The sequence below is a fragment of the Paraburkholderia diazotrophica genome, from assembly GCF_900108945.1.
GTDB lineage: Bacteria > Pseudomonadota > Gammaproteobacteria > Burkholderiales > Burkholderiaceae > Paraburkholderia > Paraburkholderia diazotrophica.
This window is the reverse complement of record NZ_FNYE01000036.1, coordinates 1-84,584: the sequence shown is the minus strand read 5'-3', so window position 1 is coordinate 84,584 and position 84,584 is coordinate 1. Positions and strand designations below refer to the sequence as shown.

The following is an 84,584-nucleotide window of genomic DNA, read 5'->3' as shown; positions in this document are numbered from 1 at the left end:
GCAAGCGAAGTCGGCCAGATTGAACCAGTGTTGCACGAAGTGAATCCGCAGCATGCGCTCCAAACCAATCGGCGGTCGACCGTTACCGCGTTTCGGATAGTACGGCTCGATTACCGCGCACAGTTCGGTCCACGGAACGATCGTGTTCATCGTGTCAAGAAACTCGTCGCGTCGCGTGCGTTTGCGTCGGGTCTCAAACCCCGCGCCTTGATCCGCGGCCATTGCGAGCGTCTGCTGCTTCATTGCCTTTTGCCTTTCTCGTTGCTTGTGCACTCTATAACGCTTGATGCGCACAAGCGGTGGACTTAATCAGCATTGCCTTAGCTGTCTGTTCGGTCTGGCAGACGGATCGCGAGCATCTCCCCGACAGCGCAGGCGAGCTCGCCGGCGTTCAGAATCAGATCGACCCAGGCCTTTCGTCCCTCAAGTGAACGGAGCCGCCCCCTTATCACCAGTTCAATCCCAAGTGGTGTGGGCCGCTTGAAGTCAACCTTCAATGACGCCGTCACGAAGCGGATCGGCTCAGAGCCATCACCCGACCTCAGCCCTTCTTTCTGACAGGCAAAGGCGGCTGCAGATGCCGCGCCATGGCAGTCGAGAAGCGAGGCGATCATCCCGCCATAGACATGATCTGGAACACCGCCGCTATACCGAACGTCAGGCGTGAACCTGGCAACCGTTTCATCGCCCACGAGATAGCTCTTGAGGTGATGGCCGTGTGGATTTTGCGCACCGCAGCCATAGCAGTGAGCGAACTCTGGCGGGTAGTTGTCTTGTATCGCACGCATCGACATCTCGTTGCCTCCTAGTCGGAATCCGACATGTCAAGACTCAGCGGGTAGCCCGTTGACTTGCAATCATCCCGGTATCAGCTTGAACTTGGGGTTATCATATTTGTTCATCTTCCTCATGAACAATTGAGGTTTTTTTCAATCCGGGAAGGCGTCTTCCTCAATGACGTTCCCGGACTGGAAGTCCATGCTGTACCCGACGGACCCGGACTTGCCATAACACTGGGCTCTGCCCCCGCGTTTCATGAAGACGCACACGAACAAGCTTGAGGAGTCATTCATGGGCCATCGATCCGGCACGACGACACCGACACTTCGGCAGCTTCAGCTTTTGCTGGCGCTCACGTCTTCAGACGGCATAGCGAGTGCCGGCGCGCAGCTCGGTATGTCACCTTCGGCCACGAGTCATGCGCTGCGCGCTCTGGAAAAGGCGCTGGGAACCGAGTTGATTGACCGCAATACGGCAGGGGTGACGCTGACCTATACCGGCGAACACGTGCTTCCCCACGTCCGCGACGTCTTTGCATCCCTCCAACTCGTCCAGGCCACAGCGCTGGCCGGCGCTGCGCTAAAGACCGGCCTGCTGCGTTTGGGCTCATTCGGAGCCAGTTCGACGATCAGGGTTCTGCCCCCGCTGATCGAGCGATTCAAGGCCCGCTACCCTGGCGTTGATGTGGTCGTCACAGAAAAGCCGGACGAGCAGACGTCGCGTGACCTGTTCGAGCGCCGCCTGGAACTTGCGGCGGTCACGCTGCCCAAGACGGACGTCGATTCGCAAACGCTCGCCGTCGATGAACTCGTCGCGGTCTTGCCTTCCGGACACCCTCTGGCAAAACTTGATACCGTTCCGCTCAAAGAAATGACGGCCGACCCGTTCATCCTGACCCGTGCGGGGTCGCAGGCTCTGGTGACCCGGCTGTTCTCAAGAAATGCGCTGCGCCCCAGGGTGACGTATGAGCTCCTGCAACTGATGTCGATACTGGAGCTGGTCGCGAGTGGGAAGGGCATCTCGATTCTGGCCAAGCTGGCGCTGCCGGATCGGTATCCTGGCACGGTATTCCGTCCTCTTTCCCCTGGCGCGTCCCGACGTATCGGATTGGTGTGCCTGAATCAGAACCGGCTGTCCCCCGCGGCTCACGCGTTCTGGCAGGAAGCTCGCCGATATCACGCTGAGCTCAAGGGTGCTGTGCGATAACGCGTACGGGATGGTTTCGATGACTCCAGAATCCGTCCGCAACTTGAAATCAGATTCAATTGCTCAGGAAAGGACATGAGTCGACAATCGATATCGCTATAGGGTTCGCCACCATCGACCGATCAAGAGTGCGAACCGCCGCCTACAACGACACCCCGCCAAGGAGACATGTGATGCGCGTTCCGGCTACGCTCTTCAGACAGTTCGTGCACGAATTTACGCTGCTCGTTGACACATTCCCGGATGATGAAGCGCAAATCCTGGGCAAAGGACACGATCTCCTTGCCGGGATCGTTCGTCGCGATGACTGGCTCCCCGAGGCGTATGCGCAGCCGCATCCCCAGTACTACCAGCAGTACCTGCTGCACGCCGATCCGGCCGATCGGTTTTCGGTTGTCAGCTTTGTCTGGGGCCCGGGCCAGAAGACTCCGATCCATAACCACACGGTCTGGGCGCTGATCGGTTTGCTAAGGGGTGGCGAGCGTTCCGAATGTTTTCAAGTCGGGGAGCCCGGCCAGCCGATGCGATCGCTCGGAGTCGATTACCTCAAACCGGGAACTGTCGAAAGTATTTCGCCCCGTACGTGCGACATCCACAGAGTATCCAACACGTATGATGATCGCGTCTCGATCAGCGTTCATGTCTACGGCGGGAACATCGGACGGATTTCGCGGCACGTCTTCGACCCGCAGACGAGCATGCGCAAGCCGTTCATCTCAGGTTACTCCAACGAGGCCGAGATCTCCGCGTAGACAGTCAACACTTGCGTCGACCCGTTTTATCCGAAGCGCTCCGATGCGCGTGATCCCTTCCTGATGTCCACTTCAAGAATCAACGCCGACGTTGTTCGTTTGGCCACTGCGCAAGCCCTGGCCGGCGCCAACTCCACCGTCGTCTACGCCACCGGCGCCATTATCGGCCACATGCTTGCCCCGACGCCGGCGCTGGCGACATTGCCTGTGTCCGTCTTCGTTGTCGGCATGGCAGCTGCAACGCTTCCGGTTGGCGTAATGACGAGGCGCTACGGAAGGAAAGCTGCTGCGCTGTTTGGCAATGCCTGTGGCGCCGTCGTCGGACTGTTGGCAGCGCTCGCGCTGGTCATTCCCTCGTTCAGCCTGTTCTGCGTCGCCATGCTGTTTGGTGGCGCATACGCAGCCGTAGTGCTGACGTTCCGGTTTGCAGCTGCCGAATGCGTGCCACCAGAGAGTCGCGCCGGGGCCATGTCGACGGTGCTGGCCGGGGGCGTTGCCGCCGGCATACTCGGACCGCAACTGGTTACAGCCACCATGAATCTGTGGTCGCCGCATGCGTACGCGGTCACCTACCTGGCCTCCGCCGGCGCCGCGGTGCTCTCGGGGATCGTGCTAATGGGCGTGCGGTTCGAACACCAGCCTCCGACCTCCGCCCATGCACAGGGCCGGGACAGCTCTGTCATCGTACGGCAGCCGTCCTTTGTAGTCGCCATGCTCTGCGGCGTTGTGAGCTACATGATGATGAACTTCATGATGACGTCCGCGCCACTGGCCATGGAGTTGTGCGGTATACCACGTGTGCACTCGAACTACGGCATCGAGATCCACGTGATCGCCATGTATTTGCCGAGCTTCTTCACGGGACGGTTAATTGCTCGCGTTGGTGCGCCCACTGTCAGCCTTGCTGGCTTGGGAATGATTGCGCTGGCCGCCTGCACAGGGATGACCGGTTGGTCAGTGAGCCACTTCTGGGTGGCACTCATGCTACTCGGCCTCGGCTGGAACTTCGGCTTCCTGGGCGCTTCCGCCATGGTACTCGCGTGTCACTCGCCGGAAGAGGGCCCGCGCGTGCAGTCGATCTACGACTTTGTGGTGTTTGGCGCCATGGTTATCGGCTCTTTCGCGTCGGGCGGTCTGTTGGCGACTTACGGATGGGGCGTGGTATGTGGTGTCATTTTGCCCCCGGTGCTTACAGCCGTCGCCAGCCTTTTCTGGCTGCGGTGGGGGCAACCGCGAACAGACCCACTGGCTCACCGCAGTTGACCCCATCACCGTTTGATTCCGCTTGGCATCCGGAATGACCCGAACGGGGGTGTGTGCAGTTCTCGCGGTGAGGCTCGATATGCCGCTGAACCTGCGCGTTGATGACGCCGATGCGGCTGATAAAAAGCGTCGCTTCAGATTACTGACGTTCGTTTCGGTCGCTCACATCGGTGCGCGACCGCGACCGGCTCAGTTGGCCTCTTTGACGGCCGCGTGCAGTGCAGCCACGAATACATCCAGGTCCGCTTCGTTCATATAGATATGCGGCGACACACGCAGACCTTCCAGCTGGCCGACGCGCCGGTATTTGACGTGAACCGAGAACGATTGCCGTAAAGTGCGTTCGAGGCGCGCGGTATCGATGCCGGCGATAGAAAAGAGGCTTACCGCGCCCAGCGTATCGGTGTCGAGCGGGGTGTGAATGCGCAAGCCACCAATGTCAGCGACGCGCGTGGTCCAGTAGCGGGTCAGCGCACTTAATCGCGCATGAATATTCGCGACACCGATCTCCCGATGAAGGCGGATCGCCGGTTCGATGCCGGCCTGCAGCGCCGAGTTGTAGGTGCCCAGGTTCCAGTGATCGAACTTGTCCGCCGTGTCGGGCGTGGCATCGAATGGAGCGAGCAATGGCCAGGTTTCGCGTAAACATCGTCGATTGATGATCAGCATGCCGTTGCCGACGGGCGCGCCGAGCCATTTGTGCAGACTCGTCACGAAGAAGTCGCAGCCGAGCCCGCGAAAGCTGATGGGCATCTGCGCGAAAGATTGTGCTGCGTCGACGATGGTAATAATGCCGCGCTCCCGCGCGAGCGCACACAGGCGTGCCACCGGCAGAACTCTGCCTGTCCAGTGAATCATGTGCGTCAGGTGCAGCACGCGCGTGGCGGGGCGCATCGCAGATGAATACGCAGCGGCGATTTCCTCATCGCTCGCGAGCAGATCGAACGTCACTGTGTCGACGACAACGCCCTCGCGTGTCTGGCGCTGTCGCCAGCCACCCAGTGCGCTCGGATAGTCCCACGGCGACACGAGCACGCGTTCGCCAGCTGATAAGGCGATGCCGAAAATCGCAACGCTAAGGCCCTCACTCGCATTTCGGTTGAGCGCGATCTCCTCTGCGTCGCAATCGGCGAGCGTCGCCAACTGCCGCTTGATGTCCGGAAGCTTCGCGTCGAGGCCGGTCCACATGTTGACGTCAGGATTCTTGCTGACGAAACGGTAGGCGTCGATGACCGCCTGCTCAACGACGAGCGGCGGCGGACTGACAGCTGCATTGTTCAGATTAAGCAGCGGATGCTGCGCGGGATATGATTCGCGCACGCGTGCCCAGTCCACGTCGGCGTTCATTTCGCATTGGATATCTGCAAGCATGTTTCTGGTCCTGTTCTGGTTTCGGTGCGCGCCCTACAAAGCCGAAGTCAATTTATCCGGTAACGGGCGGCCTGTGTCATTGTTCGGACAGACCAAACCGCACGAATGCTAGTCTTTTGCGATCACAGGCAGAATATCGTGCTGCGCTGCTGTCAGCGACGCGCAGCCCGCTCTCGCGCGCCTTTCGTTCAGGCGTAACGGCAAAAGTAATTATGTTCTGCAGATACGAACCCTGTTCGCCCACAGCGGACAGATAAAATAACAGCATGGTTGAACCTGTTGTTGCATCGGCGAGACAAGGCCTGCCCTCGCCGCCCGCAGACCTGAACATTCTCGCCAAACGCACGCCGTGGACCAGGTCTCGCCCCATCCATCCGTTGCCAGCGCCGTCTGGAAGCGTTGCGGTGAACCCGCCTACCCGGCCGTTCCGATCGCGCGGGCGGAGCTTGGCATCGTTGTTTTGGCATCGCTGCCGCGCCGCGCCACATTGACCATACACTTGCCGAGCAACCGCGATGGAAGCGGTGGCTGAAGGCCGTGGTCCACTTGCGTCTGGCGAGTCGATGTTGTGCGACTCTTCGGACATGGTTTCCGTATTGGATAGTGCGAGCACGCGGCCCTCGGGCAACGCAACTCTTATCACGGACGCTTCTGCGCCCTTCTACCGCCAGATCCTGCTGGAAGAGATGACCAGCCTGGATTACGCAAAAAGGCCGAGCTGGCGACGTTCACCTTTCTGCTCTGAGACGGTCGGGCTTTCGACCAAGGCTGGCTCGTATGCTTGTGTTTCGATCTGGAAGAAGGCGCCAACTCCGGCGTTCTGCGCGGTGCGCAGCCAGTCTGGCATGTCGCCGAGGCCGTTCCATTCGTTGTCGCGCGCGTCGGGATACAGCGGTGGATGGTCTTTATCGTGCTGGGTCGATTCGGCGAGCGCTTCCGGGGTGATGCCGAATTTCTTCCATCCAGCGGCGGATCCAGACGATCAGTCGGTCGCGGGCTTCACCATCAGCGATTCTTCCCTTCATGAACAAGCATTTCTCGTAGGGGTCGAGCCGTGCAGTATACCGGCGGCTCGAAAACAAAAAACCGCAACGGGTTGAAGCCAGATCGAGACAGATACGGACGTGCCGCGTCGTAGAAGTCGGTTACGCGTGCCTGCGCGCCATCTGGTCGAACGATTTACCAGCACGGAAACGCTCCAGACGGTCACCCGAGTCGGTGATTGTCGGATTGTCGCGAGCGGCGCGCGCTGCATCTGATAGTCGTATGTCGCGACGATCATGGCGAATTGCCGAAATCCTTCTTCGTCGAGTGCCCATACATGGAAATTGCGACCATGATCGAAAGCGGCGGAAACAATGCTTTCAGCGTCCCGCATCTGTTCGAATGTCGCCTACCATATCCCGCTTCGGCCAGCAGGCCAGTCAGGATCATCACCTGGCATAGCGTCTGTGCAGCATTGACGTTGCCGCTGCCCCGCCGCATAGCATCAAGCGCGACGTGTACCTGCAGACAGACACGGTCAACCTCGGCGCGCGGCATCGGTAACAGCATTGCCTTGCTCCGGCGCGTGCCTGCCGCCTGGGTGGTTCTTGCAAACGTGATCGTTCTGGTCATCAGGTGAATGAGGCGTGGTTTCGAAAGACGTTGCGCTCGAATGCTACACCAAGCCGTGATATACGCTCCGGGCTGTTGTCTATGACTTGGCGACGCGGCCGCCCTGTTTTTGCTTGTATTCAGATGGTAGAGCGATCTTTTTCGGCGGTCAGGGAAGCGGCGACGCGCCGACGGTCGCTCGTTAAAGAAACCCGAACTGTTCGAGCAGGACGAAGACGTCCTGCTCATACCGAACACTTTGCGACATTTGAATTGCGGAAATCAGGCCGAAACCGCTTCCGAAGCCATGTCGCTGGTCAGTGCAACCGCCTCTGGAGTGTGCGGTGCCTTTTTCGCCGGCGCTTTCTTCGTCACAGACTTCTTCGCCACGGCATTTTTGACTGCGGCCTTCTTCGCCGGCGCAGATTGAGTTACTACTGTCTTGCCCTTCTTTGCGACCAGCTTTTTCCTCGCGGCTTTCTTCACCGCTGCCTTCGTGGCCGAAGCTGATTTCGAGGCCGGGAGTCCCTCTTCCGCGCCGGCAATCAGAAACTTCGAACGATCCTTGGCGCCAGCCAGCCATGCCGGTGCCCGACCGCGCCCACTCCAGGTCGCGCCACTTTTGGGATCGCGATATTTCGGAGCCCGGGGTCCGCGCACGTCGTTGCCGGGTTTTGCCGTCTTCCTGGCGACAGGAGCCGGTTGTGCGACGCTGTCGTCAATCAGAAACCTGGTACGGTCCCTGGCACTCGCAATCCATGCTGGAGCGCGGCCGTGTCCCGTCCAGGTAGCGCCCGTCTTCGGATCGCGGTACCTCGCAGGAGCTGTGGGTTTGGTGATCGCCGCGGCGCCTGGCTTACGACCACGTTTCTTGCTGCCTAAGTGTGCATCGATGTCCGCGATGGTCAGGCCATGCTTCTCCATCAGGTCACGAATCTTGGCGATGGCGGTCGACGACTGACTCCTGATGAGCGCATCAGCTTGCGCCTGAAGCTTTGTGATTCGTGCCTGCACTTTTTCGAGCGTTGCCATTTGTCCCCCTTCGGTATAGCGATGGCCGCACTATGCCACACAGCATTGAGCAAACGCTAGTGTCGACCTCTCCAGCTGCGGCCGACCTACGAGCTGGATGTCCGTAACGGGTGGTTGATGACGTCGGTGAAAGCCGATCGTCCCGCACTCGGCGTCGCGAACACCCTGATTCAACCCGGGATAGGAGTGGAAGTTAGATGACCCGACTCCTAGAGAGCCTCACCTTTTCGCCGACCTGAGAGGTCAAAAAACGGCAGTGCCTGCCACTCTCGGAATGCACCGAGCCTGGCGTCGTTGCGGGAAGTTCATTTCAGTGCATGTCTTAAGGCATTTTCCTGACACAGCAATCGTGCCGCGTCACAGAATGCACCTGCTCACTCCATGAACAGAATAGCAAGCGCCTCCTAACTCGAGAGTGAATCAACCACGACCATGGCAAAGAAGATCAGCGTTCAGCAGGTACCGGCGAAAAAGCGCCGTTCGGCAAGGATCCCTTTACTGGTGAAGAGCGCTGCGTGCAAGTCGCGAACACGTATAAATGCATCCGACCGCTGCACCATCCCCTCCGAGGCGTCGCCCGCGATGCCCGCTGGTTTTAAGGTTTGTTCGACGCCGGCCCATGTCGGCGGGCCAGGAAGCGCGCGCGGACGCGTGTGGGCGGCCGTTGAGTAAACCTGAAGGGAGTAAACCGCGGAGTGCCGCGATGCAATGATAGTTTCTAAGGCTATGGCGATTGATGTCTGAACGCGACCGGGGATTGCGGTATACGCGGCCTGACGGGATGCCGGACGGACGTTGATGTATATCGGAGCGGTGCAGTGGCGCAATCGTGACGGCGAAGCGGAACTATAAGGCACTGCGTGAACCGACAGGCGCAAAGGTCCGCCCGTGGGCCGTGCTGCCGCAATGCCGACGGTCCCGTCCTGGAAACAGGCGCGCTCATGTCTGACCCCGGCGCGTGGGTGGTGCGCAGATCGGTGCGGTGCGCGCGCGAGGATGTCGATGACGGTCATCGGTGCGCCGCAGTACCGGCAGATGAAGATGGGTCGCGTTTCGATGGCAGTTTCGTGGAGTGACGGACTGAGAGCCTATGCGCGACGTACAGCAGTTCACGCACGCACCTTCGCGAGACTGGCGCGGCGTACCGGGTACCGGGTTGGTAAGCAGTCCCGTAATGACGCATACGATGGAAGCCGCCGGGCAGACCATGGGAAGCAGGAAACGACGCATGAACTCGCCGGCTTCGAGGATCACGGTCTTGTAGCGGGTACGCCCCTTCGCGCGGTGGTCCTTCCAGCGGAACGTGACACCACACTCATCAAAGGCGACGAGACGCTAGAGATTGCGACGCGGTACGTATAACGCGAGATAGGCGTACGGCTCTGGGTCCGGCAAAGGGGACGTTTGGCATAGGCGACCTATTCGCAGGCACGCAGCGGCGCAAGCCACCGGGTAAAGGTGGCGGAATCGGCGAGGCCGGCATACTCGGTGCGCCGCTTCGAGTGCTTCGAGGAAACGGCTCCGGAACAGGCGCGAGAGCACACGCGCACCAGCAGGAAGAAACCGGACCTGCAGGTGATCCAGCGGTCGCAACCGGCACAGTGCAGCACGTACCCTCCCAGCGCCGCACTGCGGCACTGTTCGATGGCCGACATGACCTTCAGCTGCCCCAGGCTCAGGCGTGCCGTGGCCCGCCACGCTGGCCCGTAGGCGCGGAAGATGTCCGCGACCGCCAGTACGGAGGGCTCCGGGTGCTGCCGTGCTACGCGGCGGACTGACGGTCCAGCGGACCGATTACCTTGAGCAGCAGGTCAGTTATCTAGAGCTGGTGGTCTCCGAGATGCCTGTGCCCGAGCAGCACGTGGACCACGCGGATATCCTTCTTTTGTTCGAGCAGGTGCGTCGCGAGACTGTGGCGCCTATGTTTAAGACATAGTCGTCGTAAATGCGCGCCTCACGGGTGCGCTCGCAACTGGTCGGGGCCGGTCACCCATGACGATTAAGCCTCGCCGAAAATTTCCTCGAAGCCTTCCTGGCACAGCTGTAGCATCTGGGCGGGATCGTTGCCCCGAATTTCCGCAGCTGCGCGGATGACGTCGTTCATCTCCGAAAACAGTTCCTTGACGCCATTGCGAACGGATTTCTGCTGGTTGAGATGCAGCGTGCCATCGAGCTCCTTCCAGATCGGGACGAGGTCGGTCTCAATCGCCGCGTAGAAGATCTGCAGGGTGTCGTGGATGTACACCACATCCTGCGCGAGTTTGTTTTGTTCGTCTCTCTTCTTGCGGATCAGCAGCTTCTGGATCATGAAGCTTACCGGGTTCGGCACGCGAAGGGCTTCCACTGCCTCGCCCAACCCGGAATCATCCTCGGGGATGGTCACAACCCAAGGCTTGTACAGCAGCACTTCGAGGTAACGAAGCTTTTGCGCGACCACTCCAGCGTTCAATTCGGTCGCGTCATCTTTCAATCTCCCTTGCCGGTCGCGCTTCTTCCCGCTGTTCGTGAGAGGGGTGAGAAACTCCGCATAGAAACCTTTCGCGTCGCCGCCCATGGTGTAGCGCATTGCTGGCGGCTTGTAGTCACCAGTAAAGTTGGGCTCTTCCGTGAACCCCGCCGCAACCAGCGCCTGCTTGATATCGCCTTCGAGCAGCTCGCGCTCCGCGTAGGCCACGTCTGCATCCTGCGTGAAGATCGGATTATAGTCGGCCGTGTAGGCGCGCGGCTCATAGTGGTAGAGCCGAAACGCCCAGCCGCCGACAAATACGATCTGCTTGCGCCAGGGTTCGAGGGTTAGCGCGAGCGTGCTGAATTCCGTCAGGTCGCTCACGCGCGCGCTCCTACTACGTTCGCCAGAACGCCGTGCTCGAACTCGGCCGCCTGCTCGGCACCGCGCGACGGATCAGCTGATACGTCAAGCCATGTCTGGATGATGTCGGACACCCACTTCCCCTCATGAAGCACGCGCCCCCGGCCTAGCGATTGCGGATACGGGTGCTGCCGCAAAACCACATCGGCCCGCTCGCCGTCATGCATGAGTCGCAGGCCCCGCCAATGCTCGGCGGCTGCGAGGTCGGGAACCCAGAGGGTTGTTATGAAGCCACGTACGTGCCCCACGCCAAGCGCGTCCGCCGCAGCGAACTGGCCAAGCGTCACCTCTTCCCCTTCCCGCTTGAGAAGCTTTCGCAGTTGCTGATCCTCAGGCACGCCTGGCGCGAGATATTTCATGGGCAGCCCCACAGCTGGCTTCAGGTACGCGGCTTTCCATCGTTGTGCCAGTTTGCGTCGCTGCACGACTCGCAAGTATGGCGCGGACTCGATGAAATTCTCTTCTTTCAGGGCATTGATGAGGCGTGTGGCAGACATGACAGATACACGAGCTTCGCGCGCGAGGTCGGTCGCCGTGAGGTAGGTCCTGCCCGGGGCGTTGATCATCCCTTCACGGCTGATGTCTGCCGCGAGCAGGAGTTTGAGCATCCACTGGGCGAGATCCGAGAACACGAGCGGCGGCGGCGCAGAATGGCTTCTGCGCCGCACGCTGGTAACGGAACGTTCATTAGCCACATGGTCCAGTCCAGGAAAGTCAGCGTACAACGGCTCGCCCGCCAGTATGGCGAAGGGCTCACCCTGCCCATACTGGCGATGAAAATCCATGAGCTTTTTGACGAGCGCCGTCGAAGCGGTTCCCACCCAGATGAGAACGGCCGGGCGGACGCCATTTTGCTGCGATCGAAGGCGTGCCTCCAGCAGAGCCTGCGAGAAAAGTGGTATCACGCGGTCGGAGCGCCCTTCCGTCGACGTCTTCAATACTGCGTAATACGTCCGACCGTGAGGGTCGGTCAGAACGAAATCTCCGATCCCACCCGTCTCACGGTCCTCCTCGACCTGCCAGCCATTACCTTCGAACAGCGAATCCAGGGAGCTTCGTGCCAGACGGTCAGCCGCTCCGAGAGAGAGGTATCGATCGCTCATGTTTCACTTGGCCACGTTAACTAACATGGCCATCTGAAATAACACGGCCATGTTACTACCGCGCCGCCGGGTTCGCAAGGGTATCCGGTTGCCGGAAAAAAACGGGACGCCGAGCGCCGACGGCGATACCGATGATCGCGCGCACGAAACCTTCGCACATCTGCGACAGATGCGCCTCAATTCGGATACACAGCCGGCTGCGCTCTATAGTGCGCCCGCTCCTATGGGCCGTAACGATGTCCCGATCTTTGCCCGAAGGAACTCGAAGTTGTGCTGAACCTTGCAGAGAAGCGCTGAAGCAAGCGCTAGGCGGTACCACAAGCGAGGTCGGCAAGATACAGCTCCGGCAGCATAAGAAAGTGATCAACGTAGATCAATGCAGTATCGTCGCGAGTCCAGTCTACAACCGTCACCGATACTTCGCATTCGACCGGCAATGAAAGCGCTCGAGGTTCCCGGGAGCAATCGAGCGAGGCCGGGGAGCGCCAAAGGGTTATGCATGCCACGCTCTTCCTTCTGTGAGTGACGGTTAGCAAATACTTTGTGTACTGCACCAGTAGTGGCGATCACCCTCAAGAAACGCGTCACGACGCGTAACTAGTAATGATCCTCCGCGATATGAGGTCGGATTGACATTCCAGTCGTTGCGCAGCATAACGAACAGCCATTTGTTCCACTCAAAGATTGCCGCATCAGGTGGGAACATCGCACCGCATCCATTCGTCCGTTCTCTTTGTCGCTTCAAAAAATGTGGTCACGCGCGATGCGCGATCACGCTCGTGAATAGGATCGCAAAATCCCGTGCGCCGACAAATCGCCGGCCTCACACATTCGAACACAATCGGCGCATCCGCAATGGGGGTCCCGCGGCTCCATCTGCGTACCTGTCGCGGAAAACCGGCGTCGGTGACTGCGGGAGCCACGTTCACCGCGCTGTCGTCCCACCCCACGTATATAGAATCATGAACGATCCATGCCACGTGGTGATGACCTGGCTCGAGCAGTTCAAATCCGTTCTTGACAAAAGTGCTCGCTTTCATGTCGAACTCACGCACAATGCACGCGTCGGCCCCAGCCAGGCGAAAGGCGGCTAGCGCGCGATCGTACCGCGGATAGATCAGCGTGAATCCGTCTAAAACCCACCTGATATGGCTGGCCACCCTCCTCCTGGTTCAGGTCAAGGACATTGATGTCAAGCACTGTCTCCCGTTGAGGGTGTCCCGCGACCCAAGCGTCCCATGGTGTGCGCCAAATAAAGCCGAGAGGATGCTGTTCGTCGTCCCAGGTATTGCAGCTCCATCACCATAGCGCCCGCATATAGTGATGCGATCTTGCGCCATCATGTCGTCGAGTATCTGTTTGGTTAGCGTGTCAGCGCGTGGTGAACTTCCATACATCGCCATGGTTCTTACGGGTGTGCACGGGCCCATGAATCGACAGCCGGATCACAGAGTCCCTCCACGCTTATATAAGGATCCACAGAATTGTTCAATGGCGTCCATATCATTTCGGACTGCCAATTCACCATGAACATAAATCGCCATTTAAATGCCATCTCAAACAGCATCACAAGCCTGATAACTCACCGTCTCACATGCGAATGATCGACCGCGATTCCGCGCACGGCAATCATCGTTTTCTAAATTTCGCGAACCTAACGAATACGCAACATACCACCTTCTTCGCATCATGACCTTGTCAGACGGTTACTGCGGGCGCTTGAGCACCTTCGTTACGACCGGATTCATGTTTTGTTTCATCGATCAAAATTTTTATCCTTCATGTGCGAGCATTAAGGCTCGTCGCACCACGAAAAGGCATTAGAGATCTACGGGTAAACGGGTGAACATTCATACGGCGAAGGAAACCATTTACCCACTTCACAAGCAAAACTTGGATCGGTTTTATGTAGTTTATGGAAAGTATCCGTTGGTGTCGTGCCTTTATGAACGCAATCTGCTGCATTGAACCATGCCTGAACCCCTACTGCCCAATACTCGCCGGGATTTTGCCCGGCGTATGAATTTCCCAGATACTTCTCCTTCGCGTCTTTATACAACGCATTCAAACGGTCATCAAAAGCTGGGTCATGAACAAGTATGCCCGCATCCATGACAGCATGTGCGAACTCATGGATACATATAGATTCACGTGGATATCTGTCCAAAGGGCGCCCTACTTTGAGCAAATTCGCTTCACTGCAACTTACATACGGAAGGCAAGAAATCCAGCCGCATCCCTGTGCTCTTTTATCCCATTTTTCGTCGCATGGTAGTGGGAATCGTCTATCCATATCCACATACTCTGGAAGCGTCGTCATCTCGCTATTCTTTGGGATAATGAGAAAACCCTTTACGTTATTTGCCAGCAGCCTCCGGATCGGGTCATGTTTTGATACCATTACCTCGATGATGCGTTTTGCCTTAAGAAGCGCAAAACCATCGACTTCCGCCGCCGCGACAACTGGGATGCCACTAGCGTCAACGTATTTTTTGTAGTAGTTCCTGTCGAACTCCAAGCTATCAGGAACGGGCGAAATAAAATCGACGTGCGTCTCCATCCTCATTTCCTTCAAAAAATAGTTTAGAGCCCGCACCTTGCATGTCATACATGCATCGAATGCGGAAATGACAGAGTTGGTGACATCCGCTTGGCTTTTTTCAATCCGATAGCCTACGCATTCGAGGGATGCTTGTAACCAAAAATGTGACTCTTGTTTTTCAAACCGGACTTCTTCGTACTGTTGCTGCGAGTAGCACTGGCATACACGAACGCCACGAATCACTCCAATAACTCGTTTGGCCAATACCTCCGCATGAACGCATAAGTGGCGCGCATCCCTTTAAACACCAACAATACCGCGCTACGTTAGTTCTATGAGTCGGGCATTCTTCATAGAACATTCGTGGATGGCGCGTTTGACAAAAGACAACGGGATTGCATCGGTCGAAGCAGATCGCGTCGTTCAACCGTTAATAGGCGCGTAACTTCCCACTCTCCATTTGGTCCGCTTGACCGCTTCCCAGACGCAAAATGTGCGCCAACTCGTGGATGTACATGAAAACGGCGCTCGCCTCCAACGTTTCGTGTCTCAAATCCGACAATCACAACAAACCGAACGTGTCGGTCGAAGGCAGTGCCCACCAAGTGGACTTCGTAATCCCATATATCTTCGCGCCCGGCAGAATCTGAACCAACAAGGGTTAAGAAGATGAGTTCTTCAGTTTTCGCCAGCAGATGACGCAACACGCGTTTTTCATGAAGGCTTCATGGATGAATGCAAGACGTTCGAAGCGGATGCGCAGTCGTCGAATGTTGTGAGGCCATGAGATGGTGCACTCGACAACCCAGCGTGTTTTGCCCAGTCCGCTGCCGTAAGGCTCGCCGAGTTGGGTGATTTGAGTGGCGATACCGGCCGCGTGTAGCGGACGGCGGTATTTGTCGTGATCGTAGCCCCGGTCGCCCTGAACGATCCAGGGCGTCGAAAGTGGCGGGCCTCGCTCGCCTGCAATGGGCGGGATGGGTGTCAACCAGCGCGTGAAGCTGGGTGACATCGTGGCGGTTGGCGCCGGTGAGAATTGCCGCGAGTGGGACGCTTCGGTAATGAGGTGGTGCTTTGAACCTGGTCGCGCACGGTCGATGGGATTCGGTCCCGTTTTTGGCCTGCGCTCACCGCGCGGAAATCGACGACTACATGGGATCAGTCAATTCGGTCGGCCTCACGTAGCTTTGCAAGCAGGACCTCGTGCGGCCGTTCCTGATTGAGCAGTTCGTCCAGGTTCAGTTCAAGGCAATATTTCGGAAGCCGAATAAAACGCAGGCCTTCTGCGTTGTCAACGACGAAGCGCCTGACAGCCATGGACCGATCGATGTACCGGATATCCGTCAACGATCAGGCATAGCTTGCGGGTAGCCTGTTTGAGCAGACGTTTCATAAATTCGATGAACGTCCCGTTTTGAACGTCCCCTCGAACACCATGAAGCTCAACGTCCCACGACTGGATATCGCCGAGATCATAGCTTCATCCATTTGCTCACCACTCGCAGGCTCAGTGACTAGGCGAATCCTTACGCAATATTCAGGATTGGATGACGGTAGTTTTTCGAGAAATTGGCCGATATCAGTGATCGTGTTCTGCGTCGTAAGCGAAGCTGAAGGTGTGCGGTTCGATACCTTGTAGCTTTCGTTAGCTCTGTAGAGTGGGCCGCGCAGTCGGCACGAGGTGGAGCTCCGCGACGTCGAAGCACTTGCTTACGACCACATTGACAAACAAGCCGACTAGTCCGACGCTGCATCCGATGGCGAAGGAAGGGGTGTCTCCAATAAACGGAAAAGAGGCCTACGCCATGACTCTCAACAGAAAACTCACCTCGACGATCGTCATCCTGTGGGTGGGCATCATCATGCTTATCTTGTTCGGCGCGTGGCAACACCGATCGACGACGATCTTGGATCGTCAAGAACAGCTTTCGTTGCTAATCGAAGAAGCCAACTCGATCGTAAGCCATTATTACCAGCTTTCGCAGCAGCATACAATCTCGGAGGATGACGCGAAGAAGCAGGCCTTGGAAGTGCTTTCGTCGATTCGGTATGGCACCGACGGATACCTTACTGTGATCAATTCTCAGTCGGTGGCGTTAATGCACCCATTCAAGCCTGAACTCGTCGGCAAGAACATGTCAAACTTCACCGACAAGGCTGGCAAGCACCTCTTCGTCGATTTGGCGAACGTGGCTAGCCAGAGTAAAGGGGGGTTCGTCGAATATCTGTGGACCAAACCGGGGAGTGAGGCATCTGTACCAAAAACCAGCTACGCGCTTCGCTTCGAGTCTTGGGATTGGATTCTCATCACCGGCATGTACATGGATGACGTCCAAAAAGCGTTCTTCAACGACATTGCCCGCTGGATTGGAATCACTGTTGCCCTAGGAGTCGCCTGCACTGTTGTGATGTTACTCGTCTTGCGAAGCATAAAGCACTCTCTCGGCGGCGACCTAGAAGTGGCGGTCGCGACGACACAACGCATGGCGCGTGGTGATCTTGCCACTGCCATCCCGGTCATGCATCGCGAAGGAGAGAGCTTGTTGCGTGCGCTGAACGTGATGCAGAGAGGTCTCATCGATGCCATCTCGCGAGTGGCCGACAGTGCTGAGAATATCAATGTCGGAGCAGTCGAAATCGCAGCTGGCAACACGGATCTGTCGCAACGCACGGAAGAACAAGCGGCTGCGTTAACGCAGACTGCATCGAGCATGGACGAGATGACCGTGAATGTGAAGCACAACGCCGACAGCGCGGCCATGGCCGCCATTCTGGCGAGTCAAGCCACAGACATTGCGACCCGCGGCAGCAGCGTCGTCGACGACGTGATCCGTAAAATGGGCGACATCACGAACAGTTCAAGGCAGATCGGCGACATCATTGGAGTAATCGACGGAATCGCATTCCAGACCAACATCCTCGCGTTAAACGCAGCCGTCGAAGCTGCGCGTGCGGGTGAGCAGGGGCGAGGCTTCGCGGTCGTTGCGGCAGAAGTGCGAAGCCTCGCGCAACGCTCAGCAACAGCGGCGAAGGAAATCAAGGCGCTAATTGGGACGTCGACAGTCAGCGTCGAAGAAGGCGCTGCGCTCGTCGCCAACGCCGGCTCCACGATGACGGAAATCGTCGCATCGGTAGGGCGCGTGAATGAAATCCTGGAAGCGATCAGTCATGCGTCTCGCGGACAGAGTGCAGGCATCGAACAGGTGAACCGTGCCATAGGAGAGATGGACCAGGTGACCCAGCAGAATGCTGCACTGGTCGAGCAGGCCGCCGCGGCTGCGCACTCGCTCAGGGATCAGGTCGCCATCCTTCGCGAAGCAGTCTCGTCTTTCGCACTGCCTGACCAGCGCGTTACAGTAACATGAACAGGCGGGTGCTTGCGCCGGGTCAATGCCTGCGCGACGAGTTCATTTATCATCACCCGGATTCAGGCGTGGGAAGATCAAAAATGGCTCTGTGGTTAATGAGCATCAACCGCGTGCGCGACGTAAGAGTAGTTGTCCTTTCCGATAACCTGATCGATAGCGGTAGCGACGGTCCACTCGCCGCCGGTTGGCGAAGCGTTCCTTGTGCATAGCTCAATGACGTGCCACATTTATGTGAATGCTTGGGCAAACGCTAAGTGCTGCCGGATCGGATGCCATGTGCTGCCCGCTGCGTCGAGTCGTTTTAGTTTTGCGGGCGAATGCCGCTCCAAACTTGTCGCACCAGCAACGGATCGCTTCATATTGAGACACCTCATGGGACAACTGGATCTGACGATTGCAATAATCGGTGCCGGTATCGGGGGGCTCACGCTCGCGCTTGCACTGCGAGAACATGGCATCGATGCACAGATCTACGAGCAGACCGACGAGCTCCGCGAAGTCGGCGCAGCAGTCGCGCTGTCGGCGAATGCAACGCGGTTTTACGAGCGCATGGGACTGCGCACCGCCTTCGACGCGGTGTGCGCCGAGATTCCCGCGCTGATCTATCGGGACGGACGCAGCGGAGAAGTGATTGGACGCCATCGTGGCGAACCGAGCTACCGCGAGCAGTTCGGAGGATCCTACTGGGGCGTGCACCGCGCGGACCTGCAAGCCGTCCTGTCGAACGCGGTCGGCCTCGAACGCATCGATCTCAGCCATCGGCTGATCGATCTCGCGCAGCATCCAAATCGGGTGAGGCTGAGTTTCGCTAACGGTCGACGCATAGACGCCGGTCTGGTAATCGGCGCGGATGGGGCGCGCTCGATCACGCGGCGCTGGATGCTCGGCTACGACGATGCCCTTTATTCGGGTTGCTCAGGATTTCGTGGCGTGGTCCCGGCTGAACGCGTGAATCTGCTGCCCGATCCAGAGGCCATTCAGTTCTGGGTCGGACCACAGGGCCATCTGCTTCACTATCCGATCGGCGACAAAGGCGACCAGAACTTCCTGCTCGTCGAGCGCCATCCTTCGCCGTGGCTGTCACGCGAATGGGTCAGACCTGCGACCGAGGGTGAACAGTGGCGTCTGTTCAAGGAGTGGCACCCGGCGGTGGTACAAATGGTTTCGGCGGTCCCGATCAGTCAGCGCTGGGGCCTATTCCATCGTCCCCCGCTCGGGCGCTGGAGCAAGGGCCGCGTGACGCTCATCGGCGACGCCGCGCATGCGATCGTGCCGCACCATGGCCAAGGTGCCAATCAGTCGATCGAAGATGCCGTCGTGTTGGCCGCGCAACTGGCCGAAGCGGGCCCGGGTCGCTGGCGCCAGGCACAGGAGGCCTATGAACAGTTGCGGCGGGGCCGCACGCGCAAAGTGCAATACGCCTCCATATCGACGGCCGACGTGTTGCATCTGCCGGACGGACCCGAGGCGCAGGCGCGCAACACCCGCCTTCGCGCACGCGACAGCCTGCTGCACCATCTGGACTGGATTCACGATTTCGACGCCCTAGCTCAGGAACCGACCGAGCGTCAGGGCGGCACTTGGCTTTGACGCGCTGTCAACTTGAGATCGCCGCCGGGAAACGGATGAGTCAGCGAACACGCTTTGCTGGATGTGCCGCATTTCATGCGGACCTGAATGCAGCGGCCAAGACCATCGGTTACCATTCGAATTAGCACCGGTAACCGCGAGAGATGCGGCGGCACTGGCACGTTGCAACTCAAAAGGCAACTGCGCATAGATTGTCCTGAGATCGCACCTTGATATAACGATGCGAAAGTCAACCCACAGGGTGCCCGCATCGCGCAACGGCGCCATATCTCGCGGTGCCAGCTGCGCATTTCTTCCCTGGCCTTTGAGACCGAGCTCCTGACACGCTTCCGAAACGGCAAAACAGCGCTTACCCGCAAAAAAGGCAATATCGCGTTCGCGATATGAAGTCTTTCAGATCATCGGGCACGAACGACCAATCGTGGAAAGCCGCACGGTTCGTCGGGCTGCACCGCAACGCACGAAAAAACTTCCTGTTCAGGGAACGGAATAGAACTGCTGATCCAGAGCGGCGGTTCGGTAATGACGCGTAGCGCGGCACATTCAGTGGACGCCGCGATAACATGTCGACTGTCATTTCTTGCGGGTCTTGCCTGTGGTTCGTGAGAGTTTGGTTTCGTGTTCACGCTTCATTACCTTCCGCTTCGATTGCCCCGCGACTGCAGACGCAATAGTTGAGCCAACGCCACGAGACACAGGATAGGTATCTTCAGACACATTGCTGATCGGGCTGGTTGATGGCAGCCCACCTCCAAAACGCTTGTCGTATCTTCTGCCAAGTATCGTTTGTCGTATCTTCTGCCAAGTATCGTTTGTGGGATCGGCGGCGTTGCATATCCGACAATGCTCGATATGCAACACCACGGGTTGCCGTGATGAGCGGATTAAGGCAGCGAATTTAGCTGGTGTTGCAACGACCGGTTAGATCCGCCCAATGCGTGTCATTCGATACGCGAGCCGGTCGGCCGAAGCAGGCACTAAGCGCTCGGTGAGCAGAGTGCGGCGATTCCACAATAATGCGCTGGACGAAACGATTAATGGCCTTTAAGGACGAAGTCATTCATCGCCGTTAGATCTGCAAACTATCGAACTTTCCAATCTTGAAGGTGTGCAGCAGTAATGCGGCTGCGATGATTCACCCCCCGCATTTGTGAAGTCCACACAATGCCGAAAGCTAAGAAAGCGCTGCAGGGCGTCGCTACGGTGCTCGAACGCTTGCACTACCCGGTGGATGTGGCGGTGTGCTCTGCCGCAATCTCAAGGTTTCTCGCCGCAGCCGCAAAGAAGGCTTTGTCAACTTACAGTAAGACAGACAGTTCGATCTATGTAGAGAACGTACACCCATTCCTTACTAATGTGCCTGTGAGCCGTTTTTCACGTCTGCCCAGTCCTGTCATGCGAGCAGACGCGCCTTCAGTTCGGTGCGATGGCGTCCGGCATTCCCTCCGAGTGTCGCGGCAAAGCAAAGTGCTGTCGGATAGGAGCGAAGTTCGAGAAGACTGCTGTGTGCGTCGCGCTCGCGAAAGCCCTGCATTTGGCGTTCGCGCCTGCGCGTGGGCTGATGGTAAGCGGCCAGGCAACTCATCTTGAAGTCCGGTAAAGCACTTGGGAGTATCGTGTCCACCTAAACGTTATCGGTGCGCCCCATCTTTTGCGGCGCTCACCATGGTATGGCGACCCGCGGACATTGCGGGCGCGTCGACCTTTGATCATCACGTGTTCCTTGCGGGCCGGGCGAACGGTACTGCCCTGGAACTTCACCGAGCCGCAGGCCTGAGCGAGTCCCGAGCTGGAATCTAGCCGTGCTCCAGGTAGAGCCGTAGCGCGATGGCGAGACGCCTTGCCAACGCGACGATGCCCACCCGTCGCATGCGCTTGCCGTTGCCGGCAAAGCGCCGGTTATACGGTTGTACCACTGGGTCAGAAGGCTGTCGGGCTGCAGGCGCCGCCAGGGCTACGCCAGTTCGACGAGCATCGTACGCGTTAGCGGGGTTGTTGCCGGCCTTGCTGATGCCCTGTTCGATCTCCCTGTCCCCGCTGTGGTACCGCGTGGGTGTAAGTCAGAGACACCCGGCGACCTCGCGTCGGTTTGCGAAACGTCGCCAGACAAACACTTCCTTGACCAGCACCAAGCGCCGTTGGGACCGATCGACGAATGCACTGGTTCGATTACGGCGATCCCGAAATGGCCTGAATACGCCGGTCGGTGAAAGACCCTATCGAGCACACCCTTCTTCTTCAATCTTTGAGCATAACAGACCGCCTTACTGCGACAAAAACCACCACCGCCCCCGATCGTTATTTGCTGTTTCACTATGTGCTTCCGATGTTTCATGGGCCGGCTTGTGCCAACACTCATATACCGATGGCGCGCCTGAACTCACGCGCGGCCGCTTTCGCGCGCGCGCTGGCATCCGGTGCGTCGGGGAGGGCGGCACACCAGGCCGCGATAGCTTCGTCGGCGAGCGGTTCCCACTTGCTCACCCAGGCCGTCAGCACGGTGCGGTTGCTTTCCTGCTCGAGCGCCATGCGAACGAGCTCGGCGGCCCAATGCCGATGCCGCTGGGCGTCGATCAGCTGCGCATCGGTGATGAGGCCGAGCAGCGTATCGCCGTTGCGCCGCGCCGCCACGCCGAGGCTTCGCAAGACCGTCTCTTCCACGGCCGGACGCGCGACGAGGTTCAGCGCTACGAAGCTCTCCGCCCAGTCCCATGCGGTGAGTGCGTGCTCGACTAGTTTGCGCCAGCCCTGCCATGCCGGATCGTTTTCCCAGTAGTGCCGCTCGTCGGTGCCGAAGCCGAGGTCGCCGAACGTCTGCGACAGCTCCCTGGTGCGATACGCCGTGTGCGTGAGCCAGCGCAGCGAGTCCGCTGTCTGGTAAGCGGCGCAGTTCGAGATCGTGGAGGCGGGCGCCATCTGGGTCAGATAAGCCGAGCTCATTTGCAGCGCATGGAACAGGAAGCGCGCGGGCGTGTAGTGGCGCGCGAGCGTACCCGCCCAGGTCCGTGCGAGCATGGTGTCGTGCCCGCGTGCGGAGAACTGGTCCAGCAGCCCGAAGACATACGTTTCCTGCCCGTCCTGGAGCAGGTTGTAGGTGCGGTAGACGAGTTCGTCCGGATCGCGGAACGCATTCCAGTCGGGATGAGTCAGTGGCGATGCATTTCGGTTTCGCTTGAACCATTGCGCCATTTCGAAGTTCGGGTCCAGCTCGAACGGCGCATCGGGATTGTCGGTCGTGTAGTGCAGATTGGTCGAGACGATCTCGTACTCGCTTGGCTTGCGCCGCCGGGCCGCCAGATGGCTCCAGGTTTTCAGTGGCTTGAGGACTACGGGTTGCGTCATGCTCGTCTCCAGCTAAAGCGTCTTTTCGTAGTAAAAGCGCACATAGTCGTCGGTCGTCTCGATGCGGCCCGCAAACGCGCTGAGATTGACTTCGAGCTCGGACATCCTGAACGGCCGGCCCAGTGTTTCCTCGAGCGTCGCGCGGCGCAGGATCAGTTCGCCGTCCGCGTCGATGCGCACATAGGCGAGCTTGTCGTCCACGCGAATTGCCTTGCCGGGGTTGTCCACATGCGCGGCTTCGATGACGCCGGCCGTAATGCTGCTCGCGCGAAGCACGGGACCCACGCGGTTGTTGCGGTACGCTTCGGCGGTGTTGTCGATGGTCACGTTGTGTTCCCCTGCGGACTCAGGAATGGGCAAAGAATGGTTCGACGCCTTCGACGGCAATCAGAACATCGTCGCCTTCGAGTTTCACGGCGTATTCGGCGAGACGGCAGTCACCCGGATTGATGCCTTTGCCCGTGCTTGCGTCAAAGGTCCACTGATGCGCGCGGCACATCAGCACGCGGCCGTCGAATTTTCCTTCGACGAGTGGAATGTCCTGGTGCGGGCAAATGCCCTGAAAGGCGCGCGGCTCGCCGCCTTCGGGGCGTACCAGCACGATCACGTGGCCATCCACTTCCACTTCGGTCATCTCGCCTTCCCACAGGTCGTCGAGGGTGCAAACTTTCTGGAACAACATGCTGGCCTCAGTCGTCGCAAAAGATGAATTCGAGCGTTTCCATCGGCTTGATGTCTGTCTCGGCGAGTTTCGCGTCGCGCGGATAGAACTGCTCGCCGTCTTGGCGGCGCACGCGGATCACCTTGTCCGGTCGAGGCGCTACTCGCCGGCCCACCGAATGGTGAGCCGCTGCGGCGGCGACCTCGTCCATCGAGTTGTCCGTATCCACGGCCACGAGCTGCAATACGAAGTCATACTGAAAATTGGAAATCACAGGGAAAAGAGCCATGTCGTCCTCCATTGAATCGCCGCTTCACGGCTCTTTTCGTAACGCTTGTCGCGGTACGTTTCGACCCACGCGTAGTGGTGCGCGTCGTCGCCGATTTCGCCCGGTGCGAGCCCCATGTACTTCAACGCGCCCGTCAGGTCAGGCGGCTGGATCTGCCCGGCCAAGAAGCGATCGACGAGCGTGAGGTGATCGCGGTAGCGAACGGGGTCCTGCTGGAACACCCAGCGATCGATTTCCGAGTTGAAGTGATATGTGCGGCCGTTGTAGTCGAGTGGATAGTCCTTCACATTCCAGCCATTGCCAGGGATCGCGCAAATGGGCAGCTGGCTCATGTTGCAGATGATCGGCAGCGTCTCCGGAACAGTGAGTTCGGGCTTGCCGGCGAGCAGGTTATCGATGATGACGTCCCACGCCTTGCCGAACGTGTCGTTCCAGCCGGGATATTTTTCTTCGAGCCAGTCGCGGCACTCAGGCGTCATGCCGGCAGCAGGATTCCACCAGACAGTAGGCCGCCAGAACCAGATACTCAATTGATAGGCGTGGTGCTGGTAGTCGACCTCGTTGATCATCTGCGCCCAGTACCACGGCAGGTCGAGTCCGAGGTCGATCAGCGTGCGTTCGAACTGGCCTACGATCCACTCCCGCATGAATTCCTTGAACGACTGTTTGCGGTGCACGGGCGGCGTGGCGTAATCCATCGACGAGCCCGTGAGCAGGCAGAACAGACGCCAAGCGCGCGCGATGGCGATGTCAACGAGCTTTTGGGCCTGCTCTTTGCGGCCGTTGGCGATCAGGATCTGCAATGCGGGGCCGCCGATTTGCGCATGGCGCGACTCGTCAGTCTGAATGCTGGAGATCAGGCTTGCAAAGGTGAAGTCGCCCGCTTCGGCAGCATCGGCCGCGAGGCCGAGAAACTGCATGTTGGTAAAACCCGTTTCGAACGCGAAGGTGAGCATGACCGCGATTTCGATTGCACTGCGCGACATGAACAGATCATCGAACGCGCTGCGCGCGGCAATCGCACCCCACTCGTTAGTGTGGTACGCCTTGTGGGCCCAATCGAACTGGCGATCCTTGGGGCAGTAGTCGTGAGGAAAGTAGAGCTGCAACTGGCCATGACGGTTCTCGTCGAGCATGCCGAAGGTGGCCATGTTGCGCATGCCGGGCGCACGGCCGAAACGTGCCATTCGGGCCTCCGCGCTCATCGCCGCATATTCGCCGAGCGCAATTGCACCGTAGTGCGCCTTCAGAATGGACAGCCAGCCCGGATCGGCGTCCTCGAACATGCGGCTGCGCTCAAGCGCGCCCTTCACCGAGTAGGCGCCGGCGTCTTTCTCGCGCTGCACGCGCACATACTCGGGATATGACGTCTTGTATGGCTCGTCGTAGGTTTCCCAGCTCGCCATGGGAATGCCTTGTGCCCCAGACATAAGATCGGGAAAGAGCTCCGACTCCGCCACATAGCTTGAAGTCCAGTTGGTGGCACGTGCAATGTCATACCATGCCGCTCGTTCCAGTAACGCCATCGTGATGTCCCCCTGCTGGAATGGACAATGTGTCGCCCGGCACGATATGCACTGCGCCGGGCGACCCTTGAAAGCAAGGTCAATGCCAATGCGCGGTGTTTCTTTCTTGGCGGCTGCGGCGAAAAATCTATGAATCGCGGCGAAGCGAACGTGGAACACGAGATTGCGCACGCTTGGGGAGTCGGACGCGCAGCGCCCCACGCACAGCAGGGCCGCATCCGCTGGGTGATGACAGCGTTTGAGCACCGTAGCGACGCTCGGAGGCAGTATCTTCTTCGGTTTCGCCGTTGTTTAATCGTCAAATGCGGCTGTGAATCTTACCCCAGCGCCTTACTGCGACACGAGCTTCGAGATGGTAAGCTTGACAGTTTTCGCGGTTTCACGAAATGAGTGACTTCGGCCGTAAAGGCCGTTAATCGCCGTTTCGCCAAGCGCGGCCCCACGCTGCCCGCCAAGTGCTCAATGAGCATCGAGTTGATATGCGTTGGGCGGAGTTAGGCGGCTTGCAGCATAAGCTAAATCCGCCTCCTTAATTCGCCTTGTCACGGCAACTGCAGTGTTGCATATCCGACATTGTCGGATATGCAACATTTCCCCAGCGCACGAACGTGATACTTAGAAGAGGCCAGTTCAAAAAAATCCCTTGTGAGCTGTTTACGGCCGCGTCGTCATCAGGCTTAGTTAGACGCGCGAATGGGCATTGCGAATGGAAAATGGTGAGCTACAATGGGGTGCGTTCTTCACCAAAGGGTCGCTCACCATGCAGATGGAAAGCTGGGTTGGCACAATCGAGCGTGAATGGCATCAGTTGCGTCGCGCTGAGCCCTCTCTTGATGTTGAGAAATTCTCCCGTCATGTCCTCGCTGCTAACAAGACGGGATTCCTGTCACCCGAGTCGCTCGCCGCGATCGCGAACGCGCTCCTGACCAGCACACTGGATGGCGCGGCTTGTCTGGGCCGCTGGTTACTCGAGCGCATCGGGGTGAACCGTCATCCGGCCTGGCGGGTAGCGATGGCCATTTCCCTGGTTACGGCCACAGGAGGTGAGGCGGACTTCGAGACCGGGAACGCGATTCTCGACGATGTGATGAAAGATGAAACCGCGGACAGTCGTCTGCGCGGCATGTCCGCTGCCGCGCTGGCCGATAGTGCACGGCTCGGGCGGGGTATGCATGTTGATGTGAGCCGTGCGCGATCGCTCTACGAGCAGGCCATTGAACTGGGCCACAAGGCCGCGGCACATAATCTCGGGCTTTTCTGGGAAGGCCTGTGGGGCGCGGACGACAACGGATTCATTCCGGATCGCACAAAGGCCATGCAGAGCTATCGACGCGGTGGCGACGACAAATGTTGCCAACGCCGCCTGGAAGCGCTGCGTTGAGTTCCTGCCGCCCGCCAGTCGTGCGGCTGGCAGATTTCAGGCGGCGCCCGACGGATATTTCGCATTATTAATAAAGGCAAGGTTGCGGAGAAGCGACTCTCCGTCCTCGGTGATGCGAGGGCGCACTGCTCCGCCCGCACGTCGCTCCAGTGCAACAAGCTGGCGTTCAAGCAACGCACCAAGCTCTTCCCGATCAGCAATGTGATCGGCGGAGTCCTTGACCAGCATCAATGTTGCGAATTCGTGGGCGCTCAACACGGGATGCTCCTGACGCAAAGAGAGAAACGCCGGTCGCCAGGTTTTACGGCGACGGGCGCTGCATGACGCCCACGACCGTTGGCTGACTACCGAGGGCGAAGAGCTTAATCCCAAAATGTGACAGCATGAGGACGGCGTCGAATCCCGACATCGCCTCGTCTATAATCAGCATGTCCAGAATCAACGTCGCATGGAGCCGTATTTTATGAGTCAAGCCCGCGGGCGATATGCGGGATCCCGGCGCAACGGCCAACGCCAACCTCACCACGAGAAAAAGCCTCCACCCCAACGGCCGGGACCTCCGTATGTGAAGGCGCCGCCCCGAGACCCCGCCCAGACTGCCTCCATCTTCAAAACACGATCGTTTCAGTTTCTGGTCGATGCGGTAGGCGCAGAGAATATCGCCATTGCACTCGAATCGAGCATGACGCGCGTGGCCGAACTGATGAAAGGCGAGCGGTTCACGCCCGAGACCGCCTTTCACATGGAAACCACGCTCGGGTTACCGCACGGCTTTTTTGACCAGCCCAATCCTGCGCTCGCGGCCGAGACCATCGCCCGTCTGAAGTCACCGCTCGACTTCGTCCAGATCGATGAAGGATTCGACGCAGAGGCCGAAGCACTTGAGCCGGCTCCTGCCAGGAGCGTCGACCAGCAACCAGTTCCTGAGGATAGTTTGTCCGAGGAAGCGCAAATGCCAAAGAAAGTAGCTGGCGGTTCGCCGAGAACCGTCAAGAATAGTCGAAGCGGAAAGCCCGAACAGCCCAAACCAGGAGTGCCGGTTAAAGCTTCGCGTCCGACAAACAAGCCGCCTAAAACGCCGCAACAGCAGCCGCTAGCATTGAGCGACAGCGCCGAGGTGGAAAATATCCGACGCGCCAACCTCCACCTTCTCACCAGTCGCAACGGATCGAAAGTCAGACTCGGCGTGGTCATGGAGATGAGTGGATTCAACATCGCCGATCGTCTACATGGCAAGAAGCGCATGGACAGTTTGGAAACAAACCGGTTCACGGAGCGACTCGGATTGCCAGCTGGCTGGTTAGACAGTCCGCGCACGGAAGCCGACATTCCAGAGTCAGTGTCGCGTCTGCTTACGCCTGCTCCACGCGGTCGCGCATCCGTTCAACAACATGAGTCGCCTGCGCCAGCAACGAACGATGGTGTACGGGGGAATCTCGTCGACGGGAAAGTGCGCACGAGGCGCGTGCGTGCGACCGCCCTGGATGCATCGGAAAGCCCCGCACCTGTTTCGGCGGACGTCGCGGAAGACACGGAGACGATCGTCGTCAGCCCGCGAGCTGATGTCAATGATTCCTCCGAGGACCTTGCCAGCCGTTCATTCGATGAAAAGGATGAAGCGGTGCCGGCAGCCACATCTGCACCCTCCGGGTCGATGCCCGAATCGTTGCCCGTCTCCGCGCACCCGCAGCAAAGTCCGGCTCCACTCCCCTTCGCCACCGTGACCAGCCTGGACAATCTCCACGGTATTGCACCGATAGCAGAAGCATTGATCAAGACGCTGGCGGGTAAGGCACGCACGGGTCGGCTGGACGAATTGAAAGCCCTGGAGCTTTTACAGCAGGCGGTCCTGTTGTAAGTCGTTGGCGGCGTCGATCGGCCGATCCGTCGTGAGCGCCAGGCCGTCTGGATTTGCGCCGAATTGCATGATGCCCCAGTGAGACGGGAAACGGTGGTCACCGTGACGCAAGAATTTGCACGACCATCAGATGATGCAGCCGCGGACGCCCGGAACGACGCCATTTGCTGGCAGGACTCTCGAGCCGTCCGCGTTCATCGGGCGCAAGCGGCTCGACGTTTGCCTGTTATCTGTCTGTTGTTGTCTGTCTGCCATGTCATGTCTGTCTGTCTGTCTGTCTGTCTGTCTGTCTGTCTGTCTGTCTGTCTGTCTGTCTGTCTGTCTGTCTGTCTGTCAAGGCTATTTTGAAATGTCGGGGCTCCGGCTAAATACAGATGTCGGGGTTGAGATCGGTTTTGGGTTGTAGTTATTGGTTGTTTTGCAGTCCTTTTTATCTGTCTGGAGGGGGTTTTAGCACCGAGCCTGCCGGGTTCCGATGGATCCCCCTTACCGCCGCATTCCAGTCCTCGAGCGTCACTTCGCGCGGCTTCCGCGTGCCGGGCCGCCGCGCCTTCGGGCGCACCGGTTCACCGCGGTTCGTGCGCGACGGCGAACCGGATATCCGGCGATTGTCGCGCTGCGCCTGCAGCGCCTGGGCGACCTGCAGCGCATGGCCCAGCCGCTTGTGCCCGATCACGGCCCCCTGGTCGATTTCGGCGAGCTCATCGAACGCGACACAGGGCAGCGCGACGCCACCGGCACGCAGTTCAATGCGTCCGTCCGGATACTCCCACACGTCGATGTGGCGGCCGATCAGTCGGCGCGTAGCCGGTGTGTCCTCCAGCAGCCAGATCATGAGGTCATTCAGCACGGTCAGCGATTCCGACACCTTGCGCACCACCCGCCACGTCAGGATCGTGTCGAGATTCTCGTCCGCGCGTAGCGGCCGGTGCGCGTCGAACGTGCTCCGCGGTGGCTTCGCAAAGCGCGCGTTGTAGGCGGCCATGAAGGCGGGCGCCCAGGCATTCGCCGCTTCCATGGTCTGGATGCCGTGCAGCCGCAACTCCTTCACGAGCCGGTCCTGCAGCGTGAGATGGGCGCGCTCCACGCGCCCCTTGGCGGGGCTTGAATTCGCGCAGAAGGTGTCGATATTCAGCTCGTACATCGCCCGGCCAAACTGCGTGATGCCGCGCGCGCCGGTGCGGCTGTACGTTGGCCGGAAGACGCTGGCACGGTCGCTGTAGAACGCCACCGGCTTGCCATGGCGTTCGATGTACGCCCGCGTCGCCTCAAAGTAGCTGAAGGTCGACTCCGTGGCCGTAAAGTGCAGCGTCATCAGGCGGCTGGTCGCATCGTCGACATACACCAGCAGCGTGCAGGCCGGTGCCCGGTCCTCGAACCAGCGGTGGTCGCTGCCGTCGATCTGCACCAGTTCGCCCAGGCACGCGCGCCGGGCCCGCGGCTGGTGAATCTTCGGCGGGCGCTGCTTGCGCGGCACCCACAGGCCGGCCTGGGTCATCAGTTGGCGCACCGTTTCCTTGCACAGCCGGATGCCGTGGCATTCGTCCAGCTTCTCGCGCGCCAGCGTCGGACCAAAGTCGGCGTAGCGCTCACGCACGAGCGCCATGGCCCGCGCACGCAGATCGATGGGCAGTTCACGATTGCTCGGCTTGCCACGCTTGCCCGACACCAGTCCGGCTGGACCATCGGCCTCATAACGCCGGCACAGCCGGCTGATCTGCCGCTCACAAAGATCCAGCCGCTCGGCTGCCAAAGCAGCGCAGGCGGCCTTCAATGACCGCCTCGATGACCTTGACTCGTTCCAGTTCGCGCATGCTCGCCGTGATCAGACCACGCCCATTCATGATTCACCCCCGGGTCGACGCATCGCGACAGCGTGAGCCTAAGGAGGCAAAAATCGGACATTTCTAATTAGCCTGAATCGGACATTACTAAAAAGCTTCTACACTGTCGAGCCCGCCAGCGGTTTTTATGTCAAGCGCGCGGGCGTTCGCCGCGCGCCCGCCTTTATCCCGTTCCATTCCGTAATGGTGGCCAATCAAACGGCCTTGAAGCGAAGATGGCAAGCGGGCGAGGTGGCGACGCCGGTTCAGAAATCGCCAAGTCGAATTCGCTACGCCTGATGTTCGCAGCTTGTGCGATCACGTAGTCTTCGGCCACCACGCCTGGTTAGCTTTGAGTTAACGGCGGGCCTCGCGACAGCGCGAGAAGCCGCTCTTCGGCCACACGCGCGACAATCGTCGATCACGCGAGAGAGGCCTTCAAGGCATCGTAGTGCAACGGGTCCTTTTCGAGCAACTCGAAAAGATCAGCGACGACATGCTCGATGTCACAAATCAGGTCTGTGTTCTTCGACAGACGCTCGATGTCGTTGAGATGGCTGAAATAATGCAAAACTTTGAGAATTCGTTTCGACTTCTCCTTTCCAAACAAGGTATCGACGCGCTGATCGACGGTTCCGTCGACGAAATGCGGGATGCGCGCGTAGCTGTAAAGCTCTACAAATCGTCGCACTGCGTTCGGAACTGAGAGCAATGTTTCCAGCTCGCCTTTGTCCGGGCTGTTGTGGAAATTGTGAACCACGCCAAAAAGATAGTGATACTCCGAAGAATATTTGAGGATCGAGGGGGGAAGATTCGTGAACGTTGAAACAGTCGGCGACAGTTTCTTCGTCTGGAAGTAGCGTCTTTTGTTCTTCGCTGGCAACTCGCGAAGAAGCGAGAAAAATTCAAAATTGTGGGTGGAAATGAAAAGCTGCGCGCACGCGATCCTCCATTCTCCTTTGGGCTCGTCTTGCTTGAAGAAGGTTTCTCGAATAATCGAATTGACTTGGAATATGTGATTGCTGTCCAAGCTGGATATAGGGTCGTCGATGTAGATCATCGATTTTGAGAAATCTTCGAGCTCGTCTAGCTTTGTCAAGAAGAACGCGAAGGCGATGGCTGTCTTTTCCCCTTCGCTAAGGTTTTTCGCGATCGCCTCTCGGCGAGCGAGCCGGAACCGGTCCGACTCCCCTTCCTTGACGACTTCGATGTGGAGTTCGTCACTCCCGAGTAGATTCGAGATTCGGGCGTTTATCTTCTCTCGGCCTTTTTGCGCGAAGCTGATTTGCGCTTCCAGCTCGAGATTTTCGGCTTTTAACGCTTTTCCGATCTTTTCCATCTTTTCGCGATGCGAGACATGCAGAGCGAGACGCTTCGCCGCGCCCGAGTCACGTTCCGTGGCGAAAAACTCGGCGGCGAAATGCAGTTTCGCTTTTTTCACCGCGCTGGCTTTCAGCTTGCCAAAACTCTCGCCGATCGCGTTGTTCGCCGCGACGATTTCATTGAACGCTGCCACTCGTCGCGCCACGTCTTTCTCGGGCTCATCCGACAACTCCGGAAACTCCACTTGCTCGAAAGTCGACTCCATCTTGCGAGCCATCGATGCGGAGAGTTTGAGAACTTGATCGTTGAAGGTGCCGATCGCGCACAGCAGCTCTTGATGCGCCTCGCCTGCGCGGTCGCGAAAGTCTGGGTAGAAACTCGACTTCTGGAACGGTGTCAGCTCCAACTGCAACGCGTCGACAGACTTCTTGGTGGCACTCAGTTCGCTCTTGAAATTGAGGAGATCTTTAGAAAAGTGAGCGCGAAGCGCGCCCATGCGTTCGTTGGCAAGTTCACCGCCGCAAAATTCGCAGGCTTCCGCGTCGTCATGCAGTGTCAGACCATGCTCGACCCAATTGGCGACGGCGGGATTCTCCCTAAGGTAATCAATCGTGCTTGACAATTGCGGTACTTTTTCAAGCAGCGGCTTGCATTTCGCGATCGACCCGGAAAGCGTCGGGTGAAGGCGCACCAAGGGCACCGGTTCCAGCTTGTCCTTGTCCGAGGCGAGGGCTTGTTTCAGGCACGCCGCCAAGTCATCTTCGCTGAGTCGCGCCTCGGCCGCTTTGCCTGCGTCCAGGCCCGCGAGCACGGCGTTGAGGTGCGAAGCAGTGAACGCTTCGACCAGCGAAAGACGAATCTTGATCTGTTTGGCCGCAGCGGTCCGATCTTGGCTCATCCGCTGTTCAGTTTCATCGCTCAACCTTCGGTGCTTCGCGTATGCGATCCGGCACCGTTCAATGAGCTTCACATTCGCCGCGATTTTGCTTTGCGCCTCAATAGTGTCTTCGCCCAACAACAGAATGGGATGAAACGTTGCTCCGTTCCAACTCAAATTTTTCTCGACGAAATCCGAGTTGAACACTCGGGCGACGCCGCCGTAAGCACCCACGTTGGATTGATCGACCGATGAACCGTCTTCGTCAACCAACGCGAATTGCGCTCCGGGGTAGTCCGGATGCGTCGCCTTGGTTTCCAGGCACTGGAAGAGCCTCGACAACGTTGTTTTGCCCGAGTAATTCCATCCGTAGATGATGTTGGCCGCGCCAAACTCGTTTAGGCCCGCTGGTTTCGCGTAGTCTTCGAAAACACCGAATTTTTTTATCCGCGACAAACTTTTGATCATGATATTAGCGCTCAGTTTATTTTTTTGTTGACTGTGATCCTAACAAAATCATCGATAGTCTTGGTGAGTTTATCGAAGGCGCGGCAGGCAAAGCTGCCACGCCAGAGACGATCCCAGCCACCGAGTCGTCATGCTCGCAGGTGCTGTACTCCGACGCGGATTCCACCATGGGAAGTGGCGATGTCCGCCCTGGACACGCGAAAGCGACACTACTTGCCGGAGTATTTTCGTTGCTGGATGGAGAGAACCGCTAACCGAGATATCGCACGTTAGCCGAGGCACCAAACACCTCGTTGACGATCTCGACCAGGTGATCGTGGTGACTGAGAAAGATTACCTGTACGCGCGTGGCCAGTCCCGCCAGCACGCGAAGCCCTGCCTTCGCACGCCTGTCGTCGAAATTGATGAACAGGTCATCGGCAACGAAAGGCAGCGCGGAACCACGCTCGCAATGCAGTTCGAGCGCGGCAAGACGTAACGCCAGATAGAGCTGGTCACGCGTCCCCTCACTCATGCCACTGATCTCCACGCGTTTGCCGCCCGCGCGCACGGCGGCCAGCGCCAGCGGCTGGCTGTCGTAGTCGACCGAAAGACGTTCGAACGCACCCAGCGTCAGCTCCGAAAAGATTGCGCTCGCGCGTGCCAGCATGGGCCCCTGACGACGTTCCCGATACCGGTCGACGGCCCAGCGCAGCAACGTGGACGCCGTCTCGACCTTGATGAAGCGTTCGGCCGCTTCGGCCATGGCGGCGAGCGCCTCCTGACGTTTTGCTTCGGCAATCGCCGCATTCGCGCCGCCCGAGATAGCCGCCAGCTGCTGACGCGCCTCGGCCACCCTGGTCGCGATCTCGGCACGTGCGTTAACCGACTCCGTCAGCGCGACGCCCACGCTCAGCAGATCGGCCTGGACCGTCTGCAGATCGGTCGCGTCGACTTCCTCGGCGAGCTCTTCGATGCCCAGCCCGTCGCCATCGGTGACGAGACTCCTGTGCGCCTGCCCGATGGCCGCCGCCAGTTCGCGCTTGCGGTCCGAACGCGCGATCAGCGGACGCAGCAGGTCCGGCTTGTCGACAGCGGCAAGCGCATAGAGCGGACGCAGTTGCGCTGTCGCCTCATCCACCTCAGCACGGGCGAGGCGAACGCGCTCCGACACGTCCGCCAGTTCGTTCGTCAGGCGCTGGGATTCGGCCTGCACAGCCCGCGCCGACGACAGACGTCGCGAGAGTTCGATCGAAAGGGCTTTCGCATCCGCTTCCGGCATCGACACGTCGAACTTGACCGCGAGCCTGCTGGCATCTGCGGAAAAGTCCGCCAGGGCGGCGCGCATCGGATCGATCTGCGCGTTGCGGATAGCTGCGATTTCATCGAGCTGTTCGCGAACCGTCCTGGCGATTCCGAGCGCAGCCCCGGTCGCCGCATCCGAATCCGCGACGGCAGACAGACCCGCTTTCGTCATGGCGGCGGCCCATTGATCTTTCCAGTGACCGTGGGCATCGTCGTGCACGTCCGCCTCTCGACGCAAGCTCGCAACATCGGCCTGAGCCGCTTCGATCTGCCCGGCGAGCAGGCGCTGCGTCGTCGCCGCCTGCCTGCATTCGCTCACGTAGCGCTCGGCCATTGTGCACAAGTCTTCGAGCCCGGCGGGCAATGGGCCGCTCAGCCCCGCCCGGACAAGACAACCGGCGAGCCGTGCCCGGCACGATTCAACCTCCGCGCGTTCGCGTTGGAGTTCACCCGTGCTCTTTTCGAGTGCTGCGGCGGCCTGCAGCGCGCTTTCGCGGCGCGTGATCCACGAGGCGATATCGTCGAGCGCCATGCCCGCCAGTTGCTGTTCGGATACGACCGACGCCCAGGCCGCATCGAAGCGCGCGAGGGCCTCTTCTGCCTCGGCAACGCGCTGGCCATGGCGCAGGGCCGTTTGCTTCGTTTCGAGAACCCGCTGTTTCAGGTTCGACAGTTCCGTCGCTTCCGTGACCGAGCCGACCTGCCGGTCGGACAGATCGTCCGCCACCGTCATTGCGGCTTCGAATTGCGGCGCGCCGTCCGCCACCGACACCGCGCCATCCCTGATCGCCGCCCATGCCGCGTCGCGGACCCCGCGCGCCTGCACAACGACCTCACCCGTCACGATCTGATGCGCCTGCTCGAACGAATCGTGTTCGGCAACGGCCAGACGTTCGCCCTCGCGTGCTTCATCGAGTCGGTCGCGTGCGCGCATGAGACGCGAGCCGAGATCGTCGCGCTCGGCACGCAACGACGCAACGCGTTCCGTCGATGGCAAGGTCATCGACTTCAGCGACGGCAACGGACGGCTCCATTTGCCGAGCGCCGCAAGACTCGCATCCAGCGTGCGCTGTGCGTCGGCGGCGTCCTCGGTCAACCGGCGCTGCGCGAGGTCGTTTTCCCTGTATCGTTGCCCGGAACGCAGTGCGGCGTGGACATCGTCGGGAACTTCCCCAGCGGGCAGGCTCTCCAGCTTGCGGCCAAGATCGGCGATCTCTGCCAGCTTCTTTTCTAACGCCTGCTGTGCGTTGACGACCGACTGCTCAAGCTTGCCGCGGTCGCGCATCAGGCTCTCGACCGTATGCAACGCGAGCGCCGAGGGCACGCTATTACGCGCCGCCAGTTCGTCCCGGGGCCATTCGAGCTGCGCGCAGGCATCGGCGACCTGACGCACGAGCAACGAAACCTGCTGCTCGAGGCGCGCGATGTCCGCTTCGTGATCACCGCATCGGTGACGCGTACTTTCCAGCGCCTCAATTTCGCTCTGGAACGCCAGCGCGGTTCGATCGATGTCCTTGTTGTCGAGCGCGCCTTGCAGTTCGCCCGCGTGCCGCAGATGCACTTCGAGCGCGCTGTCGGCTGCCGCCAGTTTTCTCAACGCGCCTTGCAGCGTGGCGTCGGCATCGTGCGGCAGATCGATCACCTCGCCCAGCGCGCGCAGCTCGGCGGTCTTCTCCCGCCACACGGCAAGATGGTGCGTGACGCGGCGAATGCGCTCCAGGCGGCTGCGTTTCAGTTCCAGCTCGCCATGCTGGCGCTCTGCGGATTGCTTGCCTTCCAGCGCGTCGTCGACCGTCTCCTGCGCAGCCCGCCAGGCGGACGTCCGGACTATTGCAGCTCTCAGTTCGGCGCTCGCGTCATCCAGTTGCTTCTGCCCGACGTAATAGGCGCGCTCGCCTGACTTGCGTTTGCTCCACAGGCGGTCGGCCTCTTCCGCGAGCCGTTCCCGCACGGGACCGAGACTCGAGATGCCTGCCGCCGACTGGAATAGCACCTGCCCCACGTCGCTGGACGCATCAAGAATGCTCTGTCCGCCTTTGATCAGCGACGTGTGATCGAGGCAGAACATCTGCTCGAAGAACGCCTTGTCGGCCTCGCCGAGAAACGGCGCGAGCGCTTCGCCTGCGAGCGGCTCGCCCGTCGGCGCGGACAGGGACGCCTTTCTCGCCTTCGACCGATGAAACTCCAGCGACTGATCCGAATGCTCGATCACCGCGCCCAGCCGCAGTTCGCTCTGAGGATGAATGAAATCCAGCGGCGAGCTGTGCGGCATGCCGAACAGCAGTTCGGTGATCGCCGTCTTGATCGTGGACTTGCCCGCTTCGTTGGGTCCGACGAGAAAGTGAAAATCGTGCGACGAGCGGGGAAACGCCACCGCTTCGTCGGAGAACTTGCCGTAGCGGATCAGTTCGAGCTTGCCAATGCGCATGGTTCAGTTCGCCTTCGCCACCTGTTCAACCAGCCCGGCACGCACTGCACGCACCAGTCCCGTCAGTTCGCCGTTGCGCACATCGAAGAGCGCGGGCACCATCTCTTGCAGTTCGTGAGGCGAATGCGTCGCCAGCCCGATCAGCCGCTCTTTCAGCATCGCGAGAAAGTCCGGATCGGACTCGGCTTCGACGAGCAGGTTGTGCAGATCCGCGATGGCATCTGCGCGATCGAGCACGGCAGTGCTATCGCCCAGCGGGCTCGTCTCGATGCGCACTTTCTCAAGCCACAGACGGTCGTGGCTGAGACCCGCGATCTGCGCAAGCACTTCGGCGCGCAATTGCGGCTCGAGTCCGAACAGCTCGCCATGCGCCGCAGTCCTTCCCGTCACCGTCACGCGCACGGCATGCGGCACCGTCGCCGATGCCGATTCCGCGAGCATATCCAGATGGCTACCAACCGCGCGCGCGACATCGTTGAGCGTCGCGCAAGCCGAGGCATCGACCTCCACCGCTTCCCAACGCAGCACATCGACGAAGAGGCGCTCGATTTCGATCTCGCCCGAATCGTCCACCGTCACCATCACGGCGCCGCGACGCCCGGTCTCGCGGATATTGCGGCCTTGCAGATTGCCCGGGAATACGACCGTCGACCGGTCCTGCCACATCGCAAACTCGTGCACGTGCCCGAGCGCCCAGTAGTGATAGCCCTTGCCATGCAGTTCCGCCAGTGAACACGGCGCATAGCTCGCGTGTGCGGCATTGCCTTCGAGCGCCGTATGGAGCACGCCGATGTTGAAGTAGCCGGATACAGGCGCCGGGTAGCCGGCGACGAGGTTCACAGTGGTCTCCCGTTCCTTGAAGCTATGGCCGTGCAACGCGACTTTCAGCGCGTCGATCCGGAACGTCTCCGCCTTGCGTGTCGAGAACGTGCGGACGTTCTCGGGCAGTTGCAGCTGCTTCGTCATTTCGCTTTCGGCGTCGTGATTGCCGAACAGCACGAACACGGGAATCTCTGCGCGTCGCAGCCGGCCCATCTCCCTGCAGAAAAAGATGCCCGTGTTGTGGTCGCGCCAGGTTCCGTCGTACAGGTCGCCCGCGATCACCATGAAATCGACGGATTCGTCGATGGCGATCGTCACCAGCGACGAGAACGCCTCGCGCGTCGAATTGCGCAGCATCGCCGCGGGCGCGTCCGCATAGGCACTCAGGCCGTGAAGCGGACTGTCGAGATGAATATCCGCCGCATGGATAAACCGCATGTTCACTCCCCGATTGAACGATTGACCGTCGACGTGCACAGCCGTGGCCCGCCGATGCCGGACGTCGATTCTAAGCGAAACGCTAGCTGGTCTATGAAACCGGACAGACCGCGAGCAAGAGATCGATCGGGTAAGGATTTCGGACGCACGGGGCGCCCGAACAACTGGAGTTCCTGAACTCGGCGCCTGTGTTAGCGGTCGGGAGACTGACCGTCTTTTTCCCGCCGCTGCGCCGAATCCAGGTGATGCCCCCGTCATTCGCAGACCGGTTCAAGAGAGAGAAGCTCGCCAACCGAATCCGGGTACTTGCGCGTGTGTTCAGAACTTCATACTGAAAATCGTTCAAACGTCCGCATCGATCGACGGGATTCTGGCGTCCGCGGACCCGATATTCCCGTCCGGTCGCACGTGCGTGAGCAGAGGCTCGACGCCTCCATCCAGCAGTCGCGCGTGCAGTCGACAAGCACCATCATTGCGTTCGCTGATGCGCCGAAGATCCCGTCAGGAACGGTATGCTGACGGAAGAGCGTTCTATACGTCCCGCCCGCAGTAGCGGCAAACATTGGCGTCCTGCTTGATGAATTCCGCGCAATGTCGGCACTTCTTCATCCCATCGGCGAGTTGCTGCCGCTCGATACCTGCCTGATTCGACTTCATCAACAAGGAATGTGGAAGCGCCACGATGAAAATTGCGGCGCCATAAATCCACCATGCGCCAAACGAACGCCCTTTGCCTTTTGCAATTGCTGCCGGAATCAAACCAATCAGCGCTGCCACCACCAGAAATCCCATGCTCCGCTCCCCGTCTTAACGTTCGTAGGTTTTCCCGTCAGTCGAAATCTCGTAAAGCCACTGGCTATATGGAAGTCGCATCAGAATGGTCGACTTTTCGAAGACCGTGCCCATCACCACAGCGCGACAGAGAAGGCTAACGCCACCCTGAATGCGCTCGCACATTGCGTCAGCGCTGTCTACAAATCTGGTGGAACTCAACCTGCCGATCACAACGGTCCGCCCTTCGGGTAACGCGCCGATCGGTGGAACAATAAACAGAGTGATCTGACTGCACGCCACGGCGGCAGCAGCCACAACTATCGCCAGAACTATCAGCCATGTCTTTGTCATCGAATTCGCCAGGGGATTTAATCAAAGTTATCGGCGCCGAGCCTCGAAATCTTGAGACTTGCGGCTCAGACGTTGCGCGTCTGGTGAGCCTCACCCGTCAGTGATGCTCCCTGTCACGAACTGATGGAAGGGTTGGAGCAGTCGGTACATCAGGTTCGGGGCTTTGCGCTACGTCACTAGCGACTTCGGGAGCTACCGCAGGCGCTGCAAGGGTTACGTTCGCCTGCGCCTGAGGACCGCCAGATAACGTTGTGCTCCCTGTCTGTGCAGTATCTGGTGACGGTTTTTCGTCACCGGCGCTCGATGCCGCCGCACCGGACAGATTTGCGTCATTGAGAGTCGGCTCAGGCGCACTGGCGGCAGTAACCGGCTCGACCGCCTGCACTTCAGAAGCGCCCGTCGCCTGAACGTCGGCCGCAGGATGTGATTCCTTTTTGCCTCCAAAAATGGCCATCATCGCGAGGAAGACCACAACGGCCCCTATTCCAGCACCTGCCTTCTTCGTATCAGTGCTCCTGCATTCAGGGCACCGCACCGACAGTGACCGCCCCTTCGGATACCACGTGTGACCGCACGAACCGCATTTGTTGAGCGGCCGCTTTGTAGCCCGCGTTGCCATTTTTCCCCGATGCCTCTCAGTCTTGTATTTTGTTGGTGCCGCTTAACGTCATTGGCCGCAGCTCATTCCCATATCCCGGTAGCCGTAGTTGCACTCATAGCGACTTCCATCCGCCGCGAGGTGAGCATTTGCCGGAATGAAAACAGGCGCGCAGCGGTCCACCGTAAAGTGGTACCCGAAATTGCATACCCATCCCGATGCAGTGTCTGCTGGATGAGCATTGACGGGAACGACAACCTGCGAACACCCGTCATTTGCGCGCACATATCCCATGTCACAAGCCCACCCGCCATATCCACCAATGCGATGCGCATGCAGCGGCATCGCTGGCATGACGCAGCCGGTCGGGTCGCGCTGGTATCCGGGAGGGCAGGCCGATGCCACCGCCCGTGCGCCTGTAGTCGGCGAATATGAGCCAGGGCAGCCTAGCCTGTCGGCGCCCGGTGGACACGAACCTGGCTGTGGCGAGGCTGTTGGGTTACCGCTTGCCGCTGTCGTATTCGTCGATACGTTGGACGTTGTCGGCGCTGGAGCGGGAATCGGGTTGTAAGCAACCTCGGGAACGGCCGCCACAGGTTTTCCGTGAAATGCGGACAGAAAGAAGGCCAGCGAATCAGGCTGGCCAGCTGGTGCCTGCGCGAACGCACACTGCATCTGCACCAGAAGGCAGAAAGCCGTTACCAAAGCGCGACGGCAGCGGGTTAGCGTTCTCATATTCTTTTCAACGCTGCCAGATCTGCCTCGGCCTGTGCCAAGGCGAGAGATGCTGTATCGAGACGAAGCTTGACAGTACCTCGCACGCCAACAGCTGCGGCGTGCAACTGTTGCAACTGAATCAGGCCGTCCCGCAGCGCCCTCTCCAATTGCATTCGCTCGTTGGCAAGGCGCGCGTTAAGCGCGTTGACGTCCTGCTGGGGCACCCCGCGGCTCGCGTCAAACACGAAGCGTTTCTCGACTCTCTGCCGCCAACTGACCAGTCTGCCCGCCAGTGCATCGCCAAATCCCTGAACACTCATAACCGAGTGATAGCTGACGTCGCGCGCTGTCTCGATATTGAATGATGCCAACGCGGTCACTCGCGCGGGACCTATCCCATCAATATCGGCATCGGAAATCAGGAATCTGTCGAGAAACACTTCCAGTTGTCGCTCACGTACCCTAACATGAAGATCCTGCATGCCCCGCTGGTATTCGGCAGGTAATCCATCAATGCGTGCTTTAGCCGCAACGAGTCGGCCATAGAGTTCCGTAATACGCGGGTCCTCGATCAGCTTGTTGTACTCTTCGAGTTCCGAGTCGAATACCTTCTTCGCCGCTATGGCAGCACCACTGAGTGTGACAAGCCTCCCGCCAACGGGATGCTTGAGCACCGCGATAATCGCACCACCGACAATCAGGCTTATGAACCACAACGCGGGCTGATTAAGAGTTGTGAGAAATGCTCCGACAGACACGGCCGATATCTTTAGCCTGTACAGGAGACGAGCATTCTTGCCAACTTGCTGGAGCTGACCGGTCACAACATGCTGAGGGGCGGTATAGACGGGAAGCTGTGGCAACCCGGCTAGCGACTGGATCCGTGCCCATATCGTGCCGAGGTCACCGGTCGAGGTCGAACCATTGCCCGTACCACCGGCGCTCTGTGAAAGGAACGCCGGTCGTCCCGCGCGTTCGCGTTCACACCAGGGACACTGCGCGAGATGCGACGGATATTTGTGATTCAATGCCTGGGCGCAGGTGCGCAACGAGCCACGTAAACCGTCCAGAAACTTTATCCATTCGCTTGCGCCTGGCCGTCCCGACGACACACCTTCTTCGGTGAAAGCGCGCTGGAATGCCCGCCCGATTTCTGGAGCGAAAAAAGAAAGGTTGATGGCGTCGGGAGGCGTGTCCACCTGCCGTTGCTTGCGATCTGGACCGTATGCAAACCGGTAAACAGCAATCGCCTCTTCGAGAGGGAGGTCATTCCCGCCAAGCGGGACACCCGAATACGGATGTCTCCCCAGCAACAGGAGCTGGAATATTAGCACTGCAAGACCGAAATTGTCGTGATTCCTGGTGCGCTCCTTGCCTCTGAGCGAACTGACATTCTGCAATTCTGGCGGCGTGAACAGCTTCACGCCGACGTCGCAGGAATATCGCCGGCTGCCCTCAACGATCTGAAACGAGTCACAGTCGATCAGCTTCACGGTGCCGTTACGACCCACGAGAAAATTGTTCTCGTTGACGTCGCCGACCACGTGGCCGTGCGCATGTACCGCGTCAAAAGCCGCAGCAACATTGCGAGCCACATGAACGAGGAACGCATAGTCGACAGAAGGAAAAATCTGTTTGCGACTGGCCGGACTTGAGAGATTGTGGATCGGTTCGAATCCCTCGATTTTGGCCATTACAAAGCCGGCGACGACCCCACCGGCCTGCGTCAGGACCTTGGTAGGCCAGGCAGAAATCTGATGCAGGTACGTGCTACCGATGCGGGCCATCGCACGCAGCTTGTCCTGCTTGTCTTCAGGCAAAGCGGCGTGATACACCTTCGCGACGCTGTCCCGGCCAAGACTGCTGGACTCGAAGACACTACCCTCGCCTCCTCGCCCCAGCTCCTTGCCAAGAACAACCGCGCGGCCCGCCTCGTCATGCAGTTGCATCACACTTCCGCCTCTCGCACTGCCGAAACCAGAATCAGAGTTTTGTCGTCGTCGGTTCGTGAGTTCACCGGTTCGCTGTTCAAAAACGCTGCAAGCGAGCCTGACAACTCGTCGCACGCTTCCACGGAAGCGGTCCGAAGCACAGCAAACATGGAGTCAAAGAACGGCGCATGTACGGTCTTGCTCGAAAACACCAACGCAAGGCGCTGCAAACCATCCGTCATCAACGCCAGCTCCTCCGGCCTATCGTCAATCCGATACTGAAGATGAGCCTGCGCATCCTGGTCAGTGATGAAGAACGTTGTGTTTGCGTATTCTCCGCCGTCAGGCCAGAAAACACACTCCAGTATCCCGGAACGTCGCGCGACGATCGCACCATCACCAATCTGGAAGTAAAGCGCCTTTTCAGGACCGACAACGGCTCCGATCACGGTACACGCAAAGTCCCTCATCGAACTACCGCCTTCTGTCGCCCGATCCTGAATTGCGACGCGAACAGCCTCGACGAGCGCTTGCGGTTCAATCGAAAGGATGCCATCCGGGGAATGCGCCAGGAAGTCGGTCAGAGCACGCGCCGCTGTTTCACACGTAAGCTCCGCGCCAACTTGAGCGAAGCGGGCACTGCCCGCTCCATCGGATGCGATTGCAATGAGGTATCTGGCATCGTTTTGACCCGATGCCTCCACGACCACGCTGCTGTCCTGACATGGAAGTTCGAGCTTCGAATGCGACGTACCGACAACCGAGGCGCCGATGTAGCGCCAGCTCACACAACCGCCCAGCCCGTAGGTGCTTTGAGCGCGACCTCAGTACCAGGCGTTGATTGCGAAACCGACCCTAGCGAACCCGACAACCACTGGAAAAGCTCCCTGAATTTCAGGCCGCTAAGGCTGAGCGGTTCTCGTGTCGAAATCTGACGCAGGACGCCCATGTCCGCCTGGTTGACGCCGACCGCAAAGAAAGCAAACTTCTTCGCCGCCTCTCCTTCCCTGACACGCGCCGCCGCAGCTTTCCATTCGTCTGTCGGCGCGCCGTCCGTAATCAGGAATATCCACGGGCGATAATAGGAAATGCCGTTGGCCCGATATTCGGCCTTTCGCGATTCAAGTGCGTCGATGGCAAGGTTTATGGCCGCGCCCATCGGAGTATCACCACCGGCCGCAAGGATGGGTGGAATGAAGCTGTGAGCAGTGTGAAACGCCGTGTCTATTGTGACCGGCCCGAATGAAATAACGGTGGTTTCGACCCGCTTGGCCGCAAGCCCATCGGAAAGCAGATCCTGCCGGAATTCGGCAAGACCCGCATTCAGTTCATCAATCGGCTGGCCAGCCATCGAACCGGAGCGGTCAAGCAATAACACGCAAGGACAACGCGGTTCTGGATTATCTGCAAAACTGTCTGCACCGAACGCCAGCTGTCTGGCGAACGGATTTTCGTTCTCGGTCATGGTCTTCTCGCTACGCTACGGTGTACACTCGTCCCGCTTGGCGCATTTTATTTTTGCATTTTGATAATAGCAGCGTAAAAACCATGCAGGCAAGTAAAACTCCAGCGTACGTTGCTCTTGTTCTTGCCGTGGCGGCTGGTGCTGCTTTGTCATCGAAGAGTCATCCGTCAAAACCGCCAGTAGTCGCTGTTGAGGATAAGCCAGTCGTTTCCTTATTGCCCGCTTCATCGCCAGTTCCCCTTCCCCCTGAAAAAGTGACTTGGCAGCCAACGACGCTGAGCTGGCAAAACGTTCGGCTAAAACTGGAAGCACCTTCTCGCGAGGGTCTAACGCCAACGTGCCATACACCCGTCGGAGCGGAAGACGAGGTCGGCATATGCTATCTGGCTATTCCGACGCCGCAACCCGTCGTCTGGAGAGTCGGAACAGTCACACAGCGAGACCGGTTCGTGCCAGCCCGCTGGTTTGCTGACATGCAAACCGAAATCAAGACCACAATGCCGGCGCAGCAGATTGCCGACAGGGTGAACGCCGACCTGCTATCGACCTCCTCCATCTCGCTATCCAATGTCACCCTGATGAACCCGGCAAAACTGAAGGACGGAATCGCGATCGCCGGACAGGCAACTTACCGGCCGAATCAGGCATCGACCGACGTGGTCACGATGACATGCATTGCCGCTTTCATTCTTGCGGCCAACCGGCCTACCCAGGTGCTGTATTGCGCATCTAGCCCAGACGATGCGGAAGGCGACGCATTGCGCCTGATTGCATCGCTGCGCAAGCTCAATCCCTCATCAGAGCTACCGAGAAACTCCTTGCAGGCGATGGAGCGCACCACCTACCAGAAATACCTCAAGACCCATGGCGGGCCGGCAGCCAATCCAAACGTTGTGCAAACGGAAATAGAACACTACGCGGCGACCACTGCGGATTGCCAAAGCTACGGCGCGATTTCGCAGGAGCGTTACGCATGTCATGAACAGCATGCCAAGGCACGCATGGATCAGCTTGGCACGTTAGCGTTGTCGGGCTAGCGCGTTTCCTGTTCGGAGTTCAGGGCGCGTCGCCTCGACCGGTAGTGTCTATACGGGCGAATTCGTTGCCGCAGCGGTTCACCCATGCTGGACGCTCTTTAGGGAAATAGCGTGCGATCAGCTATGGTTGCACGGGCATCAGAACGCAGATTCGAGTGCCAGACACAAAACGACACCTGCTTTTCGACGCTCGAGCGCGAATCCAGCGCTGAAATCGCAGGATTCTGGCCTGAGCGTGAAGATGGTTGGCGCGACTTGCATGGAGGTTGACGACTAATCACAATGCCGGTTAAAAAGGTGTTGGGCGCGCAGTTCGCATCTGAAAAAGCTAAAGATTTGCTAAAAGCGGCCGGTAAGCAAACTGGTCAACTAACGGGGACTACAAATTGAAAACCGTATCTGTCGCGATTCTGACGGCGGCTTTCCTGCTTGGCTGTCAACAAAATTCCAATAGCGACCCCTCGGCATCTGTCACTCCAAAATCAAATGCAGCGTCCGCGCCGGCGGTAGCGGCTAGCATCGCTGCGCCGGAAGCGAAGCCTGAGCCGTTGGTGAAAGCCGCACCAGAACCCGACCCGTCACCGTGGACCTACTCGGAAGATGACGACGAGATGCGCGGTACGACTACGCGATTCGCGGTCAACACTTCGCTCAACGCGATCAATCTCGAATTCCCTTATCAGGGTGGATCCTCAATCCGAATCTATCTCCGCAAGAAGGGAAAGGGACGCCAGGAAGCATTCTTCGTTCTGGATAAAGGACAGGTCACGTGCGGTTTTGAGGGATGCTATATCGCTGTCAAATTCGACAATGGTCCCGTCACCAGGATCAGCGCTAGCGAATCGACAGGAGGCAAAAACGACGCGATATTCATCGACAATGCTGTGCAGTTCCAGCAGAAGCTCCTGCATGCCAGCAAACTGATTGTCGAAATCCCGATCTACGAGGCTGGTCGTCAGCAGTTCAAGTTCGACGTTTCCCAGTTGAAATGGCCCAAATAACCAGAACGTAGAGAGGCATGTGGATCACTGCAGTGATTCGCATCTTTGCGGTCACGTCCGCAGTCGAATCGCTTGCTGCATACTCAGGCCACTCGTTCACGTTAATCGTATCAGCAGATATGTCGTGGCCGTTAAGTTGGAGGAACGGCCTAAAAAACAGCGAGCAACTTTGCTTTCTGCTGATCGAATCCGGCTTGGCTCACCTCTTTCGAGCAGCTTACGGAGTTCGTCTGCCATGGAACTTTGGACCAGTTGTGCATGCGTCTTAAGGGGACGAGCCATTAAATCCCCCCAGCAAACGCCCCGTGCGCTCGTCGCTTCAATTCGGTGATCAATGACCAGCATTGTTCATAATCTTGATGAAGCCCGGAGCACGGCGGTCTATCTCCCCAAACAACAGGGCGACATCATCCGCCGGTAGCCGCATATCGTCGAGCGTTATCCGGAAATCCGCTCGGGTCGCGGTTGATCAAGTCTTTTGACTGTCGGACAAACCTCCGACAAACGCACAACGCTGCCAAACGCCAAGCCGTCAACCTTACGATCCAAACATGACCGCGCCGGCGCAATCGCTCCGAGCCGCCGACATCGGATGTGCCCGGCTGATTTGGACGGATTCCCCCGTACTCGACCATCTGTTCGGAAGTGCTCCTTTCGCACCTGTGCCGCCTTGTTTAAGGTACATCCATGTGCTATCACGAACTTTCGGATGTGCGCGCAAACGTTCACTTTCGCGTCGCTGTTTCGCACGACCGGCCATTCAAAGTCAAAGACGTCCTGTAAAGCAGACTGCGGGGACCAACACATCGCGCTGAGTTTCCACCATAGTGCCGATAAACGGGCTCAGGCGCGCGCAGCAGATTGCGATCAGACACGCTACCTTGCAACTTCCCGTTAAATCGCATCGTAAGCTGCCGTGGGCTGGGCGCACTGTTCGCATCTTTCCTGAGTCATGCCGATTTCTCCCGCCGCCGCACCGGCTTTCCAAGGTTGGGCATGGGAACGTACGCAATGCAGTTTACAAGGTTGATGACCACCAGCATGACATACCTGTCACTGTCTTCCGGGACAATGCTTCTCAGCCAGCTTGCGGTTTCTGACCATACATAGGCACACAGATTCTTCTCGGGATGGTTCTCGACATACTGCTGCATCAGCCGATCCCGTAGCGAGGGACGCAGGTCTTCGCCAAGCCGAACCGTGGTCGTGTACAGCTGCAATTGCAGTTCCTGGTCGTCCTCCGTGATGACGGGCCATGTGAGACCGGATTCTTTCATCGCCGCAAAACATACGATGAGCAGTTCGATGGCGAATTCCATTTTCTCCATGGAAACGCCGAATTTCTGGAGAACCAGGACAGAGCCGAGCATGTGAGGTTGGGCATGGAATATCTCGTCGGCAATCTTCTCCTTTTGCGCGAGGTTCATTTCCTTGACGGATTTCATGGCCTGCGCCATGGCGATCAGCGAAATACGGCTCATTCAGTTTCCCTGCAAAAAAGTATGTGAGGGACGACCAACCCGAACTCTCCAGATCCCGCGCGATCGCATTCAGCCGGTTTGGGCGAAAGGAACGGAAGCGTCACGGACTGTCACGGGAAATTGAGCCCGCGAGGCCTGATTGACAGGCGGTGCGACGCCGCACCGCCCTATCTTCCGCACGGCAAATCCCATTACGCTGGCTTATGCCAGCGGCCACGTGCATCGGTTGCGGAAACTGACCGCACTTACCCGATGATCTCGCCGCTCCACCGGTCACGGTTGCGCCAGAACGGACACAGCGGACAGGCTTCGCCTTCCGGATAGTCGATGCCTTCCTCATGCGGACACCCGATGATGCGATCCACGGTTGCGACCGATCGGGCACCCTGCTGTTCGATGAACCGGACGACTGCTTCGATGGTTTCCGGATCGGTCCTCGCATCGGAAGTTTCACAGAACCATCGCTCAACCGGCTCGGCATCCGCATCTTCGTGCGCGACGATGCCGACCGACACCTTCGTCGCCCGCGTGTCGTCGGGCCCATAGAAGGCAATCGTTGCGACCGGGTAGCCACAAAAACCCCTGCGGGCTTTTTTCGCAAGCCTGTCGCGGTACCACTGCGCCTTCAATGTCATCTCGCCTCCGTGCCTGTGCCCGGCTCATCCGCGCGACAACGGCGTCAGCGATGATCCCACGTCCCCGATCGTCATGCTCACCGGTGCTGTACTTTCCGCGTCGCCATGTACACCTCGAACAGAGGCGCATGCAGCCGGCTGAACTCCTGGCGCAGGGTGACCAGTTCGTGCTGGTCGCCTTCATGCTCCCGACGCAGGATTTCGCCCAGCAGGGCCGTCGCGCGCGACGCGGTCTGGTCACGCTGGACCCGCGCCGCACCCAGCCGGCCCGCCAGCGCAGGCTTCACCAATGTCAGCCACGCTGCGAACCAGGCGTAATCGTAGACTTCGCCGGTGCCGGGAAACTCAGCATCGAAGCGCCGGCGCAGCGCGTCCAGCGAGGCGTCACCCAGTACGGGCAGCAATACCGCGAACCGTGCGGGCGCCAGCCACGCCAGTTCCGCGAGCAGGGGCCATGCGGCATCCAGCCCGTCCGTCCGGTAGCGCGCCTCGGTCATCCACGCAAGCGGTGCCGGGATGCGCCACCACGATGCAATGCCTTCGACCGCATCGATCGCGGCCGCCCCGTCGCCCGCCAGCAGCCACAACGGCGCGGCGTGGTTCAGGGCATGATCGCCCGCGTCGGCCCCGCGAAACGGCAGTGACGCGGCCCGCCGGGCGAGCGCCCGCCAGCTCGGGGCAAGCCAGGACTGAACCGTCTGCGCAGGCAACGCACCATCGTCCGGATATTCGCCCGCCAGCCGTTCGAGGGCTGTTCGCGCGGCCGCCGCCTCACGCCGCTGCAGCGGCTCCAGCACGTCGTTGCGCAACATCACATCACGGCTGTCGGCGAAGATATCGAGCTGCTGCATGGTCGGCTGCATCGTCATCGCCCTCAGAAAAGCTGCCCGTCAAGAGCGGCCAGACTAGCCCATTTGACCGTGCTGCGGAAGGTGCGGCCGTCCTCGTCGACCGACTCGATGATCACGCGCTGGCCGCTCGCTTCGGCGATCACGCGCACGGTCCGCTCGCCGTAGCACATCAGCGCACCGATCGGCGGGCAGGCTGGGCCCTTGCGTCTCCTGCGCGGGCGGGGGCTACCTGTCATCGCTCTTGCCCCGCTTGCGGCGCACCGCGGTCTTGCTGGCGGGCGCGGACGCCCGCCTGATGGCGCGCGTCACCCAGCTGCGCCTGCAGCGCCTCGACTGCGCGGCGATGGTCCGTATCGCGCCGGTCGGCGCGCCGGTTCGCCTCATCGAGTTCCTTGTGCAGCTTGGCGGCCGCGCCCCGTTCGCGGTCTATCTCGAGCAGCGCGCGCTTTTCCGTGGCCCGCAGGCGCTCGTCGGACTGCGCCGCCGTCTCTCGCAGTTTCTCCAGATCGCGCGAGAAGCCGTCGCGCACCTTCTCCAGTTCACGGTCGCGTGTCGCCGCCTCGTTTTTGAGGCGCACGACTTCGGCTTCCATCGCCTGGCGTGCCGCGTACCCTTCCGCCTGCGCCTTCTCCAGTTCGCGGACCTCGACCTGCGCGGCGAGCAGCGCCGCGGTGCGCCTGCTCGAGCGCGGTCTCCGTGCGTTCCAGCTCGCCGCGGGCCGCCGCGACGCGCTGCTCCGCCCGGAACTCGCCAAGGACTGCTGCGGGGGTGCCCATGCTGCCGCGTTTCACCAGCTGGTACAGGCGGTTCGCGGTCGGCGCCTGCCCGAAGCGGAAGAACAGCAGCACGCAGACCTCGCGGTACAGCTCGCGGGTTTTCGGGAACGCGGCCTTCAGGCGGTCGATCTCGGCCGCGAGGCGCGCGTCATCGGACGGGAGGTCGGCAGGAGCGTCGGACATGGACCAGAAAAACTATTTGAGGCACTAATAATACAACGTAAGACGCATCATATCCAATTGCACCGACGTGGTAATTTGACATTAGTCCGCATAATGTTGTAAACAATGCATATTCGCACCACTACAGTATCTAACGGTCCATATCGTTATCGAACCCGCCCCCCCGGAAAAGCTCACCCTTCCCGAAAAGCCTCACCTTCATGTCGACCCCGCCGAAGAACAGCCTCGTCGCCTTGCAGCCCGCCCCGCTCGAGACGCTCGCGATTCCCACCGCGCTCGACGGTCATGCCGGCACCAACCGCGCGACGGACGGCCACGCGCAGATTGCCGCCGCCAACGATCTCGACGCGATCCGCGCGTGGCTCGCGCGCTTCGCTGACATCCAGACGACCTTCGGGAACTACCGCAAGGAAGCGGAACGGCTGCTGCTCTGGTCACTGGTCGAACTGGGCAAGCCGCTGTCGTCGCTGACCCACGAGGACTGCCTGCGCTACCGGCGCTTCCTCACCGATCCGCAGCCCACCGCACTCTGGGTCGCCGGCGGCGGCCGCAAGCATCCGCGCGGCGATGCGCGCTGGCGCCCGTTCCATGGGCCGCTCTCCGCGGCCAGCGCGCGCCAGGCGATGGTGGTTCTCAACACGCTGTTCTCGTGGCTGGTGCAGGCCGGCTACCTGGCCGGCAATCCGCTCGCGCTGTCACGCCAGCGCACCCGGAAAACCGCGCCGCGCATCACCCGCTATCTCGAACCGGGCCTGTGGCAGGCGGTGAAGGACTTCATTGCATCGATGCCGCAGGACACCGCGCGGGCGCGCGCCCACTATCACCGGGTCCGGTGGCTGTTCAAGCTGCTGTATCTGGGCGGCCTGCGCATCGCCGAGGCGGGCGGCAACACGATGGGCCAGTTCTTCGTGCGGCGCGACACCGACGGCACGATGCGCTGGTGGCTGACCGTGCACGGCAAGGGGGACAGGGATCGGCTGGTTCCCGCGACGCGTGAAATGATGTCGGAACTCGCGCGCTACCGGCAGTCGCTCGGGATGACCGCGCTGCCCTCACCGCATGAGGCGACGCCGCTCGTGCTGCCGATCGGGTCAACTGCAGGCGGCACTTCGGGAAGGACCGGGGAATCGTCGTCCCGGAGGAAAACTGCGGCGCCAGTCAACCAGCCACTCACTCGCGCCGCGCTGCACACGATCGTCAAGCGCGTGTTTGCGGGCGCCGCCCGCCAGCTGCGCGAGCGCGGCGCGGAATTCGAGGCCCGCGCCGCGCTACTCGAGCAGGCGTCGGCGCACTGGCTGCGGCATAGCGCGGGTTCGCACATGGCGGACCGGCAGGTCGACCTGCGACTGGTGCGCGACAACCTCGGCCACGCATCACTGGCCACGACGAGTCTCTATCTGCACGCCGACGATGATCACCGGCACCACGAGACCGATGAGAAACATCGCATCGACTGGTGAGACCGGTGACGGCCCCGGGCTGAAATCCCGTCAGTCAAATACCACCGGCAAAGCCGGTGGCTTGAAATTGTGAGCGCCTCAAAGGCGCCCATGAAACCGTGAGCCGCCGATGGCGGCTTACTCCATGACCAGCTTCATCTGGTCGTACCGCTCATCTTCTTCCTCCTGGTTGCGGATGTACGCTCGTACCATGTGCTCGTCCAACCCCACCGTGGAAACGAAGTAGCCTCGGGCCCAAAAGTGCTCGCCGGTAAAATTGCGTTGCCGACCGCCGTACTTCCGGGCTATCTGAATTGCGCTCTTGCCCTTGATGTACCCCACCACGTTCGATACCGCATATTTCGGCGGAATGCTCAGGCACATGTGAACGTGATCCCCCATCAGGTGTCCCTCGACGATTTTTCGACTCCTTGTGAGACGCCAGTTCATGAAATATCTCCCCGAGCTGCCGACGCAACACGCCGAATATCTGTTTCTTGCGCCGCTTCGGGATGAACACCACGTGATACTTGCAGTCCCATCTCGTGTGGCTCAGGCTCTGATACTCTTTCATCGTGAATCTCCTTCTCTTGGCAGAGACAGGAAATTCACGCCGACCGTCGTAAAGGTCAAACCTTGGTGAGTCCACCGGCAGAGCCGGTGGCTTACCTCACTGAGTTAAACTAGCTGCCTGATACCCGGACTGCATCGCGTATGCAAGAAATCCTGGTGACCCCGTTCTAACGCGGACGCGTTTTCCTTTTACCGTCATGGAAACCCTGGACCTTGAACCGCAGGTGCTCGCAAACCGTCGTGGCGTGGCCTTTGGACTCGTACATCAGAACGTCACGGTCGAATGCGTGATCACACTTGCAGCACTCGAAACGTATTTCTGGCTCGAACCCCGGGCCAGTGATGCCCGCATCCTGAAGATCTTCAGGGATGGGTACGGCCGCATCCGCGCGATCGCGGGGCGCAAACTGCTCGCTCATCCGGCTGTGCGTCTCGAATTGACGGCGGAGGATTTTGCAAGGCCTTGACCGCCGTGCGTGATGACCGCCGGCTTATTCGATGACGATGCACGATGTGACTGACAGGCGCGCATGGTGATCACCCACATGGCCGCCGACCTCGCACCCGATGTGCTGCATCCGGTCGGACGATGCAGAAAGTGTTGAAGCCACTATTCAAGGATGGATGGCACTCCCGCTACCCGGTTGCCGGCCGTCTGTGATATTCGCGACGGGGTGCGCGGCCCCGGCTGCGTTGTGCATGGACGCCAGAACCGGTCGCCGCCTCTTCCGCTCGTCACATTCAAAAAAAGCCCATCGTCCGGTTCTGGACGGTGGGCCTCAACACGCACCGGAAGCCGGGGAAAACCGCCAACTTCCGGAACGATAGCGGACACGCTGCCGTATCAATCGGGCGCATCGAAAAACAACAGGCGGGCGACTCGTCGATCAGGTTGCGACGTCAACCAGTCCCGCAAGACCCGCATCACATGGCCGCGAAGTTCCAATGGCGCTTGTGCGCGCTGGACGCAGCCTGCTCACGCCGCATTCAGGACGTCCTTGAACGCCTTGCCGGCCGAAAACTTCACGGTTTTCGCGGCGGGAATCGTGATGGCCTCGCCCGTCGACGGATTGCGCCCGCTACGTTCGGCGCGGGCGCCCGTCGAAAATGAACCGAAGCCGACCAGCTGGACGGTCTCGCCGCGCGTCACGGCCGCCGTTACGGTTTCGAGGATGGCATCAAGGGCTTCGCCCGTGCTGGCCTTGCTTTCGCCCGTGGTGGCGGCGACCGCATCGATGAGTTCCTGCCTGTTCATGTGTGAGCTCCCTCTGATAAAAGCGCCCGCCCAATGCGGGGCAGGACGCTCAACCCTAACGCATGTCTACGGCGCCCGGCAACCGCGCGGCGTTCGAAAAAGGCATCGCAGCATATGACGCTCGTGACCAGGCACCGCGCTTCCTGCTGGCTGACTTTTGGCGAAGCCGGGCCGGTTGTCGCGAACGCCGGACAGTTAGTTGCATACGAAACGATACGCCTTGTGTTGAACACAGGCGATGGCGACGATATGCTTCGCAGAACCGGAATCACGATCACTGACACACCATGCTGGCGGGAAACGACACACAATGCGACTGAAACGCATCACGGCACGACGCTCATCCGTACATGGCAAGGGCCTCTTTGCGCTGCAGCCGATCGCCGCCGGCGAGCGGCTCATCGAGTACAAGGGTGAAGTGACCAGCTGGCAGCGCGCCGCCGCCCGTCAGCGGTCCGAGGCCGGCCACACGTTTATGTTTGGCCTGTCCGACGGGCGCGTGATCGACGGCAGCCGCGGCGGAAACAGCGCCCGCTTCCTGAACCACGCATGTGCACCGAACTGCGAGGCGATCGAGACGGGCGATCGCGTGTTCATTCATGCGCTAACCGACATCGCGCCCGGCCATGAGCTGTTCATCGACTACGCACTGGTCATCGACGGCGAACTCAACGACGCAGTCAGAGAACAGTACGCGTGCCGGTGCGGCACTGCCGGGTGCCGGCAGTCGATGCCCGGGGCGGCAGGCAACTGAGACACCTGGCCAACGCGTTTTGCCCGCCCGCATACCATCCCGGCCTTGCTGACATTCTTTTCGGCCACGCGCGACTCACACTCTCACAAACCTTCGCCGCCGCGTTGATGTCAGTGCGGATGCCACGCCACAGCGAATGGCTGTTCTTTGTGACCCGCAGGCGTCGATCGAGCCGTCGTTGTGCCAAGGGCAAGTATCAGAGCGGAACCGTCATTCCGTGCCGTCACTCGAGGACAAGTAATCGGCCTTTGCCGACGTTAGGGCGGGCTAGGTCCTACGTCAGCAAATTGCTGTCAGTGCCGGGCATCGAACAGCCGACCGGCAGCTTCCCGTATTAGCGAGCTCCCACTCCCGCCCCCAGTCCGACCGACCATAGTGGGGTGGGCCGCTGAAACCGGCGACCCGAACAAAACTGCCAATTATTTGCCTGCGGCTACAGCTGCGTCCTCGACCCACTTACCGAGGTTATCCCTACCGTTGCCGTTGTTCCACAGGTAGTGGTTGTACCCGTTGACGCGCAGGCTGCAGCACTCAGTGGTGTTCCCGTCCAGACCTTTGATCTTGCTAACATCGATGGTCAGGATTCCATTTCCCCGAGCGATACTCTGGTCAATCTCGTACTTGACCCATCGACTCTTGTTCGTATTCGCGCCGACCAGCACCACCGTGACTGTCGTGCCCTCGAGCTGCTTGTCAATCCATGCTTTGATGGCATTGTCGCCCTTGCGCTCGACCTCTTCAAAGTCCGCCTTATCGATGAACCCCGACTTGATTGCACCCGTGATGACGTTACTATTGCGCACATTCATGGCACGCTGAACATCGTCATACTTGAAGCTAAAGAAGACTTTTCTTGCCATTTTTGTCCCTAGATGATGCGTAGAAGTTTCAACACAATCTCCGTGGCGGCGTCGAAATCCGTCTTGTCGTCGCCAAGAGCCTGCAGGAGCGGCAGTATTTGAGCGCCGTTCTGGTGCGTGGTTGGATCAAAAGCTGCCAGCACCTCTTCCCAAAACTTTCGGGTTATCGAGCCGGTAATACCGACAGGGATAACGAAGACACCTTTCTCGCGAGCAATGTCGAATTCCTCGCGCATTCCGTTCGACTCGACAACGATATCGCCTTGCAGCTTGTTCCCAAATAGGAAGATAGCGATGCCCGCATGGTCAATCATCGTATGGCGATACTCTCGCCACAGTTCTCGGAGCGGCCGAGTTCCAGACTGAGTCTGGGGAAACGGTCGCAGAACCAACTGCTCACTGCCGAGGCGCCCTCCGTTCATGATGGTCTGCTCAAGGACGCCCGTGATGACCGCACTGCCGACACCGAGACCAAACCCCGAGATGACCCGGAAGTCTGCCTTGCTGATTTCGCGACTCAGGTTGTACACAAACTTCTCCGCCTCGGCCTGGGTCCACGGCGAGTAATCGTGCGCAGCTCCCGAGACAAAAATCGTTCGCCGTTTGTGCTTGTCCTCAACAGCTTTCAGGATAGTCGTTATCTCACCATACTCGTCAACGTAGGTCGTCTTAATGCCAACGCGCAACAGCTCTCCTTCGAACAGCTTCTCTTTCCGCTGCCTATACTCGAAGTCGGCTTCGCTTTCGCCCGCATCTTGGCTTACGCGCCGCAGAATGCAATGGTGCTGCCGTTGGTCCTTTCCATACTGGATTCGGACACGGCTGAGGATGTATTCAAGATTCGGGTCGGTGAAACTGAACCCCAAGAACAAGAAGGTCTTAGACACCAAGTCGCCGCTCAGTGCAGTAATGAACGGCTGCATTGCAAGGTGGTAGCGCTCGTAGTCATCGCGAATCAGCACAGCTTCCGATGCGTGGTCGGCGTCACCGTGCATCTTGTAGACAATGGCGTCTCGATGGCGACGCGTCGTCGCCAGCTGCTTGACCGTGTACTTGACGTCAGGAATTTTTCCGTTCGACTCAAGAGACGATTCGATAAGCTTGTCGTAATTTGTTGTCCAGAACGTATAGATCGGTAGCCTAGCAAGAATGCGATGATTATCCGTCGGCGCGAGATCCGTAGAGAATTCCGTCACCAGAAGCTGGTTGAGCTTTGCTCGATTTGTGTGATTGACGTTTGTGTGGTACTGCGCCAATGTGACAAGATCCCATTCCTTTTCCACATCAAGATCGAGATCGTCTGCTATCGGCTTTAGCAAAGTTTTCCAATCGACGTATCCTGCCGCGCGGGAAAATCCTGCGCCAGCGAATATTGCGAGGTTTCCTTCTTCGAGCTCTTTAGAAAGGGCCTCTACTAGTTTTATTTGGTCTCTATGCACATGTTCCTCTATTAATTGCTTTCCTTGGGCCGAGGTCGATACTCCGCTTCCTGCGAAAATCAGACATGTTTGCACTTTCCGGCTCGAGGCAAGTGTAACATTTGCCGTTCGAAAAATTTTGCCCCCAATCCACTCTTTATATCAACTAGGGACGGGATAGTTGGGAAATGATGCAATTAGCATGTTTATGATGCTGTCGGTCGCGCAGCACGAAGCCATGTTCGCGGCACTAATAGGTTGGCGAGCCGAGCAGCAGAATAGTGACCACCATGTTGCATTGCCCAGCCACCTAGCCACGCGAACGCACTCCGTTCGATCTTTTAGCCCAACAGCTTCTTGAGGTTTTCCCAGTTCCATGCGTACAGCCGGCCGGCATTCGGCACCGCGGTGTAGTCACCGTCCTTATACCCGATGACCTGTACAATCTTGACGCCCGCTACACGCGCCATCGCCACCTCCTTGAGAACGCCTTGCGCCTTGTGCGTCTTGGGTCCAACCATAACAACGACGATGTCGGCACGGCTAATTGCCGCACGCGCCTTATTTTCCCAATCGTGCTCAGGCGCCGCCTCCTTTAGGGAGTGGTCGATGACCTCGAACGGAGAGTCCTGCAGCTTAGCCTGTCCAAGAATAAAGTCTTTTAGCACTCGGTCGTTGTCGAAGTCAAAGCTCACGAATACGCGCGTCTTTGTCTCGTTTTCCCTCTTGAGCAGCGTCCGGGCCAATTGAGCTGCGATTCCACCGAGCAACAAGCCACTCACCCCGGGAGCGATGCTGTTCCCAAGCAAGGCGCCCGCACCAACGGCGATCGCCCCGCTTGCCGATAAATCAGAATGATGGATCCTACAAAAATCGCTTTCTGCCAAAGGTTGATTGAGGCAGCGACGTCCAGATTTGGTCGTTGATTTACAGCGTCTCATTGTTCTTTTACGCCAGTTCTCGTTGCATGTGTGCTTCGTGCGCCGATCTTCAGGTGATGCAGATCGAGTTCAGTCAGCCTAAGAGTCCCTTCATCACTTGCAGATAGCAGCACTCGTAGCGCGTCTATTACGGCCGTCTTGACGCCGTAGTTCGGGCCGATGATGACGTTCAAGCCATCTTTCAATTGGAGCGTCACGTTGGCGAACCGTCGGAAACCTTGAACGCGCAGTTAGTGTAACTACATTTGTGAACAATGCTGTTGCCGGGAATGGCTACGAGGCATGGAGTCGGACGTGATCAGACCGCGGCAGACGAGAAACTGTACAAGAAGGCGTCATCGCGACAATCGGTCAGGCTTTATCTGAGAGCAATCGCCGGAGATTGCTTCGCAACTGCTCCTGGACGGCTTCGTGGGGCATCGCCCACACCTCTGAAAGGGTCGAGCAAATGCTCCAAGCATCCCATGGCTTCAGAGCAAGCCCTCGTTCAGAGGTGAAAGGCCCGTCGGTCTCGGGGAGAACACGGTCCAACGACATGTGACTCAAGAGGCCGCGGCCCTTCTCACTCGCTAGCATGACTGGTCCCACGCTGAACCAACAGCCAAGTCGCGACGCTGCCCGAAGTTCAGCTATCCCTCCAGAAAACCAGTGCAGCACCGGAACGCCTACATCACCAGCTGTCGCCAAGGCGTCGATGGTCCGCTGCGCCGCCCCGCGCGAGTGGATGCTGATAATTCGGCCCCCTTGTTGACCGCACTCCCCGAGTACCGCGCGGAAGATGCGTCCCTGGAGATCGAGGGACCTTCGGAATCTCGGCGACCCGTCCAGCCCCACCTCGCCAACGAATCGAGCCCCCTTGATACCAGCCACCAATGCGTCCAATTCGGTAGCCTTTGCTTCGGCAACCTCGGGATGAAGACCGAGTCCGACGTGGATGTTCGCCAGCTCGCTGAACACGCGCGACGTCGCGTAATACGCACGCGGACTCGTCGTCACAACGAGGGTGAAGTCGTTCCTGCGGTTTACCTCACGTGCCAATGCGAGGCCGTCAGGATACAGGTCAAGATGGGAATGGAAGTCGATCATAGGACCTTGTGCGCGAGCAGCAAGACCCCCAGTTCCTGCAGTCCGCGCTCGACAACTCCTTCGAAGGCAGTGCGACGAGATGTCTCCGCGAAGACAAACTGCCCTGCCGTGAAGACGCGAATTCCTTCGTCTTCCATCTTGGCCACGGCAATGGCCACCGCCGCAACGTCGTTTGCGCCCTTTTCGGGCTGTGCAGCCTTCAAATCGGGATAGACGTACACGGCAGTGGTATCCGGGATACGCGATCTCAGAAACGCCGACCGGCGAACCATGCACGGCAAGCAACGACCACAGTGCCGCAATGCGAACACAGCATAGCGACCACAGCTTGTTGACATTCCCGCCAATTCCTTCAGTCGATCTGGGTCGAGACACTCGTCCATCATCTCTCCCTTGGTCTTTGTCGCATAGGGGAGTTGCAAAGTCGCAGGAATCCCCAGTTGAGCCCAGAGAGCCTGTAGCCGCTGCATGAACACTGGGTGCGTAGTCTTGGTACTCAAGCTCCCGATCCGGCCGGCTGTCAACGGTACGTTGAGGCTGATAAGGCCGTTTTCCGGCACGACGATGTCGACGGAATTAGCGCCCGTCGCCCGTGCGTGGCTGTCGGCCGCAAGAGCTGCGAAAGCGAAGAAGACGATAGACCGACCACGCGTTGAGCCTTCTCCATCCCGTTTCGGCTTAAGCCAAATGTTCTGATTCCACTGCAGGTGGCGCTGGCCGCCACCGAGTGTTTTCGCATACAGGACTTGAGTTTCCGAGTCCCCCTTAGCGATGTGCGAGACGAAAATAGGGCGCTTGCCTTGAGCGGTTAGGTCTAGCAGGCTGCGGAAATACCTCGCACGGAAGTCATCGAGCGGAATAGCAGAAGCGTTGGTGTAAGAAGCTCACTCACCCCCTTGGAGATTATGCGCGGCGCCGACACGTTCACCGAGAGTTTGTTTTCCGTGCGCAAGCTGGACGATTTCGTTCCGACCTCGCATCCGCTGCGCTCCATTCGCGTCATGGCGAACGAGGCGCTCGCGAAGATGAATCAGGTCTTTGCCGGGATGTACGAGGCCGACATCAAGGGAGGCAGGCCGAGCATCGCGCCGGAGAAGCTGCTGCGCGCGATGCTGTTGCAGGTGCTGTACAGCATCCGCTCCGAACGTCAACTCATGGAGCAAACGCAATACAACCTGCTTTTTCGATGGTTTATCGGTCTGTCAATGGACGATACGGTCTGGGTGCCGACGGTGTTCACGAAGAACCGCGAGCGTTTGATCCGGCACGATGCGGTGGTCGAATTCTTCAACGAAGTGCTGTCCATCGCGCAGAAGCAGAACTGGTTGTCGGGCGAGCACTTCAGCGTTGATGGCACGCTGATCCAGGCGTGGGCGGGGCACAAGAGCTTTGTGCGCAAGGACGGTGACGACAGCGATAACGACGGTGGCGGCGAAGGCGACTTCAAGGGTAGCAAGCGGAGCAACGAGACGCACGCGTCGAAGACCGATCCCGATGCACGGCTTTACCGCAAAGGCAAGACGGCCAGCGAACTGCGTTACATGGGCCACACGCTGACGGACAACCGCCATGGGCTTGTCGTCAACGCACGCGTGAGTTGTGCTGACGGACATGCTGAACGTGAAGCAGCCAAGATCATGATCAACGATGCACGGCAAGCAGCGAACGATGCTGCTACGCAAATTACGCTGGGTGCGGACAAGGGTTACGACGCACAGGAATTCATCGAAGCTTGCCAGCAGATGAAGGTCGCGCCGCACGTGGCACAGAACACTTCTGGTCGTCGTTCGGCTGTGGCCGATGCTATCGCGCAGAGCGCGGGCTATGCGATATCGCAGCAAAAGCGCAAGCTGATCGAACAAGGCTTTGGATGGGCGAAGACCGTGGGGCGCATGCGGCAGGTGATGGTGCGTGGATTAAAGAAAGTCGACCAGATGTTTGTGTTGAACATGGCCGCTTACAACCTGGTGCGCATGCGCTCGCTGGGACAAGTCCGCCCGTAGTGGCAGTAATAGCGGTAATAAGGCGAAAAACAGGCCTGAAACCGTCGGAAAAGAAGTGGAATTTACGTTGGAATTTCGCAATGCAGAAATCGCGCGGTGGTAGCCGCGCAGAGCGATGGATGCTGCTTTTCGACGGGTGTATTTCCGCAGCCTGCTAGAGCCCCAATCAGGCTGTCGAGCCCGCCCGACAAGAGCGATACGCAGTCCGCGTCATGTACCACGGCTTGTCTGGTGATCGGTGGCGGATATCCGCCGTCGACGAAGCTCAACCGCCAGAAGTCGCCCGTCAAGAAACGCAGCGCCTGCTCGATCGCAGCAGTCAAATGCACGAAGGGCGCAGGCTCATAGAGTGCCACTTCAAGCTCGATGGACCTCGTCCAGCCGTCGGCCGATAGGTTGCGCTCTACCGCATGGTCCGCAGCGTTGACCGCCAAGGCCAGAGTCAAAAAGTCCCAACTTGCTGTACCCGGCACCAAGCCCGCTTTCTTGATCTCATCAATGAGCGATGTTCCAACGGTGCTCACATCAAGCAACCCGTCATGTGCGTACATCGAGAAGTATGTCGTGTCAGCGCGGCGGCCTTCAGGAATCGTGTCCTTGGGTGCGCAGAACACCTTCGTCATAGGTCAGCCTCAAACAGTTCGAAGGTCATCTTCAGTGCATCCTGCAGGATGCTGTCGAGTTGGGAGCGCGATGGATTGGCAACGCTACCTCGCAGCATGTCGACATGCGCTCCAATTTCGTTTTTAAGGAAACGGCGCATCTCTTTTTCCCGCAAGACGACTGTTCGCGGGTCAAGTTGGGAGCCTTCGAAGACAGGACCCAGGTCAAAGCAGAGCCGATTGCCCGTTTCGATGGCTAAGAAGCCCTTCAACAGTTCCCAAATGTCGTCGACTCCCATACTCAAAGGGTCAATGGTTGGGTCGTCTCTTATGAGCTCGGACACGGCTAAGTCCATAGCGTCGCGGAATGACTCTTCGTCTGCGCTACCGCCGGGAGGGGCCAGTTCCCGAACAATGGCGTCCACCACGTCCTCCGCCGACGGGTTGCTTGCTCGTAGATCATCGACCCATTTGCGGAGCTCCCCAGTCGTGCCTTGGCTGACAGCGTTCAGGAACGAGAACAGCGCTGCACCGGCGCTGGTTGAAGCGCGCATGCGGCCGGCAGTGGCGCTGGCACCGCCGCTACCTCGACGCGAGTAATGCGCTACAGCATTTCGCAGATGTCGCGTATCGCCCGTTCTGGCGAACTTCCCGAACTCGCGGCGCGCATCACCGTATCGATTTGGCGGAGCGTCCCCGTTGGGGGCTGAGGGAGGAGCAGGAGGGTCTCCGTCGTTCGGCACCACCGTGCTGCCGCTGCCAATCTCGCCAACAACGTCGTCTAGCCAAGGCGGGTCCAAGCTAACACCACTGCTCGGTCCCGTACTGGATGTAGAGGTTCCCATTACTTTGCGTCCTTCTTCTGCTTCTGCAGGTACTTGCGCGTCCTCTCGTCCGTCTCTGGGTCGTCTTCCCAATCTTGCAACAGAGCGGCTGCCCAAGGAAGCGACTTGAGAAGAGGCATGAGCGCCACACTGCGCTTGTTGCCCGGAACCTCGTAGAGCGCTGGTGCGAGTTGAAGCCCCATCGCCGGATGGGCCTCGGTGCAATGAAGGCACCGTACGATGTCTTCGAACTCCCACTGGTTTTCGCGACCTTTGCGGATCGCGCGGTTGAGTATTCGAGAAACATCTCCTTCGCCGAGGGCCGTGAGCTGTTTGACAAGCATTGCCGACCGCTCAGTCGCCTCCATGGCAGCTTCCAAGACTTTCTTGGCTTCAGCAGACAGTTCGTCGTAGGCTGCCAACCCCAAACTGCGGTCACGGCTGAGATGCAAGATTGGCTGTAAGTTCCTGCCTGCCAAACGCGGAGCGAGCTTGAGCCACTGCTCGTAGAATTGGCCGGTCCACGATGGGTGTGGTGGCTCGTACTTCTCGGCCTTTTGTGCAGCGTCCTCTAGCGCGGTCAGAAATTCGGCATTGCCTTCTGGATTTGCGGCTACCGCTTTGGTGAGGAATTCGAATGCGGCGGTCGATGCGCAACGTTCGAACAACTGAACCTTGACCAACTCTTCCAGAGCGAGCGGCATCTCCATCTCTTCGGCGATGGCCTGCCGAATCATAAGGTTGTTCAGGAATCGCTTAATGAGACGCGGATTGCCAGCAATCTCAGCTGAAGTCACCAGCAGCGGCGCTAGCTGGTCGGCGATATCCAGTTCTCTGGCTACGGCCGCTTTTTGCGGTGCGAACGCATCATCAAGAAGCTCGCGCGTTATACCCTTTGACCACGACTTCTTCAGCAGCTTGAGCACCGCTGCGTGCCCGGCCGAATGGACCTCTCTTGGAAGCTTTCCTTTGCGCGCGGCGAGGTCTGTCAGCAGGAGCGCGAGATATGCCTTGACCTCGTTGATGCCAAGACGCGGGACGCGCAACGGAATCTGGATGAGCTTGTCGAAATAACTGGTGACGAGACCCTCTTCGATTTCTACGCCCTTGAAATGCGCCCGGACCGCGCCACGAATCATGCTTTCGTCGGCGGCAATCAGAAAGGCGGTCCGTTGGACATGCAGCAATAAGCGCATTGCTTCCAATGTGCCGATGGCGGTGGTAGGGAGGCATCGATCGAGATCGTCTACAAAGACCACCAGACGGACATCGAGTTCTTTAAGGAGGGCGGCAAATGCCGTACGCAGCCCTTCAATTTCCTTGGGCAGGGACGCTTCCTTTTTCTCCCCAATCACTTCCTTGAGCCCCGGTGAGAGCTCTGCATACGCTTCTTGAACTGCCTTTAGGTTTTCCGTGCGCTTTTCTTCATCGGACAACCCTTGCACAAGGCCGCTCACTGCTCCGAACAACGCTCCGAGAGGGCCCGCTGAGACAGTACCGACGGCAACATGTGCAACTACTGGCGCGACGATTCGTGCAAACTTGAGCAGCTTGACACGCTTGGCGAAATCTATTGCTTTGTCGACGAACTTTTTGCGCCTCGTCGCCTCTTCGACAAGGCGGTCTGAGACCGCTTGGAGTAGCGCCTGACGAGCGTCTTCGTAGCCTTGATACAGCCACGCGTTGAACTCCATGAGGATGTAGGGAGAGTTCTCATTGTCTTTTCCTGCGCCTTGTTCCAACTGCGCTTGAACGAGCTTTACGAGAGTCGATTTCCCAGCGCCCCATCCGCCGGAGATACCGATGGTGACCGGCGTATCACCAGCGTCCTTGATCAAATTTGCAGCCGCATTTGCTAGCAAACCAAAATTGAGTAGGTCAACCTCTGCCTCGATGTCGTGCCACATCTTTTCTTCCCCTGTTCGTACTCTTGGCAGTCGATACGACTACCCTCATTTTTTGTCGGCATATGAGCTACAGCGGATAACGGCGCGTAGGTTTGGGCGCACCCTGCGCGCGCCACTGTAGCAGAATTTACGCCGACTTACATTCGTGTTGGATTAGGCGTCGCAGCGTTGGCGCCGCACTATCTTGCAGCCGTTTGATTGTTCGTTCTGGGCTGATAGTATTGATTGGATTGGGCGACCCAACTGACTCGTATAGCTGTTCCGAAGCGGTGGCTGTGCCTCTGCGACTCATCTAGGCATGTTTCGATGCGCATGAGTCGTTGAGTGAGGATGATGGGGAATGCGCTGAGGTGGCGGGCAATGATCGGCGCGATTGCGAACAGTAATGGTGCGGGCGCAGTTTCACAATAGAACTCCCATCTCTCTTGCGGGAGTGTGCCATGAAGACCGAACAGTCCCGCGAAGTGTGGAAAAAAGCAAGCCGGTCGGCCAGAAGCCGCCGCTCAGACCCAAAGACGTTTGTGCCATCCGTATTCACCTCCGGAACGCTCTCGCTGTCCGCGACCTTGCCTTGTTCAACCTCGCAATCGAACGCAAACTACGTGGCTGTGACCGCGTCAGGCTGCGAGTTCGCGATGTCACCCACGTCAATCAGGTCGCAGCGCGGGCGCAAGTCGTTGAGCGAAAGAACCTGCGTCCAGTGCAATTTGTGTTGACTGAGCCGACCCGGTCGGCAGTCCGCGCGTGGCTCGACAAGGCCGCGCTACGATCGGAGCAGTACCTCTGCCCGAGTCGACTGTCGGCCTCCCCGCATCTTTCGACCCTGCAGGACGCCCGGATGATAGGTCGATGGGTGGGCGCAGCAGGACTTGATCCGACAGTCTACGGCACACTTGAAAGCACGATCAGGTACCTTGGCATCGAAGTCGACGACGCGCTGGAGATCTCAGAACAGACTGAACTCTAGTGTGGTCGACGCTGGCCACACAATCGGATGTGCGCAAGCGCTCGTGCGACCGCCTTTGTCGCAACTCATTTCGGGCGAAGCGGGCAGGTTGTTGTCGATCGCCCGACCTTCGAAGCCGCAACGCGAATGACTGGAGCGCATCGGATTCCCAGACGTCCGTCGAGTATGGTTCGGCCATAACCGACGGCGGGCGTAGCTGCGTTTTATGTCACTAATACGCCGGTTGCCATCCACAACGAAATCGAGCAACGGGACGGCCACTTTCCGCACCCGCGAACTTACAGTTCGCCCTTCGCTGCAACAACTAAAGAAATCTGAAGCGCAGCCGTTAACGGATTGAATACGCCTCGGACTCTTCCGGCAACCACACGGATATAGGATATTGATGGACCCATACGAGAATATTGTTATCGGCAATTTTCTTTACAGTTTGGGCTTGACTGTTGGACAGTTAAGCGGAAAAGACGTGCGACCTATGTGCATAAATTTGCTTCAACAGTCGCCGATGGACCGCCCGCTGGGTGACGTGCTGGTTGAGAACGCTGGTATTACTCGCTTGATTGAGTTCAAACGTGAGCAAAACGAGTCAGTAAAAGAAGAAACGAAGCGATTGAAGTTGTCGCGCGCGCTGCAGGGCGACTCCCGAATGCAATCAGTTTCGCGCGAAATCCATTGGTATATCGAGACATCGGAGAGCGTCGCAAACCTGGTCTCGCGGGTGGTTCCGTATCTTGACTTCGCCGACGATGATGCGACGACTACGACGTTGGAGCGGTTCACGGAATCGTCCGGTCGAGACGCAGTGATGAGGGCCATCGATGACGAAACGCATGCCGCCTACAAGCAGTACCTGAAGCTGGTTGCATACTCGCATGGCGAACTCCAGGGCGCCTCTGGTGGGCTGGTTGTCAGCTACAGCAAGGACGAAGGAATTCGCTATGTCTTGTTGTCAGATGTACGCGACCTTCTTTTCGACCACCGGCTGGTCCGAGAAGCATACTTCGAACGAGTCAGGCGATATGCGAAGGAGCTAAACCATAACCGAGCATTGAAGCATAGAGGATTGTCGAAAACTTTGGAACTTGGACGAGATGGACCATCACTCAGCCTCTGACGATGTCGCATATGCCCATGACGTACTTTCGACATTGCTGGAGGCCGCGCTTCGTGACCAAAAGCTGACGCGAGACGCGATTAAGACGATGAACCGCGTGTCGAATGGCCTCGCTGAGCAAGGGAGGCAACTGCCTGCCAGTGTTTCTGCGGCAGTGAATAAAGACCTTAGAGAAGCAGTGGACGTTGCGGCTGAGATCCTTACGAAACGTATTATGGACGCGAATGTTCAGGCTGACGAGGCAGCGCGGGCATTTCGGCGTGCTGCGAGGCAGGCGGGCTTGTTTATCTTCGTTCCCGCGCTGGTCGTTACCGCGATGACTATGGCGCTTTGGTACGAACTCACTGCGCATTCGATAAGTCGCCTCGAAAACCAAAGAGCCGACCTTCAACGCACAGTCGATATTTTAAGCAGTCACGGTGGCCGTCTTTCCATTAGTAACTGCAAACTTCCGAGCGGACAGACGGTGACGTGCATTCGCGTTGGAAATCAAGAGTACGGAAACGGCTATCATATTCCGTTTTGGGAGAAGTAAGCCAGCCGCTATCAAGACGGTAGATCGGGATTCATGCAACGCTGCGACATCGCATGCGGGCTTGGATTTTTTCTGGCTTATCGAGATCGGGTCGGTCGATGACAGCTTTCGGTATCATGGCGCAGCACCGCTACAGCAAAGGGCGAGAAGTCCTCGATGACGATCGCGGTAGGCAGATGGGCGAGTTCGTATGCCTCCATCAAAGCAAATTATTAGAGGGGATCGTGTGAAGAGAATTCTAACAAAATCTGCTTATTATGCCATTTTCCTATTGGTGTCATCTCTGCTGCCACTGGAAGCGGTCTACGGACAATCCGTCCCGCATTTCCAAAACGAGCAGGAAGCCAGGCAGCATTGCCCGAAAGATACTGTCGTATGGGTCAATACCAAAACAGGCGTGTATCACTTTAAAGGGCAGCGTTGGTATGGCAATACCAAGGAAGGAGCTTATGAATGCCGTAACGATGTTAACGTCGAAGGCGACCGCGCAACTCGAAACGGGCAATAGCTAAAATTTGTGTGTCGTGAAGATGCGGCTCCCACGTTCGAGCTAGTCGCCGGCTCCGACGTCGGCAATGCTGACTATAGCTGCCGTTGGCAGATGGTCATGCTAGCGACCGCTAAGGCCGACTTGTGTGAATTGGTTTTCTGGCAGGTTCCAAGGTGAAGCAATCATTTGCACGGCGGCTTTTCCTGAAAGACCGAACTGCAGCGGCTAGCCGGTCTCTGCACTTCATAAGGCGCATAGCGGCGGCATGAGAAACAAGGTCCGTCTCGCGCCTGGCAGATGCAACCTGATTCGGCCTATCCGCGAGCCTCCGCACACGTAGCCGCGTGAAAGGCCGTTCGCCCATAACGCATGTGCCCATGTCGCATCACGACCAATCACGCGGGCCCCCGGCACCCCGGTTTCGAGCGCTTTTGCCATACATATCGAACGGGAAGTACTTCGATTCGATCTTGTTGTACGTTCCATCGCGCAGCATTTCAGCAATCGCGACGTTCAACGCATCGCGCAAATCGCTGTCGGACTTGCGCACGCCGGCGGCATCACCGTCGCCCATGATCGTCGGATCGTAAACAACATTGCCCGCGAACGCGAAGCGTTTGCCGGCTGGCGTATCGAGAAAACCGAGTTTGCCTTGCACCGCGTCCATCAGCACGGCATCGACGCGCCCCGTGCCGAGGTCTGCGTAGGCCTGGTCGTAGTTCTGATACGGCACCACCTCGACACCGGCGCCCGCCCACTTCTCGCGCGCATAGGTTTCCTGCACCGTGCCCTGCTGAACGGCGACACGCCTGTGCGCGAGCTTCGCGGCATCGGGCAGCAGACCCGAGCCTTCGCGCGCGATCAGGCGCGTCTGGTTACGATAGAGACGATCGGTGAAGTCGATCTGCTCGCGGCGCTTCGCCGTCGCCGCCATCGACGACAGGATCACATCGAACTTGCGCGCCTGCAGGCCCGGAATCAGGCCATCGAAGCTGCTTTGCACCCACACGCATTTCGCCTTCAGCTTCGCGCACAGCGCGTTGCCGAGATCGACGTCGAAGCCGACCACCGCCCCGCTCGTCGACAGCGATTCGAACGGCGGATAGGTCGGATCGATGCCCACGCGTATCGTCTGCCACTCTTTCGCCGACGCCGCACACGCGAGCGCCATCGATACCGCTGCCACCATCACTTTCAAGCTACGTTTCATCAAAGCACTCCTCGCTAAAGGTCAAGGGTCAAGGGTCAAGGGTCCAACGTCAAGAAAAAGCGAAGCGTTTGGGCGCGCGAGCCATGCAGCGTTTCAACTGGGAAACTCGCCGCGCGCGACATCGGTATCGACGGGCATGGCCTGCGCGAGTTGCGCAATCGTGACTGGTTTGACCGGCGCGCGAATCCGGTAGTAGCCGACATCGGCGGGGTCTCTCGCCTGCGCGTGCGCGATCAGTTCGCCGACCGTGGTGCCGCACAAGCGGCCCTGGCACGGACCCATCCCGCAACGCGAGAATGCCTTCATCTGGTTCGGTCCCGTGCAGCCTCGCGCGGCAATGCGACGTATCTCGCCCGCCGTCACTTCTTCGCAACGGCATACGATGACTTCGTCGGTGGGCAAGCGCGATGCGGGCGGCGGCGTATACAGCGCATCCAGCAACGGCCGAACGGCGAGATGATGGTTCAGTGCGGCACGCGGTGCGCGGCTCGCGCGGTCACGCGTTAGCGTGTCGAGTGCGCCGAGCTGCGCGGCGACGTCGAGCGCCGCGAGTGTGCCGGCAAACGCCGCCGCCTGCGCGCCGCCGATGCCCGCGCCATCGCCGGCAATCCACACATCGGCGACGCTGCTGCGCCCCCATGCATCCGTTTGCGGATGCCAGCAGGCCGTGCGCGCGTCCCATTCGTGCGCGCATCCCGTTGCGCGCGCAAGATTCGTCGACGGGATCACGCCCTGATGCAGCAGCATCAGCGATGCTTCGATCTGCCGCGCGTTGCCAGCGCCGTCGACAAAGCGAACGGCGCCCGCCCGCGTGTCGCCGATGATTTCGACGTCGAGCGCATGATGGTGAATCGCGATGCCCGCGCGGCGCACGGCGCGCATCATGCGCCAGCCCTTGAGCAGATAGTCGGCGGCCCTGAGCGCGCGCGGCAGATGACGCAGCGCTTTCGTATGCGCATCCGGCGGCGTCGTATCGACGATCGCCGCGATCCTGCGGCCGGCTTCGAGCAACTGCGAACCGAACAGCCACAGCAAGGGCCCGCTGCCGACCAGCACGGTCTGCGCGCACGGCACGAGTCCCGCCGACTTGAGCGCGGTCTGCGCCGCGCCGACGCCCATCACACCCGGCAACGTCCAGCCGCGAATCGGCCACGGACGTTCCTGCGCGCCCGTCGCGAGCAGGACGGCGCGCGCATGCACGGCCAGCGTGCCGCTCGCGTGATCGAGTCCGTGCGCGTTGCCGGCATCGGCCGCATTGCCGCGCGTGAGCATCGCCACGGCTTCCGTCGCGCCCGTGCGCTCCTCACGGCCGATCTGCCAGACGAGCGTGTGCGGCAAATACTGCGCGCCGCACGCGAAGAAGTGCTCGATCAGCGGACGCCCCGCCGCGTAGTCCTTGCCGAGCGCCGCGATGCTGCGCAGCGGCGATGTGCTCACATCGCGGTAGATCTGGCCACCGGGTGCGTGACCCTCATCGGCGACGATTACCGAGAGACCGCGCTCGCGCGCCTCACAAGCCGCCGCCATCCCTGCCGGCCCGGCGCCGACGATCAGCAGATCGCATCGTGTATCCGTCATGCGAGCCTCGACTTGCCTTGCATCGATCGCACGCGCATGCGTTCGGCGACACGCGTCATGCAGGCCTGCACATTCGGCACGCCGTCGATTTCGACGAGGCAATCGAAGCAGACGCCCATCATGCAGAACGGCCCACGCGGCGCGCCGCTCACGGCTGATGTGCGGCACGCCGCCTTTCCGTTCGCGAGCAGTGCGGCAGCGACGGTGAAATGCGGAGGAACGCGCAGCAGATCGCCGTCGATTTCGATGCCGACGGTCGCCGCCGATGCCAGCGGCAAGAGCTCAAACATGGGCTTGCTCCTGTCGCGGTTGGAAACGTGCCGTGACGAACGGCTCGATGATCCGCGGACGCGCGCGGCCCGCGATCCACGGTGCGAGCGTTTCGGCATGCGCGGCAGCGAGCGTCACGCCACTATGGCAGATCGCGACGAATGCGCCCGGATACGACGCGGATTCTTCATAGACGGGCAAACCGTCCGGCGTCATGATGCGCAGCGCGCCCCATGCCCGCACGACGCGCGCATGCGCGAGAATCGGAAATGCCGTCTGTGCACGACGCGCGATATCGGCCATCACGCCGCGCGTGGTGCCCTCATCAAAACCGACGTCTTCCGCGGAATCGCCGAGCATCACCGAGCCTTCGCGCGTCTGCCGCACGACCAGCGTCGGATAATCGAGGAACGGCGCGAGACGCTCGGTCACCATGATCTGTCCGCGCAACGGCGAGATGGACGCATCGAGGCCGACCATCGGCGCGAGCCACGCGTTGCCGAGTCCCGCCGCAAGCACGACGCGTCCGGCGTTGAGCGTGCCCGTCGCCGTCACGACATCGAAACTGCCCGAGCGCGGCAGCACTTCGCGTACTTCCTCACACGGCCGGTACTCTCCGCCGTTCACCGCGAACGCCTGCTGCAAGGCGCGCAGGGTATAGAGCGGGCTTGCGTGGCCGTCGTTGCGCGAATAGAGCGCGCCCGCGAGTTCCGGCGACGCCGCGGGAATGCGCTTGCGCAACGCGTTTGAATCGAGCACTTCGTAATCGAGCCCGGCGTCCTGCTCTCGCAACGATTCGAGCAGCGCGTGTCCCTTATCGAGTTCCGCGTGCGTTTCGAACAGTTCGATGCCGCCCGGACGCTTAAAGCCCACGTCGACATCCGTTTCGCGCGATAGCTGCGCGGCGAAGGTCGACCAGCGCTGCGACGAGCCGAGCGACCACTGCGCGTATGGCAGGCAGCGTCCGCCCTTGCCCTGCACCCACACGAGGCCGAAATTGCCGCGCGCGGCGCGGTATGCGTTGTCCGCGCCGTCGCACACGGCGACGCGAAGGTGCAGCCGCGCGAGACCGTACGCGATCGCCATACCGACGAGACCTCCGCCCGCAACGACGACATCGTAAGTGTTCGATTTCATGTCCGCACCCTGCTGGCGGAACGAATGTTATGGAGTTGATCCACTGCGTCGGTATCAGGAAAAATGCTGTCGGACGTAGCATCCAACAAGCAAAATGCCGCGTCAAATGCCGTTTTTTCGCTCGTCTATAAGTGAATGTTATGACTTCGGCCGACCTTACGATTCGACAGGTGGAAGCGTTCCGCGCACTCATCCAGCGGCACACGGTAACGCGCGCGGCGCAGTCGCTGCATATCTCGCAGCCGGCGGTGAGCCGCCTGATCGCTGACTTCGAGGACAGCGTGGGCTTCACGCTGTTCGAGCGTCAGCAGGGACGGCTCGTGCCGACCGCGGAAGCGCGCGCGCTATACGAGGAGGTGGAACGCGCATTCGTCGGTCTCGACCGCATTGGTCATGCGGCCCAGCAGATACGCGCGATGCGGCGCGGCTCGCTGCGGGTGGCCGGGTCGCCCGCCATCGCGCTCGAACTGCTGCCCGCTGCCGTCGCGCAGTTCATGCAGGCGCATCCGGGCATCGACGTGACGTTGCTCACGCATAGCGCGAGCACCGTAGTGGACATGGTGGCGTCGGGCCGATGCGACGTCGGGTTCATCGCAGAAGCGATTCCGCATCCGTCCGTGAGGCCAGAACGGCTGACGGATGCGTCGATGCGCTGCATTCTGCCGCTCACGCACAGGCTGGCAAGAAAGCGCGTGATCAAGGCGGCCGACCTGGAGGGCGAATCGTTTATCTCCTTCCCGCGCTCGTTCGACGCGCGCACGGCCATCGACCGCGTATTCGTCGAGCAGAACGTCCAGCGTCAGATGAGCGTCGAGGCACAGTTGTCGCAGACCATCGTCGCGCCGGTCGCCAACGGGGCAGGTGTCGCGCTGATCGATCCGGTGACGGCGGCGTACGCCAAAAACCGTGTCGCCGTGCGGCCTTTCGAGCCCGAGATTCGCGACCAGCTATACGTCGTGCGCGCGTCGACGCTGCCGCTGCCAGGCATCGCCGAGCTGTTCTGCGCACGAGCCCGCGAATCATTGACGCGACTCGTGCGCGCGGATCAGTCACCGTCGCCTGTCATTACAAGGAATTAGAAGCCACACCGGGGCGCAGGATGTTTGAGTAACCAGTCGATCCGCCCTCCCTCCATAGTCCTTCGCTCGAGCTTAGGCGTGCCGTCGCATTACGTCCACTCCAACGAAAGGGAGCCTCGGGCGAGCGTTTTAGATCGCCATCCTGATGGATGGCGAGGACGGATTCTGCCGTTTAGCCAACCAGTTTGCGCTCGAGCACTGCGTTAAGCGCGCTGTACTGACGCGGGCCTCGCCTGATCGCATAGGGCCTTCTCGCAAAGATCGCAGAACCTTCTCGCGCCGGCCACTCTCAAGCTGCTCTTCGCTAGACGTCAGGTGCGGGTCTGCGACAACTGAAGTGTGAAGCGGGAAGCGGTGCGCCGGGGCGGATATGAGCGCGGATCTTTTATTTCGCAGACACCCGATCTACGGATGATGATGGGGCGGTGAAGTGGGCGATGCTCGCATCGTATCTCTCACCCATACCACCCAGGGTGACCGTCGCGCGCTTCGCACCGTCAAGCAACGCCTTCAGCGCAACGTTAATAGTGTCTGGCGCATCGAATCTACCCTTGGGCCCGGATAGAGTCAGAGCGCCCACGAGTTGACCACTCGAATCGAACACCGGCACCGATGCTGATACTGTCTCAGGATCGCGTTCGCCGTATGACACCGCCCAGAGTTGCGCGCGCACGTCATTCCCGCGGGGGTCCAAAGATTCAGTGAACGCGAGCAGTATTTTGCCGGATGCGCCCTTGTCGATAGGGAATTCCTCGCCAACACGTATCGCGACCCTCACGCTCCTTGACGGCTCCACGCGGTAGAGCACTAAACGTTGGTCACCCTGCCGCACATAGAAAGATGCCGTCTCGCCCATGTCTCGACTCAGTTGCTGAAGGATGGGTTCGACAACCGGGCCGATTTGAAAGGACCGTTGATAAAGCGTTGCGAGGCGCAGCGGTTGATGGCCGATGGCGTACTGCCCGTCATTCAGCTTCCGTATGTATCCGCCGTGCTCCAAAGCACCGAGCAGTCGCAAAACCGTGCTCTTGTACAAGCCGGTGCGGCGCGAGAGTTCCGTTAGCGTGAGCCGTTCATCAACCGGTCCAAAGGCGTTGAGAATCGCGAATGCTCGATCCAGGACCGCGACGCCGCTCGACCTTTCTGACGTGTCGATCGTCGGCTCCGTCGGCGAGAGTGCATTGATAGGCACGTTTTCCCCCTCGAAGTTTGTGCTCACACTCTACAGTTCCGCCTGATGGAACTCAAGATCTATCTCTCCAAGTTTCCGGGTTTACCCGCCTTATCCGAGATTTATTGCGCGCATATAGTTCTTTCCAGCAGAACATCGATCTATTAGATAGAACACAGGAGCAGATTGTGATTACGTCCAATCCCAGGGTGTTGATCAGCGAGGTTGGGCCGCGCGACGGCCTGCAAAGCATCAAGAGCATCATGCCGACGGCGGCCAAGCTGCGATGGATTTCCGCGCTGGCCGCCGCTGGGTTGAAGGAAATTGAGGTGGGCTCGTTCGTGCCCCCGAAGTTACTGCCGCAAATGGCCGACATCCGTGAGGTCGTGGCTCATGCGCTGTCGATTCCTGGCCTTCATGTGGCGGTCCTCGCGCCGAATTTGCATGGTTCGCGCGGCGCGTTCGAAGCCGGTGTGCACAAAGTAACGCTGCCCGTCTCGGTGACCAACGAGCACTCGATGGCCAATATCCGCAAGACGACGGCGCAGATGATTGAAGAGGTTCGCGACATCGTCGCGTTGCGCAACGAGCAGTTTCCCGGCGTACAGATCGAAGCGGGCGTGTCCGTCGCATTTGGCTGCACGATCACCGGCACGGTCACCGATGACGAAACGATGCGTATGTGTCTTGCGATGGCCGAGTCCGGCGTGGACGAGATTGGCCTGTCCGATACCAGCGGGTGCGCCAACCCTGCGCAGGTTCGTCGCCTGTTCCGTCGACTGCAATCGGAACTCAGGGACAAGGCCGGCGGGGCGCACTTTCATAACACACGCGGTCAGGGACTCGCCAATGTGATCGCCGCGCTTGACGTGGGCGTCACAACGATCGATTCCAGTCAGGCTGGTCTTGGCGGCTGTCCGTATGCCCCAGGCGCTACTGGAAACATCGTCACGGAGGACCTTGCTTTCCTGCTGGAAGCCATGGGCTATGAGACGGGCGTGGACATCGACAAACTGGGCGCTGCACGTGCGATTCTGGCTGAAGCGCTGCCGGACGAAGCCTTGTACGGGCATGTGCAGGATGCCGGACTGCCCAAGGGATTCAGGTATTCAGATGGGCGCGTACCGAGCGCACCGCAACCGGAAGGCTGTCTGTTGGGAGTTGCGCAATGAGCCAAGAGCAAGCGAACCAAGCTCTGCCGTACAGCGGCGTGCGTGTTGTCGAGATGACGCACATGGTAATGGGACCAACATGCGGCATGGTCCTGGCTGATCTGGGCGCGGAGGTGATCAAGGTTGAACCGATTGCTGGCGACAGCACGCGCGCTCTTCGCGGGTCCGGAGCTGGCTTTTTCAGTACCTTCAACAGGAACAAGAAGAGTATCGCCGTCGATGTGAAGGATGCGCGCGGGCTCGACGTCGTGCACAAGCTGCTTGCCGGTGCAGACGTCTTCAGCGAAAACTTTAAAAGCGGCACGATGGATAAACTGGGCCTGGGATATGGGGCGCTTTCCAGGCTCAATCCGCGTCTCATCTACGTGTCGCACAAAGGATTCCTGCCCGGTCCGTACGACCATCGGACCGCGTTGGACGAAGTTGCTCAGATGATGGGCGGCCTCGCCTACATGACGGGACCGGAAGGGCGTCCGCTGCGGGCTGGCACGAGCGTCAACGACATCATGGGCGGCATGTTCGGCGCGATCGGCGCGATGGCGGCGCTTGCGCAACGTGAGCGCACCGGGCACGGTCAGGAGGTACAAAGCGCGCTTTTCGAGAACAACGTGTTCCTTGTCGCACAGCACATGATGCAGTTCGCCGTGACCGGAAAAGCTGCTGCACCGATGCCCAGCCGGATCTCCGCATGGGCGGTCTATGACGTGTTTTCAGTCAGGAACGGCGAACAGATCTTCCTGGCGGTCGTGTCCGACACACAATGGGCGATCTTCTGTGACGCGTTCGGCCTGACTGAGCTGAAGGCCGACGAGCGCATCGTGACCAACAATCAGCGGGTGCAGGCACGCGACTGGTTGTTGCCGCAGCTTCGCAAGCACATGGAAGCGTTCACGGCGTCCGAGATCAGCGCGATCTTCGAACGCTGCGGATTGCCATATGCGCCAATCACCAAGCCCCAGGATATGTTTGACGATCCCCATCTGCTTGCAACGGGGGGGCTTGCCGATGTGACATTGCCCTCCGACGCTAGTGGTGCTGGTCAACCTGTATCCACGAAGACCGCGTTGCTGCCTCTGACGCTTGGCGGGGAACGGCTGCAACTCCGCGCAGCGCCGCCTTCACTCGGACAGGATACGCGAGCGCTTCTGATGCAACTCGGTTACACGCCGGAAGACCTCAGACAGCTGACCGAAGCGGGCATCGTCAGGTGTCGGGACCAGCAGCCTGGCGATCCGGCGAGCCCGTCGGCTAACGAACTCGCCAGCGCTTGACACCCTGGCAGCACACAAGGAATCACTGCCGCGCACGTGCAGCATGGTTCAGCTCGGCCGTGATTCCACAGGAGACGGAACATGACATCGATATCACCGGAAATGACGGCCGACAGGTCCGTCGACTCCACACTGGAACAACAGGCGGTTAAGAAAGCGGCGTGGCGCTTTATCCCGCTTCTCGCGCTCGCGTACTTTTTCAATTACCTGGATCGGACAAGCGTTGGCTTTGCCGCGCTGACGATGAACCACGACCTCGGGTTGACTGCGACGCAGTTCGGCTGGGGTGCCGGCATCATGTTCGCGGGTTACTGCGTATGCGAGGTTCCAAGTAACCTTGCGCTGTACCGATTCGGCGCGCGACGCTGGCTGGCGCGCATCATGATCACGTGGGGCTTCTTCGCGGCGGCCACGGCGCTTGCAGTGGGACCGACCAGTTTCTACGTGCTCCGGCTCCTGCTGGGTATCGGCGAAGCGGGTTTCTTCCCGGGCGTGATCTTCTTCCTCGCAGTCTGGTTTCCGGCAAGCTATCGCACTCGCGTGCTCGCGTGGTTCACCGTCTCCACGCCGATCTCGTCACTCGTCGGCGGTCCGCTTTCGACGTGGCTGCTCAAGATGGACGGCTTCTTCGGGCTGGCTGGCTGGAAATGGATGTTCATTGTGGAGGGCTTGCCCGCGTGCTTGCTCGGCTTCCTCGTGCTGCAGCTGCTTGCGGACAAGCCCGCCGATGCCACGTGGCTGTCGCCGCAGGAGCGGCATGCGCTGCAGAGCGCCTTCGACCGCGAGGGCGCAGCCAGACAGAAAAAGAAGGATTTCGCCGCCGCGTTGAAGGATGTGCGCACGTACATCCTTGCGATGATCTCGTTCGGCTTCACGATGGGTTCCTACGGTATTGGCATCTGGCTGCCGCAGATGCTCAAGGCTCACGGCATGAGCGTGACGCAGACCGGCTGGATGTCGGCGGTGCCGTATTTCTTTGCAACCATCGCATTGCTGTGGTGGGCCAAGCGGGTCGATCGGCGCGGCGGCCCCATCGCGAGCCTGGCCGCGGGTCTTTTGATCGGAGCCGTGGCGCTCGGCGTATCGACCCATTTCCATCAACTGGTGCCTGCCATGACCGGCATCACACTGGCGCTCATCGGAACGATTGCGGGCCGCACGATTTTCTATACGTTGCCGAACAGGTTCCTCTCCGGGCAGGCCGCTGCCGGCGGCCTCGCGCTGATCAATTCGATTGGCGCGCTTGGTGGCTTTGCGGGACCGTATCTCGTGGGCTATCTCAAGGACAGCTTCGGTACATTCACGGCCGGAATGATCGGTCTGTCGTTCGTGCTGCTCATCACGACCCTGCTGACCCTCTCGCTCTACGCTTTCAACACGGAGAAGAAGTGAACATGGTACCGCTTCGTTCGCCCTTGCGACGCCGGCTCCTTGGCGCGGCGGCAGCATCGATCATGATCCCGGCCGTCTCTGCGCGGCAAGGATTCGCAAAAGAGGAAACCCGCAGCATGAGCACGACCAGCAATTACCTTCCCGTTCGCGCGGCGTGGCTCGCCTCGGGCACTGAATCCGCGCTCGAACCGGGCATGCCGATCGTTGACGCGCATCATCATTTCTATGAGCGCACGGGATGGACTTACCTGCTCGATGAATATCTCGAAGACGCCAGATCCGGGCACAACATCACCGCGTCCGTGTACATGCAGGCACTGACGCGTTATCGAAAAGATGGTTCCGAACCGATGCGCCCGGTCGGCGAAATCGAATATGTGGTCGGGGCCACCGCACCGTTGCAGAAAGGCAGGCCGCAGGTCGCGAAAGGTATCGTCGGTTACGCGGATCTGCGTCGCGGTACGGCAGTGCGAGAAGTGCTCGAAGCCGAGCTTCAGGCGGGCGCTGGCCGCTTGCGCGGCGTGCGGCATCTCGTAACGTGGGACGCAGACCAGACGCTCGTGAATCCCTTGTCGGCAGCGCCGCAGGGATTGCTGCTGGACCCGACCTATCGGTCAGGCGTCGCACAACTTGGGGCGCTCGGCCTCTCCTACGACGCGTGGCTCTTCTTCCCGCAATTGCCCGAACTCTTCGATCTGGCGAAGGCGTATCCCGACACGCCGTTCATCATCAATCATTGCGGCGGGATCGTGCGCATCGCCAGTTACACAGACAAACGCAAGGAAGTGTTCGACGCATGGTCGAGCTCGATGCGCGAGCTGGCGCAGTTGCCCAACGTGTATGTGAAAGTCGGTGGCTTGGGTATGCGGATCAACGGCTTCGACTTCGAAAAAGGAGAGCTTCCGCCTTCATCGATCGAGCTGGCGGCAACATGGAAGCCGTGGATGCATACCTGCATCGAGACGTTCGGCGCGAACCGCTGCATGTTCGAAAGCAATTTTCCGGTCGATAAGGGCTCGTATCCCTATAGCAACGGCTGGAATGCGTTCAAGCGCTTAACCGCGCAGGCGAGTACGCAGGAACGGGAGGCGCTGTTCCGAGGAACCGTGACCAAGGTGTACCATCTCAGCTAACTCAATCGATAACCATCGGGCTTTGGGCGAATCATCGCGGGCGTCGAAGGGCGGCTTGGGTCGGTCAAACTCAGGAGACGGGGCTTGACTCGCATAGGAGTCCCGTAAGCTGATTTGATCAGAGTTCTGGAAGCGAATTATGACTGGAAGGTATCTAGTTGGTCGATGGGAGTCGCCGTGGGCCAGCGATCCGTTTCTGAAAATCCGCATTGCCGTTGAGGTTGATACACAATCCGTCGTGACACTGCACCATTTCGTTGACGGCGCATGGCGCCGGTTTCGCCCGGACGAGGACGCATACGTGCGCGACCTCGTCAATGACGAGATTGACGCGATCATTGAGTGTCCGGAGGAGTACGGGTTGGACGAAACCGATGCCATACCGACTGCGTGGTCGAATGACGAAGCGAACCCGGTGCCGGAACTGCCGGAGGATGATGAGGACACGAGTACCGACCAGTTTGAACAGGAGGGCTGTAGCTGCTGCGAACGATGGTATCGCGAGGGTTCAGTGAGCGAATGTGAATGCGCCTGAAAACAGGCATTTCACAATGCAAAAGCAGCACAGGTAGACGGCTGATACGCGCCGTGGAGTTGCCGGAAGGGTCCGTGTTTTCGGCTTAGTCGGCGCGAAATGCAGTTGCACGCTGGCTTCGTCTCGCGGCTCGCCTGACGGCATGGGTGATTCCGCAGAATCACGAAGCACGTTAATCGCGGCTCGTAGAGCAAATGCGGTGGTCAACTTAGCCATGACTTTTTTCTACTCGTGATCGGCAATCTGGTGCCTGCGTGCTTCCGTCGCGGGCAGCGCTACAGGCTCGCGCGCAATCCCCCACGCTTCAAGGAGACCATCGAACGAAGGAAGCGCGACATGCATTCTAGGCGCCGGCAACGCAACGCCGGTCGCGCGATACCGCATCCGCTCTTTGGCGCTCGCGCCTGCCCGGGCGACGCGCTCAAGCGCACCGCTCCGAACGGCATACCGGATCGCATCAGAAGCGGTGCGCGACTTCATTAGACCGGACGCGGCAATCTCCTCTACCGTCGCGCTTTCGCGATCGCGAAGCCACGCCAAAAGCGCCTCGGCGTTTGCGTGCGTGCTCATGCTCAACCTTTCCCGTTTTCCGTCTTGTTGCCGCTCGTTAGTTGGTAACTGCCACAATCGCGCCGCACGCTGCCCTAGCGTAGATCGCTCATACCATCAGTGGCCCTTTCCCGTTTTCCTATCGATCTACCTTAGTTATGCCAATATTTCCGAGCATTGGCAGGACTCCGCTACTCCCCAGTACTTCCGGCAAGTGGCCATCCCACTTTGCTACTGCTTGCTGCTGAATGATCTCGGGCGTGATCGTCTGTTGGAGTAGTTTTTGCGCTTCGGCCTGCGCGTTTGCCTCGACTATCTTCTGATCAGCAAGGACCCTGGCTTTCTGCAACTCGTATTGCGCCTGCTGTGCACGCTGCTGGGCTACCTGTTTCTGCTCGATCGCCTGTGAGAACTGCGTGCTGAAGTGAAAGTCAGTGATGTTCACAGAATCCACCATCAGCCGATATGGTTTGAGTTCGGCGGTGATTTGCGCCTCGATTTGTCCACGCACCTGATCGCGGTGAGTGATCAAATCCTCCGCATTGTAGTGGGCGGTCACTGCTTTCACGGAGTTGCTGATCGCCGGCTTAATGATCTTGAGGACTAGAGCGGATTCGTTGCCAATGCGCTGATAGACCCACTCTGCGTCGGCCGGCAGGATGTGCCAGTTCGTCGCCACCGTCGTGGTCACATCCTGCAGATCAAGGCTCGCCGCCGTCTCCGCATCCTGGGAGTTTTGCACCTGAACGTCCATTTTGGCGACCGACTGCGCGAACGGGACCTTCAAATGGAGGCCCGGGTCAAGTACACCCGGTTCGACGGCGCCCCATGTCATAAGCACGCCCCTTTGCCCGGGGCCGACAGTCACAAAACCGCCGGCAATCAGCGCGAAAACAAGAAGAACGATCACAGCGAGACCGAAAGCGCGAGGCCTGGCTGGCAGATTCACCTGTACGCTCATTGTTGTTTTCTCTATTCTGAATTATTGGAAACGTTGTTCAGCAACAGACACGTTTTATTGCGCTCACGCTGATCCCCGCGCTGTTGTGCAAACTGGCTAGCAATGTCCCCGATTTCGTGTCATTAGATCACCCTGCTGACAGAGAACGCCGGCCGAACCGGATCAGCCTCTATCAATCTGTTAACGGCAGACAAGCTGAAAACTCCAATCAACTCCTGAATCAGCTTTAACGACAGGCCGTCACGGGGAGGCGTACAGCAAACGTTCGGCGAGCGGCACTTGCGTTCCAGTTCTCTTTTCCTCTATAGCACCTTTATCTGGCCGGAATTGGCCTCGCACGGAACGCGCTCGCCGCTCGGAGTCCGCGCTGGCCACCCTCCAGGACGACGGTTCGACTCGACCAGCTGGCGCAACCGTACGGTTCTGTCGATACTCGCGGCCCCATGCCGGGCTCAGTATCTCGGCAGCGAGCAGGACGTCCGGCCCGATCTGAATGTAATGACCCATTTGACGGCGTTCTCCCCGTTTTCCGGTCTATTTGCTCAATCGAACGATCCCGACTCCAGGTCGTTCTCGAAGTCGGCGATCCAGGCACTTCCGCGGCCGCCGTCGTATAGAGCCACGGATGACTTTCCGCGCAGCGCCACGGTCATTTGCCGGCCAATCGGCCCGACTCGGCCCCCGCCCGGATATTGGGCCTCGTCGACCGCTTCGAATTCGCTGACGGCGCGGCCGTACTTCTGGCATACGGCCGAAAAGTCGTCTTGCTCGTCCTGCGGGAACTGAGAGAGCAGGTGACTCGCCATTCCTACCTCCGGCGCTTTCCTATACAAACTTCGTGGTTCGTTGGTCCCAGCGAGTGTCCATGAACAAACTCGTCGCGACATCGTGTAGTTGCGGGTCAGTGACAGGCGCGGACTCAATCTCTTTGATCGCTTGCCACACAATGTCATGGCTCGCTCGGCCACCTTGCGAAGCTCTCGAATCTTGCCCTTATCGATCGCATCGTTGTATTCATTCGCGACCGCCTGGAGATGTTCGCGCATGTGCATGCTTTCCTACCCTTCGAAGGGAATGTGCTGGCCGGCGCGCGACTGCATTCCGAGCTTGCCCTCACTCCCCATCGCATCCTGCCAGGCGATCATCGCGTCTGCAACGGCATCCTTTTCGCCACTGAATGCGAGCACGGTTTCACTGCATGACGGGCAGATGCCGCCAAATGCAGCACCAATGCTCCGCATGTTTCGCGTGTCCATAGCATCAAAGTCGGTGAATGCCGTTTTGCAAGCACCACACACCAGCTTCTCCGGGCGCAACGCATCAGTCTTTGCCTTCGCTTGTGCGATCCGCTGTTCCTTCGTGCCACGCTGCTTTGCTTGCCCCATCAAATTCCCCTGATTCCGTATTCCTCGTTGTCCCCGGTATTACTCGCGGCGCAGAGCAGAGGCAATTCGGCCCTTCCATGTTCCCGGCTGAACTTCATATCGTGCCAGTCGGTCTACGAGCCTCTCACTCGGCGCGGTGCTCGTATATCGGCTGCCTTCAGGCCACGAGTCGGTTTGAAGCCAGCCCATCGACTGGCCAACGCCCAGTGACTCCCGGTAGGTCAGCGCGTAGATGATAGCCGTCTCCGGTTGCCCGACACCCCACATGTACGCCAAAGGGAGGTCGGGGAATTTGGCATACTTCCGGTCGATCGAGAACGAGCGCTGCGTCGCCGCTTTGATCTGTATCGGAACGGATGTGAACTTCCCAATCTGCTCGTCGATGTCCACGTACGCAATCAGGTCGACACCCCCAATCGCGGACCGGCGTGGCGACCTCAACACCGCTCCGCAAGAGATCGTTGATCAGCCGATTCCGTCCAAAGATCGCCGTTAACTGTGTATCCGTCGCCGTCGGCATTCGCGCAGCCCGTTTCCTGTTTTCCCTACTTGTTGAGCCAGTTTTCGAGCCTGATACCGGGATAGCTGGCAAAGTCGCGCTCGTTGTTGGTAACGAGAATAACGTCCAGCGCAATCGCGTGTGCGGCGATCAGCTTGTCAAGAGCATCCTTCTTGCGCTCGCGCGTCGCTTCGCGCACAGGCCCGTAGGCCGTTGCTGCGGCAGCGTCGAACGCGGCCACAGGAATATCCTCGATTAGGGCGGCGAGATTGCGGCGCTCGCGAGTTCGGTTCGCAGACACTACGACGCCGTATTCAAGTTCAGCGTAGGTGACTGCGGACATAACCACATCCCCGACGTAGCACTGCGCAAATCGCTTCGCGACTTCTTCAGGCTGATTCTTCATCAGGTAGATGCACATGTTCGTGTCGAGCATAAAGCGCGGCATCACAATCCCTCGCGCTCAGCCTGCTCTTGCTCGCCGCGCCCTTCAGCCATGAAATCCGGCCCGAATTTCGCGAACTTCTTGAGCACTCCCGCCAGCGGACGACGCGCCGGACGGATTCGGATCTCATCGCCTACGCGCTCAATTTCGACCTCGACATCGCTCCGGTCGTAAGCAAGATCGGCCGGAATGCGAACGGCTTGCGAGTTGCCATTCTTGAAAACGCGGGTGGTATGCATAGCGGTTCCTGCTGTGTGTACGGTGGATGTACTATAGACTATCTCTCGCTCCATGTAAATACGCGTATGCACATGGGCAGCGACTACACTCCACGGCTTGAGCGGATCGTGCGCGGTCATGCCTCGGAACAAGCGCGCCTTGGGCCACTGTTACGAGGATGTTTGCCTCCACGAGCGCAAAAGCCGGTCCGCGAGCCCCGAATTGTCGGCTTTCCTCGGAAAACCCGGAGCGGTGCCGCGCCTGAACATCGAGTCCGTGATCGGGAAGGGGTAGGCCTCGCGGCCCGACCCCTCCCACGCCACCGTGCGTACGGGTCCGTACACGGCGGCTCGGATCGGTTAACCGACTGGTGTGGCGCGACAATCCGGATGAGAGACGCGCGACAATCAAGTTGAGAATGTCGCGGCAGAAATGATGATGCCGATGTTGATTGACGCTGGCAAGCGTTTATTGATTGACGCGCGGCGTTGATTGACGCGGGCGAGTGGGTGTCGCGCGACAATCAAGGTGAAGCCACCAGTCGTTGAGGATTGCTGTGTAATGGTGACGCCGCAGGTATTCTGGCTGCGCGACAATCAGGATGAGAATGTGGTGGCGTGGAAGGTGATGCCGGGTTGATTGACGCCGGCTAGCTTTGCGTGCGAGCCGCGCGTCAATCAGGATGAGAACAGCGGGTCATTCGGTGAGGTCGATGCCGTGCTGATCCTCCTGTGTCGGTGGCACGCCAACGTTCTTTGGTGTCGCTCTACTGGCCGGGCGTCCCGGTCCCTGCTGCTTGCGCTGCAGGGCAGTACGGCGACGGTAGCTTTCGACGTTCAGCTCAAAGATGGTCGAGTGATGGACCAGCCGGTCGACGGCGGCCACCGTCATGGCCCGGTCGGGGAAAACCTTGTCCCATTCGCCAAACGGCTGGTTGGCCGTTATGCAAAGGGAACGGCGCTCATACCTGGCGCTGATGAGCTCGAACAGCACCGACGTCTCTGCCTGATCCTTGCTGACATATGCGAAATCGTCCAGGATGACCAGATCGAAGCGATCCAGCCGGTTGATTGCGGACTCCAGCGCGAGCTCGCGGCGCGCGACCTGCAACCGTTGCACGAGGTCGGTAGTGCGAGCGAAAAGGACCTTCCAGCCCTTCTCCAGCAGGCTCAGTCCGATGGCCGACGACAAGTGCGATTTGCCCCCTCCGCTCGGCCCCAGAAGAATCAGGTTGGTGCCGTTACGCAACCAGCCATCGCCAGCGCAAAGCGCCGAGACGTGCGCGCGCGACACCATTGGCACCGCGTCGAAATCGAAGTTCTCCAGTGTCTTGCCCGGCAGCAGCTTTGCGTCCCTGAGGTGACGTTCGACCCGGCGTCGATCGCGCTCGGCGATCTCGTGTTCGGCCAGCGCCATCAGCAGACGCGCTGCCGGCCAGCCTTCCGTGTCGGAGCGTTCAGCAAAGCTGGACCAGATCTGCTTGATGGCGGGCAGCCGCAAATCGTTGAGCAGCAGCGACAGGCGGGTGGCGTCGATGTCGAGACTCATGCCGTCACCTCCCTTGTCATGTCGTCAAGCAGGGCTTCGTAGTCGCTCAGCGGTGCTAGCTGGACGTTCACCTCCGGCATGCTGTTCGTGCGCTTCGCTTCGAAACGCGAGCACAGTGCGTCCAGGTCGGGTAACTGTCCATCGTCCAGGCACTGCTGCAGCGCCTGGGCCAGTTGCGCTTCGCAGTTGTGCTCGTGGGCCAGGCTGAGCAGTTCAACCATGGTCCTGCATGCCTGACGCTCCGGGAGCTGCTCGAGCAGGCGATCGAAGCTCAGGCGAAAGGCCTCGCGTGGAAAGATCTGATCGCGGTAGACCAGGTTGAGCAGTGCCATGGGCTTGCGGCGCAGCGCGTGGATGACGTGCCGGTAGTTGATGACGTGGCCGTGCTTGCCCTTGGGACCCGCACGGCCGCGCTGCAGTGTCATCAGGGCCGTACTGCCCAGAAACAGCTCCAGCCGGTCGTCGTACAG

75 protein-coding genes and 8 pseudogenes are annotated in these 84,584 nt (G+C 59.4%); 24 read left to right on the top strand and 59 right to left on the bottom strand.

Annotation, left to right across the window (positions count from 1 at the left end; translation table 11 throughout):
- Together BMW76_RS31640 and BMW76_RS31635 are read right to left on the bottom strand one after the other, a co-directional pair.
- The coding region (locus tag BMW76_RS31640) for a transposase (protein WP_143062369.1) at nt 1-243 on the bottom strand (243 nt) is incomplete at its 3' end.
- 77 nt (nt 244-320) lie between these two features.
- Entirely contained in the window at nt 321-788 is a 468-nt protein-coding gene (locus BMW76_RS31635) for a PaaI family thioesterase (protein ID WP_322789317.1), read from the bottom strand.
- A 283-nt stretch (nt 789-1,071) separates the two neighbouring features.
- Between BMW76_RS31635 and BMW76_RS31630 the strand changes: the two genes are divergently transcribed.
- The 3 genes from BMW76_RS31630 to BMW76_RS31620 all read left to right on the top strand — a co-directional run bounded on the left by BMW76_RS31630 (nt 1,072) and on the right by BMW76_RS31620 (nt 4,001).
- Nucleotides 1,072-1,986 (top strand): LysR family transcriptional regulator, encoded by a 915-nt coding sequence (locus tag BMW76_RS31630; protein WP_090872384.1) that lies wholly within the window; start codon nt 1,072-1,074, stop codon nt 1,984-1,986.
- 173 nt (nt 1,987-2,159) lie between these two features.
- Nucleotides 2,160-2,738: a cysteine dioxygenase family protein gene (locus BMW76_RS31625; RefSeq protein ID WP_090872381.1), complete on the top strand. Its 579-nt coding sequence runs from the start codon at nt 2,160-2,162 to the stop codon at nt 2,736-2,738.
- A 63-nt stretch (nt 2,739-2,801) separates the two neighbouring features.
- The gene (locus tag BMW76_RS31620; RefSeq protein ID WP_090872379.1) at nt 2,802-4,001 is read left to right on the top strand and encodes an MFS transporter; all 1,200 of its coding nucleotides are present in this window, start codon (nt 2,802-2,804) and stop codon (nt 3,999-4,001) included.
- Between the two features lie 189 nt (nt 4,002-4,190).
- On the opposite strand, the gene BMW76_RS31615 is transcribed toward BMW76_RS31620, so the two are convergent.
- A complete protein-coding gene (locus BMW76_RS31615) occupies nt 4,191-5,372 on the bottom strand; it encodes an aminotransferase class V-fold PLP-dependent enzyme (RefSeq protein ID WP_015004430.1) in 1,182 nt (393 codons plus the stop codon).
- Between the two features lie 515 nt (nt 5,373-5,887).
- Between BMW76_RS31615 and BMW76_RS41390 the strand changes: the two genes are divergently transcribed.
- Nucleotides 5,888-6,472 carry a hypothetical protein gene (locus BMW76_RS41390; RefSeq protein WP_015004432.1) on the top strand — a complete coding sequence of 195 codons (585 nt, stop codon included), beginning with the start codon at nt 5,888-5,890 and terminating at the stop codon, nt 6,470-6,472.
- A 178-nt stretch (nt 6,473-6,650) separates the two neighbouring features.
- Here BMW76_RS41390 and BMW76_RS42645 read toward each other — a convergent pair whose 3' ends face one another.
- The 9 genes and pseudogenes from BMW76_RS42645 to BMW76_RS42875 all read right to left on the bottom strand — a co-directional run bounded on the left by BMW76_RS42645 (nt 6,651) and on the right by BMW76_RS42875 (nt 15,831).
- The gene (locus BMW76_RS42645; protein WP_322789316.1) at nt 6,651-6,926 is read right to left on the bottom strand and encodes a hypothetical protein; all 276 of its coding nucleotides are present in this window, start codon (nt 6,924-6,926) and stop codon (nt 6,651-6,653) included.
- A gap of 324 nt (nt 6,927-7,250) precedes the next feature.
- Complete coding sequence (locus tag BMW76_RS31595) at nt 7,251-8,000, bottom strand: H-NS histone family protein (protein ID WP_015004434.1); 750 nt, start codon at nt 7,998-8,000, stop codon at nt 7,251-7,253.
- Between the two features lie 939 nt (nt 8,001-8,939).
- A pseudogene (locus tag BMW76_RS42980) lies at nt 8,940-9,736 on the bottom strand (transposase).
- A gap of 263 nt (nt 9,737-9,999) precedes the next feature.
- A complete protein-coding gene (locus BMW76_RS31585) occupies nt 10,000-10,830 on the bottom strand; it encodes a GSU2403 family nucleotidyltransferase fold protein (protein WP_090872377.1) in 831 nt (276 codons plus the stop codon).
- The gene (locus BMW76_RS31580) at nt 10,827-11,972 is read right to left on the bottom strand and encodes an RpiR family transcriptional regulator (RefSeq protein ID WP_090872375.1); all 1,146 of its coding nucleotides are present in this window, start codon (nt 11,970-11,972) and stop codon (nt 10,827-10,829) included. The genes BMW76_RS31585 and BMW76_RS31580 overlap by 4 nt, the downstream gene beginning before the upstream one ends.
- A 692-nt stretch (nt 11,973-12,664) precedes the next feature.
- The gene (locus BMW76_RS31570; RefSeq protein ID WP_090872373.1) at nt 12,665-13,132 is read right to left on the bottom strand and encodes a peptidase S9, prolyl oligopeptidase active site region; all 468 of its coding nucleotides are present in this window, start codon (nt 13,130-13,132) and stop codon (nt 12,665-12,667) included.
- Nucleotides 13,133-13,800: 668 nt separating this feature from the next.
- Nucleotides 13,801-14,757: a hypothetical protein gene (locus tag BMW76_RS31565; protein WP_090872371.1), complete on the bottom strand. Its 957-nt coding sequence runs from the start codon at nt 14,755-14,757 to the stop codon at nt 13,801-13,803.
- 418 nt (nt 14,758-15,175) lie between these two features.
- Nucleotides 15,176-15,577 (bottom strand): hypothetical protein, encoded by a 402-nt coding sequence (locus BMW76_RS31560; RefSeq protein ID WP_407669051.1) that lies wholly within the window; start codon nt 15,575-15,577, stop codon nt 15,176-15,178.
- A 95-nt stretch (nt 15,578-15,672) separates the two neighbouring features.
- Nucleotides 15,673-15,831, bottom strand: coding sequence for a hypothetical protein (locus tag BMW76_RS42875; RefSeq protein WP_407669049.1), 159 nt, complete (start codon nt 15,829-15,831; stop codon nt 15,673-15,675).
- Between the two features lie 488 nt (nt 15,832-16,319).
- Between BMW76_RS42875 and BMW76_RS31555 the strand changes: the two genes are divergently transcribed.
- Nucleotides 16,320-17,879, top strand: a complete 1,560-nt coding sequence (locus BMW76_RS31555) for a methyl-accepting chemotaxis protein (protein WP_090872398.1) — start codon at nt 16,320-16,322, stop codon at nt 17,877-17,879.
- 272 nt (nt 17,880-18,151) lie between these two features.
- Here BMW76_RS31555 and BMW76_RS42975 read toward each other — a convergent pair.
- Nucleotides 18,152-18,251, bottom strand: a pseudogene (locus tag BMW76_RS42975) (IS6 family transposase); the annotation flags it as partial.
- Between the two features lie 3 nt (nt 18,252-18,254).
- Here BMW76_RS42975 and BMW76_RS31550 point away from each other — a divergent pair.
- Nucleotides 18,255-19,472, top strand: coding sequence for an FAD-dependent monooxygenase (locus tag BMW76_RS31550; RefSeq protein WP_090872369.1), 1,218 nt, complete (start codon nt 18,255-18,257; stop codon nt 19,470-19,472).
- Nucleotides 19,473-20,865: 1,393 nt separating this feature from the next.
- On the opposite strand, the pseudogene BMW76_RS42970 reads toward BMW76_RS31550, so the two are convergent.
- From BMW76_RS42970 to BMW76_RS31510, 7 genes and pseudogenes are all read right to left on the bottom strand, one after another.
- Nucleotides 20,866-21,036: pseudogene (locus tag BMW76_RS42970) on the bottom strand (IS6 family transposase); the annotation flags it as partial.
- 232 nt (nt 21,037-21,268) lie between these two features.
- Nucleotides 21,269-21,624 (bottom strand): annotated as a pseudogene (locus BMW76_RS42965) (transposase); the annotation flags it as partial.
- Between the two features lie 203 nt (nt 21,625-21,827).
- Nucleotides 21,828-22,814, bottom strand: coding sequence for an aromatic/alkene monooxygenase hydroxylase subunit beta (locus BMW76_RS31530; protein ID WP_090872363.1), 987 nt, complete (start codon nt 22,812-22,814; stop codon nt 21,828-21,830).
- Nucleotides 22,815-22,826: 12 nt separating this feature from the next.
- On the bottom strand, nt 22,827-23,141 hold the full coding sequence (locus tag BMW76_RS31525; RefSeq protein ID WP_090872397.1) for an MmoB/DmpM family protein: 315 nt from the start codon (nt 23,139-23,141) through the stop codon (nt 22,827-22,829).
- Between the two features lie 19 nt (nt 23,142-23,160).
- The gene (locus tag BMW76_RS31520) at nt 23,161-23,496 is read right to left on the bottom strand and encodes a Rieske 2Fe-2S domain-containing protein (protein WP_090872361.1); all 336 of its coding nucleotides are present in this window, start codon (nt 23,494-23,496) and stop codon (nt 23,161-23,163) included.
- Nucleotides 23,497-23,503: 7 nt separating this feature from the next.
- The gene (locus tag BMW76_RS31515) at nt 23,504-23,764 is read right to left on the bottom strand and encodes a toluene-4-monooxygenase system B family protein (protein WP_015004451.1); all 261 of its coding nucleotides are present in this window, start codon (nt 23,762-23,764) and stop codon (nt 23,504-23,506) included.
- On the bottom strand, nt 23,746-25,290 hold the full coding sequence (locus BMW76_RS31510; RefSeq protein ID WP_090872395.1) for a ferritin family protein: 1,545 nt from the start codon (nt 25,288-25,290) through the stop codon (nt 23,746-23,748). The genes BMW76_RS31515 and BMW76_RS31510 overlap by 19 nt, the downstream gene beginning before the upstream one ends.
- A gap of 706 nt (nt 25,291-25,996) precedes the next feature.
- On the opposite strand from BMW76_RS31510, the gene BMW76_RS31505 reads away from it, so the two are divergent.
- Complete coding sequence (locus BMW76_RS31505) at nt 25,997-26,671, top strand: SEL1-like repeat protein (protein WP_245763454.1); 675 nt, start codon at nt 25,997-25,999, stop codon at nt 26,669-26,671.
- A gap of 36 nt (nt 26,672-26,707) precedes the next feature.
- Here the strand turns inward: BMW76_RS31505 and BMW76_RS31500 are convergent, their stop codons facing one another.
- Nucleotides 26,708-26,929 (bottom strand): hypothetical protein, encoded by a 222-nt coding sequence (locus BMW76_RS31500; protein WP_090872359.1) that lies wholly within the window; start codon nt 26,927-26,929, stop codon nt 26,708-26,710.
- A gap of 205 nt (nt 26,930-27,134) precedes the next feature.
- Here BMW76_RS31500 and BMW76_RS31495 point away from each other — a divergent pair, with 205 nt between their 5' ends.
- Entirely contained in the window at nt 27,135-28,529 is a 1,395-nt protein-coding gene (locus BMW76_RS31495) for a hypothetical protein (protein ID WP_090872357.1), read from the top strand.
- Between the two features lie 430 nt (nt 28,530-28,959).
- Here the strand turns inward: BMW76_RS31495 and BMW76_RS31485 are convergent.
- The 9 genes and pseudogenes from BMW76_RS31485 to BMW76_RS31445 form a co-directional block, all read right to left on the bottom strand.
- Nucleotides 28,960-30,373 (bottom strand): annotated as a pseudogene (locus tag BMW76_RS31485) (ISNCY family transposase).
- A gap of 400 nt (nt 30,374-30,773) precedes the next feature.
- Nucleotides 30,774-33,020, bottom strand: a complete 2,247-nt coding sequence (locus BMW76_RS31480; RefSeq protein ID WP_090872353.1) for an AAA family ATPase — start codon at nt 33,018-33,020, stop codon at nt 30,774-30,776.
- Between the two features lie 250 nt (nt 33,021-33,270).
- Nucleotides 33,271-36,732 (bottom strand): ATP-binding protein, encoded by a 3,462-nt coding sequence (locus BMW76_RS31475; protein ID WP_090872351.1) that lies wholly within the window; start codon nt 36,730-36,732, stop codon nt 33,271-33,273.
- A gap of 3 nt (nt 36,733-36,735) precedes the next feature.
- Nucleotides 36,736-37,992, bottom strand: coding sequence for a metallophosphoesterase family protein (locus BMW76_RS31470; RefSeq protein ID WP_090872391.1), 1,257 nt, complete (start codon nt 37,990-37,992; stop codon nt 36,736-36,738).
- Nucleotides 37,993-38,523: 531 nt separating this feature from the next.
- Nucleotides 38,524-38,784, bottom strand: coding sequence for a zinc ribbon domain-containing protein (locus BMW76_RS31465; RefSeq protein WP_090872349.1), 261 nt, complete (start codon nt 38,782-38,784; stop codon nt 38,524-38,526).
- Nucleotides 38,785-38,799: 15 nt separating this feature from the next.
- Complete coding sequence (locus tag BMW76_RS31460) at nt 38,800-39,117, bottom strand: hypothetical protein (protein ID WP_090872347.1); 318 nt, start codon at nt 39,115-39,117, stop codon at nt 38,800-38,802.
- Nucleotides 39,118-40,446: 1,329 nt separating this feature from the next.
- Nucleotides 40,447-42,381 carry a helix-hairpin-helix domain-containing protein gene (locus BMW76_RS31455; RefSeq protein WP_090872345.1) on the bottom strand — a complete coding sequence of 645 codons (1,935 nt, stop codon included), beginning with the start codon at nt 42,379-42,381 and terminating at the stop codon, nt 40,447-40,449.
- Nucleotides 42,381-43,151 carry a PP2C family serine/threonine-protein phosphatase gene (locus BMW76_RS31450; RefSeq protein WP_090872343.1) on the bottom strand — a complete coding sequence of 257 codons (771 nt, stop codon included), beginning with the start codon at nt 43,149-43,151 and terminating at the stop codon, nt 42,381-42,383. The genes BMW76_RS31455 and BMW76_RS31450 overlap by 1 nt, the downstream gene beginning before the upstream one ends.
- Nucleotides 43,148-43,828: a vWA domain-containing protein gene (locus tag BMW76_RS31445; RefSeq protein WP_090872341.1), complete on the bottom strand. Its 681-nt coding sequence runs from the start codon at nt 43,826-43,828 to the stop codon at nt 43,148-43,150. Before BMW76_RS31445 ends, BMW76_RS31450 begins: the two co-directional genes overlap by 4 nt.
- Nucleotides 43,829-44,301: 473 nt before the next feature.
- Between BMW76_RS31445 and BMW76_RS31440 the strand changes: the two genes are divergently transcribed.
- The gene (locus BMW76_RS31440) at nt 44,302-44,865 is read left to right on the top strand and encodes a hypothetical protein (protein WP_143062367.1); all 564 of its coding nucleotides are present in this window, start codon (nt 44,302-44,304) and stop codon (nt 44,863-44,865) included.
- Between the two features lie 386 nt (nt 44,866-45,251).
- Nucleotides 45,252-45,866, top strand: coding sequence for a hypothetical protein (locus BMW76_RS40605; protein WP_143062366.1), 615 nt, complete (start codon nt 45,252-45,254; stop codon nt 45,864-45,866).
- A gap of 950 nt (nt 45,867-46,816) precedes the next feature.
- On the opposite strand, the gene BMW76_RS31430 is transcribed toward BMW76_RS40605, so the two are convergent.
- The 5 genes and pseudogenes from BMW76_RS31430 to BMW76_RS31415 all read right to left on the bottom strand — a co-directional run.
- On the bottom strand, nt 46,817-47,347 hold the full coding sequence (locus tag BMW76_RS31430; protein WP_090872336.1) for a hypothetical protein: 531 nt from the start codon (nt 47,345-47,347) through the stop codon (nt 46,817-46,819).
- A gap of 245 nt (nt 47,348-47,592) precedes the next feature.
- Complete coding sequence (locus tag BMW76_RS31425) at nt 47,593-47,982, bottom strand: hypothetical protein (protein WP_090872334.1); 390 nt, start codon at nt 47,980-47,982, stop codon at nt 47,593-47,595.
- Between the two features lie 77 nt (nt 47,983-48,059).
- A complete protein-coding gene (locus BMW76_RS31420; protein ID WP_245763453.1) occupies nt 48,060-48,833 on the bottom strand; it encodes a hypothetical protein in 774 nt (257 codons plus the stop codon).
- 23 nt (nt 48,834-48,856) lie between these two features.
- Nucleotides 48,857-48,982: a hypothetical protein gene (locus tag BMW76_RS42510; RefSeq protein ID WP_281248566.1), complete on the bottom strand. Its 126-nt coding sequence runs from the start codon at nt 48,980-48,982 to the stop codon at nt 48,857-48,859.
- A 134-nt stretch (nt 48,983-49,116) separates the two neighbouring features.
- Nucleotides 49,117-49,792, bottom strand: a pseudogene (locus BMW76_RS31415) (DNA-binding protein); the annotation flags it as partial.
- 200 nt (nt 49,793-49,992) lie between these two features.
- Here BMW76_RS31415 and BMW76_RS31410 point away from each other — a divergent pair.
- Complete coding sequence (locus BMW76_RS31410; RefSeq protein WP_090872332.1) at nt 49,993-51,252, top strand: tyrosine-type recombinase/integrase; 1,260 nt, start codon at nt 49,993-49,995, stop codon at nt 51,250-51,252.
- Between the two features lie 117 nt (nt 51,253-51,369).
- Here BMW76_RS31410 and tnpA read toward each other — a convergent pair.
- Nucleotides 51,370-51,805, bottom strand: a pseudogene (tnpA, locus tag BMW76_RS31405) (IS200/IS605 family transposase).
- Nucleotides 51,806-52,001: 196 nt separating this feature from the next.
- Here tnpA and BMW76_RS31400 point away from each other — a divergent pair.
- On the top strand, nt 52,002-52,271 hold the full coding sequence (locus BMW76_RS31400; RefSeq protein ID WP_090872330.1) for a DUF1488 family protein: 270 nt from the start codon (nt 52,002-52,004) through the stop codon (nt 52,269-52,271).
- Between the two features lie 509 nt (nt 52,272-52,780).
- On the opposite strand, the gene BMW76_RS31395 is transcribed toward BMW76_RS31400, so the two are convergent.
- Nucleotides 52,781-53,059, bottom strand: a complete 279-nt coding sequence (locus BMW76_RS31395; protein WP_090872328.1) for an HU family DNA-binding protein — start codon at nt 53,057-53,059, stop codon at nt 52,781-52,783.
- Between the two features lie 310 nt (nt 53,060-53,369).
- Between BMW76_RS31395 and BMW76_RS31390 the strand changes: the two genes are divergently transcribed.
- Complete coding sequence (locus BMW76_RS31390; RefSeq protein WP_090872326.1) at nt 53,370-53,813, top strand: SET domain-containing protein; 444 nt, start codon at nt 53,370-53,372, stop codon at nt 53,811-53,813.
- A 419-nt stretch (nt 53,814-54,232) separates the two neighbouring features.
- On the opposite strand, the gene BMW76_RS31385 is transcribed toward BMW76_RS31390, so the two are convergent.
- The 6 genes from BMW76_RS31385 to BMW76_RS31360 all read right to left on the bottom strand — a co-directional run bounded on the left by BMW76_RS31385 (nt 54,233) and on the right by BMW76_RS31360 (nt 58,618).
- Nucleotides 54,233-54,673 carry a TIR domain-containing protein gene (locus BMW76_RS31385; RefSeq protein ID WP_028371521.1) on the bottom strand — a complete coding sequence of 147 codons (441 nt, stop codon included), beginning with the start codon at nt 54,671-54,673 and terminating at the stop codon, nt 54,233-54,235.
- A gap of 8 nt (nt 54,674-54,681) precedes the next feature.
- Nucleotides 54,682-56,187: an SIR2 family protein gene (locus BMW76_RS31380; RefSeq protein WP_245763452.1), complete on the bottom strand. Its 1,506-nt coding sequence runs from the start codon at nt 56,185-56,187 to the stop codon at nt 54,682-54,684.
- Between the two features lie 245 nt (nt 56,188-56,432).
- Nucleotides 56,433-56,978, bottom strand: a complete 546-nt coding sequence (locus BMW76_RS31375) for a TIR domain-containing protein (protein WP_177200551.1) — start codon at nt 56,976-56,978, stop codon at nt 56,433-56,435.
- A gap of 50 nt (nt 56,979-57,028) precedes the next feature.
- A complete protein-coding gene (locus BMW76_RS31370; RefSeq protein ID WP_090872321.1) occupies nt 57,029-57,262 on the bottom strand; it encodes an AAA family ATPase in 234 nt (77 codons plus the stop codon).
- 121 nt (nt 57,263-57,383) lie between these two features.
- Nucleotides 57,384-58,118 carry a Qat anti-phage system TatD family nuclease QatD gene (qatD, locus tag BMW76_RS31365; RefSeq protein WP_090872319.1) on the bottom strand — a complete coding sequence of 245 codons (735 nt, stop codon included), beginning with the start codon at nt 58,116-58,118 and terminating at the stop codon, nt 57,384-57,386.
- Entirely contained in the window at nt 58,115-58,618 is a 504-nt protein-coding gene (locus BMW76_RS31360; RefSeq protein ID WP_143062364.1) for a hypothetical protein, read from the bottom strand. Before BMW76_RS31360 ends, qatD begins: the two co-directional genes overlap by 4 nt.
- Nucleotides 58,619-59,023: 405 nt before the next feature.
- Between BMW76_RS31360 and BMW76_RS31355 the strand changes: the two genes are divergently transcribed.
- Nucleotides 59,024-60,121: an IS5 family transposase gene (locus BMW76_RS31355; RefSeq protein WP_090872316.1), complete on the top strand. Its 1,098-nt coding sequence runs from the start codon at nt 59,024-59,026 to the stop codon at nt 60,119-60,121.
- Between the two features lie 62 nt (nt 60,122-60,183).
- On the opposite strand, the gene BMW76_RS31350 is transcribed toward BMW76_RS31355, so the two are convergent.
- Genes BMW76_RS31350 through BMW76_RS31340 form a run of 3 tightly spaced genes read right to left on the bottom strand, consistent with a single transcriptional unit; the run spans nt 60,184 to nt 63,454 of the window.
- The gene (locus BMW76_RS31350) at nt 60,184-60,744 is read right to left on the bottom strand and encodes a hypothetical protein (RefSeq protein WP_090872314.1); all 561 of its coding nucleotides are present in this window, start codon (nt 60,742-60,744) and stop codon (nt 60,184-60,186) included.
- Entirely contained in the window at nt 60,741-61,568 is an 828-nt protein-coding gene (qatB, locus tag BMW76_RS42640) for a Qat anti-phage system associated protein QatB (RefSeq protein WP_090872312.1), read from the bottom strand. The genes BMW76_RS31350 and qatB overlap by 4 nt, the downstream gene beginning before the upstream one ends.
- Nucleotides 61,568-63,454 carry a KAP family P-loop NTPase fold protein gene (locus tag BMW76_RS31340; RefSeq protein ID WP_090872310.1) on the bottom strand — a complete coding sequence of 629 codons (1,887 nt, stop codon included), beginning with the start codon at nt 63,452-63,454 and terminating at the stop codon, nt 61,568-61,570. Before BMW76_RS31340 ends, qatB begins: the two co-directional genes overlap by 1 nt.
- A gap of 466 nt (nt 63,455-63,920) precedes the next feature.
- Here BMW76_RS31340 and BMW76_RS31335 point away from each other — a divergent pair, with 466 nt between their 5' ends.
- The 4 genes from BMW76_RS31335 (at nt 63,921) to BMW76_RS31320 (ending at nt 66,578) form a co-directional block, all read left to right on the top strand.
- Nucleotides 63,921-64,421 (top strand): site-specific integrase, encoded by a 501-nt coding sequence (locus BMW76_RS31335; RefSeq protein WP_245763449.1) that lies wholly within the window; start codon nt 63,921-63,923, stop codon nt 64,419-64,421.
- A gap of 385 nt (nt 64,422-64,806) precedes the next feature.
- Entirely contained in the window at nt 64,807-65,535 is a 729-nt protein-coding gene (locus BMW76_RS31330; RefSeq protein WP_090872308.1) for a hypothetical protein, read from the top strand.
- The gene (locus tag BMW76_RS31325) at nt 65,513-66,070 is read left to right on the top strand and encodes a hypothetical protein (protein WP_090872306.1); all 558 of its coding nucleotides are present in this window, start codon (nt 65,513-65,515) and stop codon (nt 66,068-66,070) included. The genes BMW76_RS31330 and BMW76_RS31325 overlap by 23 nt, the downstream gene beginning before the upstream one ends.
- Before the next feature lie 190 nt (nt 66,071-66,260).
- Nucleotides 66,261-66,578 (top strand): hypothetical protein, encoded by a 318-nt coding sequence (locus BMW76_RS31320; protein ID WP_143062363.1) that lies wholly within the window; start codon nt 66,261-66,263, stop codon nt 66,576-66,578.
- A 367-nt stretch (nt 66,579-66,945) separates the two neighbouring features.
- On the opposite strand, the gene BMW76_RS31315 is transcribed toward BMW76_RS31320, so the two are convergent.
- From BMW76_RS31315 to BMW76_RS31300, 4 genes are all read right to left on the bottom strand, one after another.
- Nucleotides 66,946-67,770 carry an ABC transporter substrate-binding protein gene (locus BMW76_RS31315; protein ID WP_090872302.1) on the bottom strand — a complete coding sequence of 275 codons (825 nt, stop codon included), beginning with the start codon at nt 67,768-67,770 and terminating at the stop codon, nt 66,946-66,948.
- A 93-nt stretch (nt 67,771-67,863) separates the two neighbouring features.
- Nucleotides 67,864-69,348, bottom strand: a complete 1,485-nt coding sequence (locus tag BMW76_RS31310; RefSeq protein WP_090872301.1) for an FAD/NAD(P)-dependent oxidoreductase — start codon at nt 69,346-69,348, stop codon at nt 67,864-67,866.
- Entirely contained in the window at nt 69,345-69,638 is a 294-nt protein-coding gene (locus tag BMW76_RS31305) for a (2Fe-2S)-binding protein (RefSeq protein ID WP_090872299.1), read from the bottom strand. The genes BMW76_RS31310 and BMW76_RS31305 overlap by 4 nt, the downstream gene beginning before the upstream one ends.
- Nucleotides 69,631-70,755, bottom strand: a complete 1,125-nt coding sequence (locus tag BMW76_RS31300; RefSeq protein WP_090872296.1) for an NAD(P)/FAD-dependent oxidoreductase — start codon at nt 70,753-70,755, stop codon at nt 69,631-69,633. The genes BMW76_RS31305 and BMW76_RS31300 overlap by 8 nt, the downstream gene beginning before the upstream one ends.
- Before the next feature lie 140 nt (nt 70,756-70,895).
- Here BMW76_RS31300 and BMW76_RS31295 point away from each other — a divergent pair, with 140 nt between their 5' ends.
- Nucleotides 70,896-71,834: a LysR substrate-binding domain-containing protein gene (locus BMW76_RS31295; protein WP_090872294.1), complete on the top strand. Its 939-nt coding sequence runs from the start codon at nt 70,896-70,898 to the stop codon at nt 71,832-71,834.
- A 385-nt stretch (nt 71,835-72,219) separates the two neighbouring features.
- On the opposite strand, the gene BMW76_RS31290 is transcribed toward BMW76_RS31295, so the two are convergent.
- Nucleotides 72,220-73,026, bottom strand: a complete 807-nt coding sequence (locus BMW76_RS31290; RefSeq protein WP_407669050.1) for an IclR family transcriptional regulator — start codon at nt 73,024-73,026, stop codon at nt 72,220-72,222.
- A 167-nt stretch (nt 73,027-73,193) separates the two neighbouring features.
- Here BMW76_RS31290 and BMW76_RS31285 point away from each other — a divergent pair, with 167 nt between their 5' ends.
- The 5 genes from BMW76_RS31285 (at nt 73,194) to BMW76_RS31265 (ending at nt 78,508) form a co-directional block, all read left to right on the top strand.
- The gene (locus BMW76_RS31285; RefSeq protein ID WP_090872292.1) at nt 73,194-74,177 is read left to right on the top strand and encodes a hydroxymethylglutaryl-CoA lyase; all 984 of its coding nucleotides are present in this window, start codon (nt 73,194-73,196) and stop codon (nt 74,175-74,177) included.
- Nucleotides 74,174-75,448 carry a CaiB/BaiF CoA transferase family protein gene (locus tag BMW76_RS31280; protein ID WP_090872291.1) on the top strand — a complete coding sequence of 425 codons (1,275 nt, stop codon included), beginning with the start codon at nt 74,174-74,176 and terminating at the stop codon, nt 75,446-75,448. Before BMW76_RS31285 ends, BMW76_RS31280 begins: the two co-directional genes overlap by 4 nt.
- An 81-nt stretch (nt 75,449-75,529) precedes the next feature.
- Nucleotides 75,530-76,840: an MFS transporter gene (locus tag BMW76_RS31275; RefSeq protein WP_090872289.1), complete on the top strand. Its 1,311-nt coding sequence runs from the start codon at nt 75,530-75,532 to the stop codon at nt 76,838-76,840.
- 2 nt (nt 76,841-76,842) lie between these two features.
- Nucleotides 76,843-77,973, top strand: a complete 1,131-nt coding sequence (locus tag BMW76_RS31270; RefSeq protein ID WP_090872287.1) for an amidohydrolase family protein — start codon at nt 76,843-76,845, stop codon at nt 77,971-77,973.
- Nucleotides 77,974-78,112: 139 nt separating this feature from the next.
- Nucleotides 78,113-78,508 carry a hypothetical protein gene (locus BMW76_RS31265; protein ID WP_090872286.1) on the top strand — a complete coding sequence of 132 codons (396 nt, stop codon included), beginning with the start codon at nt 78,113-78,115 and terminating at the stop codon, nt 78,506-78,508.
- A 688-nt stretch (nt 78,509-79,196) separates the two neighbouring features.
- Here the strand turns inward: BMW76_RS31265 and BMW76_RS31250 are convergent.
- The 8 genes and pseudogenes from BMW76_RS31250 to BMW76_RS31215 all read right to left on the bottom strand — a co-directional run.
- Nucleotides 79,197-80,006, bottom strand: coding sequence for a prohibitin family protein (locus BMW76_RS31250; RefSeq protein ID WP_177200550.1), 810 nt, complete (start codon nt 80,004-80,006; stop codon nt 79,197-79,199).
- A 554-nt stretch (nt 80,007-80,560) separates the two neighbouring features.
- Nucleotides 80,561-81,064 carry a hypothetical protein gene (locus tag BMW76_RS40600; RefSeq protein WP_143062362.1) on the bottom strand — a complete coding sequence of 168 codons (504 nt, stop codon included), beginning with the start codon at nt 81,062-81,064 and terminating at the stop codon, nt 80,561-80,563.
- Nucleotides 81,065-81,076: 12 nt separating this feature from the next.
- Nucleotides 81,077-81,403, bottom strand: coding sequence for a hypothetical protein (locus BMW76_RS31240; protein ID WP_090872276.1), 327 nt, complete (start codon nt 81,401-81,403; stop codon nt 81,077-81,079).
- A gap of 39 nt (nt 81,404-81,442) precedes the next feature.
- Nucleotides 81,443-81,793 carry a hypothetical protein gene (locus BMW76_RS31235; protein WP_143062361.1) on the bottom strand — a complete coding sequence of 117 codons (351 nt, stop codon included), beginning with the start codon at nt 81,791-81,793 and terminating at the stop codon, nt 81,443-81,445.
- 155 nt (nt 81,794-81,948) lie between these two features.
- Nucleotides 81,949-82,350: a type II toxin-antitoxin system VapC family toxin gene (locus BMW76_RS31230; protein WP_090872272.1), complete on the bottom strand. Its 402-nt coding sequence runs from the start codon at nt 82,348-82,350 to the stop codon at nt 81,949-81,951.
- Nucleotides 82,350-82,586 carry a type II toxin-antitoxin system VapB family antitoxin gene (gene vapB / locus BMW76_RS31225; protein ID WP_090872269.1) on the bottom strand — a complete coding sequence of 79 codons (237 nt, stop codon included), beginning with the start codon at nt 82,584-82,586 and terminating at the stop codon, nt 82,350-82,352. Before vapB ends, BMW76_RS31230 begins: the two co-directional genes overlap by 1 nt.
- Before the next feature lie 676 nt (nt 82,587-83,262).
- Nucleotides 83,263-84,114 (bottom strand): IS21-like element helper ATPase IstB, encoded by an 852-nt coding sequence (gene istB / locus BMW76_RS31220; protein WP_016347309.1) that lies wholly within the window; start codon nt 84,112-84,114, stop codon nt 83,263-83,265.
- A pseudogene (locus BMW76_RS31215) lies at nt 84,111-84,584 on the bottom strand (IS21 family transposase); the annotation flags it as partial. The pseudogene BMW76_RS31215 and the gene istB, both read right to left, overlap by 4 nt.

Excerpts from the sequence above, each read along its gene's own strand:
- BMW76_RS31635 (WP_322789317.1), bottom strand. The coding sequence starts at position 788 with ATGCGTGCGATACAAGACAACTACCCGCCAGAGTTCGCTCACTGCTAT.
- BMW76_RS31630 (WP_090872384.1), top strand. The coding sequence starts at position 1,072 with ATGGGCCATCGATCCGGCACGACGACACCGACACTTCGGCAGCTTCAG.
- BMW76_RS31625 (WP_090872381.1), top strand. The coding sequence starts at position 2,160 with ATGCGCGTTCCGGCTACGCTCTTCAGACAGTTCGTGCACGAATTTACG.
- BMW76_RS31620 (WP_090872379.1), top strand. The coding sequence starts at position 2,802 with ATGTCCACTTCAAGAATCAACGCCGACGTTGTTCGTTTGGCCACTGCG.
- BMW76_RS31615 (WP_015004430.1), bottom strand. The coding sequence starts at position 5,372 with ATGCTTGCAGATATCCAATGCGAAATGAACGCCGACGTGGACTGGGCA.
- BMW76_RS41390 (WP_015004432.1), top strand. The coding sequence starts at position 5,888 with ATGGAAGCGGTGGCTGAAGGCCGTGGTCCACTTGCGTCTGGCGAGTCG.
- BMW76_RS42645 (WP_322789316.1), bottom strand. The coding sequence starts at position 6,926 with ATGCTGTTACCGATGCCGCGCGCCGAGGTTGACCGTGTCTGTCTGCAG.
- BMW76_RS31595 (WP_015004434.1), bottom strand. The coding sequence starts at position 8,000 with ATGGCAACGCTCGAAAAAGTGCAGGCACGAATCACAAAGCTTCAGGCG.
- BMW76_RS31580 (WP_090872375.1), bottom strand. The coding sequence starts at position 11,972 with ATGAGCGATCGATACCTCTCTCTCGGAGCGGCTGACCGTCTGGCACGA.
- BMW76_RS42875 (WP_407669049.1), bottom strand. The coding sequence starts at position 15,831 with ATGGCTGTCAGGCGCTTCGTCGTTGACAACGCAGAAGGCCTGCGTTTT.
- BMW76_RS31555 (WP_090872398.1), top strand. The coding sequence starts at position 16,320 with ATGACTCTCAACAGAAAACTCACCTCGACGATCGTCATCCTGTGGGTG.
- BMW76_RS31550 (WP_090872369.1), top strand. The coding sequence starts at position 18,255 with ATGGGACAACTGGATCTGACGATTGCAATAATCGGTGCCGGTATCGGG.
- BMW76_RS31530 (WP_090872363.1), bottom strand. The coding sequence starts at position 22,814 with ATGACGCAACCCGTAGTCCTCAAGCCACTGAAAACCTGGAGCCATCTG.
- BMW76_RS31520 (WP_090872361.1), bottom strand. The coding sequence starts at position 23,496 with ATGTTGTTCCAGAAAGTTTGCACCCTCGACGACCTGTGGGAAGGCGAG.
- BMW76_RS31515 (WP_015004451.1), bottom strand. The coding sequence starts at position 23,764 with ATGGCTCTTTTCCCTGTGATTTCCAATTTTCAGTATGACTTCGTATTG.
- BMW76_RS31510 (WP_090872395.1), bottom strand. The coding sequence starts at position 25,290 with ATGGCGTTACTGGAACGAGCGGCATGGTATGACATTGCACGTGCCACC.
- BMW76_RS31505 (WP_245763454.1), top strand. The coding sequence starts at position 25,997 with ATGGAAAATGGTGAGCTACAATGGGGTGCGTTCTTCACCAAAGGGTCG.
- BMW76_RS31495 (WP_090872357.1), top strand. The coding sequence starts at position 27,135 with ATGAGTCAAGCCCGCGGGCGATATGCGGGATCCCGGCGCAACGGCCAA.
- BMW76_RS31480 (WP_090872353.1), bottom strand. The coding sequence starts at position 33,020 with ATGATCAAAAGTTTGTCGCGGATAAAAAAATTCGGTGTTTTCGAAGAC.
- BMW76_RS31475 (WP_090872351.1), bottom strand. The coding sequence starts at position 36,732 with ATGCGCATTGGCAAGCTCGAACTGATCCGCTACGGCAAGTTCTCCGAC.
- BMW76_RS31470 (WP_090872391.1), bottom strand. The coding sequence starts at position 37,992 with ATGCGGTTTATCCATGCGGCGGATATTCATCTCGACAGTCCGCTTCAC.
- BMW76_RS31465 (WP_090872349.1), bottom strand. The coding sequence starts at position 38,784 with ATGGGATTTCTGGTGGTGGCAGCGCTGATTGGTTTGATTCCGGCAGCA.
- BMW76_RS31460 (WP_090872347.1), bottom strand. The coding sequence starts at position 39,117 with ATGACAAAGACATGGCTGATAGTTCTGGCGATAGTTGTGGCTGCTGCC.
- BMW76_RS31455 (WP_090872345.1), bottom strand. The coding sequence starts at position 42,381 with ATGCAACTGCATGACGAGGCGGGCCGCGCGGTTGTTCTTGGCAAGGAG.
- BMW76_RS31445 (WP_090872341.1), bottom strand. The coding sequence starts at position 43,828 with ATGACCGAGAACGAAAATCCGTTCGCCAGACAGCTGGCGTTCGGTGCA.
- BMW76_RS31440 (WP_143062367.1), top strand. The coding sequence starts at position 44,302 with ATGCAAACCGAAATCAAGACCACAATGCCGGCGCAGCAGATTGCCGAC.
- BMW76_RS31430 (WP_090872336.1), bottom strand. The coding sequence starts at position 47,347 with ATGAGCCGTATTTCGCTGATCGCCATGGCGCAGGCCATGAAATCCGTC.
- BMW76_RS31425 (WP_090872334.1), bottom strand. The coding sequence starts at position 47,982 with ATGACATTGAAGGCGCAGTGGTACCGCGACAGGCTTGCGAAAAAAGCC.
- BMW76_RS31420 (WP_245763453.1), bottom strand. The coding sequence starts at position 48,833 with ATGCAGCAGCTCGATATCTTCGCCGACAGCCGTGATGTGATGTTGCGC.
- BMW76_RS31410 (WP_090872332.1), top strand. The coding sequence starts at position 49,993 with ATGTCGACCCCGCCGAAGAACAGCCTCGTCGCCTTGCAGCCCGCCCCG.
- BMW76_RS31400 (WP_090872330.1), top strand. The coding sequence starts at position 52,002 with ATGGAAACCCTGGACCTTGAACCGCAGGTGCTCGCAAACCGTCGTGGC.
- BMW76_RS31395 (WP_090872328.1), bottom strand. The coding sequence starts at position 53,059 with ATGAACAGGCAGGAACTCATCGATGCGGTCGCCGCCACCACGGGCGAA.
- BMW76_RS31390 (WP_090872326.1), top strand. The coding sequence starts at position 53,370 with ATGCGACTGAAACGCATCACGGCACGACGCTCATCCGTACATGGCAAG.
- BMW76_RS31385 (WP_028371521.1), bottom strand. The coding sequence starts at position 54,673 with ATGGCAAGAAAAGTCTTCTTTAGCTTCAAGTATGACGATGTTCAGCGT.
- qatD (WP_090872319.1), bottom strand. The coding sequence starts at position 58,118 with ATGATCGACTTCCATTCCCATCTTGACCTGTATCCTGACGGCCTCGCA.
- BMW76_RS31355 (WP_090872316.1), top strand. The coding sequence starts at position 59,024 with ATGCGCGGCGCCGACACGTTCACCGAGAGTTTGTTTTCCGTGCGCAAG.
- BMW76_RS31350 (WP_090872314.1), bottom strand. The coding sequence starts at position 60,744 with ATGACGAAGGTGTTCTGCGCACCCAAGGACACGATTCCTGAAGGCCGC.
- qatB (WP_090872312.1), bottom strand. The coding sequence starts at position 61,568 with ATGGGAACCTCTACATCCAGTACGGGACCGAGCAGTGGTGTTAGCTTG.
- BMW76_RS31340 (WP_090872310.1), bottom strand. The coding sequence starts at position 63,454 with ATGTGGCACGACATCGAGGCAGAGGTTGACCTACTCAATTTTGGTTTG.
- BMW76_RS31330 (WP_090872308.1), top strand. The coding sequence starts at position 64,807 with ATGGACCCATACGAGAATATTGTTATCGGCAATTTTCTTTACAGTTTG.
- BMW76_RS31325 (WP_090872306.1), top strand. The coding sequence starts at position 65,513 with ATGGACCATCACTCAGCCTCTGACGATGTCGCATATGCCCATGACGTA.
- BMW76_RS31320 (WP_143062363.1), top strand. The coding sequence starts at position 66,261 with ATGCCTCCATCAAAGCAAATTATTAGAGGGGATCGTGTGAAGAGAATT.
- BMW76_RS31315 (WP_090872302.1), bottom strand. The coding sequence starts at position 67,770 with ATGAAACGTAGCTTGAAAGTGATGGTGGCAGCGGTATCGATGGCGCTC.
- BMW76_RS31310 (WP_090872301.1), bottom strand. The coding sequence starts at position 69,348 with ATGACGGATACACGATGCGATCTGCTGATCGTCGGCGCCGGGCCGGCA.
- BMW76_RS31305 (WP_090872299.1), bottom strand. The coding sequence starts at position 69,638 with ATGTTTGAGCTCTTGCCGCTGGCATCGGCGGCGACCGTCGGCATCGAA.
- BMW76_RS31300 (WP_090872296.1), bottom strand. The coding sequence starts at position 70,755 with ATGAAATCGAACACTTACGATGTCGTCGTTGCGGGCGGAGGTCTCGTC.
- BMW76_RS31295 (WP_090872294.1), top strand. The coding sequence starts at position 70,896 with ATGACTTCGGCCGACCTTACGATTCGACAGGTGGAAGCGTTCCGCGCA.
- BMW76_RS31280 (WP_090872291.1), top strand. The coding sequence starts at position 74,174 with ATGAGCCAAGAGCAAGCGAACCAAGCTCTGCCGTACAGCGGCGTGCGT.
- BMW76_RS31275 (WP_090872289.1), top strand. The coding sequence starts at position 75,530 with ATGACATCGATATCACCGGAAATGACGGCCGACAGGTCCGTCGACTCC.
- BMW76_RS31270 (WP_090872287.1), top strand. The coding sequence starts at position 76,843 with ATGGTACCGCTTCGTTCGCCCTTGCGACGCCGGCTCCTTGGCGCGGCG.
- BMW76_RS31265 (WP_090872286.1), top strand. The coding sequence starts at position 78,113 with ATGACTGGAAGGTATCTAGTTGGTCGATGGGAGTCGCCGTGGGCCAGC.
- BMW76_RS40600 (WP_143062362.1), bottom strand. The coding sequence starts at position 81,064 with ATGCGCGAACATCTCCAGGCGGTCGCGAATGAATACAACGATGCGATC.
- BMW76_RS31240 (WP_090872276.1), bottom strand. The coding sequence starts at position 81,403 with ATGGGGCAAGCAAAGCAGCGTGGCACGAAGGAACAGCGGATCGCACAA.
- BMW76_RS31230 (WP_090872272.1), bottom strand. The coding sequence starts at position 82,350 with ATGCCGCGCTTTATGCTCGACACGAACATGTGCATCTACCTGATGAAG.
- vapB (WP_090872269.1), bottom strand. The coding sequence starts at position 82,586 with ATGCATACCACCCGCGTTTTCAAGAATGGCAACTCGCAAGCCGTTCGC.
- istB (WP_016347309.1), bottom strand. The coding sequence starts at position 84,114 with ATGAGTCTCGACATCGACGCCACCCGCCTGTCGCTGCTGCTCAACGAT.